This window comes from Vibrio sp. MM46 (genome assembly GCF_027587135.1).
Lineage (GTDB): Bacteria > Pseudomonadota > Gammaproteobacteria > Enterobacterales > Vibrionaceae > Vibrio > Vibrio harveyi.
This window is the reverse complement of sequence record NZ_JAPPTO010000011.1, coordinates 1-115,343: the sequence shown is the minus strand read 5'-3', so window position 1 is coordinate 115,343 and position 115,343 is coordinate 1. Positions and strand designations below refer to the sequence as shown.

At 44.8% G+C, this 115,343-nt stretch carries 107 protein-coding genes (1 of these 107 running past the window's edge); 56 read left to right on the top strand and 51 right to left on the bottom strand.

Annotated features, from left to right (window positions below):
- From glnG to glnA, 4 genes are all read right to left on the bottom strand, one after another.
- A protein-coding gene (gene glnG, locus OH459_RS14160) for a nitrogen regulation protein NR(I) (RefSeq protein WP_005448532.1) crosses the window boundary here: on the bottom strand, positions 1–924 show its 5' portion. The gene continues 480 nt to the left of window position 1, outside the view; only the first 924 of its 1,404 coding nucleotides appear in the window; its start codon is at positions 922–924; its stop codon lies beyond the left edge, outside the window.
- A 60-nt stretch (positions 925–984) separates the two neighbouring features.
- Positions 985–2,031 carry a nitrogen regulation protein NR(II) gene (glnL, locus tag OH459_RS14155; protein WP_005448530.1) on the bottom strand — a complete coding sequence of 349 codons (1,047 nt, stop codon included), beginning with the start codon at positions 2,029–2,031 and terminating at the stop codon, positions 985–987.
- 130 nt (positions 2,032–2,161) lie between these two features.
- A complete protein-coding gene (locus tag OH459_RS14150) occupies positions 2,162–2,743 on the bottom strand; it encodes a DUF4124 domain-containing protein (protein WP_009698989.1) in 582 nt (193 codons plus the stop codon).
- A 196-nt stretch (positions 2,744–2,939) separates the two neighbouring features.
- The gene (gene glnA, locus OH459_RS14145) at positions 2,940–4,349 is read right to left on the bottom strand and encodes a glutamate--ammonia ligase (protein WP_005448527.1); all 1,410 of its coding nucleotides are present in this window, start codon (positions 4,347–4,349) and stop codon (positions 2,940–2,942) included.
- Positions 4,350–4,879: 530 nt separating this feature from the next.
- Between glnA and typA the strand changes: the two genes are divergently transcribed.
- Both typA and OH459_RS14135 read left to right on the top strand, forming a co-directional pair.
- On the top strand, positions 4,880–6,709 hold the full coding sequence (typA, locus tag OH459_RS14140) for a translational GTPase TypA (protein WP_005448526.1): 1,830 nt from the start codon (positions 4,880–4,882) through the stop codon (positions 6,707–6,709).
- 75 nt (positions 6,710–6,784) lie between these two features.
- Positions 6,785–7,333 (top strand): AAA family ATPase, encoded by a 549-nt coding sequence (locus OH459_RS14135; protein WP_239969617.1) that lies wholly within the window; start codon positions 6,785–6,787, stop codon positions 7,331–7,333.
- Positions 7,334–7,430: 97 nt separating this feature from the next.
- Here the strand turns inward: OH459_RS14135 and OH459_RS14130 are convergent, their stop codons facing one another.
- The gene (locus tag OH459_RS14130; protein WP_005448522.1) at positions 7,431–8,072 is read right to left on the bottom strand and encodes a DUF2959 domain-containing protein; all 642 of its coding nucleotides are present in this window, start codon (positions 8,070–8,072) and stop codon (positions 7,431–7,433) included.
- A 35-nt stretch (positions 8,073–8,107) separates the two neighbouring features.
- Between OH459_RS14130 and OH459_RS14125 the strand changes: the two genes are divergently transcribed.
- The 3 genes from OH459_RS14125 (at position 8,108) to OH459_RS14115 (ending at position 10,484) form a co-directional block, all read left to right on the top strand.
- A complete protein-coding gene (locus OH459_RS14125; RefSeq protein WP_005448517.1) occupies positions 8,108–9,052 on the top strand; it encodes a virulence factor BrkB family protein in 945 nt (314 codons plus the stop codon).
- Positions 9,024–9,458: a D-aminoacyl-tRNA deacylase gene (dtd, locus tag OH459_RS14120; RefSeq protein WP_005434513.1), complete on the top strand. Its 435-nt coding sequence runs from the start codon at positions 9,024–9,026 to the stop codon at positions 9,456–9,458. Before OH459_RS14125 ends, dtd begins: the two co-directional genes overlap by 29 nt.
- Positions 9,459–9,566: 108 nt before the next feature.
- Positions 9,567–10,484, top strand: a complete 918-nt coding sequence (locus OH459_RS14115) for a bifunctional GNAT family N-acetyltransferase/hotdog fold thioesterase (RefSeq protein WP_005448516.1) — start codon at positions 9,567–9,569, stop codon at positions 10,482–10,484.
- Here OH459_RS14115 and OH459_RS14110 read toward each other — a convergent pair.
- From OH459_RS14110 to hslR, 4 genes are all read right to left on the bottom strand, one after another.
- The gene (locus tag OH459_RS14110; protein ID WP_269987285.1) at positions 10,470–12,689 is read right to left on the bottom strand and encodes an AsmA family protein; all 2,220 of its coding nucleotides are present in this window, start codon (positions 12,687–12,689) and stop codon (positions 10,470–10,472) included. The two genes, OH459_RS14115 and OH459_RS14110, sit on opposite strands and share 15 nt — an antisense overlap.
- Positions 12,690–12,853: 164 nt before the next feature.
- On the bottom strand, positions 12,854–14,482 hold the full coding sequence (gene pckA, locus OH459_RS14105; RefSeq protein ID WP_005448514.1) for a phosphoenolpyruvate carboxykinase (ATP): 1,629 nt from the start codon (positions 14,480–14,482) through the stop codon (positions 12,854–12,856).
- 337 nt (positions 14,483–14,819) lie between these two features.
- Positions 14,820–15,695 (bottom strand): Hsp33 family molecular chaperone HslO, encoded by an 876-nt coding sequence (hslO, locus tag OH459_RS14100; protein WP_017817173.1) that lies wholly within the window; start codon positions 15,693–15,695, stop codon positions 14,820–14,822.
- A 31-nt stretch (positions 15,696–15,726) separates the two neighbouring features.
- The gene (gene hslR, locus OH459_RS14095) at positions 15,727–16,113 is read right to left on the bottom strand and encodes a ribosome-associated heat shock protein Hsp15 (protein WP_005448506.1); all 387 of its coding nucleotides are present in this window, start codon (positions 16,111–16,113) and stop codon (positions 15,727–15,729) included.
- A gap of 256 nt (positions 16,114–16,369) precedes the next feature.
- On the opposite strand from hslR, the gene gspC reads away from it, so the two are divergent.
- Genes gspC through OH459_RS14035 form a run of 12 tightly spaced genes read left to right on the top strand, consistent with a single transcriptional unit; the run spans position 16,370 to position 27,740 of the window.
- Complete coding sequence (gene gspC, locus OH459_RS14090; RefSeq protein WP_009701537.1) at positions 16,370–17,293, top strand: type II secretion system protein GspC; 924 nt, start codon at positions 16,370–16,372, stop codon at positions 17,291–17,293.
- A 36-nt stretch (positions 17,294–17,329) separates the two neighbouring features.
- The gene (gene gspD, locus OH459_RS14085; protein ID WP_269987281.1) at positions 17,330–19,366 is read left to right on the top strand and encodes a type II secretion system secretin GspD; all 2,037 of its coding nucleotides are present in this window, start codon (positions 17,330–17,332) and stop codon (positions 19,364–19,366) included.
- The gene (gspE, locus tag OH459_RS14080; protein WP_005448500.1) at positions 19,359–20,861 is read left to right on the top strand and encodes a type II secretion system ATPase GspE; all 1,503 of its coding nucleotides are present in this window, start codon (positions 19,359–19,361) and stop codon (positions 20,859–20,861) included. The genes gspD and gspE overlap by 8 nt, the downstream gene beginning before the upstream one ends.
- Positions 20,861–22,081 (top strand): type II secretion system inner membrane protein GspF, encoded by a 1,221-nt coding sequence (gspF, locus tag OH459_RS14075; RefSeq protein ID WP_009698980.1) that lies wholly within the window; start codon positions 20,861–20,863, stop codon positions 22,079–22,081. Before gspE ends, gspF begins: the two co-directional genes overlap by 1 nt.
- Before the next feature lie 60 nt (positions 22,082–22,141).
- Complete coding sequence (gspG, locus tag OH459_RS14070) at positions 22,142–22,585, top strand: type II secretion system major pseudopilin GspG (RefSeq protein WP_005434493.1); 444 nt, start codon at positions 22,142–22,144, stop codon at positions 22,583–22,585.
- A 31-nt stretch (positions 22,586–22,616) separates the two neighbouring features.
- The gene (locus tag OH459_RS14065) at positions 22,617–23,222 is read left to right on the top strand and encodes a prepilin-type N-terminal cleavage/methylation domain-containing protein (protein WP_033001300.1); all 606 of its coding nucleotides are present in this window, start codon (positions 22,617–22,619) and stop codon (positions 23,220–23,222) included.
- Positions 23,203–23,598, top strand: a complete 396-nt coding sequence (gspI, locus tag OH459_RS14060; RefSeq protein WP_269987276.1) for a type II secretion system minor pseudopilin GspI — start codon at positions 23,203–23,205, stop codon at positions 23,596–23,598. Before OH459_RS14065 ends, gspI begins: the two co-directional genes overlap by 20 nt.
- The gene (gspJ, locus tag OH459_RS14055) at positions 23,585–24,304 is read left to right on the top strand and encodes a type II secretion system minor pseudopilin GspJ (RefSeq protein WP_009702504.1); all 720 of its coding nucleotides are present in this window, start codon (positions 23,585–23,587) and stop codon (positions 24,302–24,304) included. Before gspI ends, gspJ begins: the two co-directional genes overlap by 14 nt.
- Positions 24,297–25,307, top strand: coding sequence for a type II secretion system minor pseudopilin GspK (gene gspK, locus OH459_RS14050; protein WP_050921280.1), 1,011 nt, complete (start codon positions 24,297–24,299; stop codon positions 25,305–25,307). Before gspJ ends, gspK begins: the two co-directional genes overlap by 8 nt.
- On the top strand, positions 25,276–26,478 hold the full coding sequence (gene gspL / locus OH459_RS14045; RefSeq protein WP_269987273.1) for a type II secretion system protein GspL: 1,203 nt from the start codon (positions 25,276–25,278) through the stop codon (positions 26,476–26,478). The genes gspK and gspL overlap by 32 nt, the downstream gene beginning before the upstream one ends.
- Positions 26,479–26,485: 7 nt before the next feature.
- Positions 26,486–26,977, top strand: a complete 492-nt coding sequence (locus tag OH459_RS14040) for a type II secretion system protein M (protein WP_005448492.1) — start codon at positions 26,486–26,488, stop codon at positions 26,975–26,977.
- A 1-nt stretch (position 26,978) separates the two neighbouring features.
- The gene (locus OH459_RS14035) at positions 26,979–27,740 is read left to right on the top strand and encodes a type II secretion system protein N (protein WP_005448490.1); all 762 of its coding nucleotides are present in this window, start codon (positions 26,979–26,981) and stop codon (positions 27,738–27,740) included.
- Between the two features lie 289 nt (positions 27,741–28,029).
- Here the strand turns inward: OH459_RS14035 and cysQ are convergent, their stop codons facing one another.
- The 4 genes from cysQ to OH459_RS14015 all read right to left on the bottom strand — a co-directional run bounded on the left by cysQ (position 28,030) and on the right by OH459_RS14015 (position 31,054).
- On the bottom strand, positions 28,030–28,857 hold the full coding sequence (gene cysQ, locus OH459_RS14030; protein ID WP_269987271.1) for a 3'(2'),5'-bisphosphate nucleotidase CysQ: 828 nt from the start codon (positions 28,855–28,857) through the stop codon (positions 28,030–28,032).
- Positions 28,858–28,904: 47 nt separating this feature from the next.
- Positions 28,905–29,471, bottom strand: coding sequence for an ADP compounds hydrolase NudE (nudE, locus tag OH459_RS14025; protein ID WP_009698975.1), 567 nt, complete (start codon positions 29,469–29,471; stop codon positions 28,905–28,907).
- A 175-nt stretch (positions 29,472–29,646) separates the two neighbouring features.
- Positions 29,647–30,231 (bottom strand): Fe-S biogenesis protein NfuA, encoded by a 585-nt coding sequence (nfuA, locus tag OH459_RS14020; protein ID WP_005448480.1) that lies wholly within the window; start codon positions 30,229–30,231, stop codon positions 29,647–29,649.
- 97 nt (positions 30,232–30,328) lie between these two features.
- A complete protein-coding gene (locus OH459_RS14015; RefSeq protein WP_269987357.1) occupies positions 30,329–31,054 on the bottom strand; it encodes a ComF family protein in 726 nt (241 codons plus the stop codon).
- Positions 31,055–31,138: 84 nt separating this feature from the next.
- Between OH459_RS14015 and bioH the strand changes: the two genes are divergently transcribed.
- The gene (gene bioH / locus OH459_RS14010) at positions 31,139–31,903 is read left to right on the top strand and encodes a pimeloyl-ACP methyl ester esterase BioH (protein WP_009700713.1); all 765 of its coding nucleotides are present in this window, start codon (positions 31,139–31,141) and stop codon (positions 31,901–31,903) included.
- 129 nt (positions 31,904–32,032) lie between these two features.
- Positions 32,033–32,497, top strand: coding sequence for a hypothetical protein (locus OH459_RS14005; protein ID WP_009698973.1), 465 nt, complete (start codon positions 32,033–32,035; stop codon positions 32,495–32,497).
- Between the two features lie 104 nt (positions 32,498–32,601).
- Here OH459_RS14005 and OH459_RS14000 read toward each other — a convergent pair whose 3' ends face one another.
- The gene (locus tag OH459_RS14000; protein WP_269987267.1) at positions 32,602–34,923 is read right to left on the bottom strand and encodes a Tex family protein; all 2,322 of its coding nucleotides are present in this window, start codon (positions 34,921–34,923) and stop codon (positions 32,602–32,604) included.
- Positions 34,924–35,132: 209 nt separating this feature from the next.
- Here OH459_RS14000 and OH459_RS13995 point away from each other — a divergent pair, with 209 nt between their 5' ends.
- Positions 35,133–37,016, top strand: coding sequence for a putative ATP-dependent zinc protease (locus tag OH459_RS13995; RefSeq protein ID WP_269987265.1), 1,884 nt, complete (start codon positions 35,133–35,135; stop codon positions 37,014–37,016).
- A 72-nt stretch (positions 37,017–37,088) separates the two neighbouring features.
- On the opposite strand, the gene greB is transcribed toward OH459_RS13995, so the two are convergent.
- Positions 37,089–37,574 (bottom strand): transcription elongation factor GreB, encoded by a 486-nt coding sequence (greB, locus tag OH459_RS13990; RefSeq protein ID WP_009698970.1) that lies wholly within the window; start codon positions 37,572–37,574, stop codon positions 37,089–37,091.
- Positions 37,575–38,053: 479 nt separating this feature from the next.
- Between greB and ompR the strand changes: the two genes are divergently transcribed.
- Together ompR and envZ are read left to right on the top strand one after the other, a co-directional pair.
- Positions 38,054–38,773 (top strand): osmolarity response regulator transcription factor OmpR, encoded by a 720-nt coding sequence (gene ompR / locus OH459_RS13985; protein WP_005430151.1) that lies wholly within the window; start codon positions 38,054–38,056, stop codon positions 38,771–38,773.
- Between the two features lie 125 nt (positions 38,774–38,898).
- Entirely contained in the window at positions 38,899–40,191 is a 1,293-nt protein-coding gene (gene envZ, locus OH459_RS13980) for a two-component system sensor histidine kinase EnvZ (RefSeq protein ID WP_005448471.1), read from the top strand.
- A gap of 78 nt (positions 40,192–40,269) precedes the next feature.
- Here the strand turns inward: envZ and OH459_RS13975 are convergent, their stop codons facing one another.
- The 14 genes from OH459_RS13975 to OH459_RS13910 all read right to left on the bottom strand — a co-directional run bounded on the left by OH459_RS13975 (position 40,270) and on the right by OH459_RS13910 (position 58,127).
- Positions 40,270–41,661 (bottom strand): uracil-xanthine permease family protein, encoded by a 1,392-nt coding sequence (locus OH459_RS13975; protein ID WP_269987261.1) that lies wholly within the window; start codon positions 41,659–41,661, stop codon positions 40,270–40,272.
- Positions 41,662–41,913: 252 nt separating this feature from the next.
- On the bottom strand, positions 41,914–43,875 hold the full coding sequence (locus OH459_RS13970) for a S9 family peptidase (protein ID WP_017189968.1): 1,962 nt from the start codon (positions 43,873–43,875) through the stop codon (positions 41,914–41,916).
- A 205-nt stretch (positions 43,876–44,080) separates the two neighbouring features.
- A complete protein-coding gene (recG, locus tag OH459_RS13965; RefSeq protein WP_017189969.1) occupies positions 44,081–46,162 on the bottom strand; it encodes an ATP-dependent DNA helicase RecG in 2,082 nt (693 codons plus the stop codon).
- A 131-nt stretch (positions 46,163–46,293) separates the two neighbouring features.
- Positions 46,294–46,977, bottom strand: coding sequence for a tRNA (guanosine(18)-2'-O)-methyltransferase TrmH (trmH, locus tag OH459_RS13960; RefSeq protein WP_017189970.1), 684 nt, complete (start codon positions 46,975–46,977; stop codon positions 46,294–46,296).
- Positions 46,978–47,030: 53 nt separating this feature from the next.
- Positions 47,031–49,151 (bottom strand): bifunctional GTP diphosphokinase/guanosine-3',5'-bis pyrophosphate 3'-pyrophosphohydrolase, encoded by a 2,121-nt coding sequence (gene spoT / locus OH459_RS13955; protein WP_005434453.1) that lies wholly within the window; start codon positions 49,149–49,151, stop codon positions 47,031–47,033.
- A gap of 39 nt (positions 49,152–49,190) precedes the next feature.
- Positions 49,191–49,463: a DNA-directed RNA polymerase subunit omega gene (rpoZ, locus tag OH459_RS13950; protein ID WP_005379346.1), complete on the bottom strand. Its 273-nt coding sequence runs from the start codon at positions 49,461–49,463 to the stop codon at positions 49,191–49,193.
- A 163-nt stretch (positions 49,464–49,626) separates the two neighbouring features.
- Positions 49,627–50,250, bottom strand: coding sequence for a guanylate kinase (gene gmk / locus OH459_RS13945; protein WP_005430186.1), 624 nt, complete (start codon positions 50,248–50,250; stop codon positions 49,627–49,629).
- Between the two features lie 364 nt (positions 50,251–50,614).
- Positions 50,615–51,829 (bottom strand): hypothetical protein, encoded by a 1,215-nt coding sequence (locus OH459_RS13940; RefSeq protein ID WP_005448461.1) that lies wholly within the window; start codon positions 51,827–51,829, stop codon positions 50,615–50,617.
- A gap of 11 nt (positions 51,830–51,840) precedes the next feature.
- Positions 51,841–52,470 (bottom strand): energy transducer TonB, encoded by a 630-nt coding sequence (locus OH459_RS13935; RefSeq protein ID WP_005430078.1) that lies wholly within the window; start codon positions 52,468–52,470, stop codon positions 51,841–51,843.
- Between the two features lie 4 nt (positions 52,471–52,474).
- Positions 52,475–52,882 carry an ExbD/TolR family protein gene (locus OH459_RS13930; protein ID WP_005430119.1) on the bottom strand — a complete coding sequence of 136 codons (408 nt, stop codon included), beginning with the start codon at positions 52,880–52,882 and terminating at the stop codon, positions 52,475–52,477.
- Positions 52,883–52,907: 25 nt separating this feature from the next.
- Positions 52,908–53,435, bottom strand: a complete 528-nt coding sequence (locus OH459_RS13925) for a MotA/TolQ/ExbB proton channel family protein (protein WP_005448458.1) — start codon at positions 53,433–53,435, stop codon at positions 52,908–52,910.
- Positions 53,436–53,444: 9 nt separating this feature from the next.
- A complete protein-coding gene (locus OH459_RS13920) occupies positions 53,445–54,806 on the bottom strand; it encodes a MotA/TolQ/ExbB proton channel family protein (protein ID WP_269987232.1) in 1,362 nt (453 codons plus the stop codon).
- Positions 54,807–54,809: 3 nt separating this feature from the next.
- The gene (locus tag OH459_RS13915) at positions 54,810–55,574 is read right to left on the bottom strand and encodes a DUF3450 domain-containing protein (RefSeq protein ID WP_005448454.1); all 765 of its coding nucleotides are present in this window, start codon (positions 55,572–55,574) and stop codon (positions 54,810–54,812) included.
- A gap of 69 nt (positions 55,575–55,643) precedes the next feature.
- Positions 55,644–58,127, bottom strand: a complete 2,484-nt coding sequence (locus tag OH459_RS13910) for a TonB-dependent receptor (RefSeq protein ID WP_005448453.1) — start codon at positions 58,125–58,127, stop codon at positions 55,644–55,646.
- A gap of 821 nt (positions 58,128–58,948) precedes the next feature.
- On the opposite strand from OH459_RS13910, the gene OH459_RS13905 reads away from it, so the two are divergent.
- The 8 genes from OH459_RS13905 (at position 58,949) to OH459_RS13870 (ending at position 66,912) form a co-directional block, all read left to right on the top strand.
- On the top strand, positions 58,949–59,974 hold the full coding sequence (locus tag OH459_RS13905) for an ABC transporter permease subunit (protein ID WP_005434432.1): 1,026 nt from the start codon (positions 58,949–58,951) through the stop codon (positions 59,972–59,974).
- 1 nt (position 59,975) lies between these two features.
- The gene (locus tag OH459_RS13900; protein ID WP_017817186.1) at positions 59,976–61,019 is read left to right on the top strand and encodes an ABC transporter permease; all 1,044 of its coding nucleotides are present in this window, start codon (positions 59,976–59,978) and stop codon (positions 61,017–61,019) included.
- Positions 61,020–61,057: 38 nt separating this feature from the next.
- Positions 61,058–62,884 carry an extracellular solute-binding protein gene (locus tag OH459_RS13895; RefSeq protein ID WP_269987227.1) on the top strand — a complete coding sequence of 609 codons (1,827 nt, stop codon included), beginning with the start codon at positions 61,058–61,060 and terminating at the stop codon, positions 62,882–62,884.
- Positions 62,885–62,893: 9 nt separating this feature from the next.
- Positions 62,894–63,751 carry an ABC transporter ATP-binding protein gene (locus OH459_RS13890; protein ID WP_005449382.1) on the top strand — a complete coding sequence of 286 codons (858 nt, stop codon included), beginning with the start codon at positions 62,894–62,896 and terminating at the stop codon, positions 63,749–63,751.
- Positions 63,752–63,787: 36 nt separating this feature from the next.
- A complete protein-coding gene (locus OH459_RS13885; RefSeq protein WP_017817188.1) occupies positions 63,788–64,627 on the top strand; it encodes an ABC transporter ATP-binding protein in 840 nt (279 codons plus the stop codon).
- 161 nt (positions 64,628–64,788) lie between these two features.
- Positions 64,789–65,214: a phosphate-starvation-inducible protein PsiE gene (locus tag OH459_RS13880; RefSeq protein ID WP_005449378.1), complete on the top strand. Its 426-nt coding sequence runs from the start codon at positions 64,789–64,791 to the stop codon at positions 65,212–65,214.
- Between the two features lie 174 nt (positions 65,215–65,388).
- The gene (locus OH459_RS13875; protein WP_005449376.1) at positions 65,389–65,760 is read left to right on the top strand and encodes a hypothetical protein; all 372 of its coding nucleotides are present in this window, start codon (positions 65,389–65,391) and stop codon (positions 65,758–65,760) included.
- 198 nt (positions 65,761–65,958) lie between these two features.
- On the top strand, positions 65,959–66,912 hold the full coding sequence (locus OH459_RS13870; protein ID WP_269987221.1) for a DMT family transporter: 954 nt from the start codon (positions 65,959–65,961) through the stop codon (positions 66,910–66,912).
- A gap of 54 nt (positions 66,913–66,966) precedes the next feature.
- Here the strand turns inward: OH459_RS13870 and OH459_RS13865 are convergent, their stop codons facing one another.
- From OH459_RS13865 to OH459_RS13855, 3 genes are all read right to left on the bottom strand, one after another.
- The gene (locus tag OH459_RS13865; RefSeq protein ID WP_269987219.1) at positions 66,967–67,443 is read right to left on the bottom strand and encodes a hypothetical protein; all 477 of its coding nucleotides are present in this window, start codon (positions 67,441–67,443) and stop codon (positions 66,967–66,969) included.
- 186 nt (positions 67,444–67,629) lie between these two features.
- Positions 67,630–69,048: a winged helix-turn-helix domain-containing protein gene (locus tag OH459_RS13860; protein WP_269987217.1), complete on the bottom strand. Its 1,419-nt coding sequence runs from the start codon at positions 69,046–69,048 to the stop codon at positions 67,630–67,632.
- A 126-nt stretch (positions 69,049–69,174) separates the two neighbouring features.
- Positions 69,175–70,041, bottom strand: coding sequence for a YicC/YloC family endoribonuclease (locus OH459_RS13855; protein ID WP_009698958.1), 867 nt, complete (start codon positions 70,039–70,041; stop codon positions 69,175–69,177).
- 174 nt (positions 70,042–70,215) lie between these two features.
- Here OH459_RS13855 and rph point away from each other — a divergent pair, with 174 nt between their 5' ends.
- Together rph and pyrE are read left to right on the top strand one after the other, a co-directional pair.
- Positions 70,216–70,932: a ribonuclease PH gene (gene rph, locus OH459_RS13850; RefSeq protein WP_005430192.1), complete on the top strand. Its 717-nt coding sequence runs from the start codon at positions 70,216–70,218 to the stop codon at positions 70,930–70,932.
- A gap of 224 nt (positions 70,933–71,156) precedes the next feature.
- Positions 71,157–71,798, top strand: a complete 642-nt coding sequence (gene pyrE, locus OH459_RS13845) for an orotate phosphoribosyltransferase (RefSeq protein WP_005379384.1) — start codon at positions 71,157–71,159, stop codon at positions 71,796–71,798.
- A gap of 181 nt (positions 71,799–71,979) precedes the next feature.
- Here pyrE and OH459_RS13840 read toward each other — a convergent pair whose 3' ends face one another.
- The 3 genes from OH459_RS13840 to coaBC all read right to left on the bottom strand — a co-directional run bounded on the left by OH459_RS13840 (position 71,980) and on the right by coaBC (position 74,885).
- The gene (locus OH459_RS13840) at positions 71,980–72,930 is read right to left on the bottom strand and encodes a Kdo(2)-lipid IV(A) acyltransferase (protein ID WP_009701742.1); all 951 of its coding nucleotides are present in this window, start codon (positions 72,928–72,930) and stop codon (positions 71,980–71,982) included.
- Positions 72,931–72,935: 5 nt separating this feature from the next.
- The gene (gene slmA, locus OH459_RS13835) at positions 72,936–73,526 is read right to left on the bottom strand and encodes a nucleoid occlusion factor SlmA (RefSeq protein ID WP_005449362.1); all 591 of its coding nucleotides are present in this window, start codon (positions 73,524–73,526) and stop codon (positions 72,936–72,938) included.
- Between the two features lie 159 nt (positions 73,527–73,685).
- Entirely contained in the window at positions 73,686–74,885 is a 1,200-nt protein-coding gene (gene coaBC / locus OH459_RS13830) for a bifunctional phosphopantothenoylcysteine decarboxylase/phosphopantothenate--cysteine ligase CoaBC (RefSeq protein ID WP_009701743.1), read from the bottom strand.
- A 207-nt stretch (positions 74,886–75,092) separates the two neighbouring features.
- Here coaBC and OH459_RS13825 point away from each other — a divergent pair, with 207 nt between their 5' ends.
- From OH459_RS13825 to OH459_RS13785, 9 genes are all read left to right on the top strand, one after another.
- Positions 75,093–76,766, top strand: coding sequence for a methyl-accepting chemotaxis protein (locus tag OH459_RS13825; protein ID WP_269987208.1), 1,674 nt, complete (start codon positions 75,093–75,095; stop codon positions 76,764–76,766).
- Between the two features lie 113 nt (positions 76,767–76,879).
- On the top strand, positions 76,880–77,554 hold the full coding sequence (gene radC / locus OH459_RS13820) for a RadC family protein (protein ID WP_269987206.1): 675 nt from the start codon (positions 76,880–76,882) through the stop codon (positions 77,552–77,554).
- Between the two features lie 303 nt (positions 77,555–77,857).
- Positions 77,858–78,094 (top strand): 50S ribosomal protein L28, encoded by a 237-nt coding sequence (gene rpmB / locus OH459_RS13815; protein ID WP_005384783.1) that lies wholly within the window; start codon positions 77,858–77,860, stop codon positions 78,092–78,094.
- Positions 78,095–78,107: 13 nt separating this feature from the next.
- Positions 78,108–78,278, top strand: a complete 171-nt coding sequence (gene rpmG, locus OH459_RS13810; protein ID WP_004410866.1) for a 50S ribosomal protein L33 — start codon at positions 78,108–78,110, stop codon at positions 78,276–78,278.
- An 87-nt stretch (positions 78,279–78,365) separates the two neighbouring features.
- Positions 78,366–79,898: a phosphoethanolamine transferase gene (locus OH459_RS13805; protein ID WP_017817195.1), complete on the top strand. Its 1,533-nt coding sequence runs from the start codon at positions 78,366–78,368 to the stop codon at positions 79,896–79,898.
- Positions 79,899–79,967: 69 nt separating this feature from the next.
- Positions 79,968–80,444 (top strand): hypothetical protein, encoded by a 477-nt coding sequence (locus OH459_RS13800; protein WP_005449354.1) that lies wholly within the window; start codon positions 79,968–79,970, stop codon positions 80,442–80,444.
- Between the two features lie 103 nt (positions 80,445–80,547).
- The gene (gene mutM / locus OH459_RS13795) at positions 80,548–81,357 is read left to right on the top strand and encodes a bifunctional DNA-formamidopyrimidine glycosylase/DNA-(apurinic or apyrimidinic site) lyase (protein WP_009698952.1); all 810 of its coding nucleotides are present in this window, start codon (positions 80,548–80,550) and stop codon (positions 81,355–81,357) included.
- 96 nt (positions 81,358–81,453) lie between these two features.
- On the top strand, positions 81,454–81,936 hold the full coding sequence (gene coaD, locus OH459_RS13790) for a pantetheine-phosphate adenylyltransferase (RefSeq protein WP_005449352.1): 483 nt from the start codon (positions 81,454–81,456) through the stop codon (positions 81,934–81,936).
- Entirely contained in the window at positions 81,923–82,858 is a 936-nt protein-coding gene (locus OH459_RS13785; RefSeq protein ID WP_269987193.1) for a glycosyl transferase family 90, read from the top strand. Before coaD ends, OH459_RS13785 begins: the two co-directional genes overlap by 14 nt.
- A gap of 48 nt (positions 82,859–82,906) precedes the next feature.
- Here OH459_RS13785 and OH459_RS13780 read toward each other — a convergent pair whose 3' ends face one another.
- Genes OH459_RS13780 through OH459_RS13770 form a run of 3 tightly spaced genes read right to left on the bottom strand, consistent with a single transcriptional unit; the run spans position 82,907 to position 85,583 of the window.
- Positions 82,907–83,695, bottom strand: a complete 789-nt coding sequence (locus OH459_RS13780) for a glycosyltransferase family 2 protein (RefSeq protein ID WP_239912289.1) — start codon at positions 83,693–83,695, stop codon at positions 82,907–82,909.
- The gene (locus OH459_RS13775; protein ID WP_269987190.1) at positions 83,692–84,459 is read right to left on the bottom strand and encodes a glycosyltransferase family 2 protein; all 768 of its coding nucleotides are present in this window, start codon (positions 84,457–84,459) and stop codon (positions 83,692–83,694) included. The genes OH459_RS13780 and OH459_RS13775 overlap by 4 nt, the downstream gene beginning before the upstream one ends.
- A gap of 38 nt (positions 84,460–84,497) precedes the next feature.
- Positions 84,498–85,583 carry a glycosyltransferase family 9 protein gene (locus tag OH459_RS13770; RefSeq protein WP_038897716.1) on the bottom strand — a complete coding sequence of 362 codons (1,086 nt, stop codon included), beginning with the start codon at positions 85,581–85,583 and terminating at the stop codon, positions 84,498–84,500.
- A gap of 104 nt (positions 85,584–85,687) precedes the next feature.
- Here OH459_RS13770 and OH459_RS13765 point away from each other — a divergent pair, with 104 nt between their 5' ends.
- The 8 genes from OH459_RS13765 (at position 85,688) to OH459_RS13730 (ending at position 92,392) form a co-directional block, all read left to right on the top strand.
- Complete coding sequence (locus OH459_RS13765; protein ID WP_005449346.1) at positions 85,688–86,092, top strand: diacylglycerol kinase; 405 nt, start codon at positions 85,688–85,690, stop codon at positions 86,090–86,092.
- Between the two features lie 24 nt (positions 86,093–86,116).
- Complete coding sequence (locus tag OH459_RS13760) at positions 86,117–86,827, top strand: 3-deoxy-D-manno-octulosonic acid kinase (RefSeq protein ID WP_269987187.1); 711 nt, start codon at positions 86,117–86,119, stop codon at positions 86,825–86,827.
- A gap of 146 nt (positions 86,828–86,973) precedes the next feature.
- Positions 86,974–88,038: a dTDP-glucose 4,6-dehydratase gene (rfbB, locus tag OH459_RS13755; RefSeq protein ID WP_009698947.1), complete on the top strand. Its 1,065-nt coding sequence runs from the start codon at positions 86,974–86,976 to the stop codon at positions 88,036–88,038.
- Positions 88,038–88,922 carry a glucose-1-phosphate thymidylyltransferase RfbA gene (gene rfbA / locus OH459_RS13750; RefSeq protein ID WP_017189987.1) on the top strand — a complete coding sequence of 295 codons (885 nt, stop codon included), beginning with the start codon at positions 88,038–88,040 and terminating at the stop codon, positions 88,920–88,922. Before rfbB ends, rfbA begins: the two co-directional genes overlap by 1 nt.
- Complete coding sequence (locus tag OH459_RS13745; RefSeq protein WP_049534411.1) at positions 88,912–89,994, top strand: DegT/DnrJ/EryC1/StrS family aminotransferase; 1,083 nt, start codon at positions 88,912–88,914, stop codon at positions 89,992–89,994. Before rfbA ends, OH459_RS13745 begins: the two co-directional genes overlap by 11 nt.
- Before the next feature lie 21 nt (positions 89,995–90,015).
- Complete coding sequence (locus OH459_RS13740) at positions 90,016–90,702, top strand: WbqC family protein (RefSeq protein ID WP_049534413.1); 687 nt, start codon at positions 90,016–90,018, stop codon at positions 90,700–90,702.
- 1 nt (position 90,703) lies between these two features.
- On the top strand, positions 90,704–91,504 hold the full coding sequence (locus tag OH459_RS13735; RefSeq protein ID WP_049534416.1) for a sulfotransferase domain-containing protein: 801 nt from the start codon (positions 90,704–90,706) through the stop codon (positions 91,502–91,504).
- 12 nt (positions 91,505–91,516) lie between these two features.
- Positions 91,517–92,392, top strand: coding sequence for a glycosyltransferase family 2 protein (locus tag OH459_RS13730; protein ID WP_269987181.1), 876 nt, complete (start codon positions 91,517–91,519; stop codon positions 92,390–92,392).
- A gap of 37 nt (positions 92,393–92,429) precedes the next feature.
- Here OH459_RS13730 and cysN read toward each other — a convergent pair whose 3' ends face one another.
- From cysN to OH459_RS13665, 13 genes are all read right to left on the bottom strand, one after another.
- Entirely contained in the window at positions 92,430–93,845 is a 1,416-nt protein-coding gene (cysN, locus tag OH459_RS13725; RefSeq protein WP_049534420.1) for a sulfate adenylyltransferase subunit CysN, read from the bottom strand.
- A 12-nt stretch (positions 93,846–93,857) separates the two neighbouring features.
- Entirely contained in the window at positions 93,858–94,487 is a 630-nt protein-coding gene (gene cysC, locus OH459_RS13720; RefSeq protein ID WP_269987180.1) for an adenylyl-sulfate kinase, read from the bottom strand.
- Positions 94,488–94,489: 2 nt separating this feature from the next.
- Positions 94,490–95,404, bottom strand: coding sequence for a sulfate adenylyltransferase subunit CysD (gene cysD, locus OH459_RS13715; protein WP_269987179.1), 915 nt, complete (start codon positions 95,402–95,404; stop codon positions 94,490–94,492).
- Between the two features lie 29 nt (positions 95,405–95,433).
- A complete protein-coding gene (locus OH459_RS13710) occupies positions 95,434–97,170 on the bottom strand; it encodes an SLC13 family permease (protein ID WP_049534425.1) in 1,737 nt (578 codons plus the stop codon).
- On the bottom strand, positions 97,170–98,414 hold the full coding sequence (gene waaA / locus OH459_RS13705) for a lipid IV(A) 3-deoxy-D-manno-octulosonic acid transferase (RefSeq protein WP_053053405.1): 1,245 nt from the start codon (positions 98,412–98,414) through the stop codon (positions 97,170–97,172). Before waaA ends, OH459_RS13710 begins: the two co-directional genes overlap by 1 nt.
- Positions 98,408–99,463, bottom strand: a complete 1,056-nt coding sequence (waaF, locus tag OH459_RS13700) for a lipopolysaccharide heptosyltransferase II (protein WP_010645842.1) — start codon at positions 99,461–99,463, stop codon at positions 98,408–98,410. Before waaF ends, waaA begins: the two co-directional genes overlap by 7 nt.
- Complete coding sequence (locus OH459_RS13695; protein ID WP_269987178.1) at positions 99,460–100,182, bottom strand: glycosyltransferase family 25 protein; 723 nt, start codon at positions 100,180–100,182, stop codon at positions 99,460–99,462. The genes waaF and OH459_RS13695 overlap by 4 nt, the downstream gene beginning before the upstream one ends.
- Positions 100,179–101,165: a lauroyl-Kdo(2)-lipid IV(A) myristoyltransferase gene (gene lpxM, locus OH459_RS13690; protein ID WP_005434372.1), complete on the bottom strand. Its 987-nt coding sequence runs from the start codon at positions 101,163–101,165 to the stop codon at positions 100,179–100,181. Before lpxM ends, OH459_RS13695 begins: the two co-directional genes overlap by 4 nt.
- A gap of 115 nt (positions 101,166–101,280) precedes the next feature.
- Positions 101,281–102,222 (bottom strand): ADP-glyceromanno-heptose 6-epimerase, encoded by a 942-nt coding sequence (gene rfaD, locus OH459_RS13685; RefSeq protein ID WP_049534435.1) that lies wholly within the window; start codon positions 102,220–102,222, stop codon positions 101,281–101,283.
- A gap of 136 nt (positions 102,223–102,358) precedes the next feature.
- A complete protein-coding gene (locus tag OH459_RS13680; protein ID WP_269987175.1) occupies positions 102,359–104,557 on the bottom strand; it encodes a YjbH domain-containing protein in 2,199 nt (732 codons plus the stop codon).
- A gap of 2 nt (positions 104,558–104,559) precedes the next feature.
- A complete protein-coding gene (locus OH459_RS13675) occupies positions 104,560–105,321 on the bottom strand; it encodes a capsule biosynthesis GfcC family protein (RefSeq protein ID WP_050908809.1) in 762 nt (253 codons plus the stop codon).
- A complete protein-coding gene (locus tag OH459_RS13670) occupies positions 105,318–105,992 on the bottom strand; it encodes a YjbF family lipoprotein (RefSeq protein WP_269987355.1) in 675 nt (224 codons plus the stop codon). The genes OH459_RS13675 and OH459_RS13670 overlap by 4 nt, the downstream gene beginning before the upstream one ends.
- 73 nt (positions 105,993–106,065) lie before the next feature.
- Positions 106,066–106,284 (bottom strand): hypothetical protein, encoded by a 219-nt coding sequence (locus OH459_RS13665; RefSeq protein ID WP_017449110.1) that lies wholly within the window; start codon positions 106,282–106,284, stop codon positions 106,066–106,068.
- Between the two features lie 620 nt (positions 106,285–106,904).
- Here OH459_RS13665 and OH459_RS13660 point away from each other — a divergent pair.
- From OH459_RS13660 to OH459_RS13630, 7 genes are all read left to right on the top strand, one after another.
- Positions 106,905–107,420: a porin family protein gene (locus OH459_RS13660; protein WP_069542521.1), complete on the top strand. Its 516-nt coding sequence runs from the start codon at positions 106,905–106,907 to the stop codon at positions 107,418–107,420.
- A 66-nt stretch (positions 107,421–107,486) separates the two neighbouring features.
- Complete coding sequence (locus OH459_RS13655; RefSeq protein ID WP_269987169.1) at positions 107,487–110,159, top strand: SLBB domain-containing protein; 2,673 nt, start codon at positions 107,487–107,489, stop codon at positions 110,157–110,159.
- Positions 110,160–110,464: 305 nt separating this feature from the next.
- The gene (locus OH459_RS13650) at positions 110,465–111,445 is read left to right on the top strand and encodes a Wzz/FepE/Etk N-terminal domain-containing protein (protein WP_269987167.1); all 981 of its coding nucleotides are present in this window, start codon (positions 110,465–110,467) and stop codon (positions 111,443–111,445) included.
- 23 nt (positions 111,446–111,468) lie between these two features.
- On the top strand, positions 111,469–112,707 hold the full coding sequence (locus OH459_RS13645) for an O-antigen polymerase (protein ID WP_065769427.1): 1,239 nt from the start codon (positions 111,469–111,471) through the stop codon (positions 112,705–112,707).
- Entirely contained in the window at positions 112,685–113,158 is a 474-nt protein-coding gene (locus OH459_RS13640; RefSeq protein WP_025792531.1) for a serine O-acetyltransferase, read from the top strand. The genes OH459_RS13645 and OH459_RS13640 overlap by 23 nt, the downstream gene beginning before the upstream one ends.
- Positions 113,151–114,377 (top strand): oligosaccharide flippase family protein, encoded by a 1,227-nt coding sequence (locus tag OH459_RS13635; protein ID WP_269987163.1) that lies wholly within the window; start codon positions 113,151–113,153, stop codon positions 114,375–114,377. Before OH459_RS13640 ends, OH459_RS13635 begins: the two co-directional genes overlap by 8 nt.
- Positions 114,352–115,305 (top strand): glycosyltransferase family 4 protein, encoded by a 954-nt coding sequence (locus OH459_RS13630; protein WP_269987161.1) that lies wholly within the window; start codon positions 114,352–114,354, stop codon positions 115,303–115,305. The genes OH459_RS13635 and OH459_RS13630 overlap by 26 nt, the downstream gene beginning before the upstream one ends.
- Positions 115,306–115,343: the final 38 nt, after the last annotated feature.

Below are 115,343 nucleotides of genomic sequence, written 5' to 3'. Positions count from 1 at the left end.
CACGCGAATAACGTTCAAACGATGGAATAAATCCTCGCGGAAATCACCCTCATGGACCAATTTTTCAAGGTTTTGGTGGGTGGCTGCGACAATACGAACGTCGACACGGATTGGAGAGTGCCCGCCAACGCGATAAAACTGACCATCCGCCAACACGCGCAATAATCGGGTCTGAATATCTAATGGCATGTCACCGATTTCATCCAAAAATAGCGTGCCACCATTGGCTTGCTCAAAGCGACCTTGACGGACGCTATTGGCACCAGTAAATGCGCCTTTCTCGTGACCAAACAGTTCCGATTCAATCAAGTCTTTTGGGATCGCAGCCATATTGAGGGCAATAAAAGGTTTGTTGGCGCGCGGGCTGTGGCGGTGCAAGGCATGAGCAACCAATTCTTTGCCGGTACCCGACTCACCGTTGATCAGAACAGAAATAGAAGAGCGCGATAAACGACCGATAGCACGAAATACTTCTTGCATTGCTGGTGCTTCACCAATGATTTCAGGTGTATCAGTAGGGATATCGTCCGGTAGAAGTTGCTCGCGCTTGTTCTCTTGGCTGTGAGCGATGGCGCGCTCTACCAATGTGAGCGTTTCGTCGATATCAAACGGTTTGGGCAAGTATTCAAAAGCGCCTTTTTGGTAGGCGTTCACTGCCGCATCTAAATCGGAATGCGCCGTCATGATGATGACGGGGAGATCTGGGTAGTCGCGTTGTACTTGTTTTAATAGCTCTAAGCCATCGATACCCGGCATGCGAATGTCAGAAACTAAAACGTCTGGTACTTCACGTTCTAGCGCCATTAAAACGCTTTCCCCATCCGCATAGGTTTCGCATTTGATGTCGGCTGAGGAGAGGGTTTTCTCCATGACCCAACGAATCGAACTGTCGTCATCGACGACCCAAACATATCCTTTACTCATGTAATAAATCCTTGCAGCAAAAGCCTAAAAACTGACGAATAGCAAAGCCAATTAACCAAGTCAGATTGGCAAATAAATAGTAAAAGTGGTGTGACCTGGCCAACTCTCGACATCAATCTTGCCGTTATGCTGGTCGATCAAATTTTGTGAAATAGATAGCCCAAGTCCGGTTCCGCCTTCGCGTCCGCTGACCATGGGGTAGAAAAGCGTGTCTTGCAGTTCGGGTGGAATTCCCGGTCCGTTATCAGTGATTTCAACGCGAGCCGCGAGTTTGCAACGCTGACCATGAATGTTGGCTTGATGCACCGTTCTGGTGCGTATGGTGATTTTACCGTGTTCTTGGTGGGACAGAATCTGTGCCGCATTGCTGACGATGTTGAGCATTGCCTGTTCGATTTGGTCCGCGTCCATCAAAATCTCTGGCAAGCTCGGATCGTAGTCTCGTTCGATGACGATCGAATGCTGTGACTCCAATTCGACTAATTGACGTACCTTCTCCAACACTTGGTGCAGGTTTTCTTGTGCTTTCTTACCCGGCTTTTGCGGTCCAAGAAGACGATCAACCAAGGCTCTCAATCGGTCGGCTTGTTCAATGATGATGTGTGTGTATTCCGTCAAGGAAGGGTCGGGCAGCATTTTTTCCAATAGTTGTGCTGCGCCGCGTAAACCGCCGAGTGGGTTTTTAATTTCATGCGCCAAACCGCGTACTAACAGTTTCGCCGCTTGTTGTTGAGCGTGTTGATTGAGCTCTTGAGTGAGGCGGCGTTGCTGATCAATTTTGCGCATCTCAACCAACAACATCAGCTGTTTTTGCCATGTAATAGGACTGACGGTGACTTCGAGCATCAAAGGACGCCCATCGACGACAAAAGTGACGTCACTGTCAGTGATGCTTTGTCCGCTCTGCAATGGTTGAGTGAGCAGGGCGAGATCCAGTGACGCATGCTGAATTAACTGAGATAACGACTGTTCAACAATGCGTTTAGCACTTTGTGAGAACAACAACTCAGCCGCGGGATTGGCGTAACGTACCGCTAACCCATCATCAAGAATCAGCGTAGCTGTCACCATATTATTGAGAATGGCACTGGAGAGACTGGTATCCACATTACGTCCTTGTTTGCGTTGTGATTGTGCGTTGCACTATATTGGTGCAATAGAACGTAAGTATGGCGAATAAATCTAAGAAGAAAAAGTGAAAAGCGCCATCAGAGTGCGGTTTTTTTCACTTAATATTCTACTTTGCCCCTTTAATGGTCGGCTTGATACTCGCTCTATGTAAATGCACCGTTATAGGGCTAGTAGATGCAATAAGCTTGCCGCTTCTTTTTGCTTTTACCGCAAGGGTGTGCGTGCCACGGTCGATATTGTTTAACTGCCAAGTTAAGCGGCTTTGAGGAGCTCCATAAGGCTTACCATCAAGGATGAGTTGCAGTTGTTCGCCTATGCCTAATTTGCGGTTTGCTTCGAGCTGAATATTGATGACACCAGAGTTACTGCGAATGGTTTCATCGTGCTGTGGAGTGAGCATAGTGAGGGAAAGGGGTAACGGTTTATCCGTTTTAGTTTTTTTCTCTGTGGTCGGCTCCTGAGCTGCATTTGCTTGTGGAGCGAGAGACTCGGTGCTCTCCACTTTAGGGGCTGGAGCGCTGGATTCAAGATTTGGCAGAGAGATGGTCTTTGCGCCTTGGTTTGGTGTGTCACTGAAGTGCACCACACCGTCTTTATCCACCCAAGTGTACGCGACTTGAGCTAAGGCTGTCGTTGCAATCAGTACACTACTGAGGGCGCATAGTGATGGTAAAAGCTGAACTTTCATTGCTCACCTTCTTTTGATAGATGATTTCACGTTTAGGTGCTTAGCTCTTTGACTTATCAAGCAAAAGAGTCTGAGCGTATTTTAGTTATCCCTCCATGTTAAACGCCCAAATAGAGTGAGCGAATACAAAAAAGGCCCGCCTGCGAGGCGAGCCTAATATTTTGTAACTGCGTTTACATTTTACACAGCTGAAACCTTATACAGAGTAGTAAAGTTCGAACTCAAGTGGGTGAGTTGTCATGTTTACTTTCTCTACGTCTTGAGACTTAAGACCGATGTAAGAATCGATGAAGTCGTCAGAGAATACACCACCTGCAGTTAGGAACTCACGGTCTGCATCTAGTTCTTCTAGTGCATCTTTTAGTGAGTATGCAACAGTTGGGATTTCTGCTGCTTCTTCAGCTGGTAGGTCGTAAAGGTCTTTATCCATCGCTTCACCTGGGTGGATCTTGTTCTTAATACCGTCAAGACCAGCCATTAGCATTGCTGCGAAGCATAGGTATGGGTTAGCCGCTGGGTCACCGAAACGAACTTCAATACGACGCGCTTTAGGGCTTGGTACCACTGGGATACGGATAGAAGCAGAACGGTTACGCGCTGAGTAAGCTAGCATTACTGGTGCTTCGAAGCCTGGTACAAGACGCTTGTACGAGTTAGTTGATGGGTTCGCAAATGCGTTGATTGCGCGAGCGTGCTTGATGATACCGCCGATGTAGTAAAGTGCAGTTTCAGATAGACCGCCGTACTTGTCACCAGCAAATAGGTTTACGCCATCTTTTGCTAGAGATTGGTGAACGTGCATGCCGCTACCGTTGTCGCCAACTAGTGGCTTAGGCATGAATGTCGCCGTCTTACCAAATGCGTGAGCAACGTTGTGTACAACGTACTTGTAGATTTGAATTTCGTCAGCTTTCGTTGTTAGCGTGTTGAAGCGAGTTGCGATTTCGTTTTGACCCGCAGTTGCTACTTCGTGGTGGTGCGCTTCTACAACTAGACCCATTTCTTCCATTACTAGACACATTGCAGAACGGATGTCTTGAGATGAATCTACTGGAGCTACTGGGAAGTAACCACCTTTAACGCCTGGACGGTGACCTTTGTTACCTTCTTCGTAATCAGAACCTGTGTTCCATGCTGCTTCTACGTCATCAATCTTGAAGAAAGAACCAGACATGTCAGTTGCGAACTTAACGTCGTCGAATAGGAAGAACTCTGGCTCAGGACCGATAAGAACGGTGTCTGCAATACCAGTAGAGCGCATGAAGTCTTCTGCGCGCTTAGCGATAGAGCGTGGGTCGCGGTCGTAGCCTTGCATTGTTGCAGGCTCAAGGATGTCACAACGGATGTTTAGCGTTGCATCTTCAGTGAATGGGTCAAGTACTGCAGAAGATGCGTCTGGCATCATAACCATGTCTGATTCGTTAATGCCTTTCCAGCCAGCAACTGATGAACCATCGAACATTTTACCTTCTTCGAAGAAGTCTGCGTCGATTTGGTGAGCAGGGATAGAGATGTGCTGCTCTTTACCTTTTGTATCAGTGAAGCGTAGGTCAACAAACTTAACTTCGTTTTCTTGGATCAGTGATAAAACGTTTTCTACTGACATCTTGGATAACCTCCAGTGTTAATAAAGCGGTAAAAGCTCGATTTATGAAACATTAATTAAATCCAGCATTGATTAATCTGTTTGACATTTTATTAATCGATGCTGGTTTCTCTAAAGCCAAAACCGTGCCAAAAAAATTATTCCATTAATTTCAATGGATTGCGTTTTTATACGCTAGTTTGGTGCAAACGATTGCACCAAAATGATCTGTAGGTGCACTGTTATGGTGCATTATTTTATTATTGCACCACAATGTGACAACTACGTTGCTTATTCAGCCCAGTTTTTGAGCAAGAGTCAATTTGTAATATGCGCGATTGGAATAAAGTTGCGTTGAATCAATTCGCATGGCGCTCTAAAGCGGGTGTTAAGCGTAAATTTGACAGAAATGCTCGGGAGTAGATCACATATCTCTATGCTTTTTGCTAGAATCTGGTACATTATGGCCGTTTTTTTAATCAGTAAATGTCGTCAGAGAGCACCCGTTCTCAGCATGAGGGCATTTCATCTATCTAAGTGAATCAATATCCATGGCTACTCCACAGATTGATAAATTAAGAAATATCGCGATTATCGCGCACGTTGACCACGGTAAAACAACGTTGGTTGACAAGCTGCTACAACAATCAGGCACGCTTGAGTCTCGCGGTGAAGCTGAAGAGCGAGTCATGGACTCGAACGACATTGAAAAAGAGCGTGGCATTACCATTCTTGCTAAGAACACAGCAATTAACTGGAATGACTACCGTATCAACATCGTAGATACTCCGGGACACGCGGACTTCGGTGGCGAAGTAGAACGTATCATGTCGATGGTAGACTCAGTTCTACTTATCGTTGACGCTGTTGATGGTCCAATGCCGCAAACTCGCTTCGTAACTCAAAAAGCATTTGCTCACGGTCTTAAACCAATCGTTGTAATCAACAAGATTGACCGTCCTGGTGCACGTCCTGATTGGGTTATGGACCAAGTCTTCGACCTATTCGACAACCTAGGTGCAACTGACGAACAGCTAGACTTTAAAGTTGTTTACGCGTCAGCACTTAACGGTTGGGCTTCTCTAGAAGAAGGCGAAACTGGCGAAAACATGGAACCTCTATTCGAAACTATCGTTGAAGAAGTAGCGGCTCCAGAAGTTGACCTAGACGGTCCACTACAGATGCAAGTATCTCAGCTAGACTACAGCTCTTACGTTGGTGTTATCGGTGTTGCTCGTGTAACTCGTGGTAGCGTGAAAGCAAACCAACAAGTAACAGTTATCGGTGCTGACGGTAAAACTCGCAACGGTAAAGTGGGTACAGTAATGGGCTACCTTGGCCTAGAGCGTCACGAAGTTGAGCAAGCTAACGCTGGTGATATCATTGCAATCACAGGTCTTGGCGAGCTAAAAATCTCTGACACTATCTGTGCGCAAAACGCAGTAGAAGCACTACCGCCGCTGTCTGTTGATGAGCCAACAGTAACAATGACGTTCCAAGTAAACACGTCTCCATTCGCGGGTAAAGAAGGTAAGTTCGTTACTTCACGTAACATCCTTGAGCGTCTAGAGAAGGAATTGGTACACAACGTTGCATTGCGTGTAGAGCAAACAGACGATCCAGACAAATTCCGCGTATCAGGTCGTGGTGAGCTTCACCTATCTATCCTGATCGAAAACATGCGTCGTGAAGGCTTCGAGCTTGCTGTATCTCGTCCAGAAGTAATCATCAAAGAAGAAGATGGTCAGCTATTGGAACCGTTCGAAACGGTAACTATCGACGTTATGGAAGAGCACCAAGGCGGCATCATGGAGAACATCGGCCTACGTAAAGGTGAGCTGAAAGACATGTCTCCAGATGGTAAAGGTCGTGTACGTATGGACTTCGAAATGCCATCTCGTGGTCTGATCGGCTTCCAAACTGAGTTCATGACGCTGACTTCTGGTTCTGGTCTTCTATACCATACGTTTGATCGCTACGCGCCACACAAAGGCGGTAACATCGGTCAACGTGTAAACGGTGTACTAATTGCTAACGCAATGGGTAAAGCGCTAACTAACGCACTATTCAACCTTCAAGAACGTGGTCGTCTATTTATCGGTCACGGTGTTGAAGTTTACGAAGGCATGGTTATCGGTATTCACAGCCGCGACAACGACCTAACAGTAAACGCACTGAAAGGTAAGCAGCTAACCAACGTTCGTGCATCTGGTACAGATGACGCACAGGTTCTTACTCCACCAATCAAGATGACTCTTGAGCAAGCACTAGAGTTCATCGATGATGACGAACTAGTAGAAGTAACACCTGAAAGCATCCGTATCCGTAAGAAATTCCTAACGGAAAGCGATCGTAAACGTGCTTCACGTTCAGCAAAATAATTTGCTGTAACGGATTCTATTAAGAATAAGCCCCGAGTTATGCTCGGGGCTTTTTGTATCTGAAGGAATAAGACGATGACGCCAATTGTTATCACTGGTGGTCCGGGTGCAGGTAAAACCACCTTGTTGAATGCGTTAGGCGAGTTGGGGTACGCCACCTTTGCTGAAGGTTCACGTACCTTGATTGAGCAGCAAAGCCAATTGGACAATGGTATTTTGCCTTGGGCGAATTTACCTGAGTTTGCCAACTTATGCCTTGAGTTAATGGGCAAGCAAAAGCGAGAAGCGCTGAATCATCCAGTCGCTTTTGTTGACCGTGCTATCCCAGACATCGTGGCATACCTAAAAGTGGGCGGCTGTCCTGTTGAACAAGCCTTCTTGATTGAGAGTGCAGGGTACCAGAGTAAGGTGCTCACATGTCGACCTGAAGCCTCTATTTATGTTCAAGATGATGTGCGTCCACACAGTTTTGAAGAGGCGCTACAAATCCATCAAACCTTAGTCGATACCTATACTGAACTGGGGTATGAAGTGGTTGAAGTGCCATGGGGAAGCGTAGCTGAACGGGTGGTGTTTGTTCGACAAGTAATGGGCTTAGTTGCTGAGGTAGAAGGTGGGGAGTAAAGATAGAGCTTGGTAGGTATGCCGGTAACTGACGGAGCGAGGGATAGTTTGGTCGTTAGATAGCAAAACCTCCTCACGAGGAGGAGGCTTTATCGAATTACTTTTGATTCAGCTGCTGTAAGAACTTATCTGACTCAGCAATCGCGGCATTCATTTGTTTGATTGCGTATTGAATGTCTTTCTCTAGGCTAGAGAATTCACCTTTCAGTGAGCCGATCGCGCTCGCGTTCAAGTTATGCTTGAGGTAAAGCGTGTTGTCACGCAGTGTATTCAATACTGGCGTCATTTTGTCTTCTGCACGCTTCATAGCGTTAAGCATGGTTTTGTAAGAGGCTTTGGTTTCACGCAACTTCTGTTCGCTAGAGCGACGCAGTTTCGCACTGGTGTATAGGTCTAGCTCGCCTTGCCATTCATCAAACAGAGCATCTGACACATCTTCAATTGCAGCAATCCGGTCGCGTACATCTTGCGCCGCTTTTTCACTGTCTTCGTATTTGTCGTTAATGTTGTTGTAGACGCTTTCTAGCTCACCGCCGTCAAAGTTAGTTAACGCAGAAAGAGCTTCTAGCGCGCTGGTGAACTCTTCTTGTGCGTCTTGCTGCGATTCTTTGGCGTCTTCCACACGATCAACCATAATGTCACGTTTGTGGTAACCCACTTGTTCCATTGCTGAATAATATGCGGACTGACATCCTGTCAAAGTGAAAATTGATAGTACAATTGCTAATAAATAAGGCATTCTTATGTCCTCGACGCTAATTTATGGGATGAACTATGAACCAGTTATCAGAGAGTTACAAGGTGAGATTGAGCAAGCTCGTGCCGGGGAGCGTCGCGTTTTTCAAATATTTGCTCAAGCGTATGACGCACGATCGCGTCAACGTTAATGCAGGCTATTTAGCTTACATCACTTTGTTGTCTATTGTGCCGATGTTGACGGTATTGCTGTCGATATTGTCGAAGTTTCCGGTATTTGAGAATGTGGGCGAAACCTTGCAAGGTTACATCATTGATAACTTTGTCCCTGCTTCTGGTGATGCAGTCAGAGTTGCGTTGCAAGAGTTTGTCTCAAACACAGGCAAGATGACCGCCGTAGGTGGTGCGTTCTTGTTTGTTGCCGCTTTGATGCTGATTTCGAATATCGACAAGAACTTAAACTACATTTGGCGAGTGAAAGATAAACGTCGTCCTGTGTTTTCTTTCTCCATGTATTGGATGGTGTTGACCCTTGGTCCGATTCTAGTCGGCGCGAGTATTGCAGCGACCTCCTACGTGACATCGCTAAAGCTGATTGAAAACGAAACCTTATCGGGCGCTTACAACCTGTTTTTACGTTGGTTACCTTTACTGTTGTCTTTCTTTGCGTTCATGGGGTTGTACTTCTTAGTGCCAAACAAAAAGGTTTACCTATCCCATGGTGCGGTTGGTGCCGCCATTGCCGCTGTGCTGTTTGAACTGAGTAAGAAAGGCTTTGCTTTCTACATTACTCAATTCCCATCATATCAGCTGATTTACGGTGCGCTCGCCGCGATTCCGATCCTGTTTGTGTGGGTGTATTTGTGCTGGCTGATCGTATTGATTGGCGCGGAAGTGACTGCTGCTCTGGGGGAAAGAGAGCACTGGAGTGACGACCTAGAAATGATACACTCGACCGCTGAATTGCAATTAACAGATGAAGGAAGCGAGAGTCGTGATAGCGCTAATTCAACGAGTCAGTGAAGCCGCCGTTCGTGTAGACGGTGAAGTTGTCGGTGAAATCGACCAAGGTCTACTTGTCCTACTTGGTGTAGAGAAGGACGATGATGAAGCAAAAGCAAAGCGTTTGATGGAGCGCGTAACCACGTATCGTGTGTTTGAAGACGATGAAGGCAAAATGAACCTTAACGTCAAACAAGTGAACGGTAAGGTTTTGGTGGTGTCTCAATTTACGTTACCAGCGGATACCAAAAAAGGCACTCGCGCAGGCTTTTCTCGTGGCGCGCACCCTGCGGATGCAGAACGTCTGTATGACTACTTCTCGGACTTGTGTGAGCAAGAACTGCCAACACAACGCGGTCGCTTCGCGGCAGATATGAAAGTGTCATTAATTAATGACGGTCCAGTGACTTTTTGGCTACAGGTCTAATCTGGCAACCACAACATCATGGTCTAAGCTTTAAGCCCAAGTAAATTGAATTTGCTTGGGTATTTTCTCCTAAGGCTTTCATTTGATTTGTACTTTCAAAGGATTGATATGTTCAAACTCATAACTCCAAAAACAGAAAATCAGCTCAACAAGTACTATCAATTTCGTTGGCAGTTGCTGCGCGAACCTTGGCGTATGCCTGTAGGCTCCGAGCGTGATGAGTACGATGGCATGAGCCATCACCGCATGATTACCGACAGTCGTGGTCGTCCGATGGCGATTGGTCGTTTGTACATTACCCCAGATAACGATGGTCAGATCCGCTATATGGCGGTGAAGAACAACCGTCGCAGTAAAGGCATGGGCTCATTAGTGCTGGTGGCGCTTGAGTCGTTAGCTCGACAAGAAGGGGCGAAGCGTCTGGTGTGTAATGCCCGTGAAGATGCGATTGCCTTCTATGAGAAGAATGGTTTTGAGCGTCGCGGTGAGCTGACCGATGAACGTGGTCCCGTGCGTCACCAACAAATGGTTAAACAGCTTGACCCAATGGCGGATGTGCTACGTCGTCCTGATTGGTGTACCGAGCTGCAACAGCGTTGGGAAGCGCAGATCCCGATTGCAGACAAAATGGGGATCAAAATTAACCAGTACACTGGCTATCAGTTTGAATGCAGTGCGCAGCTCAATCCTAACCTGAACCCGCACAACACCATGTTTGCCGGTTCTGCGTTTACCCTAGCAACGCTAACTGGCTGGGGCATGACGTGGTTGTTGATGAAAGAGCGCGGTTTGCACGGTGATATTGTGTTGGCGGATAGCTCGATTCGTTATCGCCATCCTGTTGAAGAGAACCCAGTCGCGAGCACGTCGTTAGATGGTATCAGTGGTGACTTGGATAGACTTGCTTCAGGTCGTAAAGCGCGTATCGTTATCCACGTAGTGATTTACAGTGGAGATGTGCCTGCCGTGGATTTTGTAGGCACATACATGCTGCTGCCAAATTACTCTAAGCTACTCAGCTGTTAGATTATTAGGCGCTGGTGTTTCTTGTGGCGCATCTTGGTTTTCTGATGCGCCTAGTTCTGTCTTGGTTTTATCTGTTGCTAGATTGGCACGTTCTTCGGAGACCTTTTCTTCTGAGGTCTGCGCTTCAAGGCTTGAATCTTTAGTTACGTCTTTTTGTTCTGAGATAAGTTGCTCTTCTGAATGCGGCGCTACGGCTGATTCTTGTTCTTCCTCTACAACCTCACTTAACTCTTCCTCATATTGTTCTAAGTTGATGGGATCAATACTGGTGCGGCTTGTTGTTTTTGACGAGCTCTGTTCTGATTCTGCTGGTTTTACTGATTCAGTCTGTTTTGATGTATTTGTGCATTCATTTGTTTTGACTTCGCCACTTAGCACATCACCTTGGATTGAACCACACGCTTCTTGGAGTTGGTAAATCACGCCACTTAACGGGTTGTTCGCCATATCAAACTCACCAGACAGATTGCCCGAGATGGCTTCGCCTGAAATGGTCACCGGTTGAAGCTCAACAGCACCACGTTGAGCTGCCAAACGCAAAGGGCTCAAAGTGATCGCTGTGAGTGAATCATCCGCTTGTGACTTTAAGGTGGTATCACGTAAGTTGGCTTCCACTTCGCCCGATAAGCTGTAAGCAAGCATGTTTTGATCGCCGGCTAGGCCTTTTAAGTCGAGACTTAGATCTGAGAAGCCATTGACCGCGAGCACTGTTGGCAAATAGGGGTGAAGCAATTGCAAGGGAATCCCATCGGCGTTGAGACTCAACGCCCAAGGTTGGCTGGTGGTGCTGAGATCGATTTGCCCTAAGCCTTCGATATAGCCTTGCTCTAACGGTGCAAACAAACGTGTCAGTTGCCACAAGCCATTGTCACTCTGTGTAGAAATGGCTGCGTGTGATGTGATTACTTGATCGTAACTTGCGTTTACCACGCTAGCATCAAGCTTACCGTTCCAAATTCCCCAATGACCATTGCGGTGTTTTACTTCGAGCTGGTCACCTTCCAAATTCAAGCCAGAAAGCTGCCAGTAAGGTTGTTTAGATAACTGGATAACTTGGCTGCGTTCAATCTCTAACTGCTTCACATCGACTTGCTGGAGCCTTTCTGTGGCGATTTGCCACCAGTCGGTCTTATCGTCAGGTTGGATAGCCCATTTCAATCCATTGATGGTTGCGCTGTTGATTTTCCAATGCTGTGGCTCGAACTCACCAGATACCTGCACACTACCTTGCTGCCAATCAAAGCTTAGCTCTTGTAGTTGGATTGACTCCGGCTTGAGTTGGGCGTTCAAACGAGGCTCAACTGCGGTTTGGTCTTGGAAACTGACGCTGTCAGCTTGCAAAGAAACCTGTGCTGTTGTTTTCCAAAATGACAGTGGCAGAGAGGCGTTTTCTACTGATAACTCAAGGTTGTGCCAATGCCAATCTCCGTACTCAATATCTGCATTCAGGAGATCGAGGCTGTTGATATGGTTGATATTAATTGGCAACGCTTGCCATGGTTTAGCGAGTAAAGATTGCAACTGTAGGTTATCGATTTTCAGCTTATCAAGGGTCACATTCACCAGTGACCAGCCTTGTGGGTACTGTTCGCCTTGTCCTGAGACTTCACTGCCACGCCAGTTAAATGAAGCGCCGTAAAGCGTGCTGTCTTGGGCTTTGTAATCCAAGTCTATAAGCAACTTATCGAAAGCTTCGCCATTCCAATACAATTGATCAGCCGAAAGTTGAACCTCACCATAAGGTATTTGCTGAGCATCACTCGACCAAATTGGGTTTTGGATCTGTACATTCAAGCCATTAATGCTGAATGCATCATCTGCGTAATCGATGTTCTTTAACGCGATTTGATGGAAATAAACATTGCTGAGCGTCGGCAATGTTGGTGTGCCGTGTTGCAGGCTCAGACCATCAATCAACAGACTGTCGACAATCCAATTTCCGTCACGACGAACATCGGGGTTCAGCCATAGATCGACTTGCTCAATGAACGGCAAGTTTTTTTGTTTTGTCGCCACTCCATTAAGGGTGAGGTGATAAGGAAATTCGTATTGCACGTTATCTGCATGCAGCGGTAGGTCGACTAGATCAGAAAATAGATTCCATGCTTGGCGAGAATAAGAGGTGGTCAGCATCCCCACAAAGACAATCGGAATTGCAATCGTCACTATGAGTATAAGAAGTAGAATTCGAACTGCTGTTTTCATCCCTGCCAAAACCTGTAAGTAATATGAAGTAAGTGTGAGAGTCTCGACTTACTAAGATAGGTTTAAGCTTGTATCAATCTTGAGGCAGATTCAATAAAAAGCCCCTCAAAAGAGGGGCTTGACGATTATTTTTGTAGCTAAGTCACGAAGAGTTAGCGAGTGGTCTAGTCGAGTTGAGGACCTGCAGCCACTAGTGATTTACCTTCTGCGTTGTCAGTGTACTTATCAAAGTTGTTGATGAAGCGCTCTGCCAAGTCTTTTGCTTTGCTTTCCCATTGTAGTGGGTCAACGTAGGTATCACGTGGGTCAAGGATGCTTGGGTCCACGCCAGGAAGTGAAGTAGGCACTTCTAGGTTGAAGATAGGAATATGCTTAGTCTTCGCATCTTCAATTGAGCCATCAAGGATTGCATCGATGATGCCGCGTGTATCTTGGATAGAGATACGCTTGCCGCTGCCGTTCCAGCCTGTGTTAACTAAGTAAGCTTCTGCACCTGCTGCTTCCATGCGTTTCACTAGCACTTCTGCGTACTTAGTTGGGTGTAGAGTTAGGAATGCTGCACCAAAACATGCTGAGAACGTTGGCGTCGGCTCCGTGATGCCACGCTCAGTACCAGCCAGCTTAGCGGTGAAGCCAGATAGGAAGTGGTACTTCGTTTGCTCAGGTGTCAGTTTAGACACAGGAGGAAGTACGCCGAACGCATCAGCCGAAAGGAAGATCACTTTGTTTGCGTGACCGCCTTTCGATACTGGTTTAACGATATTGTCGATGTGATGCAGTGGGTAAGACACACGAGTGTTTTCAGTCTTAGAACCATCATCAAAGTCGATAGAACCATCGCTACGAACCGTTACGTTCTCTAATAGCGCATCACGGCGGATAGCATTGTAGATATCAGGCTCAGCTTCTTTAGATAGCTTGATGGTCTTCGCGTAACAGCCGCCTTCGAAGTTGAATACGCCGTCGTCATCCCAACCATGCTCGTCATCACCAATTAGTGCACGTTTAGGATCAGTAGATAGGGTAGTTTTACCTGTGCCAGACAGACCGAAGAAGATTGCTACATCGCCTTCTTCACCCATATTTGCACTACAGTGCATTGATGCGATGTCTTTCAGCGGAAGGAAGTAGTTCATCATGGCGAACATACCTTTCTTCATTTCGCCGCCGTACCAAGTACCGCCGATCAACTGAGTGCGCTCTGTTAGGTTGAATACGGTGAAGTTTTCAGAGTTCAAACCGTGCTCTTCCCACTTCTCGTTCGTGCATTTCGCGCCGTTCATTACGACGAAATCAGGTTCAAACGTTGCCAACTCTTCTTCTGTTGGACGGATGAACATGTTTTTCACGAAGTGTGCTTGCCATGCAACTTCTGTGATCACTCGAATGCTCAAACGAGTGTCTGGGTTTGCACCACAATAACCGTCAATCACAAATAGACGCTTACCTGAAAGCTGGTTGGTCACTAGCTCTTTTAGGTCGTCCCATACTTCTTTGTTGATTGGTTTGTTGTCGTTTTTCACTGCGTCAGAAGTCCACCACATGTGCTCTTCTGTCGTTGCATCTTTAACAATGTACTTATCTTTTGGTGAGCGACCAGTAAAGATACCAGTGTCTACGGCAACCGCGCCGAGTTCTGTAACCACACCACGTTCATAACCTGTTAGGTCAGCACGGGTCTCTTCCTCAAACAGCATTTCGTAGCTTGGGTTGCGAACAACCTCTTTAACGTTATGCAGTCCGTGTTTGGTTAGATCAAGTGTTGCAGCCTTTGTATGTTCCATAACGGTCATAGGTGCTCCTTATAAGGATTTTTGTAGGGATTTTGTAAGAATGTTTTAATTTTTATCTGCTCACCATGCTAGCAACGGGGCGGGGAGAAAACAGGGATATAGTTCAAAAATTATCCATGATTTCAATGTGGTTTTAGGTAACCCGTCACATATTGGTGCGAATAGTTTATCGTGGGCGCAAACCTTTGCGCTAGGGCAAAAGAATTATTAATTATTTAAAATTAAGCGGTTGCTTTATTACGTGAAAAGCCAAGTTATACGAGGGTTTGATCACAAAAAGGCCAGCGTTGCGCTGACCTTTTGAAGGGTAAATTACATGCTTGTTAAGCTATGAAAATTAATGCACGGTTTTATTGTCTGAAGTTGCCTGCGTATACAGTTCGGTAATTTCAGATTCGTCGAACGTGTATGACGTGCCGCAGTAATCACAATGTAAAGAAATTGATCCTTCTTCGGCTAAAATGTCATAAATTTCAGTTTTATCAACAGTGATGATCGCTGCACCGCTACGCTCACGAGAACAACCACAGTGGAATTCCACCGGTTGCGGTTCGTATAGGCGAACAGAATCTTGGTTGTATAGACGGTAAAGCAGTTCATTTGCAGGTAGTGTGAACAGCTCTTCGTTTTTCACTGTCGCAGTCAGTTGCTCTAGGTGCTCAAAGTCTTCAGGTGTACCTGTACCATCTGGCATTACCTGAATCATCATACCTGCTGCGTGCTTTTTGCCTTCATGTTCACCAGTGCGGATCCAAAGACGTGTTTTTAGCTGTTCTGAGTTTGCGAAGTAACCTTCGATAACGTCAGCTAGCGTTTCACCTTCTAGACCAACCACGCCTTGGTAGCGTTCGCCTTTTTTAGGTTCGATGGTGATCACCAGGTAGCCTTTACCCATCATGTCGTGCAGGCTTGCGTCTTCAGCAATGTCGCCTTCCCAACGTGCAACGCCGCGGATCTTCTGATCGTGGTCGCCGTTAATGACAGCTAGTGATACAGGACCATCACCTTGTAGTTGGATAGTGATTGAGCCTTCGAACTTCAAAGTTGCAGTTAAAAGAGTGGTTGAAACGAGTAGCTCACCCAACAGTTTTTGCAGTGCTGCCGGATATTCCTTGCTGGAGATAATACGTTGGTATGCTTCATCCAATTGAACCAACTCGCCACGTACTGAAAGATCTTCGAATAGGTAGCGGTTTAAAACATTATTTGCCATGGAGTGCTTTCCTCGTCGGTAATTCCGGCTTTTATTGGTGTTTGAACTTGATGATGTCGCGGCGCTGCTTCTTATCTGGGCGGCGTTCCGGACTTGGGTTGTGGGCGTTGAGTTTGCGCTGCATCGCATGCTCTTCACGTTGGCTGATGCTTGATTCAGTCTCGCGATATAGCGTTTGAGCGATAGGTGCGCCTCGGCGTTGATCAGAGATTTTCTCGATGATCACCGTCTTCTCTTCGTTACCTTGACGAAGGCGAATCTCAGCACCCAATTCAACGATTTTGCTTGGTTTGCTTCGTTGCCCATTATAGTGGACTTTACCGCCATCGACCATATTACGAGCGATAGAGCGGGTTTTATAGAATCTGGCAGCCCACAGCCATTTATCTAGCCTTACGGCTTCATTTACGGAACTCATAGAACTCTGTGCAATCTAATCACTGCATTAATGGCGCAGTGACTGGTGGATTATTCACCTACAGATGGTGCCAAGGCTGTTTTTTTTCAAGGGAGTTGGCAAAAACGGCATAAGAAAAAGGTATGAAAAGGAACTTGTGATATAGTTCACTGCTCTTTGTTGAGTAGTAATTTTATTGCAATTTTAGCAAGATAGGGTCGACATTCTTTGACTTATACTTAAGGTCGACGGACGTAAGAATAAAGGAATCAATTCAGTGAAGCGTTTAGAGCTAAGTGCAGGATTAGCAAGCAGCCCGCTACTGGCTCAGATTAAGTCCAACAATCACACCATTCAAGCGAAACTTAGTGTGCTTCTTACTTGTCTATTTATAGCAATGACGGGTTGGATACTTGGCAAAGTGGTGTGGCTAGCAATGCCTCAAACTTCTGATGTGGCTCAATGGAAGCCGTCAGCAAGTGCTGTTGCGTCAACGAGTAAAAAAGACGCGATTGATTTTAACGCCCTCCAAAATGCCAATTTGTTCGGGAAGTACACTGAGCAAAAGCCGGTCGTAATAGAACAACCTGTCGTGCAAGATGCGCCTAAAACCCGCTTAAACCTAACACTTGTTGGTGCAGTTGCGAGCAGCAACGCAAAAACGAGTTTGGCGGTTATTGCCAATCGAGGTAAGCAAGCGACATATGGTATTGGCGAAGAAATTGACGGCACACGAGCAGAATTAAAAGCGGTATTGGTCGATCGCGTGATCATTGACAACCAAGGTCGAGACGAAACCTTGATGCTACAAGGCATCGAGTACAGCAAACTGTCTGAAAGTCGACCGGTTAATCAACCCAAAGCTCAAAAAGCAAATAACTCATCCGCAGTGAGTGAAAAGGTTGATCAAATCCGCGCGGAAATTGCTAAAGATCCGCAAAGCGTATTCAAGTACATCAACATTTCTCCGGTTAAGAAAGACGGAGGGATTGTCGGCTATCGCGTTTCACCAGGACGTGATGCGGCACTGTTTAATGATGTCGGTCTAAAAGCTGGTGATATTGCGGTGCAATTAAACGGGATCGATTTAAGTGATCCATCATCTTCAGTAGAACTGATGCAAGTGATGAACGATCCGCAAGAATTGAATTTGACTGTTGAGCGTGATGGTCAACAGTACGACATCTATATCCAATTGTAATACTTAGGCAACCAGCGTAAGTTCAGGGAGACATACGTGAAACATTGGTTTAGCAAAAGTGCTTGGTTACTAGCAGGTACACTACTCTGCGCACCGGGTGCGATGGCGAACGAGTTTAGTGCTAGCTTCAAAGGCACAGACATTCAAGAATTCATCAACATTGTTGGTCGTAACCTAGAGAAGACCATCATCGTTGACCCATCGGTACGCGGCAAAATCGACGTACGCAGCTACGACGTTCTTAACGAAAAGCAATACTATAGCTTCTTCCTCAACGTTCTTGAGGTGTATGGCTATGCTGTTGTGGAAATGGACAACGGCGTACTGAAAGTCATCAAGGCGAAAGATTCAAAAACCTCTGCGATTCCAGTTTTGGGCGATGACAGTGCGCAAGGCGACAGCGTGATTACACGTGTGGTAGCGGTGCGTAACGTATCGGTTCGTGAGTTATCGCCGCTACTGCGTCAACTTATCGATAATGCGGGCGCGGGTAACGTCGTGCACTATGACCCTGCTAACATCATTTTGATCACAGGTCGTGCTGCGGTGGTTAACCGCCTTGCTGAAATCATCAAGCGTGTTGACCAAGCGGGTGACAAAGAGATCGAAGTGGTTGAGCTGCGTAATGCATCTGCTTCTGAAATGGTTCGTATCGTTGATGCCCTGAACAAAACGACGAACCAAAAAAGCACACCTGAATTCCTAGAACCAAAAATCGTAGCGGATGAGCGTACCAACTCAATCCTGATTTCTGGTGACCCAAAAGTACGTGCTCGTCTGAAGCGTTTGATTCGTCAACTTGATGTCGAAATGGCGACTAAAGGTAACAACCGCGTGGTGTACCTCAAGTACGCTAAAGCAGAAGACCTAGTTGATGTACTAAAAGGTGTCTCTGACAACCTACAGGCTGAGAAGCAAGCAGGTCAAAAAGGTGGTTCATCTTCTGCAAAACGTGGTGAGGTGGTGATTGCAGCTCATGAGGCAACTAACTCGCTCGTACTGACGGCTCCGCCAGATATCATGATGGCACTGCAGGACGTGATTTCTCAGTTGGATATCCGTCGTGCACAAGTATTGATTGAAGCGCTAATCGTTGAAATGTCGGAAGGTGATGGTATTAACCTTGGCGTTCAATGGGGCTCGTTGGAAACGGGTGCGGTTATCCAATACGGCAACACTGGTGCACCGATTGGTCAGGTGATGGTTGGTTTGGAAGAAGCGAAAGATACGACTGAAAAGAAACCGATTCGTAACTCAGATACTGATGCGATTAAGTACTACGAAGAAACGACAGTGAAAGGTGACTATTCGACCCTAGCATCCGCTCTTGGTGGTGTTAACGGTGCAGCAATGAGCATCATGATGGGTGACTGGACTGCACTGATTACGGCAGTGTCATCGGACTCAAACTCAAACATTCTGTCCTCTCCAAGCATTACTGTAATGGATAACGGTGAAGCGTCATTCATTGTTGGTGAGGAAGTGCCAGTAATTACTGGTTCTACTGCTGGTTCAAACAATGACAATCCATTCCAAACGGTCGATCGTAAGGAAGTGGGTATCAAACTGAAAGTGGTTCCTCAGATCAACGAAGGTGACTCTGTTCAACTGAACATTGAACAAGAAGTTTCTAACGTGCTAGGTGCAAATGGTGCTGTTGACGTGCGTTTTGCTAAGCGCCAATTGAACACTTCAGTAATGATTCAAGACGGTCAAATGCTGGTTCTTGGTGGTCTAGTTGATGAGCGTGCGCTTGAAAGTGAATCTAAAGTGCCACTGCTGGGCGATATTCCAGTGCTTGGTCATCTGTTTAAATCAACCAGCACACAAACTGAGAAGCGTAACTTGATGGTGTTCATCAAGCCGACCATTATCCGTGATGGTATGACGGCTGATGGTATTACGCAGCGTAAGTACAACTTCATCCGTGCTGAGCAGCTATACAAAGCACAAGAAGGTTTGAAACTGATGGATGATTCAAACATTCCAGTGATGCCTGAATTTGGTCAGGAACGTAAGCACCCTGCTGAAATCCAAGCCTTCATCGATCAGATGGTAAAGAATAATGGTTGATATGTTAGACACTGCGCCAAGTATGCGCCGTCTGCCATTCAGTTTTGCCAACCGCTTTAAACTGGTATTGGAGACGGAGCACCCTGAGCGCCCTCCAATTCTGTATTACGTAGAGCCGCTCAATCCTGCGGCTCTCGTTGAAGTACGCCGAGTTCTAAAACAAAACTTTATCCCTCAAGCGATGGATAAAGAAGCGTTCGACAAAAAGCTCACTGAAGCTTATCAGCGAGACTCTTCTGAAGCTCGTCAGTTGATGGAAGACATTGGTGCAGACAGTGATGACTTTTTCTCTTTAGCGGAAGAATTGCCGCACGATGAAGACTTGTTGGAGTCTGAAGATGATGCACCAATCATCAAGTTGATTAACGCCATGCTTGGTGAAGCGATCAAAGAAGGGGCGTCGGATATCCATATCGAGACGTTTGAGAAAACCCTTTCGATTCGTTTCCGTGTTGATGGTGTATTGCGTGAAGTCTTAACCCCAAGCCGCAAGCTCGCTCCTTTGCTGGTTTCTCGTGTGAAGGTAATGGCGAAGCTTGATATTGCAGAAAAACGCGTACCTCAAGATGGTCGTATTTCGCTGCGTATTGGTGGTCGTGCAGTAGACGTGCGTGTGTCGACCATGCCTTCATCACATGGTGAACGTGTCGTAATGCGTCTGTTGGATAAGAACGCGACTCGTCTTGATCTACACAGCTTAGGTATGACGCCGTCTGTGCATGATAACTTCCGTCATTTGATTGGTCGTCCTCATGGCATCATATTGGTGACCGGTCCGACAGGTTCGGGTAAGTCGACCACCTTGTATGCTGGCTTACAAGAGATCAACAGCAACGAGCGCAACATTCTTACCGTTGAAGACCCGATTGAATTTGATATCGATGGCATCGGTCAAACGCAAGTGAACCCGAAGGTCGACATGACGTTTGCGCGTGGTTTGCGTGCGATTCTTCGTCAAGACCCGGACGTCGTGATGGTCGGTGAGATCCGTGACTTAGAAACCGCACAGATTGCCGTACAAGCGTCTTTGACTGGTCACTTAGTAATGTCAACGCTACACACCAATACCGCAGTTGGCGCAATCACGCGTCTGCGCGATATGGGTATCGAACCATTCCTGATTTCTTCTTCGCTATTGGGCGTGCTAGCTCAGCGCCTAGTTCGTACGCTTTGTTCTGACTGTAAAGAACCATACGAAGCGGATAAAGAACAGAAGAAGCTGTTTGGTTTAGAAGAACACGAATCATTGACTTTGCATCGTGCTAAAGGTTGTGAAGTGTGTAACCAGAAAGGTTACCGTGGACGTACTGGTATTCATGAGCTGCTGATGGTGGATGAGAAGGTTCAAGAGCTGATCCACAGTGAAGCGGGTGAGCAAGAAATTGAAAAAGCCGTACGTGCACACACACCAAGTATTCGTAGTGATGGTTTAAGTAAGGTCCACCGTGGTATCACTTCTCTTGAAGAAGTCATGCGAGTGACCAAGGAAGCGTAATGGCAGCATTTGAATACAAAGCGCTGGATGCGAAAGGCAAACAAAAGAAAGGCACTATTGAAGGGGATAACGCCCGTCAGGTGCGCCAACGCCTAAAAGAGCAGGGCATGATCCCTGTTGAGGTGATGGAAGCCAAAGCGAAAGCCGCTAAGTCTTCAGGTGGTTCGGTTGGCTTCAAACGTGGTATCAAAACCGCAGAACTTGCTTTGATTACGCGTCAGCTATCAACGCTTGTACAATCTGGTATGCCATTGGAAGAGTGTTTAAAAGCTGTTTCTGAGCAAGCTGAAAAGCCGCGTATTCGTTCGATGATCGCAGCAGTGCGCTCAAAAGTGACGGAGGGTTATCCGCTGGCAGACAGTTTGGGTGATTACCCACATGTGTTTGATGAGCTATTCCGTTCTATGGTGGCTGCTGGTGAAAAATCTGGCCACTTAGATGCGGTACTGGAGCGATTAGCGGAATACGTAGAAAACCGCCAGAAGATGCGTAATAAACTGCTTCAAGCCATGATTTACCCTGTGGTGCTTGTGGTGTTTGCGGTGGGTATCGTGTCGTTACTGCTTTCTTCTGTGGTGCCGAAAATCATCGAACCAATCATTCAAATGGGGCAAGAGCTACCACAGTCGACGCAAGTATTGTTGTCAGCCAGTGAATTTGTCCAAGAATGGGGTTTAATCATCTTTGTTGTGTTGGTGGTGTTTTTCTATGGCTTGAAGCTCGCACTGCAAAGACCCAATTTCCGTTTAGCATGGGACAGAAAAATCCTCAGTCTGCCTTTGCTAGGCAAAATCTCTCGAGGTCTTAATACGTCTCGATTTGCGCGCACGTTATCGATTTGTACTTCAAGTGCGATTCCTATTCTTGAAGGTATGCGCGTCGCGGTGGACGTTATGTCAAACCGATACGTGAAACAACAGGTCTTAGTGGCGGCTGACAACGTACGTGAAGGTGCAAGTCTGCGCAAAGCGTTGGATCAAACTCGCTTGTTTCCACCAATGATGCTGCACATGATTTCTAGTGGTGAGCAGAGTGGTGAACTAGAGAGCATGCTAACCCGTGCGGCTGACAACCAAGACCAAAACTTTGAATCTACAGTGAATATCGCTTTGGGGATTTTCACTCCAGTGTTAATTGCACTGATGGCTGGTCTCGTTCTTTTCATCGTAATGGCGACATTGATGCCAATGTTGGAAATGAATAACTTGATGAGCGGATAAAATTCGAGTTAAGTCGTGTCTATTGATGGCACGGCTTGAATCTAACTTTCGGAGAAAATAATGAAATTTAAGCGCAGTAAGCAACAAGGCTTCACTCTATTAGAAGTAATGGTTGTTGTTGTTATTCTAGGTATTTTGGCGAGTGTTGTTGTTCCTAACCTACTAGGTAACAAAGAAAAAGCAGACCAACAAAAGGCGATCACAGACATCGTGGCATTGGAAAACGCGTTGGACATGTACAAGCTGGATAACAGCGTTTACCCAACGACAGACCAAGGTCTAGATGCATTGGTGAATAAGCCTTCTAACCCAGAGCCACGTAACTACCGTGACGGTGGTTACATCAAGCGTCTACCATCTGATCCATGGGGCAACGAGTACCAGTACCTAAGCCCTGGTGACAATGGCACGATTGATATCTTTACTCTAGGCGCTGATGGTCAAGAAGGCGGCGAAGGTCCGGCTGCAGATATCGGCAACTGGAACATGCAAGATTTCCAATAAGCCCTCGCTTAAACCAGCACTAATGAAAAAAATGCAAAAACACCTCGGTTTTACATTGATAGAAATTCTATTGGTGCTGGTTTTGTTATCCCTTACCGCTGTCGCGGTGATCGCAACTTTGCCTACCAGTCAAAAAGACCTTTCCAAACAATACGCGCACAGTTTTTTTCAGCGCTTACAACTGCTTAATGAAGAAGCAGTACTAAGTGGCAAAGATTTTGGTTTGCGTGTTGATGACGTTAAATCTACCTACACTTTATTGAGCTTGACCCAAGATGGCTGGCAACCACTGGAATTAAAGCAGATCCCAAGTGAAACCAAGCTTGAGGGGGATATTTCTCTGCAGTTGGATTTAGGTGGTGGTGCGTGGGATAAAGACGATCGACTGTTCGAACCTGGCTCCCTGTTTGATGAAGACATGTTTGCTGAGGAAGAGGACAAAAAGAAAAAGAAAGTGAAGCCACCTCAAGTGTTCATTTTCTCTAGTGCAGAGATTACGCCTTTCACCCTGTCATTCTTCCCTGAAGAGGGAGATGCATTTAACGATGGCTGGCGGATCATTGGTAAAGAGACTGGCGAGATAGAGTTATTAGCGCCAGGAGAAGAAGCAGAAGACGATGACAATACGACATTCTAAGCCAAATCGTATTGGCACATCGCACTGCAATACTCGAGGTATGACATTACTTGAGGTGTTAGTCGCACTTGCGATTTTTGCCACAGCCGCGATCAGTGTGATCCGCTCTGTGAGCCAACACATCAATACGGTCAGTTATTTAGAAGAAAAAATGTTTGCAGCTATGGTTGTGGATAACCAAATGGCGAATGTGATGCTCTCAACGGAAAAGCTTAAAGCAAAGAACGGTACTGAAGAGCTAGCAGGGCGCTCTTGGTATTGGAAAATCACACCTGTTGCCACCACGCAGCCATTGCTGAAAGCATTTGATGTCAGTGTCGCGACTGAGAAAAACGCGAGCCCAGTGGTTACGGTGAGAAGTTATGTTGCGCAGTAAGATTCAACGTATCAACAAACACCGCAAACGCAATCAACGTGGTTTTACTTTGATTGAAGTACTGGTGTCGATTGCCATTTTTGCCAGCATGAGTGTTGCTGCTTACCAAGTCGTGTCACAAGTGCAGCGCAGCAATGTGTTGTCCCAAGAGCGTACTCAGCGCCTTAATGAGCTGCAACGTGCGATGGTGATGATGGATAACGATTTTCGCCAAATGGCAATGCGTCAGATGCGTACCAATGGCGAAGAACCATCAAAGCAACTACTGTTTTGGTCAGATTATCTGCTTGATTCAGATGCAAAAGGCGTGATGTTTGCTCGTCTAGGTTGGCACAACCCACAACAGCAATTTCCACGTGGTGAAGTCACGAAAGTGGGCTATCGCATTAAAGATGAAGTGCTGCAACGTGTGTGGTGGCGATACCCAGATACGCCAACAGGGCAAGAAGGGATCGTGACGCCTTTACTCACTCAGGTCGAAGAATTCGATATGCGCTTTTATGATGGAAAGTCATGGAAGAAAGAATGGGCAAGTAGCAGTGAGTTACCTAAAGCGGTATCGGTTATTTTGAAGCTAAAAGACTATGGTGAGATCACTCGCACCTATCTGACGCCGGATGGAAAACTTGCGTCAAGTAGCCAAGATAACTCTGGCGGTAGCAACTCGTCTGGGGGTAACAACTCCTCTGGAGGTAATAATGGCTAGTCGTCAACGTGGGGTCGCGCTCCTTATCGTTTTGATGCTACTTGCCATCATGACGACAGTCGCCGCAAGTATGTCAGAGCGACTGTTTTTGCAGTTTCAACGCGCTTCAAACCAGATTAATTATCAGCAGGCATATTGGTACAGCTTAGGGGTAGAGGCTCTAGCCGAAATTGGTATTGAGCAAAGTTATAAAGACAGCGATACCATTAATTTAAGTCAGCCGTGGGCGATCAAAGAGCAGGTTTATCCGCTCGACTATGGTCAAGCCGCTGGTCGTATTATCGATAAACAGGCATGCTTTAACTTGAACGTATTGGCAAGTGTCCAACCTAACGGCGCGCAAGCAACTCGTCCATACTTAGTGCAAGTCTTTCAACGTTTGATGGAAGAAATGGACGTTGAACCTTACCAAGCTGAAGTGATTGCCGATTCAACATGGGAATATGTTGATAGTGATAGCACAGTGCGTTCTACGGCAGGTGTGGAAGACAGCACCTATGAAGCGATGAAACCCCAATACTTGCCACCAAATGGATGGATGGCGGATGCGAGTGAGTTACGTGCGGTTTACCAAGTGAGTGGCGATATCTATCAGAAGATAGCCCCAATGGTTTGTGCGCTCCCAAGCGATGATTGGCGTTTGAACGTAAACACAATTGACGTTGAACAAGCACCGATCTTAGTTGCGATGTTTACGCCCGGCTTGAGTAGCAGCGATGCGGTGCAACTGATAGAAAAGCGTCCTTTTGATGGTTGGGATAGCGTTGATGAATTTTTAGCTGAGTCGGAATTAGCTGGCTTAAGTGGTGATGTAAAGAAAAATGCCAAAGGTTATTTGGGAGTAGACAGCTCCTTCTTTGAGCTGGATGCACAGGTGCTGGTGGATGAATCCCGAGTACGTATTCGAAGCCTTTTGCAAAGTACAAATAGAGAAACGGTGACTGTCGTTCGCCGTCGTTTTGGAGGAATCAGTGAGCGAGTTTCTGACCGTTCGGCTGAGTAGCGAACAACAAAGTACCATTCCATGGTTGGTGTGGTCGACACAACAGCAAGAAGTGATTGCCAGTGGTGAAATTGCCGGATGGGAACATCTGGACGAACTGGTAGCCTACGCTGATCAGCGCCAAATTGTTGCGCTGTTAGCCAGTAATGATGTTGTGTTAACAGAAGTAGATATCCCACCAGGCGCATTGCGTCAGTTTGACAGCATGCTGCCATATCTGGTGGAAGACGAAGTCGCGCAAGACGTGGACAACCTGCATTTCACAGTATTAAACAAGCAAGCAGAAACAGCACAAGTGTGTGCAGTGGAGCGAGCTTGGATTCAGACCATTTTGCAGCGTTTCTCCAGCCAAGGTCTTGTGATCAAGCGTATGTTGCCTGATGTTTTGGCAATGCCTGCGAATGATGAAAACAGTTCGGCTGCAATGCTAGGGGAGCAATGGTTAATTCGTCATTCTGACACTCAAGGTGCTGTGGTGGATGCATCCTGGCTTGATCTGTATTTATCCGCTTACCTTCAAAGTCATGAAGGTTGGAAGCTTGATTGCTACAGCTCTGTACCAGAATCAACGGTGCCAGATATCTGGGTAGCAAAACCAGAAGAAATGACCATGGCACTGCTGGCGAAAGGGGTTGCAGAGAGCAAAATCAATCTCCTTACTGGCGCTTTTAAACCGAAATCCTCGTGGGGCAAGTACGTTAAGGTGTGGCAGAAAACGGCGATTGCTGCTGGTGTGTTGTTGGTAGTACTTGTTGGTCAACAATTGTTGATGGTTCATAAATACGAAGCGCAAGCACAAGCGTATCGCGAAGAAAGTGAACGTATTTTCCGTCAAATATTCCCGAATAAGCGTCGTATTCCGACAGTCAGCTACTTGAAGCGTCAAATGACCGATGAAGAACGCCGTTTATCTGGTGGATCGAGTGATGTGGCGATGCTGTCTTGGATCGCGGCACTGCCAACGACTCTGGGACAGGTGAATGATCTGCAAATCACCAGCTTTAAATATGACGGTCAACGTGGCGAAGTTCGTATTCAAGCGAGCAGCTCTGACTTCCAGCCATTTGAACAAGCACGTGTGAAACTGGCGGAGAAGTTTAACGTCGAACAAGGTCAACTGAACCGCAACGGCAACGTTGTGATGGGCAGTTTTGTGTTGAAGCGTCAGTGAGGTGATGATGAAGAATTTAATCGCACAAGCTCAAGCTTGGTGGAGCAGCATCTCGCAACGTGAGCAACGTCTGGTGATGGGCGGTAGCATTATTGCTGTCCTTGGCATCATTTACTGGGGCCTTTTACAGCCAATGAATCAACGAGCTGAATTAGCTCAGTCTCGAATTCAAAGTGAGAAACAACTGCTAACTTGGGTACAAGATAAAGCCGATGATATTACCGCACTACGTAAAAGTGGCGGTGTTAGCTTTTCCAATCAACCATTGAACCAAGTGGTGTCTTCATCTGCGCGCCGCTACAAAGTTGAACTGATCCGTGTACAACCGCGTAATGATAGCGTTCAGGTGTGGATTAAGCCTCTGGCATTCAATCAGATGGTGGATTGGTTGCGTTATCTAAAAGAACAACAAGGGATTGAGGTGGAATTCCTAGACATCGACCGTACTGAGCAAGCAGGTATGATCGACGTAAACCGCCTGCAATTTAAGCGAGGTTAAGGTGAAAAAAGCTGTTCTTTACGTTGTTATTTTTATTGCCTTTTTCTCGACTAGTTTAATTGCTGGTTTGCCAATCTCTTGGGTACTACAACAAGTGCCTATGGTGCGAGGTTTAGATATTCAAGGTGCGCAAGGCACGGTTTGGCAAGGTAGCGCATCCAATGTGCGTTGGCAGCGTCAAAACCTGGGAGAATTGAACTGGGACTTCCAACTGTCGGGGCTATTTACCGGTAAAGCCGAGTTTGCGGTACGTTTTGGTCGCGGTAGCGATATGGACGTTCGTGGACGAGGTTTGGTTGGCTACAGCCTTACCAGTGGTCCGTATGCTGAAAACTTAGTCGCATCTATTCCTGCGGCAAAAGTGGTTGAACAGGCACGCCTTCCAGTTCCTGTTGGGGTGGAAGGGCAACTTGAACTGAACATCCGCCATGCGACATACGCAGCACCTTGGTGTAAGACTGCGGAAGGTACGTTAGTTTGGAGTGCTAGTGGTATTCAAAGCCCGCTAGGTAGCCTTGAACTTGGGCCTGTCATTGCCGATTTGAACTGCAAAGACAGCGTATTATCAGCGTCTGGCGAACAGAAAAGCCAACAAGTATCAGCGGCGTTTTCCGCTGAGCTCATGCCAAATCAGCGTTACTCAACGAAAGCTTGGTTTAAACCAGGAGCGGAGTTCCCATCGGGTATGAGCGACCAACTAAAATGGCTGGGTAACCCTAACTCGCAAGGTCAATACGAGTTTGATTACAAAGGGCGTTTCTAGCCAAATCTGTCATTCAGAACATTATCAAAGAGCTGCCAGTGTGCAGCTCTTTTTGCTTTTGGATCATGGTAGGCTAAACCCTCTATTTGCTGTACGAAAACTTAGTTGGTTATTAGTTTGATCTTTAACCTTATGATTTTTATGTGAATAATGCGGCTTTGTGCAGGTTGGTAAGCATTTGGATCATAGTAGGCCAAATGCTCCTAACGCTGTACAAAAGGCAAAAAGAAAGGCCACGAAGTGAATTCGTGACCTTCTTTCTCATTGATATAGTCAGGTTGAGTGGCGATCAATCTTTGTGTTGTAGAATCTCATTCCAAGGCAAATCAGCATCGCCAAGTACGATAAAGTTTGGGTTCTCCAACGTCTCGCGCTCATTGTAAGATAGCGGTTCAAGTTGCGTACTGAGAATTCGTCCGCCCGCTTCTTCTACAATGCATTGTGTAGCAGCGGTATCCCACTCGCCAGTTGGACCTAGACGTAAATAACAGTCCACTGCACCTTCAGCAACAAGGCACGCTTTGAGTGCGGCAGAGCCAAGTGGAATCAAATCGTAATTCCAAGCGTTACTCATGCGGCTCGTGATGCGGTTAATGTCTTGACGACGGCTGATCGCGATAGCAATGTTTTGTCCAGGTTGCTCATGTTTATGAGTGTGAATTTTTACACTTTCAGACATGTCTGGAATCTTCCACGCGCCCTTACCGTTGTATGCATAATACGTAACACCAGAAACCGGACCGTAGACTACGCCCATGGTGGGTTTGTTGTTGTCGATAAGCGCAATAATGGTTGCAAAGTCGCCGCTGCGTGCGATGAACTCTTGTGTGCCATCAAGTGGGTCGACTAACCAGTAGCGTTCCCATTGTGCACGCTGCTCTAAGCTGATATCTGCAGCTTCTTCAGAAAGCACCGGGATATCTGGCGTCAACTCACTTAAACGCTCGGTGATCAGCTTGTGCGCCGCGATATCTGCGCTGGTGACTGGGGTCTCGTCACTTTTAGTGTATGCTTCGTACTGCTTTTTCTCGTAAATATCGAGAATCAATTGTCCTGCGCTGCGAGCAATTTCGATGACTTGCGGAAGCAGGTGAGATAAATCTTTTGTCATTGGCATAAGTAATGGTCCTTTCTCACTATTATGGTCCAGCTCTTCGGCTGTGATTAATTTTGTTTGTGAGTGGTGTTTTGTAAGTGTTTCAGTGCCAACATCAACGCTGTGATGCTTCGTGCTTCACAAAAATCTAAGTGCGTTAATAGTTCTTCCGCTTGCGCTAATGGCCAGCGAACGATTTCTAATGGTTCTGGCTCATCACCTTCTTGTTTCTCTGGGTATAGGTTTTGTCCCAAGAACAGCGTCATTTTGCTCGAGAAGTAAGAAGGCGCAAGGATCACTTGTTTTAAGGGTGTTAGCTCATGAGAACCAAAACCAATTTCTTCTTTTAACTCTCGATCTGCTGCTTCTATCGGTGTTTCTCCAGGGTCGATAAGACCTTTCGGAAAGCCGAGTTCGTAGCGTTCTGTGCCCGCCGCGTATTCACGTACTAGCAGTAAGTCACCTTGCTCAGTGATAGGCACTACCATCACGGCATCGCGACCACTTGGTTTCATGCGCTCGTAAGTACGCAGTTCACCATTAGAGAAGCGAAGGTCGAGGGCTTCCACTGCAAACAGCTTAGATTGTGCGACCGTCTGACAAGAGAGTATCTCTGGTGGGGTCCTTTTCGACATAGCGCTGGCTCCTTAGTGTCGTTTACTCAGCGAGAGAAATGAGATTTCTTAATATATGAGAAGAAAGCTCGAGTTTCTAGCGTGATGATTCAGCTTAACTCAATTGAAAACAAAAATGGGAGGCAAACGCCTCCCATTTCTCGTCGATATGCATCGCTAACAAGCCATGAACGACTTAGTAGTAAGAGTGATCACCACGATCGTGCTCTGTTGCATCGCGAACTGCCGTCAGTTCACCAACGAATTGGTTTAGAAGTTCTTTTTCAATGCCTTCTTTTAGCGTTACATCGACCATTGAACAACCGTTACAACCGCCGCCGAATGCTACGATTGCGATGCCATCGTCTGTGATTTCAACTAGATTTACGTGACCACCGTGACCTGCAAGTTGTGGGTTCACTTGAGTTTGGATTACGTACTCAACACGTTCTACAAGTGGAGCGTCGTCTGCCACTTTACGCATTTTTGCGTTTGGCGCTTTTAGTGTTAGCTGAGAACCCATTTTGTCTGTCACAAAGTCGATTTCAGCGTCTTCTAGAAACGGTAGGCTTAGCTCGTCAACGTAAGCTGAAAAACCGCTGTAAGGGATTTCAGTGTCAGTACCTTCAATGGCTTCTGGTGGGCAGTAAGACACGCCACACTCTGCGTTTTGTGTTCCTGGGTTCACGACGAAAATACGAATGTTTGTGCCTTCAGGCTGTTGACCTAAAAGGTTGGCGAAATGCGTTTGCGCAGTTTCTGTAATAGTAATATTTGACACGACGAATACCTGAGTAATTTTGTAGGCTATTGCTGCTATTCTACTCCTGTTGACGCCTCGGTCTAGTCTTTTTGATGCTAAGACATGGCGAAGCGATCTAGATTGAGCCGGGGGCAGGAGTTCTGCAGATGCAGTAAATATCGATGCTTTCTACGCCAACTTCAAGTAGTAAATGACATAATTGTCGGACCGTACTACCTGTTGTAACCACATCATCCACAATCGCGACGTGGGAAAAGTCCACCTCACCTTGTAGGGCAAATGCCCCTTGCAGATTTTGCTCGCGACTGGCTTTTTTGTTTCCTCGCTGCGACTGAGCGCTTTTGACACGTTTAAATATCTTGCTTTCATATCGCACATCTAAATGGCGGGCGAGGTGTTTGGTTAAGATATGGCTCTGATTGAATCCTCGTTTTATGTAGCGCTGCCAGTGAATGGGCACGCTGGTGATGACGGGGGCAGGCTGCTCAATTCGTTCTGCTAATAGTTGAGTAAGCGTACTCACCTGCCATGCCTCGCCGTGATCTTTAAAGCGCTGTACTTGTTGAGAGAGCGGAAAGTCATAGTCACCTAAGGTATACAAACGCCGCCATGGTGGTGGCTCTTTCAAGCATTCTCCGCACTCTGCGGAGGATTGTGATTCCTCTTCTGTCATTTTTAAACCACAACGTGAGCAGCGTTTGATTGGTGTGAGGTGGTCAAAACAGCTGTCACACCAACGCATTAGGTTGGGCGTTTGGCGGTGAGGTATGGGAAATCGGCATAATCCGCATTGGCTACTGAGTACGCGATGCATGATGTTTTGCCATTGATGAGATAACATACAATCCATCCAAGGTGAGCGAGCCATCAGACTAAAGCTTGGATTGCGTTGTAAGGAATAAGATAAGTGGGAGAGAACGAGAGCATGAGCACGAATTTGCACTGGCAGTCATTTGGTCAAGGACCAGATTTGGTGTTGCTTCATGGTTGGGGTATGAATGGTGCGGTATGGCAGCAGACCGTCGAGTCTCTTCAACCTTATTTCCGAGTGCATGTGGTCGATCTTCCGGGATACGGACACAGCGCAGAATCTCACGCTGAAGATTTAGCAAAAATCGCTGACCTTGTTTTGCAAGACGCACCAAAGAAAGCAGTTTGGCTTGGCTGGTCATTAGGTGGCTTGGTGGCAACCCACATTGCACTTAATGCTCCGCAGCGTGTGAGCAAATTAATCACGGTAGCAAGTTCACCAAAATTTGCTGCTGAGCGTCCTTGGCGTGGTATTCAACCTAACGTGTTAACCGCATTCACCGATCAATTGCTGGAAGACTTCTCTGTCACTATTGAACGTTTTATGGCGCTGCAAGCGATGGGCAGCCCGTCTGCGCGCAAAGACGTTAAACAACTCAAACAAGCGGTGCTATCGCGTCCGCAGCCGAACCCTGATTCGTTGTTGGTTGGTTTGAACATTCTTGCCGATGTGGATCTGCGCGATGCGCTGACTTCCCTTTCTATGCCGATGCTGCGCCTTTATGGTCGACTTGATGGCTTAGTGCCAATCAAAGTGGCAAGTGACTTAAGCGAGCAGTTGCCAAGCACTCAGCAGTTTGTTTTCAATCAATCCTCTCATGCGCCGTTCATGACCGAACATGAAGCGTTTTGTCTCCAAGTGAGAGAATTTGCCGCTTAACGGTTAGGCCTGCACATCTAAAAACTCCTAAAGCTGCTTAAAAATTGGTCGATATAAGTTTTAGCGAACTCTTCTTGTGGGAGGAGTTTGCTGTATTGACGAGTTGGGCGACTCTGAGGAGGGTTCGCAATGATTGTGTCACCGGCTAACGTTAGCGTGCCACTGATCGCCCCATCCGTTAATGTGCAGACGGAACAAGCTGCTCGTGACAATAAAGTCCGAGAACCTGTGACGCCAACAGTCGCACTGGCGAAAACCAATGCGGAGCGCAAAGTAAAAAGTGATGAGAAACGGCGACGCCAATCCTCGTGGGACCCATCGGAGCATCCTGACTACGAAGTGGAACCCGAGGTGGATACCCGTTATCACGAAGAACCGAAAGACACGCTAGAACGTCTTTTCGGTTTGCTAGCGCTCAAGAGTTACAGTGAAGATCAGGGTAAGGGCTACGCGATACGCTTTCGATTACCTAAGCGCATTTTGGATGCTGCGGTCAAAGAGGGATTGATGGAAAAGCGCAGGAAGGTGATTAAGTTTCATTATGGTCACTCGGTCGCGCCCCATACACCGTCAGAAGTGATAGCAGTATTATGACGACTCAATATCCTACTCAAATAAAAACGCTCCAAGCAGAATAACTGATTGGAGCGTTTTCTTTTTAGCTATGAAAACGAGTTAGCGGTGAAGCCTAGGCGAGATTACTTTTTCGCTTTAGCAAACGCTGCTGCAAAAGCACCGCCCATTGCGCTGTTAGATGACGAGTCATCACGGCGAGGCTGACGACGCTGCTGTTGGTCATTACGACGCGGCGCTGCTGATGAGCGTTGGCTGCGGTTGTCTTGACCCGGCTCGTCGTTCATACGCATCGATAAACCAATACGCTTGCGCTGCACGTCCACTTCCATCACTTTTACTTTAACGATGTCGCCCGCCTTCACCACTTCGCGTGGATCAGACACAAAGCGGTCTGTCAGTGCAGAGATATGTACGAGACCGTCTTGGTGAACGCCGATATCAACAAAGGCACCGAAGTTGGCTACGTTAGACACCACGCCTTCTAGAATCATGCCTGGTTCCAAGTCAGATACCGAGTTTACGCCTTCTGCAAACGTCGCCGTTTTGAATTCTGGACGCGGGTCACGACCCGGCTTATCTAGCTCTTTGATGATGTCTGTAATGGTTGGCACACCGAAGTTATCGTCGGTGTAATCGACCGCATGCAGACCTTTTAGGAAGCTTGAATCACCAATCAGTGCTTTGATGTCTTTGTTGTTCTTCTCAGAAATCGCTTTTACCACTGGGTACGCTTCTGGGTGAACCGCAGACGCATCAAGAGGGTTCTTACCATCCATAATACGTAGGAAACCTGCACACTGCTCGAACGCCTTAGGACCCAAGCGAGGGACTTTCTTCAAGGTCGTACGTGCTTCGAAACGACCGTTTTCATCACGGAAGTCGACAATGTTCTGCGCGATGGTGCTCGACAAGCCCGCTACGCGCGTCAGTAGCGCTGCAGAAGCGGTATTCACGTCTACGCCGACCGCGTTTACACAGTCTTCCACAATCGCATCTAGGCGTTTTGCCAGCATAGATTGGCTAACATCATGCTGGTACTGACCCACGCCAATTGATTTAGGATCGATTTTCACTAGCTCAGCCAGTGGGTCTTGCAGGCGACGGGCAATCGACACCGCACCACGCAGAGACACGTCCATATTTGGGAATTCTTTTGCTGCAAGCTCAGACGCTGAGTAAACCGATGCTCCCGCTTCACTCACGATGATTTTCTGAACTTTCAAGTTGCCACGTTTGATGACGTCCGCGACAAAGCTGTCGGTTTCACGTGAAGCCGTGCCGTTGCCGATCGCAATTAAATCCACATTGTACTTGCGTACCAACTGATCAACGATTTGCGCTGATTTGTCGTATTGCTTTTGTGGTGGGTGAGGGTAGATGGTTTCGGTTGCAAGCACCTTACCAGTCGGATCGACAATAGCGATCTTCGAGCCTGTACGCAGACCCGGATCGAGACCAAGTGTTGCGCGAGGACCTGCCGGTGCTGCCATCAACAAGTCTTTTAGGTTAGTGGCAAATACTTCAATCGCTTCGATTTCTGCGCGCTCTTTCATTGCGCCCATTAGCTCGGTTTCCATGTGCATCGATACTTTGATGCGCCATGCCCAGCTGATCACTTGCTTACGCCACGTATCCGCAGGTGCGCTGCTAAGTGTCACGCCGTAGTGGTCAGCGATAATCGTTTCGCAGTAAGACTGACGCGCGCCTTCTTCCTGTTCTGGATCGGCATTCATTGCCAATGTCAGGAAGCCTTCGTTACGACCACGTAGCATTGCCAGTGCGCGGTGCGATGGTACTTTGCTTAATGGTTCGTTGTGGTTGAAGTAATCTTTAAACTTCTCACCTTCTTGCTCTTTGCCTTCAACGACGCGAGCACCCATTTCCGCATTGCGGTTTAGGTGACCACGGATTTTCTCCAGTAGGTTTGCGTCTTCCGCGATGCGTTCCATGATGATTGCGCGAGCGCCATCCAGTGCGGCTTTGGTGTCTGCCACGCCTTTGTCTGCATCAAGGTATTTGCTTGCTTCGCTTTCTGGCTCAGTTTGCGGATGATTCCAAAGCTGGTCTGCAAGTGGCTCAAGACCCGCTTCAATCGCGATCTGACCTTTGGTGCGACGCTTTGGTTTGTAAGGTAAGTACAAGTCTTCAAGACGAGTCTTGCTGTCTGCCTGAGTGAGCTCTTGTTCTAGCTCTGGTGTAAGTTTGCCTTGTTCTTGGATCGACTTCAGGATGGTTTGACGACGGTCGTCAAGCTCACGAAGGTAAGACAGACGGCTGTCTAGAGTACGCAGTTGGGTATCATCAAGTCCGCCTGTTACCTCTTTACGGTAACGTGCAATAAATGGGACCGTGTTACCGTCATCGATAAGGGTTACAGCAGCGTTGACTTGCTCAGGGCGAACATTCAGCTCTTGAGCAATCATGCGACAGATAGCTTGGCTCATCCGTGTATTCTCTTTAATTCTGTTTAGGTATTGGTTGTGTATAGAACATTGGGGTCATTCATGGAATTTGCAATGTTTTAAACTAGTCACGCGAAAATTTACCGAGCGCTGGTGGACATCAGTCAGATTTGTGTCAAAACTGTAAGTAAATTGAGAACTTATACATTTGGTTATCGACTAACCCTGTACCTTAGCTCATACGGAAAATAATGATGAAGAAAATGTCTTTGGCTTTGGCGCTCTCTGGTGCCTTATTGGCGACGCCGCTCGCTTGGTCGCAAACACTTTCCGCGACCACTCAAAATCCGATTTACCAACTTGATGATAAAGTCGTATTGGGGCGAGTAGAGAGTGTTTACTACAGAGAAATTCCTGAGCTAAGCGATGTGCCTTTTATCGGTAAGATTGATACCGGTGCAGATACCACCTCAATGCACGCAGAAAACATCCACGTTAGCAGTAGTAATCCTGAATACAAGAGCCTTAAAGATGACAAGCTGATGTGGGCCATCATTGATGATCTTGGCGGCACCAAAGCCAAATGGGATGCCGATAGCTTCGAGCCGTATCAAGTCACCGTGAGCTTCACTATTCATCATCCGTACACAGGTAAAGAAATTAAGATCACTGATGATCTTGAACGCATCAGTGCGATCCGTAGTCGTACCAGTGAAAAACCAATTTTACGTCCGACAGTGAAAATGCCGATGACCATTGCAGGGCACACTGTGGACACCGTGGTCAACCTGACCAAGCGCACTCAATTCTCAGCACCTATCTTGATTGGTAAGACTTACCTCGATAACAACGCGTGGGTGTTTGCTGGTTACGATTACCTACAAGAGCAACAAAAGGCGCAGATGATCGGCAAGAAAGAAACGGTGGAAGTGGAAGGGGTGCCATACAAGGTAAGCATTTCGACCACCAGTCGTTACACCAACGTACATGCGCTGAACATCAAAGTCGATAAGAAGAAAAAACAAGTTTCTTTCACCCTTGAAGGCGAAAACGGTAAGCGTCACCCAATGACATTGCCACTCGTGCGTATGTTGAAAACCAGCAAGAGTGAGCGCCCTTTGGTTTACCTTCCGGTGCAAGTGAGCGAAACCGAGACGCAACAATGGCTGGTATACCTGCGTGATCGCAGCGGCTTCAGCTCACAAATCCGTCTGGGCAAAGACGTGGCAAGCCAGCACTTCGTGATCGATACCGACAAAGAGAACTTGCTCGGTGGTGTTGAAAAGTCATTTAAGAATGCTCTGAAATCTAAGCCATTAGTTATCTCACCAGAAGAGTCAGTCAACATTGATGGTCATGTACTGCCTGCGTATCCAACTTTCGCGGTGAAAACGCCGCTGTTGCGTGTCGATGGCTTTGAATTGACGGAAAAAGACAAGAAAGAAGTGGTGACCTTCTACCTGCCAAGCGCGAACGGCAAGGAAGAGAAAATCACTAAACGCGTATTGAAGAAGCTCAAAGTGGGGGATTCGGTTCGCCCAGTCGTCGAAGGTGACTTCCTGTTTGGTGATGAAGAGAAGAGTATCGAATTTGCCATCGATGTACTGGAGAAAGACGATCAAGCACAGCCGTTCTTTGTCTTTGGGCATAACATGGCGAAAGGCGGCGTATTGCTAAATACACGTGCAGACCACTTACTAGATGCGCGCCCGTTGTTTAGAGCGGGTCACATTGAGGTGGCGGAAGTGGAAGGCATGTCTTTCCCTGTGAAATTGGATACGGGCGCGGATGTGAGCTCAATTAATGCTCATAACATCAAGCAGTTCGAGAAAGATGGTAAAGACATGGTGAGCTTCACCTACGAGAACGACAGCGGCATGAAGAAAGAATTTACCAAGCCCGTTGTCGACGTGATGCGCATCAAAGCCAAGAAAGGTGAGAAAGCCAACGTACGCCCTGTGGTGGAAATGCACGTTAAGCTGGGCGAACTAGAGAAGAAGATTCGCGTTAACTTGCAAGATCGTAGCCGCTTCCATTACAGCATGATTCTAGGTAAGAACTTCTTGAAGCACGGTGCGATCGTTGCCAGCGATACCAACTACATTGTGACCGAGAAGCCAGACTACGAAGAGTAATCCTCAAGATTGGTACCTTAAAACGCAAAAGCCGCACTAAAAAGTGCGGCTTTCTTTTATCCGGTTGCAGAATCAATGTTGTTCGGCTTGGTAGCGAATGCTGTTGATAAACCATTCTTTGTAGCCTTCCGGCGTTCTTACTGCGAATTCGTCATCGACTTCTTTTTTTAGTAGTGCACGAGCCATTGGGGAATCAATCGAGATATAGCCTTTCGCATCACCATAGATTTCATCAGGACCAACGATGCGGAAATTCTTCACATCGCCCGCTTCATTCTCAATTTCCACCCAAGCACCAAAGAACACTTTGCCTTCTTGCTGAGGTGAGTAATCCACCACTTTGACTTGCTCTAGGCGCTTACGTAAGTATCTGACACGACGGTCAATTTCACGCAGGCGTTTTTTGTTGTACTGATAATCTGCGTTTTCGCTTCGGTCGCCCAAACTTGCTGCCCAAGTAACTTTTTTGGTGACTTCTGGGCGTTCTTCTCGCCATAAAAAGTCGAGTTCGGTTTTTAGGCGATTGTAGCCTTCACGGGTAATTAAATTGGTTTTCATTAGAAGTAAATCAGCCGTTATTGGATTCTGTTGATCATATACCCAAGTAACCTCAAGATGCTAGGTTCAGCGAGAATGACTTGGTTTGTAGACGCGGCGGCGATTTAAAGGTCTAGTGGGCCTAAATCAAGAATCGGCAACAAAGTATACAAGCCAAGACAACTCGCCCTTCGGGAGCGTGTCATTGACCCGACTTCTGCGTCAAACAACTTGGGAAGAGCTGGCTATTACACTGCGTTGTTTTCCTTGACCTCGAATCAATGACAGCGCTCTGAATCCTGTAGCTTGAAGTCACTTGGGTATAGCAGCCTTGATTTTGTCTGACTGTAAATTGTTGTGGTGAGAAGAAAAATAATGCGAAACGTCGAAATAAATCATCAAAACCGTGGCTAAGATAAAAAGAGTAACAATTTGCACAAGCACGTTTGAAAAAACAGTGATACATTTTTGACTATAGATGCCTCTGAAAGGATGTTTCAATGCAGGAAAATCATAAAATATTAGTGGTTGATGACGATGCTCGTTTGCGTGCTCTTTTGGAGCGTTACCTTTCTGAGCAAGGTTTTCAGGTGAGAAGTGTCGCTAACGGCGAGCAGATGGATCGTCTTCTGACCCGTGAAAACTTCCACCTTATGGTGCTGGATTTAATGTTGCCGGGCGAAGATGGCTTATCGATTTGTCGTCGTCTACGTCACGCCAACAACATGCTACCTATCCTTATGCTGACAGCGAAAGGCGATGAAGTTGATCGTATCGTTGGTCTTGAAGTAGGTGCAGACGATTACTTACCAAAGCCGTTCAACCCGCGTGAACTGCTAGCTCGTATTAAAGCTGTACTTCGCCGCCAAACGGTTGAACTGCCAGGTGCGCCAAGCACGGAAGAGAAAGTGGTTGAGTTCGGTGACTTCCGTCTGAACCTCGGTACGCGTGAAATGTTCCGTGGTGATGAAGCGATGCCACTGACGTCGGGTGAATTCGCGGTGCTGAAAGCGCTTGTGACCAACGCTCGTGAGCCGATGTCGCGCGATAAGCTGATGAATATGGCTCGTGGTCGTGAATACTCAGCGATGGAGCGTTCTATCGACGTTCAAATCTCGCGTCTACGCCGTATGCTAGAGGATGATCCAAGCAAGCCGCGCTACATCCAAACGGTATGGGGCTTAGGTTACGTGTTCGTCCCAGACGGCAAAGAAGCGTAATTACCTCTAAGGTCTGCCGATAATACTCGGCTGCTCATATTCCACCCTCAAACCCCCTTCCTGTTTGAGGGCTGGAAACTCGCAATTAATGTTGTTCACTAGGAACAGTCCATTAGGAACTCTCCATGCGAATCCGAAGTTCATTTACACAATCCATTCTGCTGTTCATCTCTTTGCTTCTCGCTAGCCAAGTCTTCTCTTACTACGCCGTTTTTAACTACGCGTTGATGCCAAGTTTGCAGCAGTTCAACAAAATTCTCGCTCACGAATTGAATCTAGTGCTCGATGAAGATGGTTTACTCAAGTCCGATGCGCCACTCCGTCATCAACTGCTGGAAAATTTGGGCGTGACGGTACATAGCGTCGATAGCGAGATGATGAATGAGTTCAATCATGCGATGTCGATTGATTTGATGTCGGAAGAAATGACGCAAGAGCTCGGTTCTCCAACGGAAGTGCGTTTGCTGCTTGGCAGTGAAAGCTACATTCTGTGGATGCGTATCGATCAGTTGCCGAACTCCATCATCCGTATTCCGCTCTCTGAACTGCAAGAAGAAGATTTTGCTCCGCTGTTCCGTAACAGCTTGATCATGGCACTTCTGATCATTGCTGGTGGCTGGTTGTTTATCCGTTTGCAAAACCGACCTTTGATTGCGCTAGAAAAAGCCGCGAAAGGAGTAGGTCGAGGTGAAATTCCGCCGCCATTGCCAGAGAAAGGTGCTTCAGAAATCCGCTCTGTAACTCGCGCATTCAACCAGATGTCGAAAGGCATTCAAGAACTGGAAGAAGATCGTGCGCTACTGATGGCAGGCATCAGCCACGATTTACGCACGCCACTGACGCGTATTCGCCTTGCGACAGAAATGATGTCACCTGAAGACAGTTACCTAGCCGAAGGCATCATCAGTGATACCGAAGAGTGTAACGAGATCATCAGTCAGTTTATGGACTACCTCAAGCCAGTAAATAAAGAGTCGTTTGAGCAGGTGGACATCAATACCATTACCAGCGATGTAGCAACGTCGGAAGGGGGTTATGAAGTCGAAATCGAAACTGACCTCAACCCTACGATGCCAACCGCGAAAGGCAGTCCAATCGCGATTAAACGCGCGGTGAGTAACCTTGTGGTTAATGCTCTGCGTTATGGTAATGGCTGGGTGAAAATCAGTACGGGCGTCACCGCCGACAAACAGTTGGTGTGGGTTTGCGTTGAAGACAATGGTCCAGGCATTGAGCAATCACAAATCGCACGCTTGTTTGAACCTTTTACTCGTGGTGATACTGCTCGTGGCAGTGAAGGGACAGGCTTGGGCTTAGCCATTGTTAAGCGCATCGTCAGTCAACACTCTGGCTCGGTTGTGGTACGTAACCGCAGTGAAGGTGGGTTAAGTGCGCAAATCAGTTTCCCAACCAAGTAAGCTTTCTTCGCTCAACTGATTCCAATAAAAAAGCCCAACCTATGACTAGGTTGGGCTCCCCGATCATCCTAGGCAAGGTTAGGATTCTTTTACCTCTTGAGCTACCAGCTCATCTTCCTCTTCCAATTTTTCTGGAAGCAGTAGGTTCAATACGATAGCGGTGATGCCGCCTGCTGCTACACCTGTTGAGAAAATGCTCTTAATAAACTCAGGCATGAATTGCAGAATTTCAGGTTTTTGTGCAATGCCCAAACCCATTGAGAATGACAGTGCCATGATTAGGATTGCGCGGCGATCAAGGTCGACACGAGAGATGATGCGTACGCCCGCTGCAGCAATGGTACCGAACATCACGATAGTCGCGCCGCCCAGAACTGGCTCAGGAATCAGCTGAACAAAGCTTGCCACGCCCGGGAACAGCCCCAAAATTACTAGCATGCCTGAGATGAAGTAACCCACATAACGACTTGCTACACCAGTGAGCATGATGATGCCGTTGTTTTGGCTGAAGGTAGAGTTCGGGAAGCTGTTGAATACCGCAGCAATGGCTGAGTTTAGACCATCTGCCAATACGCCACCTTTGATGCGCTTCATGTAAACCGGACCTTTTACAGGCTCGCCGGAAACTTCAGACGTTGCGGTAATGTCACCAATTGCTTCTAGTGCCGTAATGAAGAAAATCAGAACCAGTGGAATAAACAACGACCAGTCGAAGCTTAAGCCGTATTGCATTGGGATCGGCAGTGCGATGAGGTCAGTTTCGCCCAGTGTTGAAGTGTCGACCATGCCCATGAAGTACGCCATGACGTAGCCAACCAGCATTGCAATTACAATTGATGCAACACGTAGGTATGGGTTCTTTGAGCGGTTAAGGATTACGATCAAGCCAAGTACTGTGCCAGCGAGAGCTAACTTGTCTAGGCTACCGAAAGAGCCATCGCCCATTGCAGAATAGCCTCCGCCCATTGATACCAAACCCACTTGGATAAGCGTCAGACCGATAAGCGTCACGACGATGCCAGATACCAATGGCGTGATGATGCGGCGTGCGTGTTCTAAAACGCGAGATAGCAGGATTTCTGCAAAAGACGCGACCAAGATAGTACCGAAAATCGCTGCCATCATGGTGCTAATGTCCGCGCCGCCGGCTTTGAGAGAAAGACCCGCACCAATGATTGGACCAAGGAAGTTGAAGCTGGTGCCTTGCACTGAAAGTAAGCCAGAGCCGATAGGACCAAAGGTACGAATTTGAATAAAGGAAGACACGCCAGATGCAAACAGCGACATGCTGATGATGGTGTTGGTTTGGTCAGCAGGCACACCCAAAGACTGACAAATGATCAGAGAAGGAGTGATAACGGCTACGAACATCGCCAATAAGTGCTGAAGTGCAGCAAAAATGGTCTGAGGTAATGGTGGACGATCGTTTAACTGATAGACCAGTTCCGAAGTTCGGTTTGAAGTTGTCATGTTTGTCTCGCTAGTCGCAATAATTCTTGCCCCAGAGCTCGCTGAATGGGAGTGCTGGGTGGAGTTGACGTTATGACCTGTGATTGCTGTTAATCAGTGTCAACTCAGGTTGGTTTGATGTGATAAGGTGCACACCATAAATTTTGAGCGCGATTATAGAGGGATTTACTCAAAAAGCAAACGTTTGCTTTGGGTTGAAAAGAAAAGGCGATAACGGAATGGTTATCGCCTTTAAGGTTTTACGTTGGGAGGTTAGTTTTTTAAGTGTTTATCGAAGAACTCACCAATTTGAGTAAGGTACTTGGCTTGGTGCTCATCATTATAAAATCCGTGCCCTTCATCGCCGATCACCATTGTTTTGTGCGGATAATTGATCGCTTTGAGCGCTTCCACTAAGGCGTCAAATTGTTCAATTGGTGCTCGTTCATCTTTGGCTCCGTGGACCAACATAATGTCTGCTTTTAGTTTGTCGACATGATGAACGGGTGACATGGATTGAAGTTCTTTCTTATCACGACCGATCACTTCTTCTAGATAGTTAACGCCTGACTTGCGGTCTTTTACGTCGCCTTCAGTGTAAAGCATTTCAAGGTCATAGACGCCAAAGCTGCCTACTGCACACTGGAATAGTTCCGGTTCGACGATGGCACTTTGAAGCGCGCTGTAGCCGCCAAAACTACCGCCAGAAATACAGATACGATCGGCATCGGCAATACCTTGCTTGATGATATGGCGAGTGGCATCAATGATGTCGTATTGAATATTGGTACCCCATTTACGGTATCCAAGTTCTTCAAAATTATCTCCAAAGCCACCACTACCACGGAAGTTGATTTGCAGAACAGCATAGCCCTTTTGAGCTAAGAACTGGTTCTCTGGATTGAATTCCCACCAGTCACGCGGTCCGTGAGGTCCACCGTGCGGGTTCACAATCAAAGGTAGGTCCTTTTCCGCTTTACCCGGTGGAAGTGTTAGCAAAGCATTGATTTCCTGCCCGTCTCTTGCCGTGAAAGCAAATGGACGAACTTCTGCCATTTTTTTCGGGTCGTGCCATTTCTGTGCAGAGAAGAGGTATCGACCTTCGACAGGATCGGTGTTGAATAGGTAATAATCGCCGGGATTACGGTCATTAAATGCCAGAGCAATGAATTTATCGCCATTTTCTGTTTGGCTAAGAATACGGACTTGATGACCTTCAAATGTCGCCAGTAGTTGCTTCAACTGCTTGCTCAGCGGGTGCTTGTCGTCCACGAAGGCATAGGTTGGATAGTCTTTTTCATATTCAATGGCGTACAGTTGCTTGGATTGCTGATCAAGCCAAAAGTTATGTGGTGAAACCTTTTCGCCGGCAACCACTTCTTTGTATTTTCCTGTTTTTAAATCAACATGGTAAATCGCTTGGGGTGAGCCGTCTTTACTTGCTGCGGCATAAATCGAATGGTTGTTTTCGGCGAAGGAAATGGGGGTAAGTTCTTCTAAATTGAGTTTGTCTAATGTCGCGATGGATTGCCACTTGTTGCCATTGCGATAGAAAGACTTGAGTTTGAGATCATCACCAGAGCCCGTTACAAAGCCGACTTGGTTATCATGGTTAACTAGGAAATAGCTGTTTCTGATAGGGGCTGACATCTGCTTGGTCGCACGCCCATTGTAGACATTGACTTTGTAGACGTCTTTTTCCTCTTCCATGTCAAATGAGCGGTTGTATGGAATCGCTGCAATCAGCATGTGCTTTTCGTCATTTGGCATTGGGTCTAACATGATGCCGAAGGCGCGAGTAGCTTTGCCTCGTTTAGAAACGCTGCTGCCACTTTGTGGTGGTTGAGGACCGAACAGGTAGGCGGTTTTAGAACCGTCGACATTTGCGGCAACAAATTCACCTGTGGGTGAGGGTTGAGTAAACCAGCCTGTGAAGGTTTCTTTTGAAGCGACAACGCGCTCATTGTTGACCCAGTAATAATCGGCGACTTGCTCGTTGTCTGGGAATCGAAGCATGTTGGTTGGCTTCATTGTTTGTGCGTCGAGAATGACCAGCGCATCTTTACCATCCACTTTGGATTCGACCCCAAGGTATTTACCATCAGGGGAGAGTTTTGGGTTAAAAAAGCTCGATCCTTTAGCGAACAATTTCGCCATATCTGAGGTGTCAGCAAATGCTGAACCACTACTTAGAATACAGGCTGAAGCCAACAGCCTAAGGCAGGTACTCTTCATTTCTACTCCTTGAAACGTATTTATTATCAGAGTGGAGGTTAGCAGTAGTGCTTAACTAACCTAGCCGATAGCACAACGCATCTGTGTGTTGTGTTAATAAAACGTTATTGATTTTACATATTTAAAGTCAATAGAATAGAAATTTAGATGTGATTTAGTTATCGAATTGGTGAAAGAAACGTCTTACTACTAAGGCGCAGCCCGTTTACGCCTTAGAATAAATGTCACGCTCGCCTAACCAACGATCAATAATTGCGGTCGCATTCGTCGGGTAGTTGTCATGAATGTAACGTGCAATGCGTTGAACTTCCGGAATTAAGCGCTGATCTCGCACTAAGTCGGCAATTTTAAAATCTGCCAAGCCAGTTTGTTTGGTGCCAAGAAGCTCACCCGGACCACGAATCTCTAAGTCTTTCTGTGCAATCACAAAGCCGTCGTTGCTTTCTCGCAATACGCCTAAACGTTTTTGGGCGGTTTTTGATAGTGGCGAGTGATACAGCAACACACAATGGCTCGCCACTGAACCTCGACCAACACGACCTCTAAGCTGGTGCAACTGAGCCAAACCTAAACGCTCTGGGTTCTCGATGATCATCAGGCTGGAGTTGGGGACGTCTACGCCAACTTCAATCACTGTTGTTGCGACTAGCAAATGCAGCTTGTTGTCTTTGAAATCCTGCATCACCGCTTGCTTCTCTGCGGGCTTCATTCGTCCGTGCACTAGACCAATTTTTACGTCAGGCAGTTTACGTTGCAGCTCTTCTGCAGTATCGGCGGCGGCTTGAGCCTCCAAGACTTCAGACTCATCAATTAAGGTACACACCCAATACGCTTGTTTGCCTTCGTTTAAGCAGGCATTGCGTACTCGTTCGACGATATCATCACGCTTAGTGTCTGGAATCGCGACCGTCTGGATTGGTGTTCGACCTGGCGGTAATTCATCAATCACCGACGTTTCTAAGTCAGCATAAGCTGTCATGGCTAATGTTCGCGGAATTGGCGTTGCTGTCATGATGAGCTGGTGTGGATAAGCGCCTTGTTTTGCGCCTTTCTCGCGTAGCTCTAAGCGCTGGTGGACACCAAAGCGGTGCTGTTCATCAATAATGACCAAAGCAAGATGATGGAACTCAACATGTTCTTGGAAGAGGGCGTGAGTGCCCACGACCATTTGCGCTTCACCACTGGCAATACGCGCCAATTCGGCTTCTTTGGCTTTACCTTTTAATTTGCCCGCCAGCCAACCGACTTGAATGCCCATTTTCTCAAACCAATTAGCGAAGTTAATCGCGTGCTGCTCGGCGAGCAGTTCGGTCGGTGCCATTAAAGCGACTTGATAGCCGTGTTCAATGGCTCTGACTGCTGCTAGTGCTGCAACTAAAGTTTTTCCCGAGCCTACGTCACCTTGAACAAGGCGCATCATTGGGTGCGTTTTTTCTAAGTCAGCTTCAATTTCTTTAACGACTCGTGCTTGAGCATTGGTCGGCGAGAAGGGCAATTGAGCCAGTAGTTGCTTTTTCAGCGAGTCACACGACGCCAAAGGCAATGCAACGTCCTGTTGTCCTTTGCTGCGCACTGCCAACATAGAGAGGTTCTGCGCCAGTAATTCTTCCATGATCAAACGAATTTGAGCTGGGTGTTTACCTTCATCAAACTCATCCAAATTAATGGTTGGAGGCGGTCGATGAATCGTATGCAGCGCTTGCGACATAGTGATCTGGTGATTGTACAAACCAGAAGGCAGCAACTCTTGCACTGCGGCTTTATCGAGGAGTGATAAGGCTTGTTCCGTCAGGTTACGCAAAGTGATTTGACGTAACCCATCGGTGGTTGGATAAACGGGGGTTAAGCTTTGTTCCACATCGGGCTTTTGTTCACTTACATAAAACTTGTAATCAGGGTGAACAATCTCTAAGCCCATACCACCACGCTTTATTTCACCGTAAGCGTGTACTAACTTACCATTCGAGAAATTGTTCTTCATCGCGGCAGTAAAGTTAAAAAAGCGTAGAGTAATGGTGCCATTGCCGTCGCTGATTTTTACTGTCAGCATTTTGCGTTTGCCGAAAGTAGTATCGACAGCCATGACTTTGCCCTGTACTGCCGCCCAGAGCCCGGCATGCAGCTTGGCTATTGGGTAAATGCGAGTGCGATCTTCGTAACGAAGAGGAAGGTGGAACAGTAGATCTTGAACGCTATGCAAGCCAACTTTGGCGAGTTTTTCTGCGACTTTGGCGCCAACTCCAGACAGAGAGGTTAAAGGAATAGCAGATAACATTTGGGCAGACATAGCGGGCTCAAGAAAATAGTTAACATAGCAGTATGTTAACCACGAAGCTGTGTTTTTGTACAGGGAAAAATACAGCTTCGTGAGGAGTTGAATTTCGCTCCTTCGTCGCTATTCAGGATAACAAAAGTTGATTATTTACTTTGCATCTCTTTCCACCACGATTCGTCAGCCACAATTTGGCCTTCGTCATCAAGTTGTGGATATTCTAGCCCTTTGCGTTTCGCTACTTTTGCTAAGACCGGATGTCCTCGCTCAAACAGAATGCGGTTGATGGTCTCTTTTGGCAGTGCGCTTTCATCACGTTCGTACATACCAGCGCCTTCACGCTGACGCTGCGCTTCATAAAGAATCACAGCACTGGCGACTGAGACATTTAAAGACTGCACCATACCGATCATTGGAATAATGATGTCTTGGTCTGCGAGTTTCTTCGCTTGCTCTGAAGCGCCAATTTTTTCGCTACCCAGAATGATTGCCGTTGGCTTGGTGTAGTCGATCTCACGAAAATCGACCGCGGTGTCCGAAAGGTTGGTGACCAGAACTTGCATGCCTTGTGCTTTGAGTTCGGTAATCGCAGTTTCAATCGAATCGTGAGTATCCACTTCAACCCAGTTGCGTGCCCCTGCTGAGGTGTGGGTCAGTGTGCGCATTTTGTCGGGCCAAATCGCATGAACTTTGTGTAAGCCTGTTGCGTCAGCGGTACGGATCACTGCAGAAACGTTGTTCGGCTTATGAACTTCTTCAAGGCACAGGGTGAGGTCGGTTTGGCGTGCTTTTAACACCTGATGGATGCGGTTGTAACGTTCTAAATTCATAATAAATAGAGATATAAAAAAATCGCCACCCAGAGTGTGGGTGGCGATAGAGTTTAGTTCTTTCTTCGTCTGACTCGAGTCGCCTGTGGCATGGTCTTAATCTTACGCATGATGCCAGCAAGGTGAACACGATCTTTGGTGGTTAGCAGAACGGTAACGGTGTACAAGCGACCGTCGCGTTCTTCGGTTGAAAGACCGTGAATGTTCGAACCGGTTTTCGAAATCACATTGGTCAATTCCGCTAACGCACCTTGGTTATTGAGCATATCGACTTTCAGTTCCGCGATGAACTCTTTGTCGTACTCTTCAGACCAAGCGACTGCCATGTATTTGTCCGGCTCTTTCTGGTATCCGCGAACGTTTGGACAGGTTTCACGGTGAACCACAAGACCACGACCTGGCGATACGTGAGCGATAATGTGGTCATCCGGGATAGGGTGACAACAATTTGCGAAAGTCAGTAGCAGACCTTCTGCACCACGGATTGGCAGTTTCTTGTTAGATTCGTTTGGAATCGAGCTTGTGGTGGTCAATTCATCAGTGTCACCCAATAAGCGACGTGCGATGACGATACTCATCAACTCACCCAAACCAATTGCTGCTAGCAGATCATCGACGCTTTCTAGGCGCAGATCAGTCAGCACTTCTTGGATGTTTTCTGGGTAGATTGAATCAATCGAATGACGACCTAAAGCGTGATTCAGTAGACGACGACCTAAGGTAATCGATTCTTCACGACGCATGGTCTTCAATACTTGACGAATCTTAGTGCGAGCGCGAGAAGTCACGACATAGTTTAACCAAGCCGCGTTTGGACGCGCACCTGGTGCACTGATGATTTCTACTGTCTGACCGTTCTTCAGTGCCTTACTTAGTGGGTAAGGGTTACGGTCAACACGAGCACCAACACAAGAGTTACCGACATCAGTATGTACGGCATAGGCAAAGTCGACAGCCGTTGCGCCTAATGGCAATTCAACGATACGACCTTTTGGTGTGAAGACGTAAATCTCATCTGGGAAAAGATCCGATTTTACGTTTTCAATGAATTCGAATGAGTTACCAGCGCTTTGTTGTAGCTCAAGCAGGCTTTGCATCCAACGCTGAGCTTTCACTTGCGCTGTTGTGCCAGACTTGTCGCCCTTGTCTTTGTATGACCAGTGCGCAGCGACACCTTTGTCCGCCATTTGATCCATATCTTCGGTACGGATCTGAACTTCAACTGGCACGCCATGTGGACCAACCATAGAAGTATGTAGCGATTGGTAGCCGTTCGCTTTTGGTACCGCAATGTAATCTTTCATACGACCAGGACGTGGCTTATACAAGCTGTGTACTTGGCCTAGAACGCGATAACAAGTATCGGCAGTATCAACAACCACTCGGAAAGCGTAGATATCCATGATGGTGTGGAAACGCTGTTCTTTGGTTTTCATCTTGTTATAGATGGAGAACAGGTTCTTTTCACGACCTAACACGCGCGCATTCAAGCCAACATCTTCGAGTCGACCTTCAATTTCGCTATGAATACGTTGGATCATCTCTTTACGATTACCACGTGCCGCTCTTACCACTTCTTTTAGAACGCGGTAGCGGTTCGGGTAAAGCGCTTCGAAGCCAAGCTCCTCAAGTTCCGTTTTGATATTGTGAATACCAAGACGGTGAGCCAGCGGCGCGTAGATTTCCAGTGTTTCGCGAGCAATACGGCGTTTTTTGTCGGGGCGCAGGGCACCTAACGTGCGCATGTTGTGCGTACGGTCAGCCAGTTTGATCAGGATAACGCGGATGTCTTGCACCATCGCCAGAACCATCTTACGGAAGTTCTCGGCTTGAGCCTCTTTCCTATCGCGGAATTTGAGTTTGTCCAGTTTAGATACACCATCAACCAGCTCAGCGACGGTATTGCCGAATTTCTCTTCGAGATCTTCTTTTGTAACGTCACAGTCTTCGATGACGTCATGCAGCAAAGCAGCTTGGAGGGTTTCGATATCGAGGCGCATTTCGGCCAAGATTCGAGCCACAGCGACTGGGTGGATGATGTATGGTTCACCGCTTGAGCGGGTTTGCCCTTCATGGGCATCTCTTGCTACCACATAAGATTGACGCAGAGCCTCAATTTGAGGCTCTGTTAGGTATTCTTGGGCAACGTCTTTGAGGCTATCGAATAGATACAAATTATAGGCCCGGGAGGTTGTTGAATTCTAAAGTCAGAATTAACGGTTGTGAGCGATGCTGCTTACTGCCGCTAGCTCTGCCGCTTCTTGCTCTTGCTGTTCTTGACGTTCACGAGCGTCTAGAACTTCTTTAGTAATTAAACCTTCTTCGATTTCGCGTAGAGCGATAACCGTTGGCTTATCGTTCTCTTCTGGCACTAGTGCATCTTTACCGCCAGTTTGCATTTGACGAGCGCGGCGAGCCGCAATCAGTACTAGGTCGAAACGGTTGCCAACTTTTTCAACAGCGTCTTGAACAGTTACGCGTGCCATGAGGACTCCAAATAGTTAACTAAATTTTGAATGACGAGAAAGTATACAGTCTCAGCGTAATATTTACTAGCGATAAGACGTGCAACAACAATGACTTTCTATATAAGCAATATAAGCTTCCTTACCGTAATAAAGAAGCGAAAATTTGTGTTTCAGTGCAGAATTACTCTGCTAGAAGCGCATCAAGCATACCTTTATATTTAGCAGCTTGCTTTTCTTCCTTCAATCTTTCCGCACGTAGGATGGCTTTAAAGTCCATTAATGCAGTATCGAAATCATCGTTTACGATTACGTAATCGTACTCGTTGTAGTGTGAGATTTCAGATTTTGCTTCTGCCATGCGTTTTGCGATCACTTCTTCGCTGTCTTGACCACGAGTGTTTAGACGGCGTTCTAGCTCACCATTTGATGGTGGCAGGATAAAGATGCTTTTCGCTTCTGACATTTGCTCACGGATTTGACGTGCACCTTGCCAGTCGATGTCTAGGAAAACGTCGATGCCTTTGTTTAGCGTTTCTTCAATCCATACGCGTGACGTGCCGTAATAGTTACCAAACACTTCTGCGTATTCTAGGAAGTCGCCTTGTGCAATTAGAGCTTCAAACTCTTCTTTTGCAACGAAATGGTAGTGGATACCGTTTTCTTCGCCAGGGCGCATGCCACGAGTAGTATGAGACACAGACACTTTCATTGCATATGTTGGGTTACGTTCCAACATTGCTGAGATCAAGCTAGATTTACCTGCGCCGCTAGGTGCAGATACGATATAGAGAGTACCTTTGCCCATTGTACTGTTCCACTTTTGGTTGGATTGAGTGAATGCCGAAAGAAGTCTCGACCTTGTTGTCATGCCAACGACGTTTATTCACGAGATTGGTATAACGATAGCACTGGCGTTGATGATTTCTTCATCAAACTGCTTGAGATTGGTGATAAACCCGCCAGAAAAATGGAGGCGAAGAGTATCATAATCTCCCAGATGTTGCTAGCCGATCTTTTGGATCTTTGAGGTGTGGTATGAATTCACCCTCTATATATAGAAGCGAAAAAAGGGGAAGCTTTCACTTCCCCAGGCGTGCGACTGACTCACACTTAATTTTCGGAGCAACCACAACCACTTTGGTTACTACTTTGCAGATGATGAGCGCCTATTAGCCTTGCGACTCTAGGTAGTTGATCCATGGACTCACTACTTGTCTCATCGAATCCGATTGTGCTGCTTTCTTCATTGATTTAAGCGCCTGAGTTGGCTGATTCAATTCAAAGAAAGCCATGCCGCGGATGTATTGCAATTCTGCGGCTTGCGAGCGCGATGCGTCAGAGGCAGGCGTCGCAGCAAACTTAGAAGCAGCTTGGTATTGCTTCGCTTGAATCATCAAACGGGCAATTTTTAGCTGGCTCTTTGTCTTAGGAGCCAGTTGATAAGCGGTTTGATAGGTATCAATCGCATTATCAAGCTCTTTCGACTGCTGCCAAAATGACGCTAAACGCTCTAAGTTTTCTTGGTTTGTTTCGATATTACCGTTTGCCATTTCATCTTTTAGAATCTTCGCAGCGCGGTAAGGTATCTCTTGATAAGCAAGGAAGTTGACTAGACGTAAGTACTCTTTCTCTTCTTCAAACAAGCCCAGTTTGTACGCCATTTCTAAAGCAGAAAGTGCATTCTTGTCTTGGTTCAGCTCCATGTAAGTACCAGAAAGTTGCATCCAGTAGCGCTTTTTCTGTGGGTACTTAGTGGTTAGGATCTTAAGAACACTAGCAACGCTCTTCATTTGACCTAGCTCGTAATGAGAAGCCATCAGAAGCATGTACCACGATTCACTTGGATTCTTCGTCATTGCAATCGCTTTTTTAGTTGGTGCGATTGCTTTACGGTAGTCTTCCATTTGAACGTAAGCACTTGCTAGCGTGATGTAAGCGTGTGCTTGTGGTTTTTCTTTCGTTGTTTCAGCTACGGCAAACCACTTTTCCATGGTTTTAACCGATTTCTTAAACTGTTCTTCAGCAAGATATAACTGAGCAAGGCTGTAACGAACTTGCTGTGCAACGGGTACTGGAAGAGCATCCAGAGAAAGCGCTTCTGCAAAGTACTTAGATGCCTTTACATAGTCGTCTCTCATTGAGTACAAGAAGCCCATCTGTTGCAGCAGTACTGCACGGTCATACTTCTTTGAAGTTTTACCGAGTGCCTTGTTCAACCTTTCGATTGCATCAGAGTATTTCTCAGTCGCAATCAGTTCTTGAACTTTGTTAACGACTTTAAATGTTTTATCAGAAAGCTGTGGCGAATCTTTGGCAACAACAGGTGTGCTAAGCACACCCATTGTTAACGCAACAGAAGCCAGCAATGTCTTGAGTAATTTCATATTGTGACTCCCTAGTTGGTGGTGAACTCAATTTCTTGAGCCATGCGCGAGGCCACCGGTTGTCCATCAACCATCTTAGGTTTGAAAGTCCATTTCGATACGGTCTTTCTTGCTGCTTTACCTAAACCAAGTCGACGAGGTGTCTCTTTTACTACCTTGATGTCTTCAACCGCGCCGCGAGCGTTAACGGTGAATTCAATCAATACCACGCCTTTCTCTAGACCTGACTTCGCCGCTTTACGAGGCATTTGAGGTTGGAAAGTCGCCAATGGTACTGGACCACCCGATCCCGCAACTGAACCACCGCCCTGAGAGTAGTGACCAAGTACTGAGCCACCCGTAACATTAACTGGTAGATCAAGTTTCGGCATGTCCATCGGGATTTGATCCATCACCGGTTTGACCGTTGACGTCACCTTCATTTCAGGTGGCGGTGGCGGACGCTTCGGCGGTGGTGGTTTTGGTAGTTCGCGCTTTTTCTCCTGTATTTTTTCGTCCGGTTTAATGCGAATGAATTCAACCATACGTAGATCATCATTCGACACTAGCTCGTGGCGCTCTTTGTTTACTAGCTTGTCCATCCCCCAGAACAATCCGAGGGAGACAATGAGCGCCAGTGCAATTGAGGCCAGATACCGCATAGGCTTAATCCTTATTGGTTGCGGCAATGGAGATGCTTTCTACACCTGCCATCTTAATCTGGTCCATAACCTTCACGACTACACCAGCGTTAGCTTCAGTATCCGCTTGGATAACAACTGCACCATCTGGGCTTTCTGCACGTAGACGTTCGATGTTTGCACGTACGGCGTCTACTTCGATGCGACGTTTATCAACCCAAACGTCACCAGCGGCACCAATGGCAACCATGATGTTGCCTTTCTTCACGGTTTGCGCTGAGCTAGCCGTTGGGCGATTTACTTCTAGACCGGCTTCTTTAACGAACGATGTTGTTACGATAAAGAAGATCAACATGATGAAGACGATGTCGAGCATCGGTGTCATATCGATAGCAGCTTCATCACTGCTGTCATTGCTATAGCGTCTCTTCATGACCTATACCTCTAATTCCGTTTACTCAGGCAATGTGCTTTAGCTTGTCTTCAAGCTTCTGCGTGGTGACTTTGGCTAAATGATCAAGACGAGTACTAAAGAACAGTCCTGATAGTGAAGCCACCATTCCCGCTAATGTTGGGATTGTTGCCTTTGAGATCCCCGAGGCCATTGCTCGAGGGCTTCCTGTACCTGTAACCGCTAAGATATCGAATACTTGAATCATGCCGACAACGGTGCCGAGTAGACCAAGTAGGGGACAAAGCGCAATCAGTACTTTAACGATTGGTAGTCCCTTTTTATTCTCAATATCCTGACGAGAAACGATTTCTTGTCGGATCATCTTAGCGTTCCAGCTTTTATGTTCTGAGCGCTCTTCCCAAAAGCCAACGGCTTTTTTCATTGCTTTTGGAGCGACGGCAGCGAAGTAAAACCAACGTTCTAGCAATACTGCCCACAACATGAAGCTGAGGATAAAGATGGCGACGAGTACATCACCACCCATTCCCAAGAAGCGTCTGATTGATTCAAGTTCTCCAACTAACCACCACATAACGCCTCCTTAGCTTTCGGCTTTATGCAGTTTTTCCTGATAGCGAGCGATGAAGCCTGCACTCTGTTCTTCAAGAGTTTGAACCAAACGACGACCTTTACTGTGTACGATGGTGTACAGGAACAGTAGAGGAATTGCGACAACCAGACCAAGCATCGTAGTAACAAGTGCTTCTGAGATACCGCCAGCCATTAGCTTAGGATCACCTGTACCAAATAGTGTGATTGCTTGGAACGTACCGATCATACCCATAACCGTACCCAGTAGACCTAGAAGTGGTGCTACAGAAGCGAACAGTTTGATTGAGCTGATAAAGCGTTCAATGCTCGGTGCGTTACGTAGGATGATTTCGTCCAGTTTCGCTTCAAGATCTTCAAGGTTGTCACCTTTGTGTTCTTGGTAAGCTTGGATAACTTCACCCAGAGGGTTGCCAGGAATAACAGTGTCTGATTTCGCTTGCTTACGCATTTTGCCACCGATAACGAGTAGGCGTAGGTAACAAACGAGTGCGATCAGTGCACCAATTGCACCCATAGCTAGGATTACGTAACCAACGATACCACCTTGGTCAATACGCTCCTGAACGGTAGGGCTTTGTACTAGTAGAGATAGAATCACACCACGAGATGGGTCGATAAATAGTGGTTCGTATGTGCCTTCTGCTGCTTCAAAACCGCCAACTAGGCGAGTGATGTTCTTGCTCGGTTGACGTGATAGCTCTTCGAACTTACCAGTTTGAGGTACGTAAGTTACGTATTTGCCATCTGCGATTGCGTTAAACTCACCCACTAGGGTTACGTCACGTACCGCTTCTTTACCTTCGCCGTATACAACGGTCGCTTGAGCTGTTGTTGTATCACCTGATGCGACTACTTGTTGTAGGATTGTGTGCCAAAACGCTTCAAGTTCTTGCGTAGATGGCAGTTCTTTACTTTCCGCTAGTTTAGAAAGTAGTACGTCACGCTCAGGGAAAAGAACGGCGTTTTGCGAAGCTGCAAATAGACCTTTAAATTCACCCGCATATTGGCGAACCACACCAAACATCTCACCTAAAGTACCTGAACGAACGCGAAGTGTTTCAGTTAGCTCAGTTAGCTGCTTGTCGTTTTCATCAAATGTTGCTTTTAGCTCATCACCAAGTGCTTGTTGGGCAGCTAGCTCGTCACGAGCTTGTTGTAGCAATACAGCTTGCTTGTCGCGGTTGTTTTTGAACTCAGCCTCACGAGCTTTGTTCTCTTTTGATTCAACAATACTTTCTGATTTTACGTTTTTCAGTAGCTCAGATAGGTTTTTAGGTGCTTCAGCTTGCGCACCAGAAATCATGAATAAGCTCGCTAGCAAACCAGCGGCTAGAGTTTTGAATCCTTTCATTTCTTATTCCTCCCCAGCAAATACAGGCAGTTTGATCAGCGCTGGTGGCGCTTGTTTCTTAGCGATACGAAGGCCTTGCTGTACAGCGATACGGTAGTTTTCAGGTAGTGATTCCCATTGACGGGTTTGTTGATTCCACATGCCTGTTTCACCGCCATCCGGAGATTGGAATAGAAGCGCAGTACGACCAATACGTAGGAAGTCGTAAGTCACGGTTTCACCGTTGCGCTCTAGGCTAGCTTTGTAAGATTCAATGGAGCGAGAGAAGCCTTCTTCGATTTGATACGCTTCCATCACTTTACGGAATTTTTCTGAAGTCGTTACGTCTGCACGATCCATTAGGTCACGCAGCTCAGTAACACGTTTGGTGCGCTCTTCTTTTTGAAATGGAAGATCAAGAGTAACGAACTCATCTAGGGCATCGATCATTTTAAGCGTTAGAGGTACAACTTCTGTCGCTGTTTGGTCGATTTGAGCAATCTGGTTGTTTAATGAATCCAACTCGCCTTGTTGCGATTGAACCATACGATTGATTTGCTCGTTGTAGACTTTCATGCTGTCGATTTGGCGAAGCAAGCCTTTGTATTCAGCTAGCATGCTTTCCGCGCTTTCAGCATATCCGTCGATTTTTTGTTGAGAAACTTGTGCAGAGGTGTTGGTTTTTGCTTGAGTAGAAATTACCGAACCTGAATCTGCCGCTATAGAACCAGCACTTACAGACAGCAGTGCAGCGGTAATAGCACTCACGCCAAATCTCTTTAACGTCATAGTAGCATCCTTGTCAGTGTATAAAGTCAGTCGATAAGGGCGCGGGAAAGCCCCGCGCCAAAAAGGTTTTTAGAAGCCGTATTCAAGTTGTAGGTAGTAGAAACGGCCTGTGTTGTCGTGGAATGCGAAGTGGTAGCCTTCTGCTTCATTGTAGAATGGCGCCAATTCGTCAGTTACGTTACGGATACCAACAGCAATCGTTGCATTTTCGATACCTGTGTACGCAAGCTGTGTATCCCAAGTTGTTAGAGCGTCAACTTCAGAGTGCTCTGCAGTCTCGTAACGAGTGTCGTAAGAGTGCGTGTAGTTCACGATGTTTGTGAATGCGAAGTCTTCGTAGCCGTAACCAAGCGTTGCTTTACCTTTGAAGCGAGGACCACCGAAGTAAGTACCAATGTAATCTTCTAGGTTGCCGTCTGAGTCACTTTGCTTGTACTCAATGTTGTAAGTACCAGCTAGTTTCACTAGGAAGTCACCGTAGCTATCAGTTGATAGGTCGTACTTCACTTCACTATCGATACCGCTTACTTGTTGCTTAGCAACGTTCACGTACTCATCTAGGATGTAGTCGATATCACCGTTCGCTTTACGAACAACATTAGGGCTGTTTTCGTCGATAAGCTTCTGTGCACCTAGTGTGTCGATCTTGTCATCGTTCACAATGTAGAAGTAATCAACTTTTACAGATAGGTCTTCAAGCGGCTCGATTACAGTACCGATGTTGAATGACTGTGCTGTTTCCGCATCTAGGTCTTTGTTACCTTGGCTAACAACGCGGTATTGACCACGAGTGTCAGTTTGCGGGTCGTAAAGTGTTTGGTAGCTTGTAGATGCACCCGCGTTAACTTCTGGTAGAGTCGGTGCTTTGAAGCCGTGGCTGTATGATGCACGGAATAGCACTTCATCCATTGGTTGGTAGCGAACTGCCACTTTCGGGCTGAATGCTGAACCAAAGTCGCTGTAGTGCTCTGCACGACCAGCAAGTTGTACTTCCACTTCTTCGATAACCGGTGCAACAAGTTCTACGTAACCTGCAAATACAGTACGGTCACCATCAGAGCTTGTGCCACCACTACCAACGATTTGGTTTGCTTCAACACTTGCATCTGGCGTATCAGAACCTGCTTCGTAACGGAATTCACCACCAACAGCAACGTATGCGTCACCGCCTGATAGCTCGAATACTGGGAAAGAAGCACCAGCGTTGATGAAGCCAAGTTTAGATTCACCCTTACGTTTTGTTTCAACGCGAGCACCGTCTAGTGATGATGATGGGTTGTTCGTAACGAATGGGTTGTAAGCACCGCTGTCGATCGCCGCTTGGTAGCCTGCGATTGTTAGGTAATTCTTACCTACGTTTTCGGTTTCTGTGTAGTGGTAACCAGCATCAGCTGTCCAGTCTACGTCAGTATCAAACCAGTTTGCGTAACCTTCTGCACCTGCCACAACGCGGATAGAATCTGTTGTGATTTCGTTGATACGGTTACCAGCTTCAAGAATACGGTGACGCATAGTGACGTCTTCACCGTACGTGTTGTTCGGGTTGTCTTTCGAGATAGTCACGTTTTGGAAGTCTGGCGTCGGTGCCGAGATAGTTGTTGACTCAACTCGGTTTAAACTTAGCTCCGCAAACAGGTTGGTATCTTCGTTTAGTTGGTGGTTAAGGCTAGTTAGGAAGTTGTAACGATCACTTTCTGGGATCATTGCAATTTCTTCGTTGTAGTTGTAGTTACATTCTGCGCTACCACCAGTACATAGTGATTCCCATGTACCATCTTCTTTGTAAACACGACCTGGTGTACCTGCAGAGCTACGCCAGTCATAACCACCTTGAGAAGAGTGGTCAGCAGTTTTCGTGTTTGGACGATCTTTCATCATGATGTTGCCTTTTTGGACAACGTTTAGAGACGCCATGATGTTTGTTGCGTCATTGAATGTTTTACCGCCAGTTAGCGTAACATCTAGGTCTTCACCATCGCTGTAAGATGTTTGACCACCGTTTAGGCGAACATCAAAGCCTTCGTAGTCACGCTTAAGGATTACGTTTACTACACCACCGATAGCATCTGAACCGTAGATTGCTGATGCGCCATCTTTAAGAACGTCGATACGCTCAACAGCTGAAAGTGGGATTGAGTTTAGGTCAACGAAAGTGTCGTTTAGGTTTTGTGCAAACGCGTAGTTTGCTACACGGCGACCGTTAAGTAGAACTAGAGTACGGCTCGCACCAAGACCACGAAGAGAAACACCAGAAGTACCTGCAGCAAAACTGTTAGTAAATGAGCTGCCGTAGCTGCCTGCACCATTCTGTGTTAGTCCACGTAGAACATCATCTACGCTTACAGCACCCATCTTAGCGATGTCATCTGCTGTATATACGTCTACTGGGTTTGGACCTTCCATGTCCGTAGTGGAGATACGTGAACCTGTTACCTTCATCTTCTGAAGTTGTTCAACTTGCTGCTCTTCTGCCTGTGCTGCTAGAGGTGCCACTGCTGCGGTTCCCAGTGCAAGGCTGATCGCAACAGATAAAGCGGTTGTGTTTTTATACATCCTTGTTGCTCCGATTATTATTATTTCCTATGTCTGGCCATATAACGACCAATTGTGACGTTAATATTTCGTTAACGTTCGGAACATGTATACCTGAGATGAAAAAAGGAAGTCAAACCAGTGGTAAACAGAGATAAAGAAATGTAAAAAAGATGTAAAAAACCAAAAGTGACCTAAATCACAGAATAATTTACTGCATGACGTTTATAAATCGAGATCAAATCTTAATAAAACACCGTATTTTGTGTTTCTTGTAAACACTAATGACTTATATCGCCTATGGATTTTAAGTGGGCGATTAGCACTGAAAATGGATGTATATCTAGAGAATAATTCTGTTCTATGCTTTTTACGGAATGGTAGGTATGTTAACTCGCTCGCACTGGATGGTATCAGAATATGATACCCACCGTTATCAAAGGGCTCACTCGTATTTTTGGGTCAAATATCGCTTAGGTGGTTTTGTCTATTTATTCTGGATATCTGCATGTTTATATAGGCTTTTGGCTCTAAAGTGCCTAGATTGATATTCTGTATGAATTGTTTTTGTGGTTTTTTATAATTATTTACAAAAACATTTCTGTTTTTCGACATCGGAAGAAGTTTGTCATGTTTTGGATTCAAACACTTGAAGCTTGCTCGGATTCAAGATAAATATGACGCTGAAATTATTGCAGTAGTGGAAAAAACTGACTTTTGAAACTCAGGGAGTGTGTTTCAACAGCTTTAGTTACTACGGGATAGAAATGCACCATTTTGGGCCGGATCTTTCCTCTCCAACCCCGCCTAATAATGGACAGTAGACAAGGAGCAAGTTGTATATGCTGTCGTACTTTTTACGTCGATTGGCGTTGGTGATTCCAACGTTTCTCGGAATTACCATTCTTATCTTTGCTATCACGCGATTCGTACCTGGTGGTCCGGTTGAGCGCATGCTGTCTCAAATGCAAGCGCAAGGCGATGGTGCCGCATCAATGACTTCTGCGGGTGGTAACACCGCTCTTTCCGATGACCAAATCGCGGAGCTTAATGCTTTCTATGGTTTAGATAAGCCAGTTATGGAAGCGTACGTTGAATGGCTGAGCCGCTTAGTGACGCTGGACCTAGGTGAGTCAACACGTTACTACGAGCCAGTATCAGACATGATTGCGGAGCGTCTACCTGTCTCCTTATTCTATGGTGGGATGACCTTCTTTATCAGTTACTTTATCTCTATCCCACTTGGTTACTATAAAGCGTTGAAGCACGGTTCCGTGTTTGACTCCGCGTCTTCTATTCTTATTTTCGTTGGTTACGCCTTGCCTGGGTATGTGGTAGGTGTCCTCCTTATTACCTTGTTCAGTTATCACCTAGAGTGGTTCCCGATGGGAGGCTTCGTTGGTGATGATTTTGATGACTATGAGACCTTTTTTGAGCGAGCGAAAGACATTATGTGGCACGCGGTGCTGCCTTTGATCTGTTATCTCATCGGTGATTTTGCAACGTTGACGATGACGATGAAGAACAACCTAATGGAAAACCTATCATCTGATTACATTCGTACTGCCATTGCGAAAGGTTTGCCATTTAAGAAAGCGGTACGTAAGCACGCACTACGCAATAGCTTAATTCCTATCGCCTCTCACTTCGGTAACTCTCTGTTGTTCTTTATGACAGGTGCATTCCTTATTGAAGTAATTTTCAACATTGATGGCATCGGTCTGCTTGGTTATGAGTCCATCATGGAGCGCGATTATCCTGTAGTAATGGGCATCGTAGCTATCAACGCGGTATTACTGCTGATCGGTAATATCATTTCAGATATCTGTGTTGCTTTAGTCGACCCACGTGTGAAGTTTGGAGCGTAATATGATTAAAGTTAGCCCGTTAACTCAAAAGAAAATCCGCCACTTTAAAGAAATCAAACGTGGTTACTGGTCATTTGTGATCTTATCGACCATGTTGATCCTTTCTCTATTTGCTGAGTTGTTGATCAACAGTAAAGCGCTTGTCGTCAAATACGACGGTAGCTTTTACTTCCCTGTGGTGAGTGATGTGCGTTTAGGCAGCGAGTTTGGTCAAGCGTCTTCCAGTGAAGCGGATTACCGCGAGCTGCAAAAAGTCTTCGAAGCGGAAGATGGTGATAACTTCGTTATTCTGCCGATTGTACCGTGGAACCCGTACGAGCAAGATTTTAGCGGTGACTTCCCGCCAACGGCTCCAGATGCTGAGAGTAAACACTACCTTGGTACGGACGTGATTGGCCGAGACATCTTAGCTCGCTTGGTTTACGGCTTTCGAACGGCGATGGGGTTTGCCTTGCTGACAATGGCAATCTCGTATGCGATTGGTACTGCTGTTGGCTGTGCGATGGGCTTTTGGGGCGGTAAGTTTGACCTGTTTGTTCAACGTTTGATCGAAGTGTGGTCTATGGTGCCGTTTTTGTACGTCATCATGATTTTAGTTTCGATAGTTCAGCCCACATTCACCTTATTCGTTGCCATCAACGTACTCTTTGGATGGATGGGGATGACGTGGTACATGCGTACCATGACTTATAAAGAATCAGCTCGTGAATACGTGATGGCTGCGCGCGCACTTGGTGCATCCACTGGACGTATTCTATTCAACCACATCTTGCCAAATACCATGGTTATGATTGTGACTCTTGCACCATTTACTATCGCTGCAAACATCACGGCACTGACGGCACTGGATTACCTAGGTCTTGGTTTGATGCCTCCAACGCCAAGTTGGGGTGAGTTGTTGCAACAAGGTAAGTCGAACCTAGACTCGCCATGGATCGTTGCATCAGTAGTGAGCTCGATTGTTCTGGTACTGGTTATGGTGACCTTTATCGGTGAAGCGATTCGAGCAGCATTCGACCCGAAAAAATTCACACGCTATGTTTAAGCATGCATTGTGAGCAAAACATAAAAAAGGGAAGTTTTATGAAAAAAATAATTTTAGCGTCCACGCTAAGCGCCCTAAGTTTTGGTGCGATGTCAGCGACGCTTCCGACTGACTTAAACTGGCAAACGAACTGGGATGAGCCGCAATATGGCTCTCCTGAAGCAAAGCGTGGTGGGACTTATCGCACTTATATGTCGAGCTTTCCCCAGACTCTACGCAGTGTTGGCCCTGATGCTAACTCTGGCTTACGCTCTTTCATCTTGGATGAAACGCCAGGGTTGGTGGTTCGCCACCCAGATACGCTTGAATTCATCCCAGAGCTAGCCAATGAGTGGGCATTAGCGGGTGACAATAAAACGGTTTATTTCAAACTGAACCCACAAGCTAAATGGTCGGATGGCAAGCCAGTCACGGCAGACGATTTTGTTTTTATGCTTAAGTTTTACCGCTCGAAAGACATTTTAGAGCCTTGGTACAACGACTATTACAACAAAACGGTAGCTGATGTTATCAAATTTGACGATCACACCTTCGCCGTGAAGGCTGCGAAAGAGCTCAACCCAGAAGAGTTGTTGTTGAGAATGGGGGCGCTACGTCCTCGTCCTGCTCATTTCTATGCGAATCCGAAGAAAGACGCGAACGGTGACGGCATTCATGATGATTTTGTGCGCTACTACAACTTTAAAAGTGAACCAACGACCAGTGCTTATTACTTAGCGGATATCAAAAAAGGTAAAAGCGTTACCTTTAAGCATGTAGGAGAGGACTGGTGGGGTTACACCAACAAGTACTACGAGAATCGCTATAACGTCGACAAAATTCGTATCACGGTTATCCGCGATAGTGATATTGCGATGAAGCACTTTGAAAAAGGTAAGTTGGACGCATTTGCGTTGGTTTTGCCAAGTCTATGGCATGATAAATCCAATACTGCCCCTTACCAAAAGGGTTACATTGAGAAGTTCTGGGGTTACAACCAATATCCCGTTGGTGCAGGTGGCGTGTGGATAAACACTGCTATGCCTCTACTTGATGATTTAAACATTCGCAAAGGGATCACTTACGCGACAGATTTCGACGGCATGATTGAGAATGTTATGCGCGGAGACTACAGCCGTAAACCCAACCCAACAGGCTTTGGGCATGGTAAGTACACTTTACCAGGTGTGAAAGCGCCCAAGTTTGAACCAGAAAAAGCGGCGGCAGCGTTTGAAGCTGCAGGCTTCGATAAGATTGGTTCCGATGGTATTCGCGTGAATGATAAAGGTCAGCGTTTGAGCTTTGAATTGACGTACTCCTCTCCAGTTCATACACCGCGTATTGCTTTCTTACGTGAACAGGCAAAATTGGCAGGGTTGGACATTGAGCTGAAGCTGATTGATGGTTCATCGATGTTTAAGTATGTACGTGAGAAAAAACACGAACTTGCTTTCTTTGATATGGGTACTTCGGAAATCCCAACTTACTGGGAATACTTCCATTCCGTGAACGCCAACAAACCGCAAACGAACTCATTCACTAACTACAGCACGCCAGAGTTAGATGAAAAGATCATTGCGTATCGCTTTAACATGGACATGGACAAGAAGATCCAACTAGGTCATGAGATTCAGCGAGACATTATTGATGCGCACGTGATTGTTTCTGGCTACATGGTTCCTTACGTTCGTTATGGACACTGGCGTTGGTTGAAATTGCCAGAGAAACCAATGAATCGAATGACAGAAGCGTTGTTTAGTGGCGGAATTATTGGTGATGGCACGTATTGGATCGACAAAGACGTGAAGAAAGAAACCCAGAAAGCGATGAAGTCGGGTAAAACCTTTGAACCTGTTGTTGTCGTTGATGACACGTATAAGCTGTAAGGATGTGTTATGGAAAACGATGTAATCCTGAGTGTTAAAGACCTTGAGGTTGAGTTCACTACTGATGATGGTCCGGTAAAAGTGCTGCATGGTGTGAATTTTGATGTTCGCGCTGGTCGTACGCTGGGCCTAGTAGGTGAATCCGGTAGTGGTAAGAGCGTTACCTCCATGTCTATCATGGGACTGTTGCCAAAACCTTATGGCAATATCGTCAATGGTGAGATTGATTACCGTGGTACTAATTTAGTTACCTTACCAGCAGAAGAGATGTATGCCATGCGTGGTGACCGCATCTCAATCATCTTTCAAGATCCAATGACAGCGTTGAATCCAGTTCATTCAATCGGTCGTCAGCTTTGTGAAGTGCTAGAGCTGCATCGACCTGAACTTGGTAAGAAAGAGCGTGAAGCTTACGCGATAGAAATGTTGGCGAAAGTGAAAATTCCGATGCCGGAAAAACGCTTGAATGAGTACCCGCATAATCTATCGGGTGGTATGCGTCAGCGTGTGATGATTGCGATGGCGTTGGCGTGTAAACCAGACATTCTTATCTGTGATGAGCCAACTACGGCATTGGATGTAACGGTACAGGCGTCTATTCTTGAACTAATGAATGAACTTCAAGAAGAAACGGGTATGGCGATGATCTTCATTACTCATGACCTTGGTGTTGTTGCGGAAGTGTGCGATGACGTGGCAGTCATGTATGGCGGTCGTATTGTCGAAAAAGCTGAAATTTTCGAACTGTTTGACAACCCGCAACACCCTTACACAGAGCGATTGATGGGCTTGATGCCAAGTTTAGATAATGAACCTAAGCAGATGATCGACATTAAACCGATTGATGCCAGTATGTTTGCTAGCTAACTGGTGCAAAGTGAACAAGTCATAAAAGAGGATGTTATGGCAAAAGAAGTATTAAGAATTGAAAATCTTAAGCAGCACTTTGTATCTGGTAAAGGACTGTTTAAGAAGGGATATACCATTAAAGCTGTTGATGGTGTGTCGTTATCAGTAGGTCAGGGCGAGACCCTAGGGCTCGTCGGTGAGTCTGGTTGTGGAAAAAGCACACTAGGTCGTACGATCCTAAAGCTGTACGAACCGACAGAAGGTAAGATTTTCTTTGAAGGTAAAGACATTACCAAGTTTTCCGTCAAAGAAATGCGTTCGTTACGTAAGGACATGCAGATTGTCTTTCAGGACCCAATGGAGTCACTCAATCAACGTCATACGATTGGTATGATTCTCGAAGAGCCGTATGTGATTCATAAGATTGGTACATCTGCAGAGCGAAAACAGTGGGTGAAGGAGTTGCTTGTAAAAGTCGGTTTACCTGAAACCGCTGTAAACCGTTATCCACACGAATTTTCTGGCGGTCAACGTCAGCGTATCGGTATTGCTCGTGCCATTGCGCTAAAACCTAAATTGCTCATCTGTGATGAGTCGGTCTCTGCATTGGATGTGTCTGTTCAGGCGCAGATCTTGAACTTGTTACTGCAACTTCAGCAAGAAATGAACCTTGCAATCATCTTTATCTCTCATGATTTGTCTGTGGTGAAACATGTGTCTGATAAAGTGGCGGTGATGTATTTTGGTAAAGTAGTGGAAGCAGGTAACGCGAAGGAAATCTACGCAAATCCTCAAAATGATTACACCAAGAAACTCTTGTCCGCGATTCCGATTACACACCCGAAATACCGCAAGAAAAAGCGTTTAGCAGAAAAAAAGCAGCAAGTGGCGTAACGCCATCCGCTGAGTAAAATCATCATCGAAAAACGCTCCACTTGGTTGGAGCGTTTTTATTATGTGTGTTTTTTCTCGCTGAGAGAGGGCGCTCTTCAGCTTCTTGAAAAGAGCGTGCTACACTGCAAACTTATTCCTTTGATTTGTTTGGATAGTTGGCTATGCCGTCGCATTTACCTAAATCATTCAGTCGTCCATTTCTGAAAATCTTTCATGTGCTTGAAGCCGTGCTTCTGGTCGCCATTACTTTGGCAACTGTGTGGGCGATGGTGGAAGAGTTTATTCACATTTATGTACAAAAGCGTGTATCGCTCGATGACATCTTATTGATGTTTATCTATTTGGAAGTGCTCGCCATGGTCGGGCAGTTTGTGATGAATGGTAAGATACCAGTTCGTTACCCAATTTATATTGCCATGATGGCCATTGCTCGCTACATCACGCTTGGTATGAAAGAGCTCGATTCCGTGATGATAGTATGGCTCTCTTTAGCTGCGTTTATTCTGGCTGCGGCAACCTTGGTTATTCGAGTTGGTCACCATTATTGGCCGTATATAGATAATCAAACCGCCGAAAAAGACGAATGATGTTAAGCCTCGCTCAGTGCGAGGCTTTATTTTTGCGTGAAGGGAAATTACATCCAAATGGCTTGGGGGGTAAAAAAGTGTAAAGTCATCTCAAGCCATCTTGTTTCTTGCTCTATTGATGAGTATCTTCACACTAACCTTTTCTTTTTTCTGCCTGTTTGATGAGATATTGTGATGCTAGCGAAAAGCACATCGACAATTTACTTTCTGCTGAGTGTCTTGATTGCTTTTGCGCTTTCAAGCGGTATCGCTCGTGCAGAAATACCATCAACGGCGAATCACATGGCGATGGCTGATTCTCTGCATATTAGCTACTGTGATTTGACCTTTGGCTCGGTAGAAAAGAACGAGTCAGGTTGCTGTGAACCGGGCGGAACATGCTTTGAAAAGCAGTGTTGTTCTCATGGTCACGCATCGGGGACGGCTGTTGTTGAAACTCAGCCAAGATCTTATGAAGCACCTTACAGAGATGAACTGGCGATAAGCAAAATCGCGCTCTATACCAGTGCAGACATGCACTCTCACTATCGTCCTCCGATAGCTTAATTCCTATCTCGCAGCATTTCGCTGCCAACAATTTTACTGCACGTAATGCCGTGCGAATTTGTTACGCGTGTAAATAGCTCTCTATTTGCACCATCCTGTGATGGGAATGAAAAATGAAAACCAATCTAATTGCTCGTACTGAGCACCTTGCTGCGTGCCTACCAAACCTTGTTATTAACCGACAAGCGGGAGGTCGCCATGACGCATAAGCATCTACCAATTATCTTGTTTGTGTCTGTATGCTTGATTTGGGGCACCACTTGGTTTGCGATGGAAGTGGCAGTGCAAACTATTCCGCCTATCTTTGCGACCGGACTGCGATTTCTGATTGCCGCGCCGCTATTAATCATGTTGGCGAAGCACCTTAAACAACCTCTGTTCTTCCCGAAAGGCAAAGTGTTCTGGATGTTCGTCGTTGCGATTTTCTATTTCGCGATTCCGTTTACCTTGATGATTTTTGGTGAACAATACATTTCATCGGGTCTTGCTTCGATCATCTTCGCCAACATGCCGATTGCGGTGATGGTGACATCGAGCTTGTTCCTTGGGCTTAGGTTACGTAAATCTCAAATTGCTGGTCTTTTAGTCGCGGTGTTGAGCTTAGTTTTGATTCTAGCGAAAGAGATGAGTTTGGGTGGAGAGGATTACCTGCTGGGGTTTCTCGCTTTAGGTGGGGCGGTCGCGATTCATTCGGTGATGTACGTGTTTGTTGAAAAGTTCTGTAAAGGTATACCAGTGCTGACTTACAACGCCTTTCCAAGCTTTATTGCCTCTGCGTTGCTCTTTATTACCTCACTGATTGTCGAACAGCCGGATCTTTCTCAGTTCTCGATGGATTCGATTACCGCTGTGATTTATCTCGGTATGTTTGCCAGCGTTGGTGGCATTGTGGCGTACTTTAAGCTTGGACAAGTGTCGACGCCGTTTACCGCCTCTATCTGTTTTCTGTTTTTCCCGTTGATTGCGCTTAGCCTTTCAACATGGATTGCGGGTAACAGTTTGTCGTTGGTTTCTGTCGCTCTACTGCTGCCATTATTGGGCGGTATTTTTGTGACTAAAGCTGAGCCTACTTTCTGGCAGCGTTTTCGCCTCAAGTCTGCAGAGCAAAAGCCTGTGCTATGTGAACATTGTATGAAGAACATCAACGCTTAACACCGACTAAACACCATGAAAAAGCCCCATTTGATTGGGGCTTTTGACGTAATGCTATTTACCTTGCTCGTTACGCAGATACATGATGGCAACCATGCTAAAGCCAATAAATTGCCATAGATATTGCCCATCACTTGCTCCCGTAATGGTTTGGGTGAAAGCCATACAACCCGTTACGAACAGAGATGCAAAAGCCGCATAGAGTAGCCACGGACGTTCTTTACCAGCCATAAACTCGCCTGCCAGCACCGAGCGAATCACCAATAAAAACGGTAAGCACTGCAAAGCAATGAGAATCGGGAACATAAAGTCAAACGTTGGGCTCAGCAGTGCATGACCGACTTGGCTCTTATCCCACGTTCCAACGATATAACCTTTCCAGCCAGCCCAAGTATCACCTGCATAGGCGGTATCAGGCGTGATGATGCCAAGTAGCACACCCATCACTTTATCGATAAAGCCATTTTTGAACCAAAAGACGAACAGAAAGATCTGGATTGAAATGATCTGAAAAGCAAACTTCTTCAACATGTGTGTATCCCAAGAAATGAATGATTTGGTTTACAAGTATGTGGAAGGTGCGTTTTTTACGCTTGATGCAAGGCAAGCGAGTTGAACTCCAAACAAAAATCAAACATCCAGAATATCCATCAGCATTGGGGAGGCTGACTTAACAATAGGCGAGAGCAGCGATTTTTCGTTCTGGCTTATTTGAGGCTATTCTGCTGTTTGGAATAGGTTTGCTTTTTGTGAAGATTCAATAAGATCAAACAGTTGGCCGTTATGCTCTTTTTTCATCTCAGTATAGCGTTGGTAATTGTATTGCGAGCCTTTCGGGTTATCTGCGAGTTTGTCAGCCACGCTGAGTAAGTAAAAACTGATTGGGCTTGGCGTGCTTTCTGCTGCATAAAACAAGTAGGGGAAGGCTTGATTAGGGTGCTGGTTGATAAGCAAAGCGAGCCCCAAAGTGAGGTTGGCAATATCACAGCGTGGGTTCAGTTCGAACGCCTGCTTAGCTGAGTGAAGTGCCTGTTCTCGGTCTTCTTGTTTGTGCTCGCGTAAGTAAGCTAAAGATTCAGAGTAAGACAACAAAGCGCTGACCAAATAGCTGTCTCGCCCTTGTTGTTGAATCGCATTAAGCTGCTGAGCAATATCCGAAAAATCAGGACCACCTTTACCTTGATAGAAAAGAGAAATCCCTTCAGAGATCACTTTCCAATCGTCATAGTTACTGATGGAAGTCACGCGATGGCTAGTCACTTCGTAATCGGGGCTCATTGGTGCAATGATGGCTTTGATTTCTAAAATCACATCACCGATAGCATCGAAGAAGTTATCTTGGTTAAACGTCTTCTCTACCTTTTGGCTCTGGTTGGGTTGATGGTTGTTTTGCACCAAGACGCTAAGCACATAATTGCCTTCTACTTTCTTAATCCAGCTTTTGAGCTCAACACCGTGGTTGGCAAGAGACTGCTTACTTTGTTGGGATAACTGAGAATAGTGATAACCGGATAGGTTTTTGGCTGAATTTAGCCCATAGAAGAGATAGTTATATACGCTTTCTGCCATTTCAAAGTTGCTGGTGGAGTCAAGCGTAATATCATGAATATAAACGGGCACTACGTCGCTTTGTTGTGCGGTGATCACCGTGGTGTCATCAATGGTGTCACCATTTTGCACTGCCCAAGCCGCAATAATTCCAACAGCCAGGATTGTCGCTACAGCTAAAACTAAGCGCTTGTTTTTAGGCTTGGCGGTACGGGTAAGAGGAGTGGATTTTTCAGGGATTGGAGTGTGCTTTATGCTTGGCTCAGTCACTTTGACATCAAATAAGTAACCTTGCTTAGGAATGGTCTGAATGATGCGATACGGACGCGTTTTGTCCTGAAGCTGGCTGCGCAGTAGACTAATCACTTGTCTTACCAAGTTGTCGGAAACCAGCGTCCTTTGCCAGACATCGGCGGCTATTTGCTGGGTACTCAGTACTTTCCCACGGTTCTCGATAAAGTAGCTCAGCAGTTTTGCTTGCAATGGTTCTAAATGAATCTCCTCACTATCAATCATCAACTGATTTTTATCAGGATAGAAAGAAATAGGGGAGTCATGTTGCAGGATGAAGCAATGCGAGCGAGTCATAGCGATTCAATGGTTTAGAAGTAACCACACAAGACTATTGGTTTTATAAATAGGAAGCAAGTTCAGCATCAGCAAATAAAAAGCCCCGCAGTGCGAGGCTTTTTGATATCTCATCAAGGTCTTTTATTACTCGATGTTCTGGATCTGTTCGCGCATTTGCTCAATCAGAACTTTCAGTTCAACACCTGATGCGGTGATGTCTGTGCTGATAGATTTTGACGCTAGTGTGTTCGATTCACGGTTGAACTCTTGCATCATGAAGTCTAGACGACGACCGACTGCGCCACCTTTTTTCAAGATGTTTGTGGTCTCTTTCACGTGAGAGTCAAGACGGTCTAGCTCTTCTGCTACGTCTGATTTTTGTGCCAGAAGGATAAGTTCTTGTTCAACGCGAGATGGGTCTAGCTCTACTTTTGCATCTTCAAACTTCGAGAATAGACGCTCACGTTGCCACTCAAGAATTTCTGGCATGCGTGCGCGAACTTTTACAACTTCTGCAGTGATTGCTTCTAGGCGTTGCTCGATAAGCGCTTTCATATTGTCGCCTTCACGACCACGCGCGTCGATGAACTCGTTGATTGCTTCGTCAAAAGCAGCAAGCAGTTCTTTGTTTACCTCATCCATGTTTTGCTCTGGTGTTTCCATCACACCTGGCCATTGCATTACTTGGAATGGGTTAATGCGGCTTAGCTCACCAGTCATGTGCATCACTTGCTCAGCGGCTTTGATCACTTGGTTTGCCAGTGCTTCATTGATGCTTAGTTCAGCTTTTGCTGCTGGGTTAGCTTCAAAACGCAGGCTACATTCTACTTTGCCGCGTGCTAGGCGCTTACGAAAACGCTCACGCAGTACTGGCTCAAGAGCACGGAACTGCTCTGGCATACGGAAATAAGTTTCTAGGTAACGTTGGTTTACACTGCGGATTTCCCACACTGCGCTACCCCAATCGCCTTTCACTTCTTTACGCGCGTACGCTGTCATACTGTAAATCATTGAATTTTCCTGTCTTCTAATTTGCTGAAAATTACCCCGCAATAGTAGCACAGCCAAATGGCAGTGGCTTTGCTATTCTGAGTCGAGATTGTCCAGATAGCTTTATTTAATCGATTCCGTTATAATCTGCGCCCAACCAAATCGTCTTCTCCTCATTACTTAAGGTAGATGCCCATGCGTCCAAACGATCGCAAGGCGGACCAAGTTCGCCCAATCAAAATTACTCGTAACTACACAGCTTACGCTGAAGGCTCAGTGTTAGTTGAATTTGGTAACACCAAAGTGTTGTGTAATGCGACCGTTGAAGAATCTGTGCCTCGTTGGCTAAAAGGTCAAGGTAAAGGCTGGGTAACGGCTGAATACGGCATGCTACCTCGTGCAACTCACTCGCGTACTCGTCGTGAAGCGGCAAACGGTAAGCAAGGTGGTCGTACGATGGAAATCCAACGCTTGATCGCACGTAGCCTACGCGCAGTGGTTGATCTACAAGCGATGGGTGAGTTCATGATCACGGTTGACTGTGATGTTATCCAAGCCGACGGCGGCACTCGCACTGCATCTATCAGCGGCGCAAGCGTTGCAATGGCAGACGCGTTTCAACACCTAGTGGATAGCGGCAAGCTAAAAGCAAACCCAATGAAAGGTCACGTAGCGGCAGTTTCAGTTGGTTTGCTAGGCGATGATGTTCTGTGTGACCTTGAGTACGTTGAAGATTCAGCGGCAGACACAGACATGAACGTTGTGATGACAGAAGAAGGCAAGATGATTGAAATTCAGGGCACCGCAGAAGGTGAACCGTTCAGTCATGAGCAACTGATGGCTCTGTTAGAGTCGGCGAAAGTCGGCATTACGGAAATTGTCGCAGCGCAGAAGGCGGCGTTAGCCAATTGATTTAGATAGCTCCCATTATGGGGGCTATTTTTTTATCTCCGTCGTATATGAATCTACAGCGTTGTTCGCTTCATTTTTCTACCCTAATCACATAGAAAACTATGCTCATAGGGATAGAAAAACTTGCTGCCTAGCTGTAAATCCATCTACTTAGGAGATAACGCATTAGTGTTTATTAACTGCTTGGGAATATGGATACCAAGCCTGCATTTAGAGAGAAAATAATGAAAGCATACCAGCGTGAATTTATTGAGTTTGCACTTGAGAAAGAAGTTCTTAAGTTTGGTGAGTTTACTTTGAAATCTGGCCGTAAAAGCCCGTACTTCTTTAACGCTGGTCTTTTCAATACTGGTCGTGACCTAGCGCGTCTTGGTCGTTTTTATGCCGCAGCGCTTGCGGATTCAGGCATTGAGTTTGATGTGCTGTTTGGTCCAGCGTACAAAGGTATTCCAATCGCGACGACAACAGCAGTAGCGCTAGCGGATCACCACGATATCGACACGCCTTACTGCTTCAACCGTAAAGAAGCGAAAGACCACGGCGAAGGCGGTAACCTTGTAGGCTCTGCGCTTGAAGGTCGTATTATGCTAGTGGATGACGTAATCACAGCAGGTACTGCGATTCGTGAATCGATGGAAATCATTCAAGCAAATGGCGCAGACCTTGCTGGTGTGTTGGTTGCGATTGACCGCCAAGAAAAAGGCAAAGGTGAGTTGTCTGCGATTCAAGAAGTAGAGCGTGACTTTGGTTGTGCAATCATCTCAATCGTTAGCCTGACTGACCTTGTGACTTTCCTTGAAGAGAAAGGTACAGACAAAGAGCATCTAGAAGCAGTCAAAGCGTACCGCGCAGAATACGGCATTTAATTCTGAATTTGGAAAGCGAGATTTCCTATCGCGTTTGCTCCTCACTGTAGGAAATGACGTTAATGAGATTGTTCATCGTCATTTTCAAGAGGAAGAACGATGAATTGGGAGTCTGGTATTACCAGAAAGAAAAAGGGGCTGGTGGTTATCCATCAGCCCCTTTTTAATCTGTCGATGTCGCCTATTTGTAGCGAATGCCCTTCGGCGTGCTTTCGTCAGGCATTGTTTTATAGCGTTTGTGTAGCCACATCCATTGCTCTGGTGCGCGCAGAATCACTTCTTCTACAAAGGTGTTCATATAAGCCGCTGCTGCGACTTCATCCTTTTTCGGATAGTCGGCTTCAATACACTTATCAGCAATGATTTCATACTTGCCATCTTTATTGCGGAAACCAGAACCCGGAATAATCGAGCACTTAGATGTATAAGCCAAAATACTAGTGCCAGTTGTGGTGCATGCATCTTCGACCGCAAAGAACGGCACAAATACAGATTTGTTGCGACCGTAATCGTGGTCCGGCAGGTAGAACAAGCGCTCACCGCTGCGTAGAACGCGAATCATCTGTTTAACGTCTTTACGGTCAATCAGTTTGTTGCCGTTATGTGTGCGCCCCCAATACTGGATGAAGTTGTACGCAGGGTTGTCATGTGGACGGAACGCACCGTACCCAGCCACGCCAAGAACCGCAAAAGCGCGCGCCGTGATCTCAAGGTTAAGAGCATGAACACAGCACAGTAGGACACCTTTGCCTTCTGCGGCTTTCTCACGAAGTGCGACGAGGTCTTTCTCAATGATCAGTGTTTTGAAACGCCACGTTGGCCAAAACCAAGTGATGCCCGTTTCAATTAACGCCATACCGGTGTTTTTGAAGTTCTCTTCAACAATATGTTGAATCTCTTCTGCTGGCTTATCTGGAAATGCCAACTCTAGGTTACGCGTTGCAACATGCACACGCTTTTTACCATAGCGCATGCCGATGTGACCGAGCGTACGACCTAACGATAGCAGCATGCGGTATGGAAGAATATTAACTACGATAGCCAAAAAGCCAAAGCCGAGCCAAACGCCCCAGTTGCGAGGGTGGAGAAGGGAAAGAGAAAACTCCGGCTTAGTGAATTTGTCTTTACTCATAATCTCTACTTAATTTGTGCGCTAAGAAGTGCCCAGTACTCGTCAAAGTTTGCCGTTGGTTGGTATTTGAAGTCACTGCGAACAAAGCGGTTCAAGCTACCTTCAACTTGCCCTAGGATCTGAGCGGCTAAAATGCGCTCTTCAACGGGGAAAGATTTACCTTCACGGATCTTACGTTCACGCAGGATTTGACGAAGTTGCGTTTCGATGCGCTCAAACAACTGGTTGATGCGATCGCGTAGGCGCTCATTTTCAAACATTAGAGCATGACCAGAAAGAATGCGTGTCAAACCTGGGTTACGTTCTGAGAATGCCAAGATAAGATGCATAACCAAGCGAATGCGTTCTAGCGTGTCTTTCTCATCATCCAAAATACGGTTGATACGTGTCATGAGTGCTTCTTCAATGAACTCAATCAAGCCTTCAAACATGCGAGCTTTACTTGGGAAGTGACGGTAAAGTGCCGCTTCTGAAACACCGACTTGCTTAGCCAATTTTGCCGTAGTAATGCGTGAAGCGCCTTCTGTAGATTCAAGCATCTGTGCGAGAGCTTGCAAGATTTCTTCACGACGATTGGATTTTTTACTGCCGGCCATTAGTTACTTCCTTTCAAAATACAAAGTTGAGCGGAGGGGATTATAAGACGCTATTTGGCATCAAACTAGACTAGCGAGGGTGTAATGGGAGCTTTAACACCCTCAGTTGTCATGTTTGTACCAAATTTGTGCCAGTTTTCGATGAAAACGAAAGGGTTATTACATTAAATCATGCATCTTTTCTAAGATTTTGAAGCTCAATGCTTCTTTTGATTCCAATGCTAACGCCAGTTCGCCTTGCGACCAGAACAGGGTGATGGCGTTGTCGTTACTGTTAAAGCCTTGACCTTCAACTGATACATCGTTCGCACAAATCATGTCGAGGTTCTTCTTCACCAGTTTGCCACGAGCGTAAGTAGCGACATCGTTGGTTTCGGCTGCGAAGCCAACCGTGAATGGACGTTGCTCAGTCATATTGGCAACGGTCGCTACGATATCAGGGTTTTTCACCATATTGATGGTCATCTGGTCGTTGTTTTCAGTCTTTTTTAACTTTTGAGACGCTACATTTTCTGGGCGGTAATCCGCCACTGCCGCACAGCTAATGAAAGCATCGTGGTTAGGCGCGTGAGTTGTCACAGCAGCATGCATCTCTTGAGCACTCGCAACGTTGATACGCTCAACACCTGCTGGCGTATTCAAGCTGACAGGTCCGCTGATAAGCGTTACTTTGGCTCCCAACTGTGCTGCGGCATTCGCTAATGCAAAGCCCATTTTTCCTGAGCTGTGGTTAGAGATGTATCGCACTGGGTCAATCGCTTCACGAGTCGGACCCGCGGTGATCAATACTGATTTTCCTGCTAACAGTTTTGGTTGGAAGAACTGTTCACACAAACCGACAAGTTGCATTGGCTCTAGCATACGACCAGGACCAATGTCACCACATGCTTGTTCACCTGCCGCAGGTCCCCAGATATGCATACCACGGCGTGCCAGTGTTGCGATATTTTCTTGGGTTGCGACGTTACGGTACATCTGCTGATTCATTGCTGGTGAAACAGCGATAGGAGAATCTGTCGCAAGTACTAACGTGGTGAGCAAATCATTGCCCATGCCTGCCGACATACGTGCAATCAAATCTGCAGTTGCAGGTGCAAGAAGAACCAAATCTGCCCATTTTGCCAGTTCAATGTGACCCATTGATGCTTCTGCCGCAGGGTCTAACAAGCTGTCCGACACCGGACGCCCAGAGACTGCCTGCATGGTTAAGGGAGTAATGAACTCCTTCGCCGCTTTGGTCATCACTACTTGAACTTGTGCGCCTCTTTCTATTAGGCGACGGGTTAGCTCCGCACATTTATACGCGGCAATACCGCCACTGATGCCGAGTAGAATTTTCTTTCCTGCTAGTGTTTGCATGTGAGATCTCCAATTTTTCTGGCGACGAGTTTAGCACAACTGAATCTCTCACCGCCCACGCAAATCTGATCAGAAGCTAATCCATATCAAACTACCGAATATTAATTGCTGAGCCTTATATAAAACTTTTGCTTACTTCACAGACAATCTCTGTCTGCTCTGCAAGATAGAAAGGGAAAAATAACAATAATGAGGTAGTGGAATAAGATGGTGTTGAAAAGTCGAAGTAAATTGCTGCTGGTGACTCTGATCCCTTTGTTGTTGATCACCACATTGATCTCGGTGGTGTATTACATCAATGGTAGTAATAGCTTAGAAGCGGAATTAGCTCGAGATAGACAAGAGCTGATTGATACACGTAAAAAAGAGCTGCAAGCCTACATGATGATGGGTGTTACAGCGATAAAGCCGCTTTACGATACGGACGTAAACGGCAATAACAAAGAAGCGGCAAAAGAAATTCTCAAAGCGATGCGTTTTGAAAGCGACGGTTATTTCTTTGCTTATGATTCGAAAGGGGTCAACACGCTGCATGCGATTAAGCCATCCCTAGAAGGTAAAAACCTTATCGGCTTGAAAGATGAAAATGGCGTAGCAGTGATTGGCGGACTGATTGATGCATCTAAGAACGGAGATGGTTTCCTTTATTTCTCTTGGCATAAACCAACTATTGATGCGCAAGCTCCAAAATTAGGTTATGCCGAGTACTTGTCTAAGTGGGACTGGGTGCTTGGTACGGGCATCTATATTGATGATATTGATCAGCAAGTGGCGATGCAGCGTAAACTGCGTACACAAGAGTTGAATGAACATACGATCTCCGCGGTAACAATCTCGGTTATCGGACTCATTATTACTAGTATACTTACCAGCATCATCGTCTCCAAAGGTATTCTTCCGTTGCAACACATTGCCGCTTCTTTACAAGACGTGGCTGCTGGTGGCGGCGACTTGACGGCTCGTCTGAAAATTGAAAGTAAAGATGAAGTCGGTGAGGTGGCATCGGCATTTAATGAGTTTATGGATAAGCTTCATCCGCTAATGCAGGACATTCAGCGCTCTGCTAATACAGTACAAAGCGTCTCTGGACAATTGGATCAGCAAACGTCTCAAGCCAGTGCTCAAATGCAAAACCACTGCCTCGAAACTGATAAGGTGGTAACAGCAGTAACACAAATGAGCATGACGGCAAAAGAGGTCGCAAGTAATACCAATGCTACTGCTCAGGCGATTGACGATGCGAACGAACAAGTGACCGAGGCGCAGCGTGAAGTCGATCAAGCGATTGATGGCATTAGCAAGCTGGTCGATGAAGTGAACAGTACTTCTGATGCGATTGCAGAACTGAGCCAACAAACTGAGCAGATTACTAAGGTGCTCGATGTTATTGGTGAAATTGCCGAGCAGACCAACTTACTCGCATTGAATGCTGCGATTGAAGCTGCACGTGCTGGCGAGCAAGGTCGAGGTTTTGCTGTGGTGGCTGATGAGGTTCGCTCGTTAGCCAGTCGAACGCAAAACAGCACCCATGAAATTGGCGATATGCTCAAGCAACTACAAACTGGTGTTTCGAGAGCGGTGACCACTATGTCGGCTAGCCAAGAGCGCGGCGCGAAGACCGTTGAAGAGTCGTCAATGATTCAGCAATCGCTGTCCGGCGTGCACCATTCTATCGGAACAATTCGAGATATGGGCATTCAAACCGCTTCTGCGGCTGAAGAGCAAAGTGCTGTTGCTGAAGACATCAACCAGAATCTAGTGGCGATTCAGCAAATCGTGAATCGTATTAATGACACACTTCAGCATGCGGAAGGCATCAGTACTCAGTTGTCACAGTCAGGATCTGAAATTCACGATCTGGTTGGAAATTTCAAGCTTTGATGGATCGCTTGATTACATAGAAAAGCAGTGACTAACGAAAAAAGCGAAAGTCAGGTTCGACTTTCGCTTTTTATTTTGTGCAATAGGCGCTCACTCATCAATCGAGCCGACTAATGACACTGAAAACCTTGCCTAACGAGTCCATGCCAAGAGAGAAGTTGCTGCAACGCGGTCCGCAAGCGCTATCGGATGCGGAGTTACTTGCAATTTTCCTACGTACAGGCACGCAAGGCATGAACGTAATAGAGCTTTCTGACTTTCTTATTCAAGAATTTGGATCACTGCGCCAGTTGTTTTCGGCTTCAGAGAAAGAGTTTTGCCAGCATAAAGGGTTAGGGCAAGCCAAGTATGTGCAGTTGCAAGCTGTTTTGGAAATGACACAACGCTATTTAGCCGAGACATTAAAGCGTGGTGATGCGTTAACCAGTCCAGAACAAACCAAACTTTACCTTTCCTCTATATTAAGAGACCGTCAAAGAGAGGCTTTTTACATTCTTTTCTTAGATAACCAGCATCGAGTGATAAAAGATGAGATTTTATTTGAAGGCACACTCGATGCGGCGTCAGTATATCCAAGAGAAGTGGTCAAACGCGCCTTGCACCATAATGCCGCTGCGTTAATTCTGGCACACAACCATCCATCTGGTGTAGCGGAGCCGAGCCAAGCAGACAGAAGGATTACGCGGCGTTTAGTTGATGCATTAGCACTGGTGGATATTCGGATTTTGGACCATTTCGTTATCGGAGATGGGGAAAGCGTCTCTTTTGCCGAAAGAGGTTGGATATAACTGTGCGTTTTTTAGGTTGTTAGTTGCTAAAAATCTGCTATCATCCTCGCCACTAAATTTTTAACTGAATTCAGCTTGGACTGCTAGAAAAAACCTGCTGTCTAAAAAAAGATCACGAAAACCTGTAAAAAGGATCTGTTCGGGTCTTGAGCAATGCATATCAAGTTAGTATAATGCGCGACCTTTGATAGCCTTGTATGGATTTTCCATAGCGGTTCTTAACCTCTAACTTCTTTCCAAGAAATAGAGAGGTTCGGCCACCAAGGTTGATATCGAGCTGAAACGATTTTGGAGAAGACATTCATGTCACGAGTATGCCAAGTAACTGGTAAGCGTCCAGTAACGGGTAACAACCGTTCACACGCACGAAATGCTACTAAGCGTCGTTTTCTGCCGAACCTACAAACTCATCGTTTCTGGGTAGAGAGCGAAAAACGTTTTGTTAAACTACGCCTATCTGCAAAAGGTATGCGTATCATCGACAAGAAGGGTATTGATACTGTTCTTGCTGATATGCGTGCACGTGGCGAAAACGTTTAAGAGGAAATAGGCAATGGCAAAGAAAGGCGTTCGTGAGAAAATCCGTCTAGTATCTTCAGCAGGTACAGGCCACTTCTACACAACTGATAAGAACAAGCGTAACATGCCAGGCAAATTTGAGATCAAGAAATTTGATCCAGTTGTACGCCAGCACGTTATGTACAAAGAAGCGAAAATCAAATAATTGATTTTGTCTCTTTGACGATTTAAAAAACCCAGCTCTCGAGCTGGGTTTTTTATTATTTGCTGTAGTTATAGGAGTAAAGTAAGTATGCATTTAGGGTTACAAGCCTTGAAGTTTGTTGCATTAATTATCTTAGCTGTGATGTTTAGTGCCGCACTGGGTTATGAAATAAAAGCGGACTGTCTTATCTTAATGTCGATTACGATTGCTTTTCTTAAAGCTCATCGTATTGGTCACTGGGTATATGCCTTGTTAGCTGTGACTGCGACTTTCTATATTCCTGTTTCTTGGAATTATGGTCATCCTAATTTGACCATCATTTCTTCACTGATTGAGACCAACCCCTCAGAAGCGCTTGAGTTCTTTAATGACTTGGAGCTCAAAACGTTGGCAGTCGCGGCACTTTTCGCTGCAGCGTCCTTTTATCTGTTCAAATGGGTACCACAACTTAAAGGTCGTAAAACATCAGTGTTCTGTCTGATCTTGTTTTCGTTCTTACTCTTAGATAAGCCTATCCGCACCATTAAAGACCGTAATGTTAATAGCGACTACACGCATGCATTGCTCTCTTACATGCGTTACCCACCGGTTCGATTTATCTTTGATTGGTTTGATTCGTACAACATGTACCATCAATACAATGCAGAGATCATGGCTCAGCGTGAAATCCCAGCCTCTTGGCAAATTACTAAAACACCGAGCGAGGCTAAGAACACCATTTTTGTGATTGGTGAAAGTGTACGAAAAGACTACATGAATGCGTATGGTCTGCCGATGGAAAACACGCCGTTTATGTCGACGGCCAAAGGGCAGCTTTGGACAAACTTTTTGTCCCCAGGTCCGAACACGTTCACTTCGGTAATGCGCTACGTCACAATGAATGATGGTCTTGATATTGAGCTGAATAACAACATCAACACCTTAGCGCAAATGGCTGGTGTGGAAACCTATTGGATTTCTAACCAGGGTCGAATGGGAGAATTCGATACCGGGATCAGTTCAATTGCTAACTATGCTGAGCATGTTTCCTTTACACGCAGCGGTAGCTTTAGAGACTCGAACGTTTATGACAGCACACTGCTGCCAAGCATTCAAAAAGCGCTGTCGAGTGACGATAAATCAAAATTGATTGTGATCCACTTAATTGGCTCACACCCAGGTTTCTGTGATCGTGTGGAAGGTGATGTTGAGTTTGACTTCAATGGCAGCAAGATCTCTTGTTACATTGAGTCGATAAAGCAAACAGACACAATGCTAGAGAAAATTAACCAACTTGCTGGGAAGCAGTCGCTGCCATACAACTTGATTTATGTTTCCGATCACGGACTTGGGCATCGTAATAGTGGTGAAAACTTGCGTCATGATCCATCGGTAAAACAATCCTACGAAGTGCCTTTGTTTGTCATTGGTTCGGATTTCAATGAACGAAAAGTAGTTGATTATCCACGTAATGGCTTCACAATGATCAAAGCAATCTCTGAATTGATGGGTGTCTCTAGTCAGAGGTTGGATGCATTACCTTCTTTCTTCTCTTCACATGCGGATGTGCCGGAAGTGAATAATGGAGAAGGTAAATTAGTTCCGCTAAGTACGTTAAAAGATGATCCGATTCAATCATAATTTAATGTAGATTTTCTAAATAGCAGCAGCTTGGTTAAGCTGCTGCTGATTTTAGCGATGAGGTGAATTATGTCTAAAAAGGTGCACCGCCGCCGTCGTTGGAACAATATTCTAATCTTAGGTATCATCGTGTTCATGGTGATCCTTAATGCGCCAACTTGGATCAAAACCTACCTTATCGATGAACAAGTGGATCCGTATCCGAACTTGTTACGCTCCGATCATGATGTCAGTGCCATTTACTATGCTGGTTGGGAATTAGACAAGCAAAATGGACAGTGGCAATCCAACATTAAAGCCAATATCCCCGTACAAGAAATAGTGACTCGCTGGCAATCACTTGAAGGAACAGAACTGAACTCTCAGCAGTATGAACAGTTAAAGCCTCGCCTTTCATCGCCGGAAAGCATCGAAGTCTGGTATCAAGGTTTGGAAGAGCCACAACGTATCACCTTTTACCGCCTTGACGATTTTTGGCTATTTAAAAATTGGCAAGACAAGTGGATCGCCATTTCTGTTGATGGTAACTACATCATGCCTAAGTAAAAGTTGCGTAATAACCTTTCGCTGAAACTGTGTTTGTCATGCTGCTTTTCTATTATGCTAAGCGCTCACTAATGTTGTTTCTGACGCTGTTAAGGAGAGTCAAATGCCTGAATTACCAGAAGTTGAAGTAAGCCGAATGGGGATCAGCCCTCATATGATTGGGCAGACGATCAAGGCATTTGTTTTTCGTACTCCGAAGCTACGTTGGGATATTCCTCAAGAGCTTAAGCTTTTGGAAGGGCAGGTTATTCGTAATATTCGTCGTCGCGCAAAGTACTTATTGATTGATACTGACCAAGGTACAGCGATTGTTCACCTTGGCATGTCTGGATCATTGCGTGTACTCGACGCTGACTTCCCTGCGGCAAAGCATGATCATGTTGACCTTAAACTCACCAATGGCAAAGTGCTACGCTACAACGACCCGCGTCGTTTTGGTGCTTGGCTTTGGAGCGCTCCTAATGAGTCTCACACCGTGTTAGATCATATGGGACCTGAGCCTTTAACCGAGGAGTTCAACGCTGAATATATGGCAGACAAAGCCAAAGGTAAGCGTGTTGCGGTTAAACAGTTCATTATGGACAATAAAGTGGTGGTTGGCGTTGGGAATATCTACGCCAATGAGTCTTTATTTAAAACCCGCATTCACCCAACTCGCCCAGCAGGAAAACTAACTAAGAAAGAGTGGCGATTACTGGTGGAGAACATCAAAGCCACGTTAGAAATCGCGATTCAGCAAGGTGGAACTACACTTAAAGACTTCGCTCAAGCGGACGGCAAACCTGGTTACTTTGCACAAGAGTTATTAGTTTATGGAAAAGCCGGAGAACCATGTCCAGAATGCGGTGAAGTGCTCCAAGAGCAGAAAATAGGGCAACGTAATACCTTCTTTTGCAATGTGTGTCAGCAGTAGAAATAAGATCGTCTCCGGTGTATTTCTATCAAGCAGTTGTAATCGCCGACCTTTCCTTCAATAATTCATACAGTTTTGAATAAATCAGTACATCCTATGAAAGTCATTTACCCAGGAACATTTGACCCAGTTACCAATGGTCACTTAAATCTTATCGAGCGCACCCATGAAATGTTCGATGAAGTCGTTATCGGAGTCGCAGCAAGCCCTTCAAAGAATACGATGTTCACATTGGAAGAACGCGTTGCTTTGATGGAAGAGGTAGTGGCGCATTTACCTGGTGTAACAGTGAAAGGCTTTTCTGGGTTACTGGTGGACTTTGCTCGTCAAGAGCAGGCTAAAGTATTGATTCGTGGGTTAAGAACGACGGTCGATTTTGAGTATGAGTTTGGCTTGACCAACATGTATCGCAAGTTATTGCCTGGGATTGAGAGTGTATTTTTGACCCCTGAAGAAGAGTTTGCTTTTTTATCGTCGACCATCGTACGTGAGGTTGCCATCCATGGTGGCAGTATTGAGCAATTTGTTCCTGCGGCAGTGGCTAAGGCTATCGAGAAGAAAGTAAATGAAAGACAGTAAGTTTCCTTATTATTTCTCAAACGCTCTCTCGATGCTGATCCCTCGTTTTGTCTATCGAGAGCAAGCAAAGCGTTTACTTTCGACTCTGAATGAAGCGGAGAAGCAGTACTGTCTTGAGCGAGTGAATTATTACAACAAGTGTGAACAGTTGTTTTCGGTCGATAGCCGAGAGCAGAGTTACGCTAAGATTGGTGAGTTCAAAAAAACAAAAGGTTGGACTTATTTTTTCGATACGCGCCAAGTTATACGCTATTTCCCATCTGAGTTTACGTTTAACTACATCAATGGTGATGTGACGCATATTCCTAATGTGCCGAGCTTTATTAAAAGTCGTCCTATCCATGGTGACAATCAGAATTCTATCGTTTTAAAGCTGAATCAAATTCGTCACTTTAAATTTGTGGATGACGAAATGAGCTACCGAGATAAGAAAGACATGGTGGCGTGGCGAGGCGTCGGTTTTCAGCCTCACCGTCAAACGGTAATTCATGCTTTCTATGACCACTCCCGTTGCAATATTGGTCAGACTCGACCACAAGAAGGACAGCCTTGGGAAAAAGGCTTTATGAGTATTGAGGAGCAGCTTCAATACAAGTTCTTGTTGTGTATTGAAGGCAATGATGTCGCAACCAACCTGAAGTGGGCAATGTCCTCGAACTCATTGGTTATTATGTCAAAGCCTAAGTACGAAACATGGTTTATGGAAGGTAAGCTAGAAGCTGGCATCCACTATGTTGAAGTGAAGGATGATTATTCGGATTTGCCTGAAAAGATGGACTATTACTTAGCGAATGAGCAAGAAGCATTAGCGATCATTGAGAATGCGCACCAATGGGTTGAGCAGTTTAAAGATAAACGTAAAGAGCGTTTGATCTCATTGATGGTTGCCGATAAGTACTTCACCTTATCTCAACAACAATAAAAAAGGGGCGAAACGCCCCTTTCATATTTTTATAAGCTTCTAAAGTTTTTACGCTTCTAGAAATTGGTCAACACCGTTTTCGCAACGCTTAAGTTTGTTTTTAATGGTGTTATCTAAGATCTCATCGTTTTGACCCAATGACGCACGAGAGTTTTCTACGTGATATAAGTGGTAGCCCACTCCGGCGAATTTTAGGTAAAGACGTGACTTGTTTGAGTTAAGCATGCGATGAACAAATTCGCTGTCTTCACGTCCCCAACCGACAAAATCTTGGTTGAAGCCATTCACCTCGATAACATCTTGTCGCCAAAACGCCATATTACAGCCGCGAGTCGCCTTATCGTTGTTGCGTTCGTATGAGAACCAGTTCGATAGCAGTGAGTTTGTGATGCAGTTCTTACGGTTGCGGATCCCTTTGCTAAATACAGAAGGAACCAATCCGTTTTCCATAATTTCACGGCTGCACGCTTCGTCAGTCAGAACTCGACCACCTTGAACAAACCAATTTGGTTTTGCCACGCGTTTGTGCGATTCAATAAAGGTTTGTGACAATACCATGTCGCCATCGATCATGATCAGGTAATCGCCTGATGCTTTAGCTATTGCACGGTTTCGACTCATAGAAAGCTGGAAGCCATTGTCTTCATGCCAACTGTGTACCAGTGGAACCGGAAAACCTTCACGCATTTGGTCAATCATTGCTTTGGTATCTTCACTAGAACCATCATCTGCCACAATAACTTCATCAGGCAAAACGGTTTGGCGCTTTACACTTTCTAACACGGATTTTAAGGCTTCTTTCCAGTTATAAGTGGTAATAATTAAAGTCGTTTTCATTGTTTTTTCGCCTGTTCGCGTAAGTATAAGTCGATGTATTTAACGAAGGTAGAATGCATGCTTAACCACGCAAGGATGAAGCCATGCTTACCATCAAGAAAACCACGCTTAAGAATGTACATCTTCAAGAAGCTGGCTAATGCATGGATGATTGCCGTGCTGAGACCGGATTTTTTCCTGCCTTCTCGCTCGTCTGTCCAAGCTTTGAGGTAACCTGTGGTTTTGTTGATGTAATGATGTAGGTGTTCGTACGTATAGTGGTGTAATCTGCCATCCAGTTTCTTGATTGCAAAGCCTTTATCTTCGACTTTTTCATGCACTAAAGCATCATTGTAGTGGGTATAACTGGTGCGGTAGAGACGAACGATCCAATCTGGTGACCATCCTGAGTGGTAGATAAACTTACCAAATGCGGCACTCAGACGATTCACTTTGTACAGTGTGTTTGGCTCGTCATTCTCAACGGCTTTTAAAATGCTTTCTTTCAGCTCTGGCGTGATTTGTTCGTCGGCATCCAACCAAAGCACATAATCTGCGGTTACGTATTGCTGAGCAAGTTGGCGCTGTTTGCCAAATCCTGGCCACTCCAAGTTGGTGTAAAACTTGTCGGTATATTGTCTGGCGATTTCTTCAGTGCGATCAGTACTGCCTGAATCAAGAAGGACAATCTCATCAGCCCAATCTTTCACTGTGTCTAGACAAGCTTGTAGGTGCTTCTCTTCATTTTTCACGATTAAGGCAACGGCTAAAGTGGGTTTAGACAAGTTGGTTTCCTTCTTAAACAATCTTATATAGGGGGAGTTTACTGATATTGGGGATACAAATCTTCTACGACTTGATCAAACATAACCATGACACGATCACTCGTGATACGGTTCATCGCTTTTTCATCTTTTGCTCGCGTTCGCCAGCTTAGCTCTTGGCTGGTTTTTCCAGTCTCTGCAAAAATGGTCTCTTCATACACTGAAACGGCGTATTTCAAATAGTTATAAGGACCAACACGGACAGGGTTATGGTGAGCATACAAGCCAATAATTGGGGTTTGCATCGCGCTTGCCATATGAGCAGGACCAGTATCTGGTGCAATCACCATCTCAACCTTATCAATCAGCGCCAGCATTTGCATGATGGAGCTTTCGCCAACTAAGTTTAAGCAAGGCTCTGTAAGTAAAGATTGAATGCGCTCAGCTAAGTCGACCTCTACTTTCGCTGGGCTACCCGCTAAGATGACATTCCAGCCTTTCTCTCGAGCGTGGTTGATAACATCCACATAACCTTCTGCGTTCCAGTTCTTATAAGCTTTGCTTGCCCCCGGGACCAACAATAGATTCGGCTTATCAGCTTGGCGCTGAGTTTTCGAGAGCTTAGTTTCTGAGATCTTAGTTTCTGCCCAGAGAGCATCTTGCTCTGAGTACGACAATGACCAAGTAAGTTCTGACTGAGGCACACCAATTTGATGGGCAAACGCCATTAAACCATCCGCAACATGCAAAGAGCTTGGTGAAGGAACTTTGACATTGGTGAACAAAGTTTGAAAGTCTTGGCTACGGTCAGAAGAGAACCCAAGTTTGTACTTCGCTTTAATACCTAACGTCGCCACGCTCGCTCGAATGGCATATTGCATATGAAGCAAAGCATCGAACTTGCGTCCTTTGAGCTGCTTCCACAATGACTTATAACCATCAAGACCTGCTTTTTTATCAAACACAATCACTTCAACACCATCTATCGCTTGCAGCAACTGAGCTTCAAGCTTGCCAGTAATCCAAGTGATATGGGTATCAGGCCATTGTTTTTGAATCGCTTGAACCGTCGCGATGGTATTACAAACGTCGCCGATGGCGGATAAACGCAATATACAGAGTGAAGAAGGGGCAGAAGTGAACATAGTTATTGTCTGATAAGATAAATAGATGCAGGTAAATTATGCAGACATCCCCAATAAATGTAAAATACACCGCTTCTATAATGAGTACTGACGAGCCCCTCTTAATGTCAAAGACAAAACAACACCAATCATTGAACTCAGGTAAACCTGGAAACACGGGTTTGACGCGCGTCATCAAAGCGGCTGGATATTCTGCAAAAGGGCTGAAAGCGGCGTTTAAACATGAAGCAGCCATCAGGCAAGAATTAGCCATGCTGGTACTTGCGATTGCATTGGTGTGTGTATTTGATTTAAGTGTTGTAGAACGCATTCTCATGTTAGGCGTTGTAGTGTTAGTGTTTATCGTTGAACTGATTAACTCTGCCATTGAAGCCGTTGTTGATAGAATTGGTGTCGAGCATCATGAACTGAGTGGGCGAGCAAAAGACATTGGCTCAGCCGCAGTGATGGTTGCGCTATTTTTTGCTGGCTTTACATGGCTGTATATTCTTATCAGCCACTACTTTTAATAAAACCTAACGGCAACTTTCGACATGACTCAGAGTTATCAACAAGGCAATAGCATGGTGTGGTTTGATGATGAAATCATCACTGACCCAAGCCAAGCGTTGTTTGACGCCCAATATTGGCAAGAGCAAGATAAAGTGGTGGGCAGCGCATCTGGACGTGGAACCACATGGTTTGTTCAACTTGATACCATGCAAGCTGCTTTGCGTCATTACCGCCGTGGTGGTTTATTTGGCAAGTTGGTTGAAGATCACTATTGGTTTACTGGATGGGAGCAGACTCGTAGCCTACAAGAGTTTAACCTACTCGGAGTGCTGATTGAGTCAGGTGTGAATGTCCCTCGACCGATTGCTGCGCGCGCAGTTAAAACTGGCTTAACTTACCAAGCGGATCTTTTGAGCGAAAGAATTCCCAATGCCAAAGACTTGGTCAGTATTTTGCAAGAAAACCCATTACCGGAAGCGATGTACCAGAAGGTAGGGCAAGAAATTGCCAAGATGCACAACGTCAACGTGAACCATACCGATCTGAACATTCATAACATCTTAATTGATGAGCAAGAAAAGGTATGGATCATCGATTTTGATAAATGCTCTCAGCAACCGGATGGTGATTGGAAGCAAGGCAACTTAGAGCGTTTGAAGCGCTCGTTTCTGAAAGAGCTGAACAAACGTCAAATACATTGGCAAGAAAGCGACTTCGCTGTGCTTGAAAAGGCGTACTCTTTAAGTCGTTAGGTGCCAACGACGAACAATCAAAAATTTAGACTTGGCTATCTTATTAAGGTAAGCCAAGTGGCGTAGTTTAAGCGCACATTTAACTACAATTAAACAAGATTTCTCGTGCTTTACGTGAGCACAATATTAAGCAGGTAACGTTCATAATGAAAATACTAGTAACTGGTGGTGCTGGTTTTATTGGCTCTGCAGTCATAAGACACATCATTCGTGATACCCAAGATACCGTCATTAACCTAGATAAATTGACTTACGCTGGCAATTTAGAGTCCTTAGCGGAAGTATCGGATAGTGAACGTTACCATTTTGAGCATGTTGATATCTGTCAACGTGACGAGCTTGATCGCGTATTTGCAAAGCATCAACCTGATCTCGTGATGCACCTTGCGGCTGAATCGCACGTAGATCGTTCCATTGATGGACCTGCGGCATTTATTGAAACCAATGTCATGGGGACGTATCACCTTCTTGAATCGGCTCGTCAATATTGGTCGACACTGGATGAGACACGCAAAGCCGCTTTCCGTTTCCATCATATTTCTACTGATGAAGTGTATGGTGACCTAGAAGGTACGGATGATTTGTTTACTGAAACTACATCCTATGCGCCGAGTAGCCCGTACTCTGCTTCTAAAGCGTCCAGCGATCATCTTGTTCGAGCGTGGCAACGCACTTACGGTTTTCCTACGTTGGTGACCAACTGCTCGAACAACTATGGACCTTACCATTTCCCAGAGAAACTGATCCCACTGATGATTTTGAATGCCTTGGATGGCAAGCCGTTACCTGTGTACGGTGATGGTATGCAAATCCGTGATTGGCTGTTCGTCGAAGATCATGCTCGCGCACTCTACAAAGTCGTGACAGAAGGTGAAATTGGCGAGACATACAACATCGGTGGTCACAATGAAAAAGCGAACATTGAAGTAGTGAAAACCATTTGCTCGTTACTTGAAGAGTTTCGACCAAACAAACCTGCAGGTGTTGAATCTTATGAATCGTTGATCACGTATGTGAAAGATCGACCAGGTCATGATGTACGCTATGCAATTGATGCAACAAAAATTGCTCGAGAGCTGAACTGGACGCCTGAAGAAACATTCGAAAGTGGCATTCGAAAAACCGTTGAATGGTATCTAAACAACCAGCAATGGTGGCAACGAGTGCTTGATGGCTCATACAGTCTTGAACGATTAGGAGCGGGTGAATAATGAAAGGTATTATTCTTGCTGGTGGTTCTGGTACGCGTTTATACCCAATCACGCGAGGCGTTTCTAAGCAGTTACTGCCTGTATACGATAAGCCAATGATCTACTACCCACTGTCAGTACTTATGCTTGCTGGTATTCGTGAGATTTTGGTGATTACCACTCCTGAAGACCAAGAAGGTTTTCAGCGCTTGCTTGGTGATGGCTCTGACTTTGGTATCGAACTGCAATACGCAATCCAACCCACGCCAGATGGTCTAGCTCAAGCATTCATTATTGGTGAAGAGTTTATCGGTGATGACTCTGTATGCTTGGTACTAGGCGACAATATCTTTTATGGACAGGGTTTTTCGCCAAAGTTAAAGAAAGCGGTTGAGACGGCAGAGGGTGGCAATGGGGCTACGGTGTTTGGCTACCAAGTGAAAGACCCTGAGCGCTTTGGTGTAGTTGAGTTTGATGCCGAAAGAAAAGCAATCTCTATCGAAGAAAAACCAGCTAAACCAAAGAGTAATTATGCTGTGACTGGACTTTACTTCTTTGATAACCAAGTCGTGAGTAGAGCTAAGCAAGTAGAACCATCAGAGCGAGGTGAACTAGAAATCACTACATTAAATCAAATGTACCTAACAGCAAACGAACTCAATGTTGAAATGTTAGGGCGTGGGTTCGCTTGGTTAGATACAGGCACTTACGAAAGTTTGCTCGATGCTGCTCAATTTGTTTCGACGATAGAGAAGCGACAAGGTTATAAAATTGCATGTTTAGAAGAAATCGCCTTTAACAATGGTTGGATTAGCAAGCAGAAGTTAATGGCGGCAGCGAATGCTCTTAAGAAGAACAATTATGGTATCTACCTATCAAGCATTGTGAGCGAAGATGACAATTAAACTTAATAGTCCATTAGCCCCTGATTTGACTAAGCTTTCACAGTATTTATCTCAAGTTAATGACAGTGGTTGGTATACAAACTTTGGTCCCTTGCACCAGCAGTTGACACAAAGACTAGAGGAGTTCTTAGGTGTAGAAAACCTATTGTTGGTTTCAAATGGTACGCTGGCACTTCAGGTGGCATGTAAGGTTTTAGGAATTGAGTCTGCGATCTCTACACCATTTAGCTTTGTTGCAACTTCATCAGCGTTGATGTGGCAAGGTATCGATGTGAGCTATTGCGATATCGATTCAAAATCTTATAACTTATCTCCAGATGCTTTGAGAGCTGCTCTTGAAGAAAACTCCCAAGCCGATGGTGTTGTTGCAACACATGTATACGGAAATCCTTGTGAAGTTGAGAGCTTCAAAGAAATTGCAGATCAATATAAGGTCAAAGTTCTATACGACGCTGCTCATGCATTTGGAGTTAAGGTTGGTCAGGAGTCTCTCTTAAACTTTGGCGATGCTAGTACATTGAGTTTTCATGCTACTAAGATATTCCATACAGTCGAAGGTGGTGCAATTGTATTCAAGCGCCATGAAGATTATTTACGTGCGAAAGAGTTCATTAACTTTGGTCTTCAAACGAATGGACAATTAGGTGAGCCAGGTATTAATGCAAAGTTGAATGAGTACCAATGCGCAGTAGGATTAACACTACTTGATCAGATTGAAGAGGTGATTGAGCATCGATCCCACTTGTTTGGTTTGTATCGGACACTTTTAGAACCTTATGTTGAATTACCTCTTTGGCTACCCAAAGCGTCGTATAACGGTGCTTACATGCCAATTTTCGTTAGAGATAAAGACAAGCGGGAAAGACTACTTGATACTTTGTCTGCGCATGATATTGAACATCGACGATATTTTACACCATCTTTAGATGTTGCTTACCCTGATAATCTGAGCTTTGGATGTCCTGTAAGCCAGCAGATATCAAAAGGAATTATTTGTCTACCGCTACATGCCAGTTTGTCTTCAAATGATGTTGAAGCTGTATGTAAAGTTTTAGAATTGATATTAAATTAACCATGTGAGAGTTCTTATAATATGAAACTTGCTATTATGCAGCCTTACTTGTTTCCATATCTAGGCTACTATCAGTTAGTTTACAGATCAGACGTGTTTGTTTTTTATGATGATGTGAACTTTCCTAAGAGAGGGTACGTTAATCGAAATAGTATATTAATGAATGGGAATGTCACTAGATTTACTGTTCCATTGATAAAAGCATCTCAAAACAAGCTTATTAATGAAATTTCGTGCCAAGGTGATTTGAGTAAAGTTATTGCAACAATAAGACAAGCATACTCAAAAGCTCCTTATTTTAATGATGTAATGCCCATTATAGAGAGTGTGCTAAGTAGTAGCCTAAGTATATCTGAGATGGCGGCTAGTTCTACAGTAGAAGTATTTAAATATCTTAATGTTGAACGTGTTTTTGTCCATTCTAGTAGCTTGGAATATAATAGAGATTCAAATGCGCAGGATAAATTGATATCAATTTGTAAGCTTTACGAAGCAAGTGAATATATTAACTCTATAGGTGGCTATGAACTATACTCAAAAGATAGCTTTTTAGATGAAGGTATTTCTTTGCAATTTTTAAAAAAGAAACCTATAAGCTACAAACAAGGGGGGGATGAATTTATAGATAACTTATCTATTATTGATTTACTCATGTATTGCAGTAAGAGTGAAATTAAAAAATTTCTAAACGACGTGGAAATTATATAGTATGAATAAAGTTGCAATCCACTCTGTGCCACGTTCTGGTTCATCTTGGTTAGGTGAAATTATTAATAGTTCCCCTGACGTTAACTATCTATATCAGCCTCTATTTTCTTATGAATTCAAGTCATTTCTAGATGACAATTCTGAAAAAGGTGATATTGAAGAATTCTTTAATAGCATTGCACAAACTAACTCCTCTTTTATTCGTCAAGAAGATGATAGAAAAGAAGGCAAAAAACCTATCTTCGAAAAAAGCAATAAATTGACAGTCGTTGCATACAAGGAAGTTAGATACCATCATATTATAGAGAATATGATCAAAAAGTGTCCTGATGTAAAGATTTTAGGCTTGGTTAGAGACCCGAGAGCTGTAATTAGCAGTTGGTATAATGCAAAGCGAGAATTTAGGTCCGATTTAGGCTGGCTTTTGGAAGAAGAGTTGATCTATGCAGGCAAGAAAAACTTAGAGAAAAAAGAAGAATATTTTGGTCTGTCTAAGTGGGCGGAGACTACAAAGTTATTTGAAAAACTTTCTAAGCTGTATCCAGATAACTTTAAACTTGTGCACTATAGTGCTCTACTAGAAGACCCTCTAGAACAAGTTGAAGATATATTCGATTTTCTAGGACTAGAGCTTACCTCACAAACTAAGTCATTTATTATGTCCAAAAAGAAGGTTGATACTACCTACTCCGTATTCAAAAACAAGGATAAAGATATAAGTTGGCAAAATAGCCTTGATGTAGACATTGTAAGTCGTATCGAGGATTTTGTTAAAGAGAGTAAGTTGGAACACTACTTGTAGGTCGGTAATAATATGTCTGTTAAAGTTTCAATTCTTTGTGTTTGTTATAATCACTCTAAATATATTGAGAAAACAATTAATAGTTTTCTCAACCAGTCCTGTGATTTCGAATTTGAAATTATTGTTTATGATGATCTCTCTACGGACAATAGTAGAGAAATTGTTGATGAGATATGTGAAAAGCATTCGAACATAGTTCGAATGTATACTGATGAAAATCTTTACTCTAAAGGCATCCGAACTCTAGCATTGTCACACTTATCGCCAAAGGCTAAAGGGGAGTATTTAGCTTTTTGCGAAGGTGATGACTATTGGATAGATAATACAAAGCTACAGAAACAATTTGATACTTTAGAGGGGAACCCAAATATAGACCTTTGCTTTCATCCAGCATACTCGGAGGACCCAGAAGGCAATAGAGAGCTAGTCTCAAATCATTTTGAGGGAACTCATTACGTTTCTACTGATGAAGTTATACTAGGAGATGGTGATTACTGCCCAACAGCATCTTTATTTATCCGTAAGTCTGCTTTATGCCTAGCTTCATCAAGCACTATTAAATTAATGCCATGTGGAGACTATTTTATGCAGATTATGTCTTCTGTAAAAGGAGGCGGAGTCTACTTACCTGATCCAATGTCTGTATATAGAATTAATCAAAAAGATTCTTTTTCAACAAGGATGTCCTCGTCCTCTCACGAAAATCAGAGAGACTTTTTGTTAGCAATGGTCAATAGTTTAGAGTCACTGAAACAAGATTTGGATGGAGTGAACTTAAAGTCATTTAACAATCGAATAAGAAAATATAAAAAAAGAGCACGAAAATCTCAGAGGAAAGCGATAAAGGAGAGGATCAGAAATCTAATATTCTCTAACCCTTCCCAATAAAATAGGTGAGCGATATATTTATGGCTCACCTATTTATTTAGTTTATTTTTACACAGCCCCACTCTGGGAAGTGCTTACATACATAAGCATTGAGCTCTTTCTCTGCTTCTGAGTAAATACGAGCTGGTTCTTTAGTATGGTTTAATTGTATCGATGACACCATACCCGCGCCGACAGTCACGTTGCTAATGCGGTCAATAATGATAAAAGCGCCAGTTTGAGGTAGCTGCTGATAAACATCCATTGCAACTTTATCGGTAAGCTTTATTGAGGCGAGTGCAATCTCGTTTAACTCAAGGCGCGTATTTTTATGATCATGCTGCTTAAGTGTATTAACATCAATCTTATGCTCAATTTGAGAAACCTTACCTGTACAGGTTTTAGTCGCAAATTTGAATAGGTATTCTTTATGCGTTTGCATCGGAGATTCATCCATCCAAACGATATGGGCTTGGTAAGCGTCTACAACCTCTGGAATGTTGTTGGAATGGACAAGCATATCGCCGCGTGACACATCGATCTCATCTTCAAGCGTTAGGGTGATCGCTTGACCCGGCATTGCTTCTTTTAGCTCACCATCGAAGGTAAAGATAGATTTGATGCGAGAAACTTTGTTCGATGGAAGAGCAGTAACCTCATCACCAACCTGTACAATGCCTGAAGCAAGGGTGCCACAAAAACCACGAAAGTTTAGGTTTGGGCGATTGACATATTGCACTGGGAAGCGCATTGCTTCAGTGTTGATGTCTTGGTTAATCTTAACCGTTTCAAGCAGCTTCATTAATGTAGCGCCAGGGTACCAATCCATGTTCTCACTTGGAGTGACAACATTGTCGCCTTTTAGAGCAGAGATTGGCACAAAGCGGATATCCTTGATGTTGAAGTTCTTTGCCATATCTCGGTAATCGGCTTTGATTTTCTGATACACCTCTTGCCTGTAGTCCATCAGATCCATTTTGTTAACGGCAACGATAACGTGCTGAATTCCAAGTAGACTACAGATATAGCTATGACGACGTGTTTGCGTCTGGATACCGTGGCGAGCATCAACCATTACAATCGCAAGATCACAGGTAGAAGCACCCGTAACCATATTACGAGTGTACTGTTCATGTCCTGGAGTGTCGGCGATGATGAATTTACGCTTGTCGGTTGAGAAGTAGCGGTAGGCAACATCAATCGTGATGCCTTGTTCACGCTCGGACTGTAGACCGTCGACTAGTAGCGCTAAGTCGAACGCTTCATCTGTCGTATTGAACTTTTGAGAATCTTTTTCGATCGCAGCCATTTGATCTTCATAAATCAGCTTGCTGTCGTATAGCAGGCGACCAATCAGTGTAGATTTGCCGTCATCAACGTTACCACAAGTTAAGAAACGAAGTAGGTCTTTGTTTTCATGTACGTTTAGGTACGCTTCAATGTCTTTAGCGATAAGCTCAGAGCTATGAGACATAATGACTTCCTTTTAAATGTATTCTTTTTCAGTGAGCGCTCGAATCACTTGGTCGGCACACGCTTCGACAGACAGCTCAGCTGTCTTGATGTGAATTTCTGGAGATATAGGTGCTTGGTACTCAGAGTCGATGCCAGTGAAGTGTTTAATCTCACCTGCGCGTGCCTTTTTATACAGGCCTTTAGGATCTCTCTGCTCGCAGATTTCGAGTGGAGTATCAACAAACACCTCTAAAAACTCGCCTTGCTGCATTAACTGGCGCACTTGCTCTCTATCTGAGATAAATGGCGAAATAAACGCGGTCAGAACAATGTTCCCGGCATCGACAAATAGTTTAGCCACCTCGCCAATGCGGCGAATGTTCTCAATACGGTCTAGATCACTAAAGCCAAGATCTTTGTTTAGACCGTGGCGCACATTGTCACCATCAAGAAGGTAACTATGTTTACCTAACGCTAATAGCTTGCTTTCTACCGCGTTAGCGACGGTCGATTTTCCTGAGCCACTAAGTCCGGTAAACCAAAGTACAACAGGCTTTTGCTGCTTAAGCGCAACACGATCTTCATGAGTTACGCTGGTGTTATGCCACACCACATCGTCACTCACAGACTCATTGCGCTTCTTTTGAAACGGCGAGGTCATAGTTAGAAGTAACCCTCACGTTTCTTTTTCTCCATTGAGCCAGAGCTATCGTGGTCAATGGCACGACCTTGGCGCTCAGAAGTGGTTGTAAGCAGCATCTCTTGAATGATCTCTGGTAGCGTTGTTGCTTGAGATTCAACCGCTCCCGTTAATGGGTAGCAGCCTAGTGTACGGAAGCGAACCATGCGTTGTTCTACCGTCTCCCCTTCACGAAGCTCCATGCGATCATCATCTTTCATGATCAACATACCATCACGTTCAACGACGGGACGCTCTTTTGCAAAGTACAGGCTTGGAATCTCGATGTTCTCTAGGTAGATATATTGCCAGATATCCAGCTCAGTCCAGTTAGAAAGAGGGAATACACGAATGCTCTCGCCTTGGTTTACTTTGCCGTTGTAGATATTCCAAAGCTCAGGGCGTTGATTTTTAGGATCCCAGCGGTGATGTTCATCACGGAAAGAGTAAACACGCTCTTTAGCGCGAGACTTCTCTTCGTCACGACGAGCACCACCAAAAGCAGCATCAAAGCCATGATTATCTAAGGCTTGTTTTAGGCCTTGTGTCTTCATGATATCAGTATGTTTTGAGCTGCCATGCACAAATGGGCTGATGTTCATCGCAAGCCCTTCTGGGTTTTGGTGCACAATCAGCTTCATACCAAGCTTTTTCGCCATGTAGTCACGAAACTCAATCATTTCTTTGAATTTCCATGTGGTATCAACATGCATAAGTGGAAACGGGGGAATGCCAGGCGCAAAGGCTTTCTGCGCAAGGTGTAGCATCACTGAAGAGTCTTTACCAACAGAGTAAAGCATCACTGGGTTATCAAACTCGGCAGCTACCTCACGCATAATATGGATAGATTCTGCCTCAAGTTGCTTAAGGTGAGTCATTCGTTGTGGAGAAAGTTTCATTCCGGTCTCTCTTTAATTCGATGAGGGAGTTAAACGCCATAGATAGTTGTGATAGCCGTTAATACTAAACCGCTATACGTAATACTCATCGGCACCCCAATCTTTATATAATCCTTGATACAGTACTGACCTGCATTGTAAACCATTAAGTTGGTTTGGTATCCATATGGGCTAATAAAGCTTGCACTTGCGCCGAACGCGACAGCTAAAATATAGCTATGAAGATTTGCATCAAGGCTCGTCGCGAGGGCATAAGCAACAGGGAAGACTAAGGCCGCCGCCGCATTGTTGGTGACCAACTCCGTTAGCAACAAAGTGACCAAGTAAACCATGATAAGCCCTGACAACGGGCTCATAAACTCAGCTTGCTCTGTCATTGCGCTTCGCAGGAGGTCGACTGCTGTACTGTTATCTAATGCCTGAGACAGCAAAAGTGCAGATGAAATGACTAGCCATATCTGGACTGGTAGTCTTCGTATAATTTCATTCGTTTTCAGTGCTCCAGTTAATAGTAGAACACCAAGTAACAAGATCAGGTTGTGTAGCAGTGGAGCTATCTCCATAGCTGCGAGGGCGATAGCACTAAAAAAGCCAAGAACAGCGATAATTTCTTGCGGTCCTTTGAGCAGCCTATCGGCTTTTAGCGCTTGGAGCTGGATAAAGTTTTTAGCGATGTTATTTCGCTGGTGATAGTCATCACCTACAGCGAGTACCAGATAGTCACCAGCTTTTAAGGTAACTTCACCGAGCTTTCCGGAAACCGTGTGGCCATCGCGTCGGATCGCGACAACTGCTGCGTTGAACATAGCGCGAAAGCCAATTTGTTTTAGAGTCTTATTTACTAAAGCACTTTCAGGGCGTAACACTACCTCTTTGAGATCATGACTTAGCCTTTCGCCTTTATGAGCAAAGAGTGATAAGCCCGGGAAGTGATTCAGCTGAGTTACTTTTCTAATCTCTCCACAGAATAACAGGCGATCATTTTCCTCTATTAACTCATGTGGTGATACTGGTGAAATAGTTCTTCCTTGGCGATGAATCTCGACTAAAAACAGAGAGTTTAGATTTCTCAGACCGTTGCGCTGAATAGTTTTACCGATAAGTGGGGAGTTTGGTTCTACCTCAGCGTCAATGAAGTATTGAGCTTGAGTATCTGCTCGTTCAATGTTGCTAGGTAGCCAATGGCTAAGTAAAAACAGGGTGAGCCCGCACCCAAGTACAACAATGCCGCCAACAAGTGAAAAATCAAAAAAGGAGAGACTAGGTAGCCCAGCATCGAGCACCATACTGTTGACGATTAAATTTGTCGAAGTGCCGATCAGCGTTAGTGTTCCACCAAGGATGGCTGCAAAGGATAGAGGAAGTAGCAGTTTGCTGGCTGGGTGAAGTGCATTGGCACGTATTGGGGCGATCATGGTGGAGACTACCCCTGTGTTGTTTAGAAGCGCTGAAGACAATGTGGTTATCGAGAACAGTCGAACCCAGGTAGATTTATAGCTAGGTTTGATGACTAATTGCGAGATTCTACGAAGTAGTGAGGTTTTTTCCAAAGCTAGTGAGCAGATGATGAGTAGCACTAGCGTAAGTACGCCAGGGTTGGTAATGCTACTAATGAGTTGCTCTGTCGATACGGCGCTGCTGCCATATAAAACAAGCAAAACTACTCCAAAAACCTTTTCAGGTTTGTTTTGATACCTTGTGACAAGGGCAATTATTGCAATCACAAAAACGGTAATGACAAAGTAGGCTGAATGGGTCTGCGACATTATTTAATTGCTTCAATTGTTTTTTGAGTTGAGTTTAAATAGCCTTGAATAAAATCACTCATTTGCTGAGAGTTATCGTGTTGAAAACGTTCTAGTACTTTACTCGCTAGCTGAGTTTTATCAGTAATGTCGATAATATTTAGAGCAATCATGTCTTCTACAATCGCTTTGAAGTTGAAGTAGCTAGGGCCTGATATTACAGGAACGTTGAGTGCGACTGGTTCAAGCACATTATGCCCACCAACTTTATTCCCAAGCAAACTCCCTGCCATAAAGCAAACATCACTGGCACCAAGGAGAATCAGCATTTCACCCATAGTATCAGCAAGGTAGACTTGTGTATCGGCGTTAACTATTGCAGCATTGGTTCTTCTGGTGCTATTGAAGCCAGAGTTTTGGCAAAGCGCAAAGACATCATCAAAGCGTTCTGGATGGCGAGGAACGATAATAAGGAGCGCTTCTGGATGCTGTGCTAGCACTTCTTTATGAGCTTGAAGTACTTGCTCATCTTCCCCTTTGTGTGTACTTGCCGCAATCCAAACTGGGCGATTCAAGCCAAGAGATTCTCGAAGCTCTCTACCTGCTTTTTTCACTTGGTCAGAAATTTGGATATCAAACTTAATTGAGCCTGTAACAGCAAGCTTTTCTTTGCTTACACCCAAACTTTCAAATCTATCTGCATCTGTCTGGTTTTGGCACAGCACCTTTGTTAGGCACGGCTCAATCACATTAAACAAAGGCTGAACTTTGGCGTAGTTGCTACATGATTTTTCTGATAAGCGGGCATTGACCACGCTGATAGGAATACCAGCTTTATGGACCTCGTTTAACGTATTTGGCCATAGCTCCGTCTCGATGATCAGCATTTTCTTCGGTTGTGTTGTCTTCAGGAAGCGTTTTACCGCAAAGGCAAAGTCAATCGGCATATAGCGGTGCTCAACTAAATCACCCAGCTTAGCAATCTGTTCCGCTCCGGTACTCGTCGTGGTCGTAACCAGAATAGGCTGATCAGGGTTTTGCTCTTTAAGCGCCTTAATAAAAGGCGTAGCAGCAATGCTTTCGCCGACAGAGACTGCATGTATCCAAATCGGCTTTTCGTCGCTTGTTAATTTCGGAGTAATACCAAAGTGCTCTTTCCAACGTTGACCAAATTTGGGTTTGTTTGGCTTACTTTTGTATAAGCCAAACAATAGGAAAGGCGATGCGATTGTGAGCAAGAGAGTATAAAGAATACGAATTAACATGAGCCAACAGCGATCGCTTCTAGTTTTTGAATACTATCCAAAACTTGCTTTGGCGATAACTCAGTTAAGCACTTCAAATGCTTAAACTGACACTCGCGCTTAAAGCATGGACGGCAGTCAATGTCCGTATGAACAATCTCTACCTTCTCTGCAAGTGGTGGCGTGTATTTTGGTGAGGTGGAGCCATAGACCGCCACGACATTACAGCCAACGGCCGCTGCCACGTGCATCAGACCTGAGTCGTTCGCAACAACAGTCTGGCAAGCCGCCAGAAGATCAACCGCTTCAATCAAGCTTGTTTGCCCTGCTAGAACGTGAATCTGATGCTGATGTTCTTGAGGTACTAATTGCTTGATGTTGTTGCAGGTTTCGAGATCTTTTTGAGAGCCAAACAACCATACCTGATGCCCTGATTTCGCCATTTGAATTGCCACTTCTGCATAGTGCGCTTCGGGCCATTTTTTCGCGGGACCGAATTCCGCTCCAGGGCATAGACCAACAACAGGAGATTCTTGGTTGAGATTAAACTTAGAAATCGTAGCGCTTTGTTCTTGTTTATCAATAAACAGGCTAGGGCGAGGCAATGTTTCTAAACCGCCCAGAGAAGAAGAGTCGATCATCTCCGCTTGTGAATAGGCTAATGCAACATAGCGCTCAACCATAAACTGGAAAGATTTCATATTTGGACGCAAGTCATTGAGTAGACCGTAGCGCATTTCACCTTTCCAACCAGTGCGAAGTGGGATATTAGCAAACCAAGGAATCAGTGCTGACTTTGCAGACTTCGGTAGGATGTAGGCGCGGTCGTACTGTTTTTCTCGTAATGATTTACCAATTTCTCGACGACCCAATAAGTTGAACTCACCATGACCAATAGGCATTTCAATGGCTTGGTGGATCTCTGGCATGCGCTCAAGAATTGGTTTACACCAACCTGGTGCAATTACATCAATTTGGCTTTCTGGATGAAGTTGCTTTAAAACGATGTACAGTGACTGTGACATCACCATATCACCAACCCAAGACGGTCCGATGATGAGTATTTTCATGCTTTGTTCTTCCAGTACATAAACTTAAGAATGGATTCGTAGGTTCTGAAGAGTTCTGCGTAGATCTTATTAGGTACGGTCATCTTCGACTTGTCTTTTCTTTTAGCGCCAATCGTTGAAGCGATTTGAGCTCTAGTGAAAAGATCTGGGGCAACACTGTAAGTCTGAACATTATGACGCCATGGTTTTTCCATGTAGTCATCTACCGGTTCGATAAACTCTTGAGCATGCTTAACAAACTTAGAGGCTGCTTTCGGTGTGACAATATAAGCGGTGGTACCACAAGTCCCAGCAGAGTAGCCTCCTAGCGTATGACTATCATCAATCGGTATGATTGGAGTGAATGCACGCTTCTGAGTGGCAGACAGCTTGATGTAGTCATAAGTAGAAGTCAGCGGAAGGGTATGCGTGAGTACTTGCTTTAATCCTTCTACAGGGTCGACGTTATCTTCTAAGATAATGATCGGTTCATCAAGCTCAGTACAGCGAACCCACAACTCGTAATGGCTTGAGAAGCAGGCAACTTCACTGGTTTTTAATTGATACCCTTTGCGGCGCTGAGTTATGGCTGGACGGCTTTTTTCTGAATGAAGAAAACCGTCAATAGATCCATCTACGGCATCAAAAAATTCAAACTCAATGCCCTGTTGTTTTAACTTTTCTTCAATACGTTCTCGGCGATCCAGTGATCTAGCCAAGCTTACGACAAATACTTTCACTGCACTTTCCAGTCGCTGTTATATCTTGGTTTAAACAAATTGTAATAATTATTGCCATCTTCTTGAGAGTGTAAAAGCTGCAACACCCACATGTATTGTTCAGGCTTATTTGCTACAAAGTACTCAATCGCTTGGTTACAAGTGCGAGCATCTTGTTCTTCGCCCTTGTCTAATTCAAACGCCGGTAAGATTTCGATATCAAACGTACCATCTTCTGTATTCATAGAAGCAAACATAGGTAACACTTTAGCGCGTGATAGTTTGGCAATTTTACCTAAGCCTGGGAGCGTTGCTTTTCTGGTTGCAAAGAAATCGACAAAAACGCTGTGTTCAGGACCATGATCCTGATCGGGTAAGTAATAGCCAATGTAACCGTCACGAACTGATTTCAAAAACGGCTTAACACCACCAGAGCGTTCATAAACGCGACCGCCATATTGCACGCGTTGTTCGTGCATTAGCCAATCTGCAACTTCATTTTTCTGCTTTTTTGCCATCGCAGAGACGGGCATTCCCATCGAAGCAAGTAATACCGCGGGAATATCAATTGCCCATGAGTGTGGAACCATCAAAATGACTTTCTCATCATTGTCGATGTGTTTTTGAAGGATGTCTAAACCTCGGATCTGGCAACGCTGCTGTAACCATTTAGATGAACGTAAGCTAAGTAAGCTGAAACGGAAAAAGAACAACGCTGCGGTATAAAGCGTTTTTTCAATCAGTGCTTCGCGCTCTTCAAATGATTTCTCTGGGAAGCACAGCTCAAAGTTGACTCGAGCTCGGTGAGCCGGACCTTTGTGCGATTTAGCCAGTTTCTTCGCGATGGTTTTTGCTAGCCATTTTTGAACCCCTAAAGGTAATAAAGCAAGCGGCAAAGAAAGGACAACGCCTATCCACGTACCCCAATACTTCGGCGCTAAAAAGTGGCGCTCAAATTCAGGGTTATAAGCTTTAGGATCGAAATCATCACGTTGATTAGTCATGAAGTTTTAAGTACCTATATTTTTGAAGAAAGGCGATTGGGGGTCTGTAGAAATGATACTAGTAATCGTATCAGAGTAAAGGTGGTAGAGAGTTAACTACCACCTTTGAAGGGAATTAACGGTTTTGAATCGCTAGGTATTCAGCAACACCTTCTGCTACCGTTTTGAATTCTACATCACAACCAGCTGCACGAAGCTTAGTTAGGTCCGCTTGAGTGAATTCTTGGTAAGCGCCTTTTAGGTGCTCAGGGAACGGAATGGTTTGGATTTCACCTTTGTTGTGGTGTTTGACCACTGCTTTTGCCACTTCTTCAAAAGATTCTGCACGACCAGTACCGCAGTTGAAGATGCCAGAAACACCATTTTCTAGGAACCAAAGGTTAACTTTGCACACATCACCAACGTAAACGAAGTCGCGTTTGAATGATTCGCTACCAGCAAATAGTTTAGGGTTTTCACCTGCATTGATTTGGTTATTTAGGTGGAAGGCTACCGATGCCATGCTACCTTTGTGATCTTCACGCGGACCGTACACATTGAAGTAGCGGAAACCAGTGATTTGAGAAAGCTGTTCACCATGTTCTTGAGCATCTTGCCATAGGCGACGCACATAGTTATCAAATTGCTGCTTTGAGTAGCCGTATACATTGAGTGCGCCTTCGTATTCACGTTCTTCAACAAACGTTTCTGTCTCGCCGTATGTTGCTGCTGATGACGCGTACAGGAATGGAATTTCACGATCTAGACAGTAATGAAGCAACTCTTTTGAGTACTCATAGTTGTTTAGCATCATGTATTTGCCGTCCCACTCGGTTGTCGCAGAACAAGCGCCTTCATGGAAGATAGCTTCGATAGGGCCGAAGTCGTCACCTGCCATGATTTGAGTAAGGAAGTCATCACGATCCATGTAATCTGTGATATCAAGATCAACTAAGTTTTTAAACTTCTTGCCATTTTTTAGGTTGTCGACAACCAGAATATCGTTAATACCTGCTTCGTTCAGTGCTTTAACAATGTTGCTGCCGATCATGCCAGCACCACCAGTTACGATGATCATAAGACTTCCACCATAGATTAAAATTTTCTCAGGAATTCTAGCAAGAAACAGAAATTAGCGCTATTGGAAGGAAAAGAAAGGTAAAGAGCGCTTGGGTATAAACAAAAGGGAGCCGAAGCTCCCTTAAATAGTGTTGTTATTCAGCGTTTGACGCGTTTGGTCTTTGATACCAAGGATTACGTTCATCAGTCAGTTCAATCAAGCTGTACTTACGACCTAGCTTCTGACCACCATCGCGAGTCAGTGGCTGCCAGCTAAAGAACGCGCGGTTGTTGCTTGGTTTCACTGTCATGATGTCGAATGGAATTGAAATGTAGAAGCCTTTAGTAAAGCTACCTTCACCGAATTCGTCAGCCGACAAATCACTGATTGATGCGAATGCACCAGCAATGACACCACTCTTGAACTGTTTAGATACATTCACTTGTGTACCGATATCACCCGCGAGGAACTGACCAACATCAACTTGAATCATCAAATCTTGTAGGAAATCCCATTGAGGGTAGTAATAACCCGATACAAAACCAGTAAAGCCTTTGTCTACAACTTGGAACGGACGCCCATATTCTGGAACGTATTGCCATTTCTCATCGTATACACCGAAGTAGCTTTGCGGGTCACGTTGAGAGATCAAGTTAACATCTGCACCTATTGCCCAGTTTGCGCCTTTCGGTCGGTACAGGAATTCGGTACCCACACCCGCAAACATACTTTCTAGATAACCAGCGTAGAATTGTTGGTCCATGGTATCTGAGTATTCTTGGAACCAAGTTAACTGCAGGTTGGACATGGTTATCGCGTGTTCATTTTGATAAGCACGGAACATGGTACGTACCCGAGGAATCGAAGTGCCGTCTGGTGGGGTGACGTAGTTAAACTTATCGTAGTTGTTGTACCAATCCCAGTATAGCGAGCCACCAATTTCTAGGTTATCTGTCAGCCAATAAGAGGCGCTGCCACTTAAACCGACACTGAACAGATAGAACTCTTCTGGGTTGCCTAAGGTCTGAGCCAGTTTTGGTGAGAAGCCCCAATCAAAGCGCTCAAAACCATCGTAAGCAGGTTTACCTTGCGGTTTATCGCTCGAGGTTGATGTCGCATCTTCGATATTTGGATTGATGTAGTTAACTTCTGCAAAGTCACGGTATTTCTCTTTGGAGATAACCGTTTGATCTCCGATCAGACCACGACTGCGTTCATTGATAGTAAAGGTATCAATGTTGTCTGGCATTTCGTTGTAAAGGACTGCCGCTGCTTTTTCATGAGCTTCGTTGCGATCACGATACTTTTTCTGCTCGCCGACAACCGAAACGGTATTATCTTCAACATAGAGTTGGGTATTTTGGTAGCCAGCAATTTTATCCAGCTCCTCAGTAACACGTTCCCAATCTACATCAGACAGTTGCTCTGGTTGCTTGTCTTCAACTTCTGGCGTTGGTGTATCACGCCAGAAAGACGGCATATCATTGAAGTTTGTGTAAAGGCTTACGCCTGCCACTAACGTATCGCCGCGCTCGTAGCTCAAGCGCAAATCTGCCATATGTCCTAAGCGATACAAAACACCAAAGTTCCAAGGCGTATGAGGTGTCATGTCTACACCACCACGTACCACAGGGAAATCTTCGCTGTAATCGTTGCTGTCGTATTCAAGCTTAAATCGCAGTGGTGCGTGCAAAGTTTGATACTCGACACCGCCAAAGAGTGCTGCCGGACCTTTAAACCAACGTTCAAAATCCACACTACCGCCACGACCTTTGTAATCAGAAGGTCGTTCACAGAAACTATCGGACAGCTTACATGCAGGGTTGCTGATGTTATCGCGCGTGCCTAAGTAGCCCCAACCCATACCTAACGTAAAATCAAAGGTACCGAGACTTGGGTTAGAGTAACGTTTTGTCGCGGCAACAAATTCGCCATCAAAAAGGCCGGTGCCTGCAAAGTCACGCACACCCACAGAAAGCTCTGGCAAGTACTCTGACTCTTGCAAAAGTCGAACTTTAAAATCGATGCCTTTGTCAGTGTATTTGGTATCACCCGAGAAGCTTGGATCGCTACTATAAAAGAGATCATTCACCATGGTGTAGCGAATCGTCGTTTCTAACCAAGGCATGACTTGCAGTGTGACGTTGTAGAAAAGGTACTCATCGCTGCCAGTAATCGCAAAGTTAAACTCGCCTTCAGGCGCCATACGACCGGTTGGCATCTGCATTAAGCCGACACCACCAAAGTCCATTTGTGATGGTTGCAATTGTGGTACTTCGAAAGGCATGTCTTGAGCCCACACCAACGCTGGACCCATTAAAGACAGGGATAAACTGGTTCTGATCAGGTTCATGTTTAGTTCTTCGATGAGGTTGGTTTACGTTGTGCAAGCAGAGCGACAATATCTTTATCCATTTGTGATGTTTCGAATTCATCAAATGGGATGTACACCATGGTAAGTGGTGGTAAGTAATATTGAGTGGTTAACCAACTGCCATGGTGAGGATGAACGACCTTGCCATCCGGGTAAATTAGGATTGGCGGATAGGCGAGCTCACCAATATCACTTGAACCTAGATTCTTGACCTGTTCATGCAGAGCGATACCCGCTTGGTTTTCTACTGCGTAGACTTTTTCCAAGTTACCCACATACAATACTTTTTCTTCACGTTTTGGAGCACTTAACGTAAGTTGACCTTGTAAAAGAGGGTTATCAAATTTATCTAGACGAATGCGATCAACATCAATGTCTGACAGCACGCGAGGTGCAAACTGGCTTTGTTGGATAAACTTGTAAAATGGGTGCGCAACTAAATTGTGTTGAATCATTTGGTTCAGCACCGAATTCTTTAAGGCAGTACTTTCTTGCACTGCAGTTTCGGAATTATCAAATAGAGTCACGGCTAAAGGGTATTGTAGGGCGACTTGTTGTTCTTGTGCATGCTTAAGTACGCTCTCTAAACGTGCTGCTCGTTGGAACTGCAATGTTTTTCCTGTTCCGACAAGTTCTACATTGAGCGATGATGGGGTGAGATTTTGAGCTTGAACGATAGTAGGTGTCGCCAGAATCGTTGCCGTTAAACTTAGGCTTAATAAAGATAGCAGTCGCTTATTCATGATTTGCTGTACCCTTTCAGAATCGTCAATTCAACAGGCACCATATTTGGACCTAAGTGTTGACGTGTTTTCACTACTTCTCCTTTAGCGTTTACCCAGTATTGGTTCTCTACACTTTTTTCTAAGCTGGTAAACATTACAACCTCGCTATAAACATCAGTAGCGATAGATGAAATAGGGGTGATGACGGTTTCTTTACCTTGACGAGAACGTTGGACTTTAGCCGGGAATCCATAACGGTATTTGTCAGACCAATCGTAAGAAAGAGAATATTGTGCAGAGGGCGCTGAGTAGGCAGGAACGTTGCCATAAATGCCTGCTAGATTGGTGGTTTGCAAACCAATAGTTTTAACGATATGACCGTTTTCTGTTACCACCATCGCCTTGTCTGCACTTACCCACTTTAACTGTGTATTGCCAGTTAGTGGGTTTTGCTCAGCAAAGGCCAACACTACGAAGACCTGTTTTTGGTCACCAATTTTTAAGTAAGCACTGGCATAAGGAACTGCTTCAATTTCTTTTGGAGTTAGCTCGACATCGATGTAGTTGCCATAAGCTTCTTGGACTGTCGCGGATACGTCATTAAATTTTTGTGTACAGCCAAAGATTGAGCTCAGTAAAGGTAGGGCAATAAGTAAGCGCATCCATTTTAGCGATAGAAAGGTGTTCATCATTCCCTCATTACAAATAAAATCGCCCTGAATAGATCAGGGCGATTGTTTCCATATCTACAAAACTAAAAAATTATTTAGTTACTGAAGTAGAAGTAGAAGTAGACGTTGAAGTTGAATCGCTGTCTGACGCTGCAACTGCTACTACAGTTACTGCTGCTGCTGCACCTACTGCTACTGCAGTTGTGCCAGTTGCAGATGCTGCTGCTGTACCAGTAGTACCAGCTTCAGTCGCTGCAAATGCAGTTGATGCGCTTAGAGCCATAAGAATAGCTAGAGCTGTGTTCTTCATTATTAATCCTTGTATTTCAGATTTTAAAACATCGATGTTTGGTCTGTTTATCACACACCATTTCTCATTTTAGTTAAAAAACAATCAGCATGTAAATAGTTTCCTATCCGAATTTACCTAACGTTAAAGAAAGATCGTGGAAGAATAGAGGGTTGCTTAGGTGTGATTATCGTATTTAATAAAAATACTTAAGTTGAAGTCACCTCAGCGTTCACGCAAACGTTCACGATTTTTATTCAACGCGACTCTTTGTGTGTCTTGTTTTAAGTCGCTGACAGCCAATGAGTTTCTCATCTGTGAGAATTTGCTAACCATAAACAGAACTCTTCGAAGTCCCTCCCTCTTGCCGTTTTGCGCTAATCCATGCATAATTTGCCAGCTTTTGTGTAGCGTTTATCAAGACTGTTTTTTTGAACGACTAGTCGCAAAAGTGAGGCTTAAAAAGAATAGTTATATCAATAAACCGAATGAATCGGGAATCAGCGAACAGTGGCTAACGCGTAATGCCGCCGGGCGGTAGCGTGGAAACGCACAAACGAAATTGACAAAAGTTAACAGACATTCACTGCGCGCGTCGTTCATAATGTGCAGCGGTCAGTCGACACCCAAGGAACACTTACGTGATTAATAAACGACCATGGCTAGGGGCGTTGAGTGCAATCAGCTTAGGCTTGTGCTCATTTTCTGCCTCAGCAGATTTTTATGCTGGTGCGTTAGTCAGTTACTCTAACGCCGAATTTCATCATTCCTCTTCTTCAGTAACCGAGGGAAACCCTTTCCTTCTTCAAGCGCAAGCTGGTTACTTTTTCAATGATTATCTCGCTTTTGAAGTGCGTTACGGAACCTCTGTACAACGAGACAGCGGACTGGCAGTAGACAGCCTTGCGAGTGGTTTTATCAAGTTGAACATGCCTGTCTCCGAACGTATCGCACTTTACGGACTTGCTGGTTATTCGAGCGTTCAGATCGACCAACAGAATGTAGGCTCAAATAAAGATCAAGGTTTTAGCTTTGGTTTAGGGATGCATTACGCTTTAGACAAGCAGAATGCGGTTGTCTTTGAGTTTGTTGACAGTACATCTGAAGATCAGGTTCGCTTGAACGCACTTACTCTTGGCTTCCAACACCGATTTTAATTAAAGACCTAGCGCCTAGTTTTGTAGCTAGGATTTTTAACTCCTGACTTTAAATAGCGAATTATCATGCTCAAAGGATATTTCTCGATAGGTGCTTGTATTCTGGCAAGCCTATTTGCGCCGCTTACTAATGCGCAGACTCCAACCCCAGAACAAATTCAGATGTTTCAGAACTTACCTGCTGACCAGCAACAAGCACTGGCGAGTAAGTATGGTATCTCTATTCCATCCGGCGCTTCGTCTCAGCCAAGCAGTTACCAAAATCCTCAAGTGATTGAACAACGTCCGGTTGCTAGCAGCGCGGCTGAAGCAAAAGTAAACGACGCCGAAAAAGACGAGCAAGGTCTAAAGCGTTTTGGTTTAGATTTGTTTGCAGGTTCACCTACGACGTTTGCACCAATCAGTGATGTGCCTGTTCCGGCTGACTACACGGTAGGAGCTGGTGATGAAATCGTTATCCAACTGTTTGGTAAAGAGAACACGACGCATCGTCTTCGTGTTAATCGCGCTGGTATCATTAATTTCCCTTCTCTTGGTCCTGTTCAAGTGGCGGGGATGACATTCTCTGACGTGCGCGATTCTTTAAACCAGCGTGTAAAAGAGCAAATGATCGGGGTTCGTAGTGATATTTCGTTGGGCGAAATGCGCACCATGCAAGTGTTTGTAATGGGTGATGCGTACAAGCCTGGCGCTTACACGGTGAGTGCCCTAACCACGATCTCTCAAGCGATATACTACAGCGGTGGCTTTAGTGAGAGTGGCGCCCTTCGTAACGTGCAACTCAAGCGTAATGGTCAGGTAATTCGTAAGCTTGATATGTACGACCTTTTGTTGAAAGGGGATGCGCGTAACGACATCCGCTTGCTACCAGGAGACGTGGTCTTCATCGGTGCATTGGGTAGCACGATTTCGATTGGTGGTGAAATTAACCGTCCTGCAATCTATGAAATCAAACCAGGCGAAACCTATAAGCAAGCGATTCAAATGGCTGGCGGTTTTACGGCTAACGCTTATAGCGATCAAATCGAAGTGAAGCGGTATGCAGCTAAAGGTGCTCGCGATGCGTTAACGCTGAACTTTAGCCAGTCATATGACCAACAAGCTAAAGTCAAAGATGGTGATGCAGTTAATGTTCTTAAGAAAAATGAAGAGCTGACTCGTTACGTACAAATCGAAGGTGATGTCCGTCATCCGGGCTTTATTGAATGGAAGAGTGGTCTGAGAATCGCAGATTTATTCCAATCTGTTGATACCTCTTTCAATTCTACAGCCGATGTTAACTACGCCGTTGTTGTGCGTGAGATTAACCCTCAACGCGATATCGAGGTTTATCAGGTCAATCTTGCTAACGCGATTCTTTCTCCAACGAGTAAGGATAACTTGAAGTTAAACTCTCGCGATCGAGTCTTAGTGTTTAACCGCTTCAATAACGAAGATTTGGATACATTAGCGGATCAAGAAACCGTTTCCAAAGCGAAAACTTTAGAGCAAGCTCAATTTCAAGCACAGCAAGAGCAATTGAAAGAGCAAGAAGTCATGAACTCATCAGTGGCTGTGTCTTCTGCAGCGCCACTAGAAAAAGGTTCAGAACAACCAAAGATCGTATTCCGTGGCAAAGAAATCACTAAAGACGATTTTGAAGCATTAAAGCAAAATACGCGTCGCACGTTACTTGCACCTGTGTTGCTACAACTTCAACAGCAATCGCGTCTGGGTTTAGCTCCGCAAATTGCAGAAGTCTTCGGTGAGGTAAAACACCCTGGGCGTTACCCAATTACCCCACGGATGACGATTTCGACCTTAATTGAAGCTGCGGGTGGATTAACTTATAACGCATTCACCATCAACGCCGAGTTAGCTCGTACAGTAATTAACAGTAAAGATGAGCGCGCTTCTATTGATGTCGAGCGTATTGACTTGCGCCAAGCAATTCAGGGTAGTACCGCTGACGATGCCATTATTGTTGGCAGAGACCGTTTAAATATTTTGGAGAAGCCAAACGTCAAACTGCAAAGCACGGTAACACTGCAAGGTGAAGTCCGCTTCCCTGGTACTTACACCGTCCGTCAGGGCGAAACCTTAGGTGAACTGTTAGAGCGCGCTGGCGGTTTAACTGAATTTGCACATCCACAAGGGGCTATCTTCACTCGTGAGGCTTTACGCCTTCAAGAGCAAAAACTACTAAACCAATACGCGGCAGATATGCGCGCAGAAACCGCGAAGAAAACCTTCCGTGCAGATAGTAATATGGGGTCGGTGATCGCTGACCCAGATAAAACACTGAAGTTTGTTGAAGAAGCAAGTCGCAGCAAAGCTCTTGGACGTATGGTTGTACAGTTGAATCGTATCCTTAAAGACGAGCGTTCTGCGGACTTTATGTTAGAAGATGGTGATTTCCTATTTGTACCGACCTTCCGCAACACGGTTTCGATCATGGGTGAAGTTCAAGTTCCGATTACATATCTGTTGGATAACAAGCTAGATGTGGATGATTACTTGAATAAAGCCGGCGGTGCGAAAAAACAAGCAGATGAAGATCGTATTTTCGTAGTACGTGCAGACGGCTCGGTTTACAAACCAACGTCAGGTTACTGGTTTGGTAACAACCATGAAGAGCTAAAAGCTGGCGATACCATTGTTGTACCAATTGATACTGACTACCGTGATGCACTAAGCACCTGGACTGCGGCTACGCAGATCCTTTACCAAACAGGTGTAGCGATCAACGCGTTGAAGTAAGGAATGACAAAGTTATTCCAATCAGCTTAAAACAAGATTAGAAATGCAATAATAGTAAGAGCTTATGTAACGATTGAAGTTACATAAGCTCGATTTTATGAACATTGTTAGTCAAAACGGCAAATACTACTCTTAACACCAATAGTTGCATTATTCAGCCGTAACCCGTCATTCCAGCAAGCCGAAGCGAGACTAGGAATCTTGTCACAGCGCGGTTGTGTTTTGAAAGTCGGAGAACAATCTACCCAATTTCACCAATCTCTGAGTCCAATATAACGAACCTCAGAGCTTAGGATTAAAGACCAATGGAACCACAAAAAGAACCCAATCCAAATTATCTTCCATACCCACCCCAACCCCAGTCTACAGATGATGAAATCGACTTACGTGAGCTCTTTAAAGCATTATGGAAAGGCAAGTGGATCATTGTTGCGACAACATTTGCGTTTGCTATAGGTTCCGTATTTTATGCATTGAACTTACCGAATATATACAAATCCGATGCATTACTAGCGCCAGCAGAGAGCTCAAATGGTGGTGGTCTCTCGAAAATGGCTGGTCAGTTAGGTGGTCTTGCGGCACTAGCTGGTGTTAACTTGGGGGCAGGGGAATCTTCTCAAACAGATTTAGCCGTTCAAGTTATGAAGTCTCGCCAGTTTGTCGAAACATTCATTAACAAACACGATTTGCTTGTACCTTTAATGGCAGCGAAAGATTGGGATTTAACAAATAACAAGCTTATCTTAGATGAAGAACTTTATAATCCGAATACAGGTGAGTGGTTGCGAGAGCCCAATGGTCTGCGCGGTTCAACCCCAACTTCACAAGAAGCGTTTGAAGTATTCAATAAAGAAGTACTGACTATTAACCAAGACAAAGAGAGTGGTTTATACACAGTGTCAGTAAAATATTACTCACCATATGTAGCTCAGCAATGGGTGAATTGGTTGATTGAAGATATCAACAAAGTAATGCGTGAACGTACGATTGCTGAAACTTCACAAAACCTAGCCTATCTGAATACTCAGCTACAAAAAACCGCTGTTGCTGATATGCAGAGTACATTTTATAAATTAATTGAAGAGCAAACAAAAAGTTTAATGCTAGCTGAAGTGCAAGAAGAGTTTGTTTTTAAAATAATAGACCCTGCAGTCATCTCGGAAACTCCATTTTTGCCAAATAGATTTATCATTGTGTTAATGGGTAGTATCTTTGGGGGCATTTTTAGCTGCTTCATTGTGTTGTGCTTTTTTTTAAAAAGGCAAACTATTAAGATTAAATATTAATTCTAATAAATGGTATAGTTTGCATGTTTGAATATAGCAATGCCATATTTCTCTTATTGGTAATTTTGTTTTCTTTATTTGTTTTTGTGGAGCAAAAAATAAGAGGGTATGGTTTTAGTATTAACTTTCTTATTTTATTATTTGGTTTTTTATATTCAATAGGTCCTCTACTTTCTGATGAAAATATACCCAATGCTATTTACTTGTCGTTATCTTTAGCATTTTCAATTTTTGCATGTGTTCTATCATCGATGTTAACTTCCGAGTTGATTTTAAAAGAAAATAGAAGGGAGATAGCATATTTTAGAATAAATGACAAAGTTAAGTATGGTGTGCTATTTTTTTCTATATTGTCGTTGTTTCTTTTTGTATATGTAGTGATAATAAAAATTGGGGTTATAGAGTTTTTCTTGACATCTCGTAGTATGAGGACAAGTTATACAAGAAGCTTTAGTCATCTGATGCTATTTAGAGATCTAGCTTGTGCAGTTGCGGCGTTTTCGTTACTTTGTTATTGCGTTAATAAAAAAAGTTTTTATAAAAAGACATGGTTGTTCTTATGTTCTTTAATGGTTATATATTCAATATTAACAATATCTAGAGCGCAGCTAGTGGCGGCTATATTTCCATCTTTGTTTATCCTTTCTTATTTTGGTTATATTAAAACATATTTAGTGAACTTGGTTATTGGAGTAGGGATATTTATTGCACTAATTTGGAAATGGTTGTTATCAACTTTAATTTTTAGTGAAAGCTTTAGTTTTGATAAATTTTCTATATCTGTTCCTAGTGAACTTTACCAATGGGCTATAATTACAAACGATGTTAAAAATGAACCATTGTTATTAGGGACCTCATTTTTAGATGCTTTCATAAGCTTTATTCATCCATTTTACGATACAGTCCCCTTGTCTATATGGTATGTGAATAAGTTTGAGCCAATCGTTGCTCAGGCTGGTGGGGGAAGGGGGTTCTCCTTATTTAGCGAATCAATCTTGAATTTTGGTTTTATTGGTGTTCCAGTTGTATTCGCTTTATTAGGTGTTTTCTTAGGTATCCTCAGTTATTTGTCTAGGAAGTATGTTTTTGCAATTTATATTACCGCTGTGACAATGCCATATCTGTATAAAATATTTAGATCTGAGTTTTTATCAATAACAAAAACTTGGTGGTGGTTTTATGTAATACCAATTATTTTTGTTATTTTTTTTAGTAAAGTAGTCATAGTGAGAGATAAGCATGTTAAGAAAAATAAGATCTGATTGGGAATTTAATTCATTCTCTTCTTTCATTACGCTTTTAATATATCGACTAGAACATTTTATATTTTTGAAGTTTAAATGGTCTATTCGATTTTTTCGATTTTTTTTTACTCTAATAAAAAGGTTGTTTGGTCTTCAAAGTCAGATTTCATACAAAGCTGTTATAGGTGAAAGGGTACGTTTACCGCATAAAGCTTTTGGTGTTGTTATATCATCAAAAGCTAGAATTGGAAATGATGTTACTATATTCCATAATGTTACTATTGGAGTAAATGAATCGAAAATTAATAATGAAATTACTATTGGGGATAGGTGTTATCTATCTACCGGTGCAAAAGTAATATCATGCAACTTAGGTGAAGATGTCTCTGTGACTCCGAATGCGGTTGTCTACTTTGATTGTGGACCTTCTTGCATTGTAACAATGCAGGGGATTAAAGAAAATGATTGACACTTTAGTGGTCGCCGCTGTAGCAAAGTTATTGTTGTTTTTTATTGAAGTTGGACCAAAAATATTTATGACTAATAGTGAATACGGGAAGTATTCCTATTTTTTAATACAAACGGCTCTACTTTCCAATGTGATTAGTTATGGCGGGCAAAACCTAATAATAAAAAATATTAAAAGCAATGACTCTGAGTATAAAAAAGCGATATTTGAAGTTAATTTAATATCATTAATCTTCTCTTTAGTGATTTTTGCTTTAGCTTATTTACTTGATATTGACATGTTAGTTGTGATGTCAAGTATTACAATAGCACTGTTAATTAATACGGTTACGTATTATCGCGGCGTAGGTAAAACAAAGTTTTGGTATCTTTTTAAAGATATATTGAAATCAGTGGTATTTATTTGTGTTTTTTTTGCAATATTATTGACTCTAGGAGATGTTAGTGCATTCAGTGCTTCAGTTTCTTATATTATAGCCGGTTTAGTTTCGCTGATGTTCTTGTCAAAGATTTTGATTTATATTGATTCGGAGTCTTTTAAGGATTTTTCTAAAAATATAATCAAGAATACATTAGAACGAATTAAAGTTGCTACTCCCATTATATTTATGGGTTTTACATATATGCTTTTATCTCGAATTGACAGTTTCTTTGTTAAGGACTTTCTTGGTTTTGAAGCTTTAGGTGATTATACAACGGTCAGCAGAATTATGTATCAAATACTTTTTTTTCAACAGGTATTCATAGCTGCAAAGTTACATGTATTCTCCAAACTATTTAAAGAGCACAACTATAATAAAGCAATAAATAAAGCGAAAACCTTAACAAATAAGGTTTCTTTGGTTACATTGTTAACTGGTATTGTCGTTATCTATGTGATTAATTTGAATGTGATTTTAGATGTTTTAAAGTTAAAAGATATTTTTGAGTTGTCGATTGTTTTTTTTGTTACGCATCTTATTTATACTAAGCTGTGTTTGAACGGGTATTTTTTGTTCTTCTCAAATAAGCAATATTATGGTTATCTCAATAGTATTATTATCATGCTAACTTCTGTCATATTGAATGTTAAATTAATACCAATATTGGGTTTGCCAGGAGCGGCTATCGCTACAGGGGGCTCTATTTTATTGGGAAATGTATTAGAGTTTATACAGTTTAAGTTTTTGGTTTATCCTAATTTGAAGTCGAAAAATGTTAAAAGTTACTCATGTAATTAATAAGAAAAGCCCAACTAGTATGGGATATAACGAATTTTATAATTATCAAAAAGAAGCATATAAAAACATTAAGATAGATTTGTTGTCGTTGTGTGATGGGAGTATAAATTTTCTTAAAGGTATTTATACTTCAAATGCAAATGTGTTTCATGTTCATTCTCATCAATTGCTTTTTATAGTATATATTGTAAAGCTTCTATCAGTAAGAAATAGGCATTCAAAAATTATTTACACTGTACATACTTCGAGAGATAACTTGAAAGGCAAGAATTATTTTTTTTATTGTCTTAATAAGCTCTTCGCTGATAAAGTTGTCTACTGTAGCTTATCTAGTCGTTCTTCATTTGGTGAGAAAGCTTTCAACTCCAAAAGTATCGTGATTAGAAATGGAGTTGATATAAGTGAGAATTTGACGAAGTGGTCAAAAAATAGAGATATTGATTATATCTCTGTTGGACGCCTTGTCGCTCTCAAAAGACCGATGCCTTTTGTAAGAGAGTTAGCTAAAATGGATGTAAATACATATATTGTAGGAGAAGGTCCTCTACATGATGACATTGAAAATTTAAATAGCAAAAACATCGTGTTGACAGGGTTAATTGAAAGAAAAAAAGTATATGAGCTACTAAAACGTAGTAATTTTTACGTAACTAACTCCTCAATTGAAGGAATGCCGATTGCACTTTTAGAAGCTATAGGGGCCGGTTGTGTTCCTGTTGTATCTAACATCCCTCCTCATCAAGAAGTACTAGACAGTGGCATTCAAGGGATAGTTTTGAAAGATGATATTCAATCTGTTTTAGAGACGACAAGAAATTTTGATTCTAAAACTATTGATAATATTAGAAGAAATAATAAAGAAATACTAGAGAGTACGTTTTCGTTGAAGAGCATGAACGAAAGCTATTTTGAATTGTATAGAATGTAAATGAATATTATAGAAATCACTGGGGCGCCCTGCTCTGG

Coding starts and splice junctions, on each gene's coding strand:
- OH459_RS13910 (WP_005448453.1), bottom strand. CDS start 58,127: ATGTATAAAAACACAACCGCTTTATCTGTTGCGATCAGCCTTGCACTG.
- OH459_RS13665 (WP_017449110.1), bottom strand. CDS start 106,284: ATGAAGAACACAGCTCTAGCTATTCTTATGGCTCTAAGCGCATCAACT.
- OH459_RS13735 (WP_049534416.1), top strand. CDS start 90,704: ATGAATAAAGTTGCAATCCACTCTGTGCCACGTTCTGGTTCATCTTGG.
- OH459_RS13930 (WP_005430119.1), bottom strand. CDS start 52,882: ATGAAGAGACGCTATAGCAATGACAGCAGTGATGAAGCTGCTATCGAT.
- OH459_RS13765 (WP_005449346.1), top strand. CDS start 85,688: ATGTCAAAGACAAAACAACACCAATCATTGAACTCAGGTAAACCTGGA.
- OH459_RS13905 (WP_005434432.1), top strand. CDS start 58,949: ATGCTGTCGTACTTTTTACGTCGATTGGCGTTGGTGATTCCAACGTTT.
- OH459_RS13890 (WP_005449382.1), top strand. CDS start 62,894: ATGGAAAACGATGTAATCCTGAGTGTTAAAGACCTTGAGGTTGAGTTC.
- OH459_RS13680 (WP_269987175.1), bottom strand. CDS start 104,557: ATGAACCTGATCAGAACCAGTTTATCCCTGTCTTTAATGGGTCCAGCG.
- rpoZ (WP_005379346.1), bottom strand. CDS start 49,463: ATGGCACGCGTAACTGTTCAAGACGCTGTTGAAAAAGTTGGCAACCGT.
- coaBC (WP_009701743.1), bottom strand. CDS start 74,885: ATGCAAACACTAGCAGGAAAGAAAATTCTACTCGGCATCAGTGGCGGT.
- OH459_RS13650 (WP_269987167.1), top strand. CDS start 110,465: ATGGAACCACAAAAAGAACCCAATCCAAATTATCTTCCATACCCACCC.
- OH459_RS13655 (WP_269987169.1), top strand. CDS start 107,487: ATGCTCAAAGGATATTTCTCGATAGGTGCTTGTATTCTGGCAAGCCTA.
- OH459_RS13645 (WP_065769427.1), top strand. CDS start 111,469: ATGTTTGAATATAGCAATGCCATATTTCTCTTATTGGTAATTTTGTTT.
- OH459_RS14130 (WP_005448522.1), bottom strand. CDS start 8,072: ATGCCTTATTTATTAGCAATTGTACTATCAATTTTCACTTTGACAGGA.
- OH459_RS13840 (WP_009701742.1), bottom strand. CDS start 72,930: ATGAGTAAAGACAAATTCACTAAGCCGGAGTTTTCTCTTTCCCTTCTC.
- gspK (WP_050921280.1), top strand. CDS start 24,297: ATGGCTAGTCGTCAACGTGGGGTCGCGCTCCTTATCGTTTTGATGCTA.
- pyrE (WP_005379384.1), top strand. CDS start 71,157: ATGAAAGCATACCAGCGTGAATTTATTGAGTTTGCACTTGAGAAAGAA.
- OH459_RS13825 (WP_269987208.1), top strand. CDS start 75,093: ATGGTGTTGAAAAGTCGAAGTAAATTGCTGCTGGTGACTCTGATCCCT.
- hslR (WP_005448506.1), bottom strand. CDS start 16,113: ATGAGTTCCGTAAATGAAGCCGTAAGGCTAGATAAATGGCTGTGGGCT.
- OH459_RS13800 (WP_005449354.1), top strand. CDS start 79,968: ATGTCTAAAAAGGTGCACCGCCGCCGTCGTTGGAACAATATTCTAATC.
- OH459_RS13920 (WP_269987232.1), bottom strand. CDS start 54,806: ATGAAAGGATTCAAAACTCTAGCCGCTGGTTTGCTAGCGAGCTTATTC.
- glnA (WP_005448527.1), bottom strand. CDS start 4,349: ATGTCAGTAGAAAACGTTTTATCACTGATCCAAGAAAACGAAGTTAAG.
- OH459_RS13940 (WP_005448461.1), bottom strand. CDS start 51,829: ATGAAATTACTCAAGACATTGCTGGCTTCTGTTGCGTTAACAATGGGT.
- envZ (WP_005448471.1), top strand. CDS start 38,899: ATGCGAATCCGAAGTTCATTTACACAATCCATTCTGCTGTTCATCTCT.
- OH459_RS14040 (WP_005448492.1), top strand. CDS start 26,486: ATGAAGAATTTAATCGCACAAGCTCAAGCTTGGTGGAGCAGCATCTCG.
- cysC (WP_269987180.1), bottom strand. CDS start 94,487: ATGACCTCGCCGTTTCAAAAGAAGCGCAATGAGTCTGTGAGTGACGAT.
- OH459_RS13710 (WP_049534425.1), bottom strand. CDS start 97,170: ATGTCGCAGACCCATTCAGCCTACTTTGTCATTACCGTTTTTGTGATT.
- waaF (WP_010645842.1), bottom strand. CDS start 99,463: ATGAAAATACTCATCATCGGACCGTCTTGGGTTGGTGATATGGTGATG.
- OH459_RS13880 (WP_005449378.1), top strand. CDS start 64,789: ATGCCGTCGCATTTACCTAAATCATTCAGTCGTCCATTTCTGAAAATC.
- slmA (WP_005449362.1), bottom strand. CDS start 73,526: ATGGCCGGCAGTAAAAAATCCAATCGTCGTGAAGAAATCTTGCAAGCT.
- gspG (WP_005434493.1), top strand. CDS start 22,142: ATGAAATTTAAGCGCAGTAAGCAACAAGGCTTCACTCTATTAGAAGTA.
- rpmG (WP_004410866.1), top strand. CDS start 78,108: ATGGCAAAGAAAGGCGTTCGTGAGAAAATCCGTCTAGTATCTTCAGCA.
- OH459_RS13670 (WP_269987355.1), bottom strand. CDS start 105,992: ATGAACACCTTTCTATCGCTAAAATGGATGCGCTTACTTATTGCCCTA.
- OH459_RS14125 (WP_005448517.1), top strand. CDS start 8,108: ATGAACCAGTTATCAGAGAGTTACAAGGTGAGATTGAGCAAGCTCGTG.
- OH459_RS13730 (WP_269987181.1), top strand. CDS start 91,517: ATGTCTGTTAAAGTTTCAATTCTTTGTGTTTGTTATAATCACTCTAAA.
- gspF (WP_009698980.1), top strand. CDS start 20,861: ATGGCAGCATTTGAATACAAAGCGCTGGATGCGAAAGGCAAACAAAAG.
- OH459_RS13785 (WP_269987193.1), top strand. CDS start 81,923: ATGAAAGACAGTAAGTTTCCTTATTATTTCTCAAACGCTCTCTCGATG.
- ompR (WP_005430151.1), top strand. CDS start 38,054: ATGCAGGAAAATCATAAAATATTAGTGGTTGATGACGATGCTCGTTTG.
- pckA (WP_005448514.1), bottom strand. CDS start 14,482: ATGACCGTTATGGAACATACAAAGGCTGCAACACTTGATCTAACCAAA.
- OH459_RS13900 (WP_017817186.1), top strand. CDS start 59,976: ATGATTAAAGTTAGCCCGTTAACTCAAAAGAAAATCCGCCACTTTAAA.
- OH459_RS13760 (WP_269987187.1), top strand. CDS start 86,117: ATGACTCAGAGTTATCAACAAGGCAATAGCATGGTGTGGTTTGATGAT.
- OH459_RS13870 (WP_269987221.1), top strand. CDS start 65,959: ATGACGCATAAGCATCTACCAATTATCTTGTTTGTGTCTGTATGCTTG.
- OH459_RS13770 (WP_038897716.1), bottom strand. CDS start 85,583: ATGTTCACTTCTGCCCCTTCTTCACTCTGTATATTGCGTTTATCCGCC.
- gspE (WP_005448500.1), top strand. CDS start 19,359: ATGGTTGATATGTTAGACACTGCGCCAAGTATGCGCCGTCTGCCATTC.
- recG (WP_017189969.1), bottom strand. CDS start 46,162: ATGTCTGCCCAAATGTTATCTGCTATTCCTTTAACCTCTCTGTCTGGA.
- rph (WP_005430192.1), top strand. CDS start 70,216: ATGCGTCCAAACGATCGCAAGGCGGACCAAGTTCGCCCAATCAAAATT.
- radC (WP_269987206.1), top strand. CDS start 76,880: ATGACACTGAAAACCTTGCCTAACGAGTCCATGCCAAGAGAGAAGTTG.
- mutM (WP_009698952.1), top strand. CDS start 80,548: ATGCCTGAATTACCAGAAGTTGAAGTAAGCCGAATGGGGATCAGCCCT.
- OH459_RS14065 (WP_033001300.1), top strand. CDS start 22,617: ATGCAAAAACACCTCGGTTTTACATTGATAGAAATTCTATTGGTGCTG.
- nudE (WP_009698975.1), bottom strand. CDS start 29,471: ATGTCGAAAAGGACCCCACCAGAGATACTCTCTTGTCAGACGGTCGCA.
- OH459_RS13780 (WP_239912289.1), bottom strand. CDS start 83,695: ATGAAAACGACTTTAATTATTACCACTTATAACTGGAAAGAAGCCTTA.
- OH459_RS13805 (WP_017817195.1), top strand. CDS start 78,366: ATGCATTTAGGGTTACAAGCCTTGAAGTTTGTTGCATTAATTATCTTA.
- cysN (WP_049534420.1), bottom strand. CDS start 93,845: ATGTCTCATAGCTCTGAGCTTATCGCTAAAGACATTGAAGCGTACCTA.
- gmk (WP_005430186.1), bottom strand. CDS start 50,250: ATGGGCAAAGGTACTCTCTATATCGTATCTGCACCTAGCGGCGCAGGT.
- OH459_RS13640 (WP_025792531.1), top strand. CDS start 112,685: ATGTTAAGAAAAATAAGATCTGATTGGGAATTTAATTCATTCTCTTCT.
- OH459_RS13875 (WP_005449376.1), top strand. CDS start 65,389: ATGCTAGCGAAAAGCACATCGACAATTTACTTTCTGCTGAGTGTCTTG.
- greB (WP_009698970.1), bottom strand. CDS start 37,574: ATGAAAACCAATTTAATTACCCGTGAAGGCTACAATCGCCTAAAAACC.
- OH459_RS13885 (WP_017817188.1), top strand. CDS start 63,788: ATGGCAAAAGAAGTATTAAGAATTGAAAATCTTAAGCAGCACTTTGTA.
- OH459_RS13745 (WP_049534411.1), top strand. CDS start 88,912: ATGACAATTAAACTTAATAGTCCATTAGCCCCTGATTTGACTAAGCTT.
- OH459_RS14115 (WP_005448516.1), top strand. CDS start 9,567: ATGTTCAAACTCATAACTCCAAAAACAGAAAATCAGCTCAACAAGTAC.
- waaA (WP_053053405.1), bottom strand. CDS start 98,414: ATGTTAATTCGTATTCTTTATACTCTCTTGCTCACAATCGCATCGCCT.
- OH459_RS13860 (WP_269987217.1), bottom strand. CDS start 69,048: ATGACTCGCTCGCATTGCTTCATCCTGCAACATGACTCCCCTATTTCT.
- OH459_RS14000 (WP_269987267.1), bottom strand. CDS start 34,923: ATGAGCCAAGCTATCTGTCGCATGATTGCTCAAGAGCTGAATGTTCGC.
- OH459_RS14005 (WP_009698973.1), top strand. CDS start 32,033: ATGATTGTGTCACCGGCTAACGTTAGCGTGCCACTGATCGCCCCATCC.
- OH459_RS13975 (WP_269987261.1), bottom strand. CDS start 41,661: ATGACAACTTCAAACCGAACTTCGGAACTGGTCTATCAGTTAAACGAT.
- OH459_RS13895 (WP_269987227.1), top strand. CDS start 61,058: ATGAAAAAAATAATTTTAGCGTCCACGCTAAGCGCCCTAAGTTTTGGT.
- OH459_RS13635 (WP_269987163.1), top strand. CDS start 113,151: ATGATTGACACTTTAGTGGTCGCCGCTGTAGCAAAGTTATTGTTGTTT.
- gspJ (WP_009702504.1), top strand. CDS start 23,585: ATGTTGCGCAGTAAGATTCAACGTATCAACAAACACCGCAAACGCAAT.
- OH459_RS14015 (WP_269987357.1), bottom strand. CDS start 31,054: ATGTTATCTCATCAATGGCAAAACATCATGCATCGCGTACTCAGTAGC.
- OH459_RS13970 (WP_017189968.1), bottom strand. CDS start 43,875: ATGAAGAGTACCTGCCTTAGGCTGTTGGCTTCAGCCTGTATTCTAAGT.
- bioH (WP_009700713.1), top strand. CDS start 31,139: ATGAGCACGAATTTGCACTGGCAGTCATTTGGTCAAGGACCAGATTTG.
- rfaD (WP_049534435.1), bottom strand. CDS start 102,222: ATGATCATCGTAACTGGTGGTGCTGGCATGATCGGCAGCAACATTGTT.
- OH459_RS13935 (WP_005430078.1), bottom strand. CDS start 52,470: ATGCGGTATCTGGCCTCAATTGCACTGGCGCTCATTGTCTCCCTCGGA.
- OH459_RS13915 (WP_005448454.1), bottom strand. CDS start 55,574: ATGACGTTAAAGAGATTTGGCGTGAGTGCTATTACCGCTGCACTGCTG.
- lpxM (WP_005434372.1), bottom strand. CDS start 101,165: ATGACTAATCAACGTGATGATTTCGATCCTAAAGCTTATAACCCTGAA.
- OH459_RS13995 (WP_269987265.1), top strand. CDS start 35,133: ATGATGAAGAAAATGTCTTTGGCTTTGGCGCTCTCTGGTGCCTTATTG.
- cysD (WP_269987179.1), bottom strand. CDS start 95,404: ATGAAACTTTCTCCACAACGAATGACTCACCTTAAGCAACTTGAGGCA.
- rpmB (WP_005384783.1), top strand. CDS start 77,858: ATGTCACGAGTATGCCAAGTAACTGGTAAGCGTCCAGTAACGGGTAAC.
- OH459_RS14150 (WP_009698989.1), bottom strand. CDS start 2,743: ATGAAAGTTCAGCTTTTACCATCACTATGCGCCCTCAGTAGTGTACTG.
- OH459_RS14135 (WP_239969617.1), top strand. CDS start 6,785: ATGACGCCAATTGTTATCACTGGTGGTCCGGGTGCAGGTAAAACCACC.
- trmH (WP_017189970.1), bottom strand. CDS start 46,977: ATGAATTTAGAACGTTACAACCGCATCCATCAGGTGTTAAAAGCACGC.
- rfbB (WP_009698947.1), top strand. CDS start 86,974: ATGAAAATACTAGTAACTGGTGGTGCTGGTTTTATTGGCTCTGCAGTC.
- OH459_RS13675 (WP_050908809.1), bottom strand. CDS start 105,321: ATGAATAAGCGACTGCTATCTTTATTAAGCCTAAGTTTAACGGCAACG.
- typA (WP_005448526.1), top strand. CDS start 4,880: ATGGCTACTCCACAGATTGATAAATTAAGAAATATCGCGATTATCGCG.
- rfbA (WP_017189987.1), top strand. CDS start 88,038: ATGAAAGGTATTATTCTTGCTGGTGGTTCTGGTACGCGTTTATACCCA.
- OH459_RS14110 (WP_269987285.1), bottom strand. CDS start 12,689: ATGAAAACAGCAGTTCGAATTCTACTTCTTATACTCATAGTGACGATT.
- hslO (WP_017817173.1), bottom strand. CDS start 15,695: ATGGCAAATAATGTTTTAAACCGCTACCTATTCGAAGATCTTTCAGTA.
- gspI (WP_269987276.1), top strand. CDS start 23,203: ATGACAATACGACATTCTAAGCCAAATCGTATTGGCACATCGCACTGC.
- OH459_RS13925 (WP_005448458.1), bottom strand. CDS start 53,435: ATGTGGTGGTTAGTTGGAGAACTTGAATCAATCAGACGCTTCTTGGGA.
- OH459_RS13865 (WP_269987219.1), bottom strand. CDS start 67,443: ATGTTGAAGAAGTTTGCTTTTCAGATCATTTCAATCCAGATCTTTCTG.
- OH459_RS13740 (WP_049534413.1), top strand. CDS start 90,016: ATGAAACTTGCTATTATGCAGCCTTACTTGTTTCCATATCTAGGCTAC.
- coaD (WP_005449352.1), top strand. CDS start 81,454: ATGAAAGTCATTTACCCAGGAACATTTGACCCAGTTACCAATGGTCAC.
- OH459_RS13855 (WP_009698958.1), bottom strand. CDS start 70,041: ATGATTTACAGTATGACAGCGTACGCGCGTAAAGAAGTGAAAGGCGAT.
- cysQ (WP_269987271.1), bottom strand. CDS start 28,857: ATGCCAATGACAAAAGATTTATCTCACCTGCTTCCGCAAGTCATCGAA.
- OH459_RS13630 (WP_269987161.1), top strand. CDS start 114,352: ATGTTAAAAGTTACTCATGTAATTAATAAGAAAAGCCCAACTAGTATG.